The sequence below is a fragment of the Planomonospora sp. ID91781 genome (genome assembly GCF_015711595.1).
GTDB lineage: Bacteria > Actinomycetota > Actinomycetes > Streptosporangiales > Streptosporangiaceae > Planomonospora > Planomonospora parontospora.
This window is the reverse complement of the sequence record NZ_JABTEY010000001.1, coordinates 2,162,072-2,276,600: the sequence shown is the minus strand read 5'-3', so window position 1 is coordinate 2,276,600 and position 114,529 is coordinate 2,162,072. Positions and strand designations below refer to the sequence as shown.

The window sequence follows — 114,529 nt, the reverse complement described above, 5'->3', positions numbered from 1 at the left end:
CCAGGCCGCGGCCAGGCCGTACCCGCCGGCCTCGCGCGGGGTCATCAGCCGGGGGTCGTTGAGGTCGGACTCGGCGATGAGCGTCAGCGGGCGGCCGACGGCGGCCGACAGGGCGTCCACCTCTCCTGCCAGCTCCTCCAGGAAGTGCACGGCCCGGTCGTCGTGCAGCGCGTGCACGGCGTCCAGCCGCAGGCCGTCGACGTGGTAGTCGCGCAGCCACTGCAGCGCGTTGCCGATGAAGTAGCGCCGCACCTCGTCGGAGCCGGGGCCGTCCAGGTTGACCGCCTGGCCCCAGAAGGAGGAGGCGGAGGAGTGGAAGTACGGGCCGAAGGGCGCCAGGAAGTTGCCGGACGGCCCGAGGTGGTTGTAGACGACGTCGAGGATCACGCCGAGCCCCTGGCGGTGGCAGGCGTCCACGAACCGCTTGAACCCGTCGGGGCCCCCGTAGTTGTCGGTGACAGCCCACAGGTCCACCCCGTCGTAGCCCCAGTTGTGCCCGCCCGGGACCGGCGGCACCGGCATGACCTCGACGAAGTCGACGCCCAGCGCCACCAGGTGCTCCAGCTTGCCGATGGCCGCCTCGAAAGTGCCCTCCGGGGTGAAGGTCCCGATGTGCAGCTCGTAGACGATCGAGCCGGGCAGGGCCCGGCCCTTCCACAGGTCGTCGCTCCAGGTGAACCGGTCGTGGTCGTAGACCCGGCTCGGCCCGAAGATCCCCTCGGGCTGCCACCGGGTCCGCGGGTCGGGCAGCGGGTCGCCGCCGTCCAGCCGGAACCGGTAGTCGGTGCCGTGCCCGGCCCCCGGCACCTCCGCCGACCACCAGCCGCCGTTCCCGCGCCGCATCGCGTGCCGGGTCCCGTCGACCTCCACCTCGACGGCGCCCGCCTCCGGCGCCCACACCTCGAACATCGATCAGTCCCTTTCCAGCAGCGCGACGGGGTGGTGGGAGAGCAGGTGGGCCATGGGGATCCGCCCGGTGTGCTCGGCACCGGACAGCAGGTCGCGCCAGTGGCCGGGCGGGAGCGTGAGCGTCTCGCTCCCCCAGCCGCCGCGCCGCTCCAGGCCCACCGGGAGCCGGGTCGCCACGGCCACGGCCCGCTCCCCGCGGGCGAAGGCGACCGCGTGCTCGCCGGTCTCCAGCGGGACGTACGGCGCCGCGGGGTCGATCCGCCGCCGCAGGCCGAGCGCCCGCCGGGTGACGAGCAGCTTGGCGGCGTCCCACTCGGACCAGCCGGCCCCGGAGGACCCTGCGGACCCGGCGGACCCTGCCGGTCCGGTGGACCCGGTGGACCCGGCGAGCGCCGTGGACCCGGCCGGTCCGGCGGTCCCGGAGGATCCAGCGGCCCCGGGCGAACCGGGGGCTCCGTCCCCGGCGAGCATCCAGGCTCGGAGGCCGAAGTCGACCGGGCGGCGGTTGTCCGGGTCCACCAGGGAGAAGTCGGTGATCTCGTTGCCCCAGTACAGGTCCGGCACGCCCGGCATCATGAGCTGGACGAGCTTCTGGCCCAGCGAGTTGGACCGGGCGTAGGGCTCGATCCGGGCGGCGAACTCCCCGATCGAGGGGCCGCACTCGCCGATCGCCCGCTCCACGAAGGCCCGCAGGCCCTTCTCGTAGGACGCGTCGGGGGTGGCCCAGGAGATCGCGGTCTTGGCCTCGCGGGCCGCCTTGAACAGGTAGTCGAAGAACCGGTCCGGGTCGATCGGCCAGGCGGCCATCAGGTTCTGCCAGGCCAGGTAGTCCAGCGCCGGGTCGAAGGAGACCTTCGCGGACCACTCCTCGACCGCCTCGGTCCACTCGCCGGGCAGCTCCGAGAGCACGGCCAGCCGGGCCCGGACGTCCTCCGAGCGCTTGGTGTCGTGGGTGGACAGCGTCGTCATCGCGCCCGGGGCCATCCGGTGGCAGAACGCGTGGAACTCCTCCACCGCCCCGCCGAACCGGTCCGGCTCGCCGCCCACCTCGTTCAGGCAGGCCAGCGGGTACCAGCGGTAGAGGGCGGTGTCCTCCACCCCCTTGGCCATCACCGGGCCGCAGGTCTGCTGGAACCGGACGACCGCCTCGGCCGGGCCGTACAGCACCTTCTCCACGGTCTCGGCGACGGGGGCGCCCTCGGGCAGCCGCGCGGCGGCGAGCTCGCCGGCCGCCTCCACGATCGCCGCCGAGGCCGCGGGCACCGGCTCCCCCGGGACCGCGTAGGCCCGGTAGACCGGCATGGCCGCCAGCAGCTCGGCGAGCGTGTCGCGGTCGGTGCCGACGACCGCGTGCAGCCGGTCGATCTCGGCGCCGAAGAACAGGTCGAGGACGTGCTTCTTGGCGGTGTAGACCACCTCCGCGTAATCGCGCGGCATCCCGGTCCGCCGGAGGAACTCCTCGACCAGCGGTTCCTTCCCGGCCGGGTCGACGAAGAGCCCGGTGATCCGGTTCAGCGCCTCGTAGCCGGTGGTGCCGTCGCACGCCCAGTCGTCCGGGAGCCGCTCGTCGCCGACGAGGATCTTCTCGGCGACCGTCCACACGCCCGACGCGGCGCGCAGCCGGGCCAGGTAGCCGCGCGGGTCGGCCAGGCCGTCGGGGTGGTCGACCCGCAGGCCGCCGATCACGCCCTCGGCGACCAGGTCCAGGATCACCCGGTGGGTGGCGTCGAAGACCTCCGGGTCCTCCACCCGCAGGCCGATCAGCGAGGACACGTCGAAGAAGCGCCGGTAGCCGGGGCCGCGCCGCCAGTCGACCAGCCGGTAGTGGGTGTCCGGGTAGGGGAACGCGTGGTCGTGGTAGCGCAGCACGTCGCCGTCCACCACGGGCTCGGTGTCGTCACCGATCACCGGCATGTTCACCCTGCCGTCGGTCCACTCGATGTCGAACCACGACGCGTACGGCGAGGCCTGCCCCTCGGCGAGCACCGACCACAGCGGCGCGTTGCCCGACTCGGGCACCGGGACCGTCATGTGGTTGGGCACGATGTCCACCACGATGCCGATCCCGTGCCCGGCCAGCGTCGCGGCCATCGCCCGCAGGCCCTCGATCCCGCCGAACTCCTCGCGGATCCGCGAGTGGTCGGTGACGTCGTAGCCGTGCCGCGACTCGGGCACGGCCTGCAGGATCGGCGAGAGGTAGACGTGGCTCACCCCGAGGTCGCGCAGGTAGGGGGCGAGCTCGGCGACCCGGTCGAACCCGAAGTCGGGGGTCAGCTGGAGGCGGTAGGTGGACACCGGCGCGGCCCCGGCGGCGCCCCCGGCCCGGGCGGCGGACACGGACCCGGCCGCGGATCCGGAAGCGGGGCGGGTGCCGGACGCGGGGCCGGACACAGGCTCGGACACGGGCTCAGACACGGCGCAGCACCCGCATCGAGCGGCCCGCCACGGGCACTCCCTCTCCCGCCCGGCAGAGCGGGGTGTCGACCGTGATCGGCATCGCCGTGTCGATCTCCGTCAGCCACATGTCGCCGTAATCCTCCGGGATCGTGAACTTGATGGTCTCGTGGTGGGCGTTGATCAGCAGCAGGAACGAGTCGTCGGTGATGCGCCGTCCCCGGCGGTCCGGCTCGGTGATGGCGTCGCCGTTCAGGAAGACGGCCAGCGACTTGGCGTACCCGACGTTCCAGTCGGCGTCGGTCATCCGCTTCCCGTGCGGGGTGAGCCAGGCGATGTCGCTCAGCTCGTCCTCCGACCCGCGCACCGGCCGGCCGTAGAAGAAGCGGCGCCGCCGGAAGACCGGGTGGTCGGCGCGGAGCTTGGCCAGCTTCCGGGTGAACTCCAGCAGCAGCCAGTTCTCCCTGACGTCGGACCAGTCGACCCAGCTGAGCTCGTTGTCCTGGCAGTAGACGTTGTTGTTGCCCTGCTGGGTGCGGCCGAGCTCGTCGCCGTGGGAGAGCATCGGCACGCCCTGCGACAGGAACAGCGTGGTCAGGAAGTTGCGCTTCTGCTGCTCGCGCAGCGACTCGATGGCCAGCGTCGCGGGCCCCTCGGCCCCGCAGTTCCAGGACCGGTTGTCGTCGGTGCCGTCGCGGTTGTCCTCGCCGTTGGCCTCGTTGTGCTTGTGGTTGTAGGAGACCAGGTCGGTGAGGGTGAAGCCGTCGTGGCAGGTGACGAAGTTGATGGAGGCGGCGGGACGGCGGCTGTCGTCCTGGTAGAGGTCGCTGGAGCCGGTCAGCCGCGAGGCGAACTCGGGCAGCGCGGCGGGCTCGCCCCGCCACAGGTCCCGGATCGTGTCGCGGTATCTGCCGTTCCACTCGGTCCACCGGGCCGGGAAGTTGCCCACCTGGTAGCCGCCGGGGCCGACGTCCCACGGCTCGGCGATGAGCTTGACCCGCGACAGCACCGGGTCCTGCTGGACCAGGTCGAAGAAGGCGCTCAGCCGGTCGACCTCGTGCAGCTCGCGGGCGAGCGTGGCCGCCAGGTCGAACCGGAACCCGTCCACGTGCATCTCGGTGACCCAGTAGCGGAGCGAGTCCATGATCAGCTGCAGTACCTGGGGCGAGCGCATGAACATGCTGTTGCCGGTGCCGGTGGTGTCCATGTAGTAGCGCCGGTCGTCGTCGACGAGCCGGTAGTAGGCCGCGTTGTCGATGCCGCGCATGCTCAGCGTCGGGCCCAGGTGGTTGCCCTCGGCGGTGTGGTTGTAGACCACGTCGAGGATGACCTCGATGTTCGCCTCGTGCAGCGCCTTGACCATGGCCTTGAACTCCAGCACCTGGCCGCCGCGCTGGCCGCTGCTGGAGTAGGTGTTCTGCGGGGCGAAGAAGCCGATGGTGTTGTAGCCCCAGTAGTTCGACAGGCCCTTGTCGGCCAGCATGTGGTCGGTGACGAACTGGTGCACCGGCATGAGCTCGATCGCCGTCACGCCGAGCGCGGTCAGGTGGTCGATGATCTCGGGGTGCCCGATGGCAGCGTAGGTGCCGCGGATCCGCTCCGGGATCTTCGGGTGGTTGATCGTCAGGCCCTTGACGTGCGCCTCGTAGATCACCGTGTCGTGGTACGGCGTGGCGGGCGGGCGGTCGTGCCCCCACCCGAAGAACGGGTTGACCACCACGGAGAGCGGCATGAACGGCGCCGAGTCCGCGTCGTTGCGGCTGTCCGGCCGTCCGAAGCGGTAGCCGTACACCGCCTCGTCCCACGCCACGTCGCCCTCGATCGCCTTGGCGTAGGGGTCGAGGAGGAGCTTGGCGGGGTTGCAGCGCTGCCCGGAGCCCGGGTCGTAGGGCCCGTGCACGCGGTAGCCGTACCGCTGCCCCGGACCCACCCGGGGCAGGTAGCCGTGCCAGACGTGGCCCTCGACCTCGGTGAGCGAGACCCTGGTCTCCTCGCCCTCGTCGTCGAACAGGCACAGCTCGACCTTCTCCGCGGCCTCGGAGAAGAGCGCGAAGTTGGTCCCCGCGCCGTCATAGGTGGCCCCCAGAGGATAGGGGTCACCAGGCCAGATTTCGATCATTTCACCGCCCTTCAGCGGTGTGGAGACATGCCCAATGCTCCCCCGTACATGCATGTTCCGCCATCTCCGGCGCGCCGGATTCCGAGCGGCGCCTCCGACGGGCGGCGGGCCCCGGTCGAACCGGTGATCGCCGCCTGGAAGGCGGCGCACCCGTCGACCGGCGGCCACCGGGGCGACGGGGCCGTGACCTGCCGGGAACCGGTCTATCCGAGCACCGGGTAGTTCGCGCGGAACACGTTGTGCGGGTCGCGGGACCGCTTGATCTCCCGCAGCCGCGCGAGCGCGCCGCCGGAGAAGGACTTCTGCGCCGTGTCACCGGGGGACAGCACGGTGTACGGCTTGCGGCCGCCGACGTAGGCCTCCAGGTCGGCCACGACCTCGGCCTGCTTGGCGCGCGTCGCATCGGCCGCGTGCGGCAGGCCGAGACCCAGCAGGCCGAGCAGGTACGGCTCGGCCATCGCGCCGCTCGCACCGGCCCCGCCGCCCGGCTCGGCGAGCGCCCCGCCCAGATGCCTGATCTGCACGTTGATGAGCGGTTCGACCGGCTTGGCCAGCAGGAGCTCCACCGCGTCCGCGTCCAGGCCGGTGAGCAGTTCCGCACGGGTGATGGACGGGGCCGGATCGGTGGGCTCGGCGGCGATGTCGCCCAGGTCGGCGACCGGGACGACGCCGCGGCTGTCGGAGATCGCGCCCTCGATCCTGTCGAGGCGTGCCAGCAGGTCCTCCCCCTGAGCCGCCTCGCCCAGGTAGGCCAGATCCAGCGTCACCATCGGCGGCGCACCGGGTGGCCGGAGCCGGTTGATCCAGACACTGAGTTCACGCGGCGCCTCGGCGGTGATCTCCAGGAAAGCGTCGTACACCTCCCTGACCCGGTGCTCCGGCCAGATCACGCGCCCGCCGTACAGGACCGGCACGGGATACAGCTCGAGTTCGAGGGCGGTCACCACCGCGAAGTCCCCGCCTCCGCCGCGCAGCGCCCAGAACAGCTCGGGATCGGACTCGGCGGTCACCCGGCCCGGCTCACCGTCGGCGTCCACGATGTCGACGGCCCGCACGCTGTCGGAGGCGAAGCCGTACTTGCGGCTGAACCAGCCGACGCCGCCGCCCAGGGTGTAGCCGGTCACGCTGACCCCCGGCGCGCTGCCCGCCAGACCGGTCAGACCCAGCGGACCGGCCGCCGCCAGCACCTGCCCCCACTTCACGCCCGCACCCACCCGGACCACGCGCTCCTTCGCGCGTATCTCCACCTCGTTCAGCAGGCCGGTACGCAACAGGATCAGGCCTTCCACATCACCCGAGGCGCCGTGCCCGCTCGGCTGCGCGGTCACCGTCATACCGGTCCGCCGCGCGTAACGCACGAGCGCCGCCACGTCATCGGCGTCCGCGGCCTCCGCCACGGCCGCCACCGGCTGCCTGACGGTCAGATTCCACGCGGCGGCCGCCTGTTCGAAGCCGTCGTCACCGGCCAGGAGCACGCGCCCCCTGAGGACACCGCGCAGATCGCCGATCGTCATCGTCGTCTCCCTTTTCGTCGGTCTGGTACGGCATGGCGCCTCCCCGGGCACCGGAACGTCCCTCTGGACGACACGCCTCACGTCAGGATGAGAACGGCCGCGGCCGCCGCCATCACCGCGGCGGTGAGGCCGTGGACGCCGAGCGCCACCGCCCGCGGACCCCCGTTCCTGAGCACGACGGCCATGTCGCCCAGCGGGGCGGACACGCTGGCGAGGATCAGCCAGCCGAGCATGTGCCGGTCGCCCGTCACGAGGGCCGGGAGCAGGACGAGCCCGGCGGTGATGTCCCGCACGCCCTTGACGGTCAGGTACGCGTTCATGGGCACGGGAACCCCGAAGCCCTCCGCCGACGCGACCGGCTGCAGCAGGAAGCGGACGCCGATGAGGATGATCCCGACGGCGACCAGGCCGGCGAGCACAGTGGCGATGTCAGTGAGCATGGGTTTTCTCGTCTCTCGGGAGCGGTTCTACGAGCGCGGTCCAGGTGGCGGGCTCGCTCGGGTCGCTGGGAGGACCGGGCCGTCGACTCCGTGCCGGTCATGACCCGAGTCTCGGGGCTTCACCGCTCCGCTCGCGCTCATTTCGGCGGTGGCCTAACAATTGGGGAGTGATCCGCTACCGATTGGGCGCTGGTGCCGCGAGCGTGCGGTGGGCGATGTCGCCGATCCACGAAGTGGTCAGTCTTGCCCAGCTCCTGACCGAACCGCAGCGTCACCCGATGTTCCACCCGTGGCTTCGCCGTCGCCACCGCAGTCTCTCGGAGCCGGACCTGAGCGCGCTCACGGTCTTCATGGCCGACGGCGCGTATCGGCCCGACTTCCTCGACCCGTCGCCGATGTCCGGTGAGCCGACGTTCGAGGAAGGCATGGACGCCCTCCTCGCCGCACCGGCGGACCAGACGTACGCCGAACTGGTCGACGCCACGAGGGGGCGCGGGACGGAGACGGTCCGCCGGCTGCTCGACGACCCCGGCCGAGCCAGGTCCGAGGCCGCCGATGCGCTGCGCCGCCTCTGGAAGGCGGTCGTGGAACCGGAGTGGCCGTCCATGCGGCAGGCGCTGCGTGCCGAGATGCTGGATCGGGCCATCCAGGTCAACCGCGAGGGGCTGCGCGCGGTCCTTCCGCGCCTCCACCACTCCGCCGCGTGCGAAGGCGACACCGTCACCGTCGAGAAAACCGTCGACATCGACGTCGACTGCCCCGAGGGGCTCATTCTCGTTCCGTCGCTGTTCATCACCGACCGGGTGCAGTGCACCACCTCGGACCACTGGACCCCGGCGATCTATTACCCGGCATCCGGGCGTTACCTCTGGGCGGCACCTCCCACTCCGAGATCCCTCGACCGGCTTCTGGGAGCGACTCGATCGAGGATCCTGGCCGCGCTCACCACTCCGCTGCAGACGACCGTCGTGGCCGGGCTGGTGGGCGTCACCGCCCCGACGGCCAGCGAGCACCTGGCGATCCTGCGAGACGCCGGGTTGATCGACAGCAGCCGGACCGGTCGCACGGCCACGCACGAGCTCACCGAGGCCGGACGCGCTCTCCTGGAAGCGGCCTCGCCGCGGCCATGACCGGTCCGGGACCTGCCGGTCCTCCTTCGAGCGCGCCGGTCCCGGCCTCAGCCGGAGAGCCGCGCCCGCAGCTCCCGCAGGGCGGGCTCGTGGACGCGGACGCCGGCGCGGCGCACGAACGCCTCGGCCGCCCGCAGGTGCTCCCCGGCCCGGTCCCGGTCGCCGTGCAGCAGGGCCAGCCTGGCCAGGCACAGGTCGGTGACCGACCAGCCCAGCAGGCGTCCCGCGTGCGGCGCCAGGTGGCCCGCCAGGACCTCGCCCGCCTCCGCCTCCCCGAGCGCCGCGCAGAGCTCGCAGACCGCGTCCGCGACGAACCGGTAGCCCAGGTCGGGCAGGAGCTCCGCGAAACCGCCGCGGGCGAGGCCGGCGAAGTCCGCCCGCGCCTCCTCCACCCGGCCCAGGTCGGTCAGGGCCAGGCAGCGCAGGAGCCGCCAGGGCCGCTGACCGGGGCGCGTGCCGAGGGTCTCGTCGGCCAGCGCCAGCGCCTCCGCCGGACGCCCGCCCGCGCGCAGGTCCAGGAAGCGGAGCGTCTCGTGCCGCAGGTGCGCGTCGTCGCGGCCGAGCGCGCCCTCCGGGTGGGCCGCCGCCGACTCCCCGGCCGCCGCGAGGGCGTCGCCGGACCGCCCGTCCAGGTAGGCGTGGACCGCGCTCTGCCAGGCGGCGAGACCGGACAGCGAGGGCAGCCGGAGCCGCTCGGCGGTCTCCCGCAGCCAGGCGAGGTCCCCGGCCGCGCCGTCGCGCTCGCCCCGGGCGGTCCGCTCGACGTGGCCGGTCTCCCGGCCTATCCACTCGGTCACCAGGTCTCCGGTGCGCACGCCGAGCTCCACGATCTCGTCGATGACCTCCCGCCGCAGGTCGTGGTCGGCACCGGAGCGGAGCAGCAGTTCCCAGGCGATCAGCGTCCGGGACAGGGTCCGCTCGTCGCCGCCGCGGCGCGCCAGCCGTACGGCCTGCGCCGCGAGCTCCAGGCTCTGCGCGACCGGCCGCCCCGTGGAGCCGATGAACGCCGAGGCGGCCAGCAGGCGGGCGCGCCACGGCGAGCCCTCGGCCAGGTCCGAGGCGAGCGCCCGGTCGATGCGCCCGGCGAGCCGCTCGACGTCGGTCACCTCCTCGTACATGGCCGTGTAGATCTGGTCCGACAGGCCGAGCGCCGCCCGGGCCAGGCGGTTGTCGTCGCCGAGGTCCTCGGCGATCCGTGCGGCCTCCTCCAGGCGGGCGCGGGCGGCCGTGCTCATGCCCGCTGCCGCCTGCGCCTCGGCCAGGTCGAGCAGGAGGTCGCAGCGGAGCGCGTCGTCGGACCGGGGCAGGGCGCCGATCAGGGCGATCGCCCGCTCCAGGTGCTCGACCGCGTCCTCGTGCGCGAACTGGGCCGTGGCCTGCGCCGCCGCGCGCCGGGCGTAGCCGATGGCCTTGCCCGCCGTGCGCCCGCTCAGCACGCCCTCGCCGTAGTGGTGGGCGATCTCGACCAGCCGGGTCCCGCCCCGCTCCTCCAGCACCTCGGCGATCCGGGAGTGCAGGCGCCTGCGCCGCAGCGGCGGCAGCGCCTCGCGCAGCACGTCGCGGACGATGTCGTGGACGAACCGGCAGGCCGGCCCGTCCCCCTCGGCCAGCAGCCGGGCCCGGACCGCGGCGTCGAGGATGTCGAGCACCTCCTCCTCGGGCAGGTCCGCGACCCGGAACAGGATGTCGGCGGGCGCGTCCCGGCCGAGCAGGGCGGCGACGGTCAGCACCTCCTCCGTCCCGGGAGGCAGCCCGGCCAGCCGGCCGCGCACCACGTCCGACAGGTCGGCCAGCGCGGCCGGGGACTCCCGGGACTCCGGAGACTCCGGGGCTCCGGACCCCTCGGCCAGGTGCAGCACCTCGCCGAGGAAGAACGGGTTGCCCGCGGTGAGCCGGGTCATCTCCGCGGCGCGGCCGGTGTCGGCCCCGGCCCGGCCGAGGTACTCGCGGATGTCGTCCTCGGCCAGGCCGCGCACGGCCAGCCGCCGCACGTGCGCCAGCCGCACCAGTGCGCCGAGGGCGTGCTCCAGCGCCCCGCCGGGCCGTACGTCGGTGTCCCGGTAGGTGGCCACCACGGCCAGCTCCGGGCAGAGCCGGGTCGAGGCGAGGAACTCCAGCAGCCGGATCGAGGAGGCGTCGGCCCACTGGAGGTCGTCCAGGACGACCAGCACCCTGCCGTACCCGTTCAGCAGCCGGGCGAAGGCCTCGTAGAACCGGAACCGCCCGCCCTCTCCCTGCGCTCCCGCTCCGCCCGGTCCCGCGGGGGCCGTACCGGGCCCCGTCAGGCCCGCGGAACCGGCTCCGATCAGGCCCGTGGAGGCCGTACCGGATCCGGTCAGGTCCGCAGAATCCGCGCCGGCTCCGATCAGGCCCGCAGAGCCCGCGCCGGGTCCTCCCGGTTCGGTGGAGCCCGCGAGTTCCGTGGCGGCCTGCGTCCACGGCCAGAAGGGCGGGGCACCGCCCCCGTCCCAGCAGCGGCCCCACACCACCCGCCGCCCGGCCGCCTCCGCGGTCGCGGCGGCGTGCTCGGCCAGGCTCGTCTTGCCGATCCCGGGTTCCCCCGCCAGCAGCACCACCCGGTGCCCGGCGCCGGTGACCGCGCGGTCGAGGACGGCGATCTCCGCGTCCCTGCCGACCAGCCGGGGCACCGGGGCAGCCGGAGCAACGGGCCGCGCCGGAGCCGCCGACCCCGCCGACGGCGAGATGCCCGTCCCGTGCGCCCCTCGCGCCTCCGTCCGGGGGACGAGCGCCGGGTCCTGGGCGAGGATGCGCCGTTCCATGTCCCGCGCGGGCGGTCCGGGGTCCAGGCCGAGCTCGTCCACCAGCAGCCTGCGGCCCTCGGCGAGCACGGTCAGCGCGTCCGCCTGCCGCCCGGCCTGGTAGAGGGCGTGCGCGGCGAGCACGCGGAGCCGTTCGCGCAGCGGGTGGGCGGCCACCAGCCTGGCCAGCCCGCCGGTGAGCGCGTCGCCCCGGCCCAGGACTAGAGCCGCCTCGGCGGCGTCCTCCTCCAGCGTCAGCCGGAACTCGGCCAGATGGGCCCGCTCCTGCTCCGCCCAGGAGGCACCGGTGAAGTCGGCCAGCGGCTCCCCCCGCCACTCCCCCAGCGCCCGCCGGAACTCCCGCTCCGCCCCCGCGTGGTTCCCGGCGGCCGCCAGGCGGGTGCCCTCCGCCGCGTGCCCGCGTGCCCGCGCCAGGTCGAGGTCCGCCTCACCGATCGCGAGGGCGTAGCCGCCCGGGCGGCTGACCAGGACGGACGGGGGCGTGTTCCGCCGCCGGTCCGGCTCGAAGACCCGGCGGAGCTTGGAGACGTAGGCCTGGACGGTGTTGACCGCCCCCGGCGGGGGCCCGTCCTCCCAGAGCACGTCGATGATCCGGCCCGGCGCGACCGGCCGGGGCGCGGCGAGCATGCACAGGGCGAGCACCGCCCGCTGCTGGTGGGGACCGATGTCCAGCGGCTCCCCGCCGTCACCGGCCGCGCCGACCGGCCCCAGCACCCGAAAGTCCATCCCGGCCACCTCGCTCCCGAACTGCGCCGATGCTAGCCCTTCGCGACCGGTGCCCGGTCCCCGCGGTCCGGTCGGCCCGCGCCGCGGCCGGGCTCCGTCCCGAGCCTCCCGGTCCCTCGGTCCGATCGATCGGTCCACGGCGCGGCCGGGCCCCGTCCCGAGTCTCCCGGTTCCCGCGGGCCGGTGAGAAACCCGCCGCCGCCGCGGGCGGAGACCGGTTCTCCGCGGGGGCTGTAGGACGATGGAAGCGTGAGCTTCAAACTGGCCGTCTGGTACGAGCCCAAGCCGATCACCAAGGAACACGCGGAGAACGTCTTCCAGGCGCTGCGCCGCGGGGAGCCCGACGCCGCCGCGGCGCATCCCGGGGTGGCGGCGTTCGCCGAGCGCCTGCCCGAGGCCCGGCAGGTCTCCCCGGAGTACGCCCTCGTCACCGTGGAGCGCGAACGGTCCGACGAGGTGTCGGGGGTGGCCTTCGAGGCGGCCCGGGAGTGCGAGCTGGTCTGCTACGACCCGCAGCGCCGACTGGTGCACAACCGCGAGCCGCTGGGCGCCTACCCCGGTATGCAGATGCACACGGGCGACGGGATGATCCTGATCGACCCCGACCTCCAGCTCGTCCACGACGCGCTGGCCACGATGGGCCCGCAGAACCCCTTCACCGCCCTGGTCGTCTTCGGCGAGCACTTCATCCAGACCTCCCCGGAACCCGGCGGCTACGAGCTGGAGTACAAGGACAGCGTCCGCAACGCCATGTACCGCACGCACGTCGCCGACCTGGAGACGGTCCAGGACGCCTTCGCCGAGTACGCCGTCGACAACCGCGCCTTCCTGGAACGCCACGACTGGGAACGGGTCTGAGCGAGAAGGCTCCGGGACGCGGCCGCCGCACCGGCTGACCGCCGCGCCCCCGCTCGCGGTGGCCGGCCGATGCGGCGGGAGCGGGCCGCCCGGCCGGGGAGCCGCCGAGGAGCCGGAGCCGCCCGCTGTAGCGTGCGGGCATGACGAGATCACGATCCGGAGAACGGGAGTCGGCGCGCCCCCGCCGGCGGTGGCCCGGCTACGCGGCGGCGGCCTGGGGGTTCGTCTTCGCCGTGCCGAGCTTCTACTGGGCCCTGGGCGGTACGGCGGGCGCGACCACGACGATCTCCCCCTCCCTGGTCCGGCTGGTGGAGGAGGGGGTCACCTGGTTCGTGGTCACCCTGTGGATCACCGGTGTCCTCAAGGTCGTCGGCGGGCTGCTGGGTCTCGCCCTCGCCCGCGGGCCCTGGGGCCGGAGGATGAGCCTGCTCCTCCAGTTCGCCGCCTGGGGCGCGGGCGTCCTGCTGTTCTGGCACGGCGCCCTCTTCGTGGTGCAGGGCGTCCTCGTCGAGACCGGCTCCGTCGTGCTCGCCCCGGACGTGCTCCCCGTGAGCCGCTGGTACACCTACCTGTGGGGGCCGTGGTTCATGGCCGGCGGCGTCCTGTTCGCCGTGGCGGCACGCGCCCGGCTGAGCCCGCCGTCCGGTCGGCGCGGCGAGGTGGCCGCCGGAGCCGCCGGCGGGATCGGGGCCCTGGTCCTCTCGGCGGGGATGCTGGCGGCGGGCGTCGGATAGGACGGCGCCGGGATGGGGATGCCCGTCTGGTGACGTGAGTCCCCAGACGCCAGGACCGACAGGAGGCAGGGATGACCGCCGCCGGACGGAAGGAGCGCCGGGCCGCGCTGCACGATCCGCTGCGCAGTTCCGGAGGGCTGCACGAAGCCGGGCGGCTCCGTCGCGGGGTCGCCGAGTTCCTCCGGCTGCCCCTGCTGATCATCCTCGCCTTCTCCGCGGCCGGTGTGCTGACGTCCGTCCTGGACGCGTCGGCGGATGACGAGGCCCCACTGCGGGAGTGGGCCTCGCGCATGGTGCCCGGGGAGGGGTCGGTCGAGTTCGTCTCGGCGGTGGCGACGAGCGTCGTGACGGTCACTTCGATCACGTTCTCGGTCCTCCTGCTCGCGGTCCAGCAGACCGCCGGATCGCTGACCGCGGTGGTCTTCGACCAGTTCCTGCGCCGCACCGCCAACCAGGTCTACTTCGGCTTCTTCATCGGGCTGTCGGCCTTCTCCTTCCTCGTCCTCGGTCTGGCCCGGCAGGATCCCCCGCCCGTCTACGGAGCCGCGGTCGCCTTCGTGCTCACGATCGTCGCGCTGGTCGTCCTGCTCCTGCTCATCCACGGCAGCATCGACCAGATGCGCCCGCAGTCGGTGATCCGGTCCATCCACGAGCTCGCCCTCCGCGCCCGCGAACGGGAACTGTCCATGCTCGGCCGGGTCCGCGCGCGGCGGAGGAGCCCGGAGGGCGTACCGGAGCGCGCCGTGACGGTCTACGACAGCGGATACGTGGTCAGCGTCGACATGGACGGGCTCGCCGGTACGGCGCGGGCGGCCGGGCGGGCCGCGGGCGACGGGAGCGCAGGAGAGGCCGGTGCCGTCGAGGTCATCGTGGAGGGCCGGCTGGGCGAATACGTGGTCTTCGGTGACGTGGTGGCCAGGCTGGCCGGGGTCGCCCCGGACGACGGGTCCTGGGACGACGCGGTGCGCTCCGCCTTCGGCCTGGACGACATCCGCGACGTGGAGGTGGAGTGCGGCTACGCGACCGACCAGCTGGAGAACATCGCCTGGGCGGCCTCGTCGAGCGCACAGCAGAGCCCCCAGACCGCGGTGACCGCCGTGCGGGCGCTGCGCGATCTGCTGGCGCGCTGGCTCATCGCCGGGGAGCGGGACCGATCGGACCGCGCCGACCGGCCGGAGGAGCTGCCCGTCGTGTACGTCGACGGCGTCGTCCCCCGTGTCCTGGAATCACTCGCCACGGCCATGATCGCCAGTGCCGAGTCGCGGCAGGCGCAGACCTGCGCGGAGCTGCTGCGCGCGTTCGCGGGCGTCGCCCCGCGCCTGCGCCGCGACGACGAGCGGGCCGCGTTCGACGCGACCCTCGACGGCGTCCTCCCGTCCGTGATCCAGCACGCGGAGCTCCCGGAGCTCACCGAGGCGCTGCGGGACCTGGAGCGCGTCATGGACGAGTGCGGGCACGACGCGTCCCGGGTCGCGCGGGTGCGCGCCCTGCTGTGGGAGTCCACCGACCGGCTCCTGCCGAAGCCGTCCGACGAGCCCGAGGCCGCCCATCCGGAATGACCTCCGAGCAGGACGGTCCGCCACCGGGGACGGGCCCGGTGGTGCGACGGTCGGCACGGGGTGCCCGGGCCACGACCGCCGGACCGCGGACACCGGGCCGGGTCATTCGCCGGGGAAGCGCACCCCCGCCTGGGCGCGGACCTCGTCCAGGATGCCCATCACCTCGAGCGTCGACCGCCAGGGCACGAGCGGGCTCTCCAGCAGCCCCTCGCGCAGGCAGCGCATGGCCTCGACGGCCTCGTGGTTCATGCCGTTGCCGTCGAAGGGCACCTGGAAGGTCTCCGGCTCCCCGTCCGTCCGGTACAGCGTGAAGGCCTCCGGCCGGAAGAACAGGTGCGGCAGCTCGATCCGGCCGAGCGGCCCGGAGACCGAGGCCGTGACCGGGCTGTGCGTGGTGATGCCGCAGGAGAGCACCGCGACGGCGCCGTCCTCGTAGCCGAAGAGCATGCCGGTGTTCTCGTCCACGCCCTCGGGGGTCAGGCGAGCCCAAGACTGCACCCTCTCCGGGGCGCCGAGCAGCATGTGGGCGAAGGAGACCGGGTAGACGCCCAGGTCCATCAGGGCGCCGCCGCCCAGCGCGGGGTCGCGGAGCCGGTGGTCGGGACCGACCTCGACGGAGATGCCGAAGTCGGCGTGCACGGTGTTCACCGGGCCGAGAACGCCCTCCCGGACCAGCTCGACGATTCTGCGGATCGCCGGGTTGCAGCGCATCCACATGGCCTCCATGAGGAACAGCCCGCGCTCGCGCGCCAGGTCCACCAGCTCCGCGGCCCGGGCCCGGTCGAGGGTGAACGGCTTCTCGCACAGGACGGCCTTGCCGGCGTTCAGGCAGGTCGTGACGGCGTCGTAGTGGGCGCTGTGCGGGGTGGCGACGTAGACGATGTCCACCTCGGGGTCGGCGGCCAGGTCGGCCCAGGTGCCGTGGGCGCGGGGGATGCCGTGGCGGTCGGCGAAGGCCTGCGCGCTCGCGATCGACCGGGACCCGACGGCGACCACCTCGGCGTCCGGCAGCAGCTTCAGGTCCTCGGTGAAGGTCGCGGCGATGCCGCCGGTCGCCAGGATGCCCCACTTAATCGTGCTCATAACGACATATCACATCATGCCTGGACAAGTGGTGGGAACGCTCCCACCACGTCGGACCACCCACGCGGTACACCGGACCCTCCACGCAGCGCGCGGGACCGTCCGCACGTCCACGCCGCACGCCGTACGGACACACGACCCGCCGTACGAGCACGGTCGCGGCCCGCCGCCCGGGGACGGGGCCGTACGGCGGGCCGTGCCGTCAGGCTCGGGTGTCGGCGAGCAGCGGCTCCAGGACCAGGTCCGGGTGGTCGCGCAGGACGCCGCGCATCCGCCACTCGTCGGTGAACAGCGCCAGCAGCGCCCCGTCGATGGTCCGGGTGAGGACCTCGACCCCGCGCTGGCGGGTCAGGACGGGCGCCGACTCGGCGTCGGTGAGGCGGGCCAGGCTGAAGTCGAGCCGGTCCAGGGCGATCTCGGTGTTGAACTCCCCGGCCAGCCGGTGCTTGACCACGTCGAACTGCATCGGGCCGACCGCCGCGAGCACCGGCGACTGGTCGCCGCGGATCTCGGAGCGGAGCACCTGGACGACGCCCTCGGCCTCCATCTGCTCGATGCCCTTGCGGAACTGCTTGGACCGGCTGGAGTCGCGGACCCGCGCGGTCCAGAAGTGCTCCGGCGCGAAGCTCGGGATCTTCGGGAACTCGACCGCGCGGCCGTCGTAGAGGGTGTCGCCCGGCCGCAGGGCCGTGGCGTTGACCAGGCCGATCACGTCACCGGGATAGGCCTCGTCGATCGTGGCGCGCTCCTGGCCGAAGACCGACTGGGCGTACTTGGTGGCGAAGGGGCGCCCGGTCGCCGCGTGGGTGAGCACCATGCCGCGCTCGAAGCGGCCGGAGCAGACCCGGACGAACGCGATCCGGTCGCGGTGCGAGGGGTCCATGTTGGCCTGGACCTTGAAGACCAGACCGGAGAACGGCTCCTCCAGCGGGCGCGGGTCGCCCTTGACGTCGGGGCGGGGCGCGGGCGGCGGGGCGAGGTCCACCATGGCGTCCAGCAGGCGGCCGACGCCGAAGTTGGACAGCGCCGCACCGAACAGCACCGGGGTCGTCTCGTGGGACTCGAACGCCTTCTGGTCGTGGTCGGACCCGATCGCCGTGAGCAGGTCGGCCTCGTCCCTCGACCGCTCCCAGTCCTCGCCGATCTCGGCGACCGCCCGCTCGGGGGTGAGCTCGGTCTCGATGGCCTTGGTGGCGCCGCCGGGCGTGCGGGTGTAGCGGACGGCCCGGTCGGCGATCCGGTCGATCACCCCGTGGAAGAAGCCGCCGGTGCCGATCGGCCAGGTGATGGGGGTGGGCTTGAGGCCAGTCTTCTCCTGGATCTCGTCCAGCAGTTCCAGCGCCTCGCGGCCGGGCCGGTCCCACTTGTTGACGAACGTGATGACGGGGATGCGCCGGTGGCGGCAGACCTCGAAGAGCTTCAGGGTCTGCGGCTCCATGCCCTTGGCCGCGTCGAGCAGCATGACCGCGCAGTCGACGGCGGCCAGCACGCGGTAGGTGTCCTCGGAGAAGTCGGCGTGGCCGGGCGTGTCCACCAGGTTGAACATGTGCCCGCGGTACTCGAAGCGGAGGGCGGCCGAGGTGATGGAGATGCCCCGGGCCTTCTCCATGTCCATCCAGTCGGAGGTCACGCCGCGCCGCCCGGCCTTGCCGTGCACGGCGCCGGCCTCGGTGATCGCCGAGGCGTGCAGCGCCAGCGCCTCCGTCATGGTCGACTTTCCGGCGTCGGGGTGGCTGATCACCGCGAACGTGCGGCGCCGCGCCGCCTCCTGCGCGATCGCGGTGCTCATCGTCTTCTCCTCGCCGTGCCGTGGGGACTCGCGTCCGGGTACTGTCGTCCGTACTCTCATCCAGAGTGCCGGAACAGCTTACGCGCCGCCGCGCGCGCCGATTGATGTGACGACACTTCCCCGGGCCGCTTGCGCCAGTACGGGCGCACAGTGGATCGTTGGGAGATCTCGTGCCCGTACCGACCGTCCGAAAGCGATTCACTCGTGCGACTCGACGTTTCAGCAGTGATGTGCAGATGATCACGCTTCGCTATGCGGCGGGTTCCGATGTCGGCCGGGTCCGCCAGGGCAACGAGGACTCCGCCTACGCGGGCCCCCGGTTGCTGGCCGTCGCCGACGGGATGGGCGGCCACGTGGGCGGGGAGGTCGCCAGCGCGGCCGCGGTCGCCACGGTCGCGCCCCTGGACCACGAGTGCCCGCCCGACCTCGTCGCCGCCGCGGAGAACGGTGTCCACCGCGCCAACCGTCGCCTGCGCGAGATGGTCGAGCAGGACCCGAGCCTCACCGGGATGGGCACCACGCTGACCCTGATGCTCTGGGACGGGCCGCGCGTGGCCCTGGCCCACATCGGTGACTCCCGCGCCTACCTGCTGCGCGAGGGCGACCTCTACCAGATCACCTACGACCACACGCTCGTCCAGACCCTGATGGACGACGGCCGGATCACCGCCGAGGAGGCGGCCCGCCACCCGCACCGGTCGATCCTGCTCCAGGTCCTGGACGGCAGCGACACCATCGAGGTCGACCTGTCGCTGCGGGACGCCGAGGTGGGCGACCGCTACCTGCTCTGCTCCGACGGCCTGTCCGGGGTGGTCGACGCCGACCGGCTCCGGCACGTGCTCGCCACGATCGACGACCTCGACACCGTCACCCGCACGCTCATCGAACTCGCCTGCGACGCCGGCGGCCCCGACAACATCACCTGCGTGGTGGCCGACGTGATCGACGAGCCGGGACCCGCGCAGGACGCCCCGGTGATCGTCGGCGCCGCCGCGCCGTAGGACCGCCGCGCCGTACGGCCCGCGCCGGGACCGGTGCCGCGGACCGCCGCGCCGTACGGCCTGCCGCGCCGCGGGCCGCCGGGCTGCGCGCCCCTTGGCCGGGTTCCCCTGCGGCGGCTATCGTCGATCTCCCGGGTCCGTCTCCGGCCACCCCGCTCTCGCGAAGGGACGTCGCCGTGTACAAGGAATTCGCCCGCGAGGCCGTCGTCTGGCTCATCCCCGTCGTCATCCTCGTCGGCCTCGCCTACATGATCACGAGTGCCTAGGATGCGGCTCCCCCTGCGACGCGGACGATGCGCGGCATGACCTCCCCGGACGGGGCCCGGCGGCCGGGTCCCGGGCGGCACGGACACGGCCCGGCCTCCCGATCCCCCGGGAAGGCGTCCGCCGACCGGCCGGGTCGCATGGGACTGAGCACCGGCCCGGGCGCCGGGCGGAAGGTCTTCGCCGTGCTGCTGTCCGTCCCCTTCTCGGCCTCCCCCTGCCGGCGATCTCGCTGGTCGTGGAGAACGCGGAGCGGCCCATCGACCGTTCCTCCCTCGCCTCCTGGCTCCTCGTGGTACCCCCGGCCATGATCATGACGGTCTTCCTCGTCGCGCTTCTCGGCGTCCTCCGCTTCCGCGCAAGGCTGGAGGGGAACGTCCTGGAGGTTCGCGGCGCGTTCACCACGCGCCGGGTGGATCTCTCCCGCGCCCGGGTCTGGCTGGACTCCTTCCCCGACCGCTCCCGGGCCCGTGACCGCCGCTCCGCGGGCGGCCGGATCCCCCACCTGTGCCTGTACGCCCAGGAGCGGGGCGGCCGGAAGGTCCCGCTGCGGCTGGGCGGGCGGCGCGGCCTGCTGCCGCCGCACGAGCTGGCGGCGATGGCGGACGCCGTCGATTCGGGCCACCGGATCGGGCCGGAGGCCGAAGCGGCCTCCCGGACGGCCCTCCTGCTCCGGCGTCTGGGCACGGGTCACGTGACCGGGCTCAGATGACGCGCACCGGCCCGTCCGCACGGCGGGCACCGGATGCCGGGGGCCGCCGGGGAGCCCTCAGGGAGTCAGCCTCCGCTCGGTCGCGGCACCGACGACGAGGCGCTCCGCGGAGGCCGGGTGGGGGCCGAAGTCGGCGATGACGCAGGTGATGTTGTCCGGGCCGCCACCCCGGTTGGCCAGGTCGATCAGGAGGCGGGCGGCCTCGTCGGGGTCGCCGACGTCGGTGAGGGTGTTGAACAGGGTCTCCGGGCCGACCACGGCGGTCAGGCCGTCGGAGCAGAGCAGGTAGCGGTCACCCGGCCGCGCCTCGCGCAGGGTCAGGTCCAGCTCCCCGTCGCCGGTCCCCTCCAGCACGCGCAGGACCATCGACCGGCGCGGGTGCTCGGCCGCCTGCTCGGGGGTGATCCGCCCGTCGTCCACCAGCGACTGGACGAGGGTGTGGTCGTGGGTGATCTGGAAGAGGGCGCCGTCGCGCAGCATGTAGGCGCGGGAGTCTCCGACGTGGGCCAGCGCGAACGCGGCGCCGTCCCAGAGCATGGCGGTGAAGGTGGTGCCCATCCCGCGCAGCGCGGGCTCGCGCTCGGCCATCTCGCGCAGCGCGTGGTTGACGTCCCTGGCGACGCCCCTGAGGGCGTCCTGCAGGTCGGCGCCCGTCACCGGGAGGCGCTCGTCCAGCGCGGCCAGGGTGGTGACGGCGAGCGAGCTGGCGACCTCTCCGCCCGCGTGGCCGCCCATCCCGTCGGCGACGGCCAGCAGGCGGGCGCTGGCGTAACCCGAGTCCTCGTTGGACTCGCGGCGGACCCCGACATCGGAGCGGGCGGCGTAGCGCAGTGCCAGTCCTTCGTTTTGTGCCATGAGGGCAGTAAAGCACTGGTTGAAGCACTTCACAAGCAAAGATGTTGTAGACCGTTTCAGCCTAGTCAACTACTCTGACTGCCTATGGAGGAGAGCCGGGACATCACCGTCAACGCGGGCGACATCGCCCGGCTCGCCGACGTGGGACGGGCCGCCGTCAGCAACTGGCGCCGCCGCCACGAGGACTTCCCGCAGCCGGTCGGCGGCACCGCCTCCAGCCCGCTCTTCTCCCTCTCCGAGGTCGCCGCGTGGCTGCGCGGCAACGGCAAGCCCTTCGAGGTCTCCCTCGGCGACCTGGTCTGGCAGCGGATCCGGACCACCGCCGACGACCTGCGGCTGGGCGGGCTGGTGGGCCGGATCGGCGCCTTCCTGCTCTTCCTGCACCGCGAGCCCGGCGCCTGGGACGAGTACGGCCTGCGCCCCCCTCCGGGACGCGACGGGCACGGCGGAGACGACGGGCACGACGGGGACGGTGAGCGCGCCGTACGCGGCGGGAACGGCGGGCAGCCCCTCCCCGAGCAACCCCTCGCCGGGCGGACCCTCGCCGAGCGTGTCGCGGCCGCCACGGCCGACCTGCCCGGCTCCGCCGAGCCGCCACCCGACGACCGCGCCCTGCTCCGGCTGGTCGCCCGGCTGGCCGCGGCGGACGGCCCGCTGGCGGCGTTCGAGTTCCTCTGCGAGCGCTACGCCGAGGCCCACTCCCGGCAGCTCGCGGTGACCAGGGAGGACGTGGCCGCGCTGATGACCCGGCTGGTCGTCCCGGACGGCGGCACCGTGCTGGACCCGGCCTGCGGCGTCGGCACGCTCCTGCTGCCCGCGGGCACGCCGATCGGCCAGGAGCTCAGCGAGACGAACGCCCGGCTCGCCGCGGTCCGGCTGCTGCTGCGCGGCACACCCGCCCGGATCACCGCCGGTGACTCGCTCCGCGAGGACCGCCTGGCCGGCGAGCTCGCCGACGCGGTGGTCTGCGACCCGCCGTTCAACGAGCGCGCGTGGGGCTACGAGGAGCTGACCGGCGACCCCCGCTGGGAGTACGGCCTGCCGCCCCGCGGCGAGTCCGAGCTCGCCTGGGTGCAGCACTGCCTGGCCCACGTGCGGCCCGGAGGGCTGGTGGCGATCCTGATGCCCGCCGCCGCGGCCGGCCGCCGCCCGGGCAAGCGCATCCGGGGCAACCTGCTGCGGGCCGGTGCCCTGCGGGCCGTCGTCAGCCTCGCCCCGGGCGGGCCCGACCTGTGGCTGCTGCGCCGTCCCGACGGGGGCCGGCCTCCCTCCCGCCTGCTGCTGGTGGACGCGGCCGAGGACCTGTCGGCGGTGGAGCCCGCCTGGCGCGCCTACCTCGAGGACCCGGAGGCCGAGCCGTCCGGCGCCGGCCGTACGATCCGGATCATCGACCTGCTCGACGACGAGGTCGACCTGACCCCCGCCCGGCACCGCCCGCAGCAGGGCGCGCTGGACTTCGCCCGCGACTTCGGCGACGCGCTGGACCGGTTCCGGGCGGCCTCGGCCACGCTGGCGGACGCGCCTCCCGCCCTGGAGCCGCCGCCCGAGCGCCACGACCTCCCGGTCACCACGATCGGTGAGCTGGCCAAGGCCGGCCTGGTCACCGTCCTGACGGCCCCGCCGAGGATGGCCTCCGGCGCCGGGCCCGTCCCGGTCCTGACCGCCGAGGACGCCGCAGCGGGCGCGCCGCCCTCCGGGGGCACCGTGCTCGACCCCGCGCTGGTCATGGTCAGGCCCGGCGACGTCGTGGCCACCGCCCTGGGCGCGGTCCGGGTGGTCGCCGAGCCGGGCGCGGCGCTGGGACCGCAGCTCACCCTCTACCGGGTGGACCCCTCCCGGCTCGACCCCCACTTCCTGGCCGGATGCCTGCGCTCCGCCGGGCGGTCCGCCCACCCCGGCTCCAGCCGGCTCGACGTGCGGCGAGCCCGGGTGCCGATGCTGCCGATCACCGAGCAGCGCCGGTACGGCGCGGCCTTCCGCGAGCTGACCGCGCTGGAGGACGGGCTCCGTGAGACGGCGGCACGGGGAGAGACCTTGATCAGGCTAAGCTTTGACGGACTGGTCGACGGCCACCTGAGGCCGTGCGACCGAGGGGTGTGAGTCCCGGGAGTCCGCGGGGAGGGCCGCATGGTCATCGGCGACCGGTACGTTCTCGACGACCTCCCCCTGGGGCAGGGAGGCATGGGCGCGGTCTACGCCGGCCATGACAGGCACCTCGACCGGCGGGTGGCCGTCAAGTTCCTGCGCCTGCACACCGGTCCCGACGAGGAGCTGCAGCGCCGTTTCCTCCGCGAGGCCCGCATCCTGGCCCGGCTGGAGCATCCCGGCGCACCCGTGCTGTACGACTTCGGCACCTTCGACCAGCGGTTGTTCCAGGTGATGCAGTTCATCGACGGCGTCACCGTGGCCGACCTGGTCAGCGAGCACGGCCCGCTCCCGGTCCCGTGGGCCGCCGCCATCGCCGCCCAGGCCTGCGCGGTGCTCTCCGCCGCGCACGCGCTCTCGATCTGCCACCGCGACCTCAAGCCGACCAACCTGATGCTCTGCCCCGACGGGAGCGTCAAGGTCCTGGACTTCGGTCTGGCGATGTTCCGCGAGACCGGCTCCACCCGGTTCACCCGGGTCGGCCAGCTGCTCGGCACCCCCGCCTACATGGCCCCCGAGCAGATCCAGCGCGGCCTGGCCGGCCCGCGCAGCGACCTGTACGCGCTGGGCTGCGTGATCCACGAGATGCTGACCGGCAGGCAGCTGTTCACCGGCCCCACCGAGTACGCCGTGTTCGAGCGGCAGGTCAACGAGCGCCCGCCGCCCGTCCCCGGCGTGCCCGGCGGGCTCGACCGGCTGATCGGGGAACTGCTGGAGAAGGACCCCGACCGCCGCCCGGCCGGCGCCGACGAGCTCTACGAGCGGCTCCAGCGGTTCGCGGTGGACCTCCCCATGCTCCCCGGCTTCCTCAGCCCGCCGTCGGCCGCCAGCCCGGTGCGGATGTACGCCCGCGTGGTCGGCCGCGTCCTGGCCTGAGACGGAGGCCGCCCGCCCCGGCCCCGCCACGGAAGCGTCACCCGTGGGGCGGTCCCGTTCCCCGGTCCCCTGTGCGGATCGAAGGGTCCGGACCGTCATCGGCCATGAGAAGGCCAACGAGTGGAGCACACGTGCAGCGGCCGGAGCCGTCGCGGCATGTCCCGCCGTGTCCTCAGGGGATTCTCCGGCCGTTCTCATACAATCCTCACCATCCCCTCCTAGCTTCTGCCCAGGCGGATCATCCGGGAGGAGACAGTCCATGGGACACGACGACGAGGGCCGGCGGGTCAGCCGGCGGACGGCGCTGAGCGGGGTCGGGACGATCGGGCTGGGGACGATCCTCGCGGCCTGCGGCGGGGAGGCCGGGAAGCCCTCCGCCGTCCCCACGTCCGCCGGGACGACCGCGACGATCACCCCGCGGACGGAGACGACCACCGACCCGACGGACCTCTTCTCCGGCGCGGGCACCTGCGAACTGACCGAGCAGACGACGCAGGGGCCGTACTACTTCGACGCCGACAAGATCCGCAGCGACATCCGCGAGGACCGGGAGGGAACCCGGCTGAAGGTCGCCGTCAAAGTGCAGGACAGTGAGACCTGCAAGCCTCTGCCCGACGTCGTGGTCGAGATCTGGCACTGCGACGCCGCGGGCCTGTACTCCGGCGCCGAGTCCCTGTCGCAGGGGCAGGGCGGCCCGGGAGGCGGTACGCCGCCGCCCGGCGGGCCGGGCCGGGGCACGCCTCCGGGGGGACCAGGTCAAGGCACGCCTCCGCCGGGAGGGCCGGGACAGGGCACGCCGGGCGAGCGGCCCACCGGCGCTCCGGGCGGGGCCGGAAACGAGATGGGCGACCTGACTCCGACCGACGACAAGCGCTACCTGCGCGGCGCGCAGGTCACCGACACCGGCGGGATCGTGCGGTTCACCACCGTCTGGCCTGGCTGGTACCGCGGCCGGACCGTGCACATCCACGCCATGGTGCACGTCAGCAACGTCCGCGCGCTGACCACGCAGGTCATGTTCGACGAGGCCCTCAACACTGAGGTGTTCGCCAAGGAGCCGTACGCCGCGCACACCGGCCGGGACACCTTCAACGACGGCGACAACATCTACGAGCCGTCGATGCTGATGAAGGTCGTCGGGGACGGCGACGGTTACCAGGGCGCCATCGTCTTCTCGGTCGACTCCGACCGCGACGAGAAATGATCCGTCCCGCCAGGTCCGGCTCGCCAGGTCCAGCTCGTCAGTCCGGCCCGTCCGGTCGTGGACCCGCCTCCGGCTCGATCCATCTCCTCCAGCCCGCCTCCGGTCCGCGGACCCGTCCCGGCTCGGCCCGCCCATCCGGCCGGGGCTCCTGCCGGGATCGCGGATCCGCCGGCCGTACGGGGCAGCTCACCGCCGCGCGACCGGCGCCAGGTGTGCGGTGAACCAGTCGCGGGCGAACTCCGAGACGGTCTCCAGGGCGCCCGGCTCCTCGAACAGGTGGGTGGCGCCGGGGACGATCCGTAGGCTGTTCTCGCAGCACAGCCGCCGCTGCGCCGCCCGGTTGAGCTCCAGCACCGCCTCGTCGTCCCCGCCGACGATCAGCAGGGTCGCGGCCCGTACGGCGGGCAGCCGGGGCCCGGCCAGGTCGGGCCGGCCGCCCCGGGAGACGACGGCGGCGATGTCGGCCCCCGGCTCGGCGGCCGCCCACAGCGCCGCGGCGGCCCCGGTGCTGGCCCCGAAGTAGGCGGTCCGGAGGCCCCGGACCCCCTGGTGCCCGCGCAGCCAGCCGGTGACCCGGCCGAGCCGGCCGGCCAGCAGGGGCACGTCGAAGACGTTGCCGCGGTCGAGCTCCTCGTCCGGGGTGAGCAGGTCGAACAGGAGAGTGGCCAGGCCGGCGCGGTAGAGGGCGGTCGCGACCTGGCGGTTGCGCGGGCTGTGCCGGCTGCTCCCGCTGCCGTGCACGAAGACCACCACCCCGGCGGCCGCGTCCGGTACGGCCAGCCGGCCGGGCAGCCGGACGTCCCCGGCGTCCGCCTGGACCTCCGCGGTGAAGGCGGGGACCCGGCCCCCGGCTCCGCTCTCCGCCGCCGTGTTCCCGCCCGGCGCCGCACTCCTGCCCGCCGCGCTCTTCCCCGCCGCGCTCCTCGTCACGTCCCTTCCGGACCCACCCGCCTCGACCGCCTCGGCCGCCCCGGCCGCGCCTCTTGCGGGCCCGCTCGCCCCGGAGGCCGCGGCGTGGGTGGAGGCGGCCCGCCGGAGCAGTTCGACCACCTGCGCGTCGGAGGTCTGCTCGAAGTCGCGGTACCAGGCGCCGATGGCGAACAGGTCGTCGGGAGCGAGCAGGCACACCACCTCGTCGGCGGCCCCGCGCAGGCTCTCGATCGCCTCCGGCGCCCCGACCGGGACCGCCAGCACCACCCGTGAGGCGCCGTGCGCCCGGGCGACCCGGCAGGCGGCGCGGGCCGTACCGCCGGTGGCGATCCCGTCGTCCACCACGATCACGGTGCGCCCCTCCAGGGCCACGGGAGGGCGGTCACCGCGGAAGCGGCGGGCCCGGCGTTCCAGCTCGGCCCGCTCGGCCTCCTCCACCCGGGCCATCTCCTCGCCGGTGAGCCGCGCGGCCCGCACCACGTCGTCGTTGACGACGCGCACCCCGCCCTCCCCGATGGCGCCGAAGCCCAGCTCCGGCTGGACGGGCACGCCGAGCTTGCGCACCACGATCACGTCCAGCGGCGCGTCCAGGACCCGCGCCACCTCGGACGCCACCGGGACACCGCCTCTCGGCAGCCCCACCACGACCGTTCCCGCGCCTCCGGCATGGCCCCTCAGCCGTTCGGCCAGCCTTGTCCCCGCGTCATGGCGGTCGAAGAACATCGCCGTTCACCCCCTGCCGGGCGCCCTCCCTCATCGGGCCGCCCGGGGTCGTCGCCGGAGCCCTACCCGGTCCCCGCCGCGCCAAAAGCCCCCGTCCGGCGCTCGTCCGGCGCCGGCCTCCACCGGAGGAGCGGGCTCGAACCGCTCAGAAGTGGCTCAGATGGCGCGCCCGGCGGCCGATGGGGTTTCCATAACGGGGACCGAGTCGGCGAAGGCCGCTGCTAGGGGTGAAATGAACCAGCTATTCTCGCCGCTGCTCAACGCACTGAAGCAGCTGGGGGTCGACCCGCAGGCGCTGGAGCGGGCGGCCGGGGAGGCCGAGCGCACCGGGCGCTCCCTGCGCGCGGTGCTGATCCACGACAACATCGTCACCGAGGGGCAGCTCACCGAGGCCTCGGCGATCGAGTACGGGATCAAGAGCGTCGACCTGGTCGGCTACCCGATCGACCCGGCCGCGATGGCCAAGATCCCGCTCTCCCTGATGCTGCGGCACCGTGTCCTCGGCCTCTCCCTGGACGAGGACACGCACGAGATCACGGTCGGCATCACCGACCCGGGCGACGTGCTGGCCCTCGACGACGTGCGCGCGGCGACCGGGCTGACGGTCCGCCCCGTCGTGGTGGCCCGCAGCGATCTGCGCCACATCATGGACCGGCTCAAGCGCGAGGAGAACGACCTCGGCGACCTCGGCGAGACGCTCCGCGCCGAGCACCAGGCCGAGACCGTCTCGAACCTGAACTCCGTCGACGAGGACGCGCCGATCGTCCGGTACGTCAACTCGCTGCTGGAGCAGGGCATCCAGAACCGCGCCTCGGACCTGCACCTGGAGCCGACCGAGCACGACATGCGGGTGCGCTACCGCATCGACGGCGTGCTGCACGAGGTCGACACCGTGCCCCGGCACGTGCAGTCGGCCCTCATCTCCCGTCTGAAGATCATGTCGAACGTCGACATCACCGAGCGCCGGATCCCGCAGAACGGCCGCATCACCGTCATGATCAACGGCCGGAAGGTCGACCTGCGGACCGCGACCCTGCCCACCGTGTGGGGCGAGAAGATCGTGCTGCGCGTCCTCGACACCGGCGGCATCAACCTCAAGCTCGACAGCCTCGGCTTCACCGAGGACAACCACCGCCGCTTCTCCGGCTCGTTCACCAAGCCGCACGGCATGGTGCTGGTGACCGGGCCGACCGGTTCCGGCAAGTCGACCACGCTCTACGCCACCCTCGCGGCGATCAGCAAGCCCACCGTCAACATCATCACCGTCGAGGACCCGGTCGAGTACCGCCTGCCCGGCATCAACCAGGTGCAGGTGGACCACAAGGCCGGGCTGACCTTCGCGGCCGTGCTGCCGGCGATCCTGCGCTCGGACCCCGACGTCGTGCTGATCGGTGAGATCCGCGACCGGACCACGGCCCAGCTCGCCGTCGAGGCCGCCCTCACCGGCCACCTCGTGCTCTCCACCCTGCACACCAACGACGCGCCCAGCGCCGTCGTGCGCCTGACGGAGATGGGCATCGAGCCCTTCCTCGTCGGTTCGTCCGTCGACTGCGTGCTGGCCCAGCGGCTCGCGCGCAGGCTGTGCGACTGGTGCAAGGAGGAGTACGCCCCCGCCGAGGCCGAGCTGGCCGGCGCCCGGTGGCCCACCGGCGACCTGGCCCTGCCGGAGCGGCTCTGGCGGCCGGCCGGCTGCCGCAACTGCGCGAACACCGGCTACCGCGGCCGGATCGCGCTGCACGAGGTCATGCCGATGTCCCCGGAGATCGAGCGCCTCACCGTCCAGCACGCCTCGGCGAGCGAGGTGCAGCGGACCGCCGAGGCGCAGGGCATGCTCGCGCTGCGCACCGACGGCCTGGCCAAGGCCGCCGCGGGCCAGACCTCGATCCAGGAGGTCCTGCGCGTCGCGATCTGACGCACGGGTCGCCCGCCCTCCCGGATCCGGGCACGCACCGCCCTCGGATCCGGAGACGAACGGCTCCCGGATCCGGCTCGGATCCGGACATGAACGACCCTCGGATCCGGCTCGGATCCGGGCACCACCGGCCGAAGAGTCCGGCATCAGTACGGCAAGGAGATTTCCGATGGAGACAGTGCAGGCGCCCGGCCGCCCGGGGGGCGACCTCGACGGCGCGCGCGGGCACCTCGACGCGATGCTGGTGGCCCTGGTCCGCGAGGGCGGCTCCGACCTGCACCTGACGGCGGGCGTCCCGCCCACCGTCCGGGTGGACGGCCGGATGCGGCAGCTGCCGGGCTACCCGCCCCTCGCCCCGGGTGACACGACGGCGCTGCTGCGCACGGTGGTGAGCGAGGAGCAGTGGCGCCACTTCGAGCGCCACCAGGAGTTCGACGTCGGCTACAGCATCGAGGGCGTCTCCCGCTTCCGCGCCAACCTCTACCGGCAGCGCGGCTCGTACGGGGCGGTCTTCCGCGCCATCCCGCACACGATCAAGCCGCTGGAGGAGCTCGGGCTGCCGGAGGCGGTGGCCAGGTTCGCCCAGCTGCCCCGCGGGCTGGTGCTGGTCACCGGGCCCACCGGCTCGGGCAAGACCTCCACCCTCGCCGCCTTGGTCGACCTGGCCAACCGCACCCGGTCGGGCCACATCGTCACCATCGAGGACCCGATCGAGTTCCTGCACCAGCACAAGATGTGCATCGTCAACCAGCGCGAGGTCGGCGCGGACACCGCGTCGTTCGCCGACGCGCTCAAGCACGCGCTGCGCCAGGACCCGGACATCATCCTGGTCGGCGAGCTGCGCGACCTGGAGACGACCTCCACGGCGCTGTCCGCCGCGGAGACCGGTCACCTGGTCCTGGCCACCCTGCACACGCAGAGCGCCGCGCAGACGATCGACCGCGTGATCGACATCTTCCCCCCGCACCAGCAGGCGCAGATCCGCATGCAGCTGTCCACGGCCCTGCAGGGCGTCGTCACCCAGACCCTGCTGCCGCGGGCGGACGGCCTCGGCCGCACCGTCGTGGCGGAGCTCATGGTCGCCACCCCCGCGATCCGCAACCTGATCCGCGAGGGCAAGAGCCACCAGATCCCTTCCTTCATGCAGGCAGGCGGCGGGGAGGGCATGCTCTCGTTCGACCAGCACCTGGCCGAGCGGGTCCGCCAGGGACTCGTCACCTTCGAGCAGGCGCTCGACATCTGCCACGCGGCGGATGACTTCAGGCGCCTCGTCGGATGGGCGTGACCCCGTGCCCGTGACCAAGACCTTCGAGTATCGGATGGGCGTGACCTCGTGCCGGTGACCAAGACCTTCGAGTACCAGACCGTCGACCTCGGCGGCAAGCGGGCCAAGGGCACCATCGAGGCCCCCAACGAGGCGGCCGCGGCCCAGCAGCTCCGCCAGCAGGGCCTCGTCCCCGTCTCGATCTCCGAGGGCGGCTCGCTGCTGCGCCGGGAGCTCACGATCCCCGGCCTCGGCGGCCGTACCACGCTCAAGGACCTGGCGGTCTTCACCCGCCAGTTCGCGACCATGACCGCCTCCGGCATGTCGCTGATGCGCTCGCTGTCGGTCCTGGAGGACCAGGCGACCAAACCGTCGCTGAAGAAGGCGATCAGCGAGGTGCGGGTGGACATCGAGGCGGGCGTCTCGCTCTCCTCGGCGCTCGGCAGGCATCCCAAGGTCTTCCCGGCGATCATGGTCGCGATGGTCAAGGCGGGCGAGGCGGGCGGCTTCCTCGACGGCGCGCTGGAGCGCATCGCCGTCAACCTGGAGAAGGACGCCTCCCTGCGCGGGAAGATCAAGGGTGCGATGACCTACCCGGTCATCGTCCTGGCCTTCACCGGGGTGCTCGTGGCCGGCGTGCTGGCCTTCATCGTCCCGGTCTTCGAGGGCATGTTCGCCCAGTTCGGCGGGGAGCTGCCGCTGCCGACGCAGATCCTCGTCGACGCCAGCCACAGCCTGCTCTGGTCGGGCCCGCTGTTCGTCGGCGTCGTGCTGGGGTCGGTCTTCCTGTTCCGGCGGGAGCTGGCGCGCAGACCCGCGCTGCGGCTCGCGTTCGACAAGGTGAAACTCCGCCTGCCGGTCTTCGGGAAGCTGTTCGCGAAGATCGCCGTCAGCCGGTTCTCCCGCAACCTCGGCGTCCTGCTGGGGGTCGGCGTGCCGGTGATGCAGGCGCTGGAGGTCGTCGGCGCCACCACGGGCAACGCGGTCATCTCCGAGGCGACGAAGGACCTGCAGTCGTCCGTCCGCGACGGCCTGCCCATGTCGGCCCAGCTCGCCAAGCACCCGGTCTTCCCGCGGATGGTCGCCCAGATGATTGAAGTGGGCGAAGAGAGCGGGCAAATCAGTCAGATGCTCGACAAGGTTGCCGATTTCTATGACAGAGAGGTCGACACGGCGGCGGAGTCGCTGACCGCCTCGATCGAGCCGCTCATGGTCATCGTCATGGGCGTCGTGGTCGGCGGCATGGTCCTCTGCCTCTACCTGCCGATGTTCACGATCTACCAGAACATCCAGGGCTAGCACGACCCTCACAGGCTTTCCGTGCGCGCCACGGAATGACCGGCCGCGAGGCCGGACCGGCGTCAGGGCGACCGTCCGGGACGTCACTCCCCATCCCAAAGAATGATTCACAGGAGTCTCACCATGAAGGCAACGCTCCGGCGTCTGCAGACGCGCGCGCACGGCGACCGCGGCTTCACCCTCATCGAACTGCTGGTGGTCGTCGTGATCATCGGCGTCCTCGTCGCCATCGCGATCCCGGTGTACATGAACTACCGCGAGGGCGCGGCCGACAAGTCGGCCCAGTCCGACGTGCGCGGTGCCATCACCGCCGTGGAGAACTACTACACGACGAACAGCAATGTCTACCCGACCACCGCGACACCGGACGCGACCACGAACGCGACGAAGGTCACCCTCAGCGGTGCGACCGGTACGACTGCTCAGGTCGTGACCGTCTCGGCCGGCACCACGCTCAAGTACAAGGAAGTCGGCACCGGCTACGTCATCTGCGCCATGAACAGCGGCGGCACGAAGAACACCGTGTACGAGTACAAGAGCGCCAACGGCGGCTCTGTCAAGAAGTCCGCCCAGACCACGGTCGACGCCTGCATCGGCAGCTGACCCTTATCCGGCGGGGCGACGCCCATATGACTGTCGCCCCGCCGGGCCCGCAGTGAGCCCACCGAGAGGAAGGAGAGACCCCGATGGACGCGCTCGTGCCCGCCCTGGCCGCCCTGCTCGGCCTGCTGGTCGGCTCCTTCCTCAACGTGGTCATCCACCGGGTGCCCCGGGCCGAGTCGCTGCTGCGGCCCGGCTCGCACTGCCCCGCCTGCTCCGCCCCCATCCGGCCCTGGCAGAACGTGCCGGTGCTGAGCTGGCTCGCGCTGCGCGGCCGGTGCGCCGCCTGCCGAGAGCCGATCAGCGTCCGCTACCCCCTGGTCGAGCTGGCCACCGCGCTGCTGTTCGCCGCGGTCGCCGCCCGGCTCGGCGCGACACCCGAGCTCCCCGCCTACCTCTACCTCGCCGCGGTCGCGGTGGCGCTCGCCATGATCGACCTCGACGTGCAGCGGCTGCCGAACGCGATCGTCCTGCCGTCGTACGCCGTCGGCGCCCTGCTCCTGCTCCCCGCGGCGCTCGCCGGCCCCGGCTGGACGGCCGCCCTGCGCGGCCTGGCCGCGATGGCCGCGCTGTACGCCTTCTACTTCGCGCTCGCCTGGTTCTACCCGGGAGGCATGGGCTTCGGCGACGTGAAACTCGCCGGGCTGCTCGGTCTCTACCTGGGCTGGCTGGGCTGGAGCGCGGTCGTGATCGGCACGTTCGCCGCCTTCCTGCTCGGCGGGATCGCCGGGGTGACGCTGCTGGCCACCGGCCGGGCCGATCGCAAGACCGCCCTGCCGTTCGGCCCGGCCATGCTCGCCGGCGCCCTGCTCGCCCTCTTCGCCGCCGGGCCGATCGCCGCCTGGTACGGCGCCCTCCTCCTCCCCTCCGCCTGACCTCACCGCCTGCCCCCCCGCCCCCGTGACCCGACCCCGCCGCCCGACTCCGATTCCACGACCCGCAGCCCGCCCCGGCGACCCGACCCCCGACCGCCTTCGACGACGAGGAGCACCTGATGGCCACCGTCAACCCCATCGGACTGGACATCGGTTCGATGTCGATCCGCGCGGTGGAGACCGCCCGCGGCAAGGACGGCCCGGTCATCACGAACTCCGGGATGGCCCCGCTCCCGCCGGGCGCCGTGCAGGGCGGGGTCGTCCACGACGCCAAGGCCGTCACCGCCGAGCTGAAGCGGCTCTGGTCGGCGACGAAGTTCCGCACCCGCAGGGTCGTGATCGGCGTGGCCAACCCCCAGCTCGTGGTCCGCGAGATGTCGGTGAGCAACCTCCCGGCCCGCGAACTGCGCCGGTCCCTGCCGTTCCAGGTGCGCGACGCGCTCCCGCTCCCGGTCGAGCGGTCGCTGCTCGACTTCTTCCCCCTGGAGGACCCGGGGACGCAGGAGACCGTGCGCGGGCTGCTGATCGCCGCCCCGAAGGACGCCGTGCTCACCGCCGTGCAGGCCGTCGAGCAGGCCGGGCTGCACGTCGCCCGCGTGGACCTCGCCTCCTTCGCGCTGCTGCGCGCCGCCTCGCGCCTGGACTCGCAGGTGGAGGCCATCGTCGACATCGGCGCCCGGTCGACGAGCGTCATCGCCCACACCGACGGCGTGCCGCTGATCGTCCGCACGCTCCCCCGCGGCGGCGCCGAGGTCACCGAGACCGTCGCCGCCCGGCTCAACGTCGACGTGCCGACCGCCGAGGAGCTCAAGTGCCGCATCGGCGTCCGCGACGACCAGGACGGTGAGGAGGCCGCCGCCTCGGTGATCCGCGAGGCCGTACGGCCCCTCATCGGCGAGATCCGCAGCTCCTTCGCCTACCTCGGTTCCGGCAGCAAGCCGACCCGCGTCACCCGGATGGTGCTGTCCGGCGGCGGCTCCCTGATGCCCGGCCTGGTGGAGATGCTGCACGCGCAGCTCGGCATCGACGTGGTACCGGGCGACCCCACGGTGCGCCTCCGCCAGGGTCGCCGCGCCAAGCACGACAACCTCGACCGGTTCCGCGCGGCCGCCGCGGTCTCGATCGGCCTCGCCATGGGAGCAGCAGCCTGATGACCACCACCCTCACCCCGCCCGAGTCCGGAGCCCCGATCCTGGACCCGTTCCGGCCGCTGCCCATCGCGGCCGACCTGCTCCCACCGGAGATCACGGCCGCGCGCCGGGGCCACCGGGCCCGCGCGGTCGTCCTGTCCGCCCTCGCCGTGTTCGCGATGCTGCTGGCCGGCTGGTACGTCGTCGCCCGCCAGCAGACCGCGGAGGCCGAGGAGACCGTGGCCGTCGCCCAGGCCGACGTGCAGGACCTGATCCGGCAGCAGCGGGAGTTCTCCGACCTCGTCACCGTCCGGTCGCAGGCCGAGACGATCGGGACGCGGCTCTCCACCCTGCTCGCGAACGACCTGCGGTGGGCCACCGTGCTCTCCTCGGTCCGCAAGGCCGCGCCCGCCGGAGTGGAACTCGTCAGCGTCAACGGCAAGGTCGACGAGCGGGGCGCCGAGGCGGCCGGCTCCGAGCAGCTCAACACCTCGGGCGAGAACCTGGTCGGCGAGCTGAGCATCACGGGCACGGCCGGCGGCAAGCAGGCCGTGACCGAGTACGTCGACGCGCTCGGCGGGATACCCGGCCTGGGCAACCCGCTCCTCACCGACGTGCGCGAGGAGGAGTCCGGCGTGGGCTTCGCCGTACGCGCCGACATCACCGAAGCCGCCCTCGGCGGCCGGTACACCGACCCCGCCGACACCGCGGACACCGCCAAGAAGGGGGACTGATGTTCTCGGGACGCACGGACCGGCTCTGGATCATCGGCGGCGTCCTCGCCGCCGCCGTCCTGCTCGTCGCCGGCTGGTTCCTCCTCATCAGCCCGGAGAAGGCCGAGGCCGACCGCCTCCACGGGGACGCCGAGACCGCGCAGGCGCAGGTGGCGACCCTGCGCAGCAGGCTCGCCGACCTGGAGCGGGAGAACGCCGACCTGCCGCGCTACCGGTCCGAGCTGGCGGAGGCCCGCAAGGCGCTGCCCGCGACGGCGGACTCGGAGAAGTTCCTGGAGCAGCTCCAGCAGGCGGGCGAGGCGGCGGGCGTCTTCCTCCAGGGGGTCAACGTCGGCGAGCCCGCCAAACTCGAAGGCGACGACGCCGTGATGCACCACCTGCCCGTGGCCGTGACGGTCACCGGCGGCGCCGCCGAGACGGAGGAGTTCCTGGACCAGATCCAGCGGGTGCAGCCGCGGGCCGTACTCGTCGAGAGCATCACGCTCGGCGGCGGGAACGACGAGGACACAGAGGGCGGCGGCGCGCTGAGCACCGTGGTCAACCTGCAGATCTTCGTCGCCCCGCCGGACGGGGCGAAGCCGGCCCCGGCCGCCGCTTCCCCGACCGCCGACGGAAGCGGCTCATAGCGACCCGACGGGCAGCACGCATCAGTGTGATGACCCGACGGGCGGAACGCAGCGGTGTGACGACCCGACGACGGAGGGCGGTGCCCGGAAATCCCCCGCGAGTGCTAATCGGCGGCCCGCAGCCGCCGATCGGTACAGGTAGCCCGTCCTTCGAGGACGGCGCCCAGACGACGAACCCAGGAGGCGTGATGCCAGCCGGTCGAGCCGACCGCCGGGCGGCCGGGGCGCGCACCGCGCCCCCGGCCCTCGCCGCCGTGCGCGGCCGCGGGCCCCGGGTCCTCACCGCCGTGTGCGACCGGGCGTCCCGGGAACCCGCCGCCCTGCACGGCCGGGCGTCCGCAAGGCCCGTACGCGGTGACGGCGAGGCCGGCTTCACCCTGATGGAGGTGTTGGTCTCCATGGCGGTGATCGGCACCGTCATGGCGTCGCTGACCGTGTTCTTCACCAACTCGCTGGCCTTCACCGGCCAGCAGCGCAGCAGGCAGGTCGCCGCCCAGCTGGCCGGCGACGGCATCGAGCGGGCGCGCGCGCTCAAGGGATCGGCGCTGCTCGCGGGCCGGGGGAAGCTGCGGGTGACGGACCAGTGGCAAGAAGCCACCGGTCCCGCCGGGCCCGACGATGTGAAGAAGCACCTGCAGGCGACGCAGCCCGACTGGGACCCGATCCTGTTCGCCGGCTCCGACGCCGGAGCCTCCGCGCCGCTGCCGACCGAGCCGGAGAAGGTCTCGGTCAACGGCGTGGAGTACACCCGGAACTGGTACGTCGGCCGCTGCCGTCAGCAGGCCTCCCCCCTCGCCGGATCCGCCGCCGAGCGCGCCTGCACCGACCCCCGGGACGGCGACCCCGATCCCGGCAGCGCGGACGTGCCGTTCTTCCGCGTCGTGGTCGCGGTGGAATGGAGGCACAAGGGCTGCGCCTCCGAGAAGTGCGTGTACGTCACCTCGACCCTGGTGAGCCCGGCATCCGAACCGATCTTCAACGTCAAGCGGACGCCGCCCGCCGTGACCAACCCCGGCGCCCAGTACGGCTACCGCGGCACCGACGTGAACCTGCAGCTCGTCGCCACCGGAGGACGGCTCCCGCTGACCTGGTCGGCCGCCGGTCTGCCCGCCGGGCTGAGCATGTCCACCGGCGGCCTCGTCACCGGCCGCCCGACGGCGCCCGGGACCTCCCCCGTGACCTCCGACGTGACCGTCACCGTGACGGACCGGCAGAAGGACGCCGACGACGTCCAGTTCACCTGGACGGTCTTCGACCTGCCCGCGCTCACCGACCCCGGAGACCAGGTGACCCGGGCCGGCACGGCGGTCTCGCTGGCGATGCAGGCGACCGGGGGCCGGCCCGCGCTGACCTGGTCGGCCACCGGCCTGCCCGCGGGCCTGTCGATCGACGCTTCGACGGGCCGCATCTCGGGGACCCCGACCGCCTACGGAACGACGACGGTGACGGTGCACGTCACCGACAAGGGAGGGAAGACCGACGCGGTGACGTTCACCTGGAAGGTCCTGACGCTGGAGCTCGCCGAGGCGAACGCCCGGGCGAGCTACATCCGGGACAAGGTCGACGGGGTCCGGATCAGGGCCACCGGCGGCGACGGGCCGTACACCTGGCGCGCCCGGAACCTGCCCGAGGGTCTGGAGATCGACCCGGCGACGGGCGAGATCTCCGGCACCGCCTGGCAGGGCACCCGGTACCTCACCACGGTGTACGTCAGGGACAGCGCGGGCGACGAGATCTCCACCACGTTCCCCTGGCGGGTCCGGCCGCGCCAGCCGAACGACCTCAGCGTGACGCTCCCGGACCCGGCCGCCCCCGACCGGACCGGCGCGGCCGGTGTGCAGGTCACGCTGGCCGCCGAGGCCGAGGGCGGGAGCAACAGCGGCTACAACACCTGGTCGGCGGAGGGGCTGCCGCCCGGACTCTTGCTCACACCCGTCGGCTACCAGGACGCGAGGATCACCGGCAGGCCCACCACCCGGGGCACCTACACCGTCACGCTGCGCGTGGAGGACTCCACCAACAAGGCGGCGACGCTGATGTTCACCTGGGTGGTGCGGTGATGGGCCCGGCGACGCGCGGGAAACCGTACCCGGACCGGACCGGGTCCCGACGTCCGCACCCCGACCGGACCGGACCCCGGCAGCCGCATCCCGACCGGGCCGAGTCCCGGCGGCCGCTCCCGGGCCGGAGCCGCCGGACCCGCTCCGGAGACCTCCGGCGGGTCCGGCCCGCCGGGGACGCGGGCCTCTCGCTGACCGAGGTGATGGTCTCCATCTCCCTCATGGGCGTGATGATGGTGATCTTCACGACCGGCGTGCTCCAGGTATACCGGGCCGTCAACGGCGTCGAGGCCCTGTCTGCCTCCCAGTCCCAGCTGCAGACCGCGTTCCAGCGGCTCGACAAGGAGATCCGCTACGCCACCTGGATCTCCGAGCCGAGCGTCCCGATCCGGGACAACCGGTATGTGGAGTTCGCCTATGTGGAGCCCGCCGAGCAGGACCCGCAGACCGGGCAGGTGGTGAAGCCCCCGCAGGCGATGTGCGGGCAGCTCCGGCTCGACCTGAACCGGGGAGTCCTGCAGCTCGTCCGGTGGACTCCCGGCTCGCCGCCCGCGGAGGGCAGGCCTGGTGAGACGCTGGCCTCGGAGATCGCGGTCGACGACCTGCTCGAGGACCGGCCGAGCGGGACCGCGAAGGCACCCTTCGTGCTCCAGCCCGCCGGGTCCCGGGACCTGTACGACGGGTCCGGCAGGAGAGCCTCCGGAGCCGACTTCACACCCGACTTCCACCGGCTGGAGCTGCACCTGACCAGCAGCGTGGGCGCCGGGGAGCACGCCCGCACCTCGAACCTCGACGTCGCGTTCACCGCGCTGAACACGTCCCGGGAGACCCCGGCCGCCAACGTCTGCGCCGAAGGAAGACCTCAGTCGGAAGGAAGACCGTCGCCGTGACCCGCACCCTACGCCGGAGGGAGACCGCCGTGACCCGCACGCCGAGGGGCGGCCGTCCGCGGCGGGGCCTCCCCCGCACCGCCTCCGACCGGGGCTCCATGCCCCTGGCCCTGCTGCTCACCCTGGTCGGCATCTCGCTGAGCGCGCTGCTGGTGCCGGTGGTGGTCAACCAGATGACCGCCACCCGCACCGTCACCGAGCGCGTCCAGGCGCTGCACGCCGCCCAGGCCGGCGTCGACGTCGCGGTCGGGCAGATCCGCGCCGCCGCCGACGCCGCCGGCAACGGCCTGGTGGAGCGGCTGCCCTCGTGCGATCTGACGGGCGGCCTGTTCTCCGAGGACGGCACGGACTCCCCCCGCTACCGGGTGAAGATCACCTATCGTGACGCCGCCGGCGAAAAGCTCGACTGCGCCCTGACGGACGTGCCGGCCACCGCGTCGATCGAGTCCACCGGCACCGAGGCCCCGGACGCCGCCTTCGCCGCCGATACGGCGGGCCCACGGACGATCAAGGCCACCTACGCGTTCCAGACCACCAACGCGAACATCGTCGGAGGGGCCATCCCCGTCGCCCAGCCGGCCTCGCCGCAGCTCTGCATGGACGCCGGACCCGACGCGTCCCCCAAGGCGGGAACCCTGCTCCAGATGCAGAAGTGCCAGCCCGGCGCCAGCCGGCAGCGGTTCGCCTACACCGAGGACCTGAGCCTCAAGCTGGTGGGCTCGGAGACCCCGGAGCCCGAGAACGCCTCGGAGACCGAAGGCGCCCCGCTGGGCATGTGCCTCGACGCGGGCTCCCCGCAGAAGACCGGGGCGAACGTGACGTTCCAGCCGTGCAAGGGCCGCACGCCGCAGCAGCAGTGGAGCCTCAACGACAACTCGAACTTCCAGGGCACCGGCAACGGCGTCACCTTGAACTCCTTCTGCTTCAACCTGAAGAACCCGGGCGCGCCCGGGGGCGTCGTCCTGGGATCGTGCGGCACCACCCTGAACAAGCAGGTCTTCCGCGCGCAGACCGGCGTCGGCACCGGCATGGCGGGAGTGCCCACCGGGCAGCTCGTGAACTTCCGGCAGTTCAGCCGGTGCCTGGACGTCACCGACTTCAACGTCACCCGCCCTTACATGATCGTCTGGTTCTGCAAGCAGGCCCCCGACGGCAACGTCCGCTGGAACCAGAAGTGGTCGTTCCCCAAGGCCACCCCCACGGGCACCACCGGCCGCATCCGCACCGTCAACGACGCGGGCGCCGGGTACTGCCTGCGCAGCCCCGCCTCCACCGCCGCCAACCAGTACGTCACGCTGGCCGCCTGCACCGCCACCGGCACCCTGGCGGACAACCTCACCTGGACCCTGTACGGCAACACCGGCGACTACACCACCAGCTACCGCATCGTGGACCGCTACGGGAACTGCCTGACGCCGACCGACCTCGACGCGCTCCAGCCCGACACGCACAGCGACGGCACCAGCAAGGCGAAGGTGGCCGTCTGCGACAGCTCCGAGCTGCAGAAGTGGAACGCCCCGGCCAACCTCAACCGGCCGCTGCCGCTGACGGACATCACCGAGAAGTGAACCGGCGGGACGCCCTCCCGGCGGACCGGCGGCGGTGCGGCCCGCATGCGGGCGGGACCGCACCGGTCCGCCGGGCGGAATCGAGGGTCCGGCCTAATAATCGGCCGGCACGGTCCGATGAGAGCACCATGAACCACGGGCGCCTGCGGGCCGGTCTCCCCCTCGCGGGACCCCCCGTCCTCCTCCTCGCCGCGCTCGGCCTCACCGCCCGGCCGTCCCCCGTCACCCTGGCCGCGACCGCCCTGCTGTACGGCACGGCGGTGCTCCTGACCCGCAGGCGGGCCCGGCAGCGGGTCCGGTCGCTCCGGCACGCCGCCGAGGCCGTACTCGCCTCGGACGACCGCGACGCGCGCGTGGGGTCCGGTCACGGAGGCGAGCTCGGCGCGCTGGGCCGCGTCATCGACGCCATGCTCGACACGATCGCCGCCCAGCGCGCGGAACTGGACCGGGCCGCCGCCGCGCGGGAGGAGCAGCTCCATGCCGTCTACGCCGAACGGCGGCTCAACGAGCAGCAGGCCCGCGAGCGCGCCCAGAAGATGATCAACAGCAGCATCTCGGCCATCATGGGCGAGCTGGAGGTCGTGGCCGGCAAGGCCGAGGAACTGCGCGCCGCCGCCGACGTCATCGACGAGCGGGTCGGCGCCACCGACGCGCTGACCCGGCAGGTCGTCGAGCGGGGGCGCCGGGCCGGCGACACCGTCGAGCAGCTGGAGGCGAGCCTCCGCGAGGTGGAGGGGATGGCGCAGGCCATCTCGAACGTGGCCGCGCAGACGCACCTGCTCGCGCTGAACGCCACGATCGAGGCCGTGCACGCGGGCGAGGCGGGCAGGGGGTTCGGCGTGGTGGCCGACGAGGTCAAGGAACTGGCCATGGCGACGACCCGGTCGACCGAGGAGATCACCTCCATCGTCCGCTCGCTGGAGGCGAACGCCGGCGCCATGACGAGCGCGCTCACCGGCATGGCCGGAGGCGTCGACGACCTCGACACGGCCACCGCACAGGTCGGCGCCATGACCCGGCAGCAGCACTCCGGCGTCCAGCTGGTGCAGGAGTACCTCGACCGGGCGATCCGCCGGATCTCGACCATGACGCGGCTGAGCGAGCAGCTCGAACGGCGCAACGCCCCCCGCGCGCCGATCGGCGGCGAGACCCGGATCCGCCTGGGCGGCGGCAGCCACCCGGCACGGATGATCGACGTGAGCACCACCGGCCTCCACTGCTCCCTCCTGCCGGACAGCCCTCTCAAGCAGGGCGACCTCGTCGAGGTCGACCTCCCGCTGCCGGGGGAGCGGCCCCTGGCCCTGAGCGCGACCGTCGTCCACCGGAGGGCGCACGACGGCACCGTGGAGATCGGCCTGCACTTCACGGACGTCCCGCAGGCGGCCGAGGACCGCGTCCACCGCTACGTCGTCGCGGCCCTCAGCGACCTCGGCTGACGGTGAGGACGCGGGCGGGCGTCTCCCGGCGGGCCGCCCGCGGGCGGTGGCGGACGGCCACGACGCGTACGAGACGTACACCGATCGGCGGGACCTCCATGTTCGCCGGGAACGCGACGGGAGCGGAGCCGGTCCTCGGCCTGTGCAAGGCTTCTCCGGAGTCGGATACGCCCTCACCGCGTCGGAGATCGCCCCTCAGGCGCGCGCCGGAGCCCGGCTCACCGAGGCGGTCGGCACCCGGGACTGCGACTGATCGGGGCTTGAGTCTCAAGCCGCTCGAGATCCCATAGTGGCGGTATGGACGACAACGAGCTGTACCCGATCGGGGACGTGGCGCACCGGACCGGTCTGAGCGTCAGCGCCATCCGGTTCTACTCCGACACCGGGATCATCGCACCCACACGCGTGACCGAGGCGGGTCACCGGCTGTACGACGTCCGCGCGATCGCCCGCCTGGAACTCGTCCGCACCCTCCGCGACCTGGACGCGGGCCTCGACGACATCCGCCGGCTCCTCGGCGGTGAGACGTCACTGCACGATCTCCTCGCGGCCCATCTGGAGCTCGTCGAGCGCCAGGAACGCGTCCTCCGGGCCAGACGAGCCGTACTGAGGACCCTTGTCGAGCAGGGCGGTACGGCCGCGCAGGCGGCCCTGATGCACAGACTCGTCTCGATGTCCGACGAGGAGCGCGAGCGCCTCATCGACGATTTCTGGAACGAGGTCGGCGAAGACCTCGACGTGCCCCCGGGATTCGTCGACCGGTTGCGGACGATGCGGCCGCGTCTGCCCGAGGACCCCACCGCCGCCCAGCTCGAAGCCTGGATCGAGCTGGCCGACCTGGTGCAGGGTGAGGGGTTCCGCCGCGCGGTCCGCTCCTACCTCCGGGAGACCTACGCCGCGTTCCCGGGACGGCGCCTGGCCGCGGCACCGGTGTGGGACTTCGTCCACGGGGAGGGGGCGGAGATCGGGGAGGAGATCCTGGAGGCGTACCGTTCCGGGCTGCCGGTGGACTCTCCACGGGCGCAGGAGCTGGTCGTCCGCATGGCGGACACGGCGGCCGAGGCCGCCGGCGGGCAGGCCACAGCCGAATCACGTGACCGGCTGGCCACGGCCTTCCTCCTGATGGAGGAGATGCGACGCGAAGCCTCCCAGGAGGAGGACCGGTACGACTCCACCCACGGCAGGTACCTGTCCCTGGTGGCCCTGATCAGCGGGACTCCTCCCGCTGCGGACGAGGAGGATCCCGCGCTCTTCGCCTGGATCGCGGCGGCTCTCCGTGGCCCGGACCGGCGTGGGAGCGAACCGGGCACGCCGGAAGGACGAGACGGACGAGCTCGGCGGCCGACCCGGTCGCGCTGATCACGACCGGAGGGCGGTGGCGGTTCGACCCGCTCTCAGGCTTCCTGCCCCGTGTACGGCTCGCAGCCGTGCTGCGGGGGCTACTCCTGGTGGACGTCGGCACGGGCCTCGCTCCCGAGCCGGGCGTAGGCCGCGGGTGGCATGCCGACCGCGGCGGTGAAGTCGCGGGTCAGGTGGGCTTGGTCGGTGTAGCCGAGTTCGGCGGCCAGCGCGGCGAGGCCGAGGCCCTCACGGACCCGTTCCGCGGCCTCGTGCAGCCGGAAACGGCGGATCACCCACTTGGGGCCGACACCGACATAGTCCCGGAACAGCCGCTGCAGCGAGCGCACCGACCGCCCCGATCCGGCGGCCAGCTCGTCGACCCTGGTCACGGACACGTCGCTTTCCGCCGTCGCGACCAGCGCCGCGACCTCCTCGACCAGCGGATCCCGCTCAGGCCCCCGCCCCAGCAGGAACGCCTCGGTGAGCGCGACGGCCGACCGGGGGCGGGGCTCGGCCAGCACCTGCTCGGCCAGGGCCGCACCCGCTGTGCCGTACATCTCGCCGATCTCCGTGAAGTGGCCGGTCAGCTCGGAGACCGGGCCGCCGAGGAACGGGCGGAAGCCGCCGGGCCGGAAGCGTGCGCCGAGAACGCGTCCACTGCCCCGCATCGTGTAGGAGAACCCGCCCCTGATCACCCCCGCGATCCGGTGGAAGTCCGGGCCGATGATCATGTTCACGGTGGGATGCGAGACGATGCGCTGTTCGTACGGCTCGGCGAGACCGGTCCAGGTGACGGCCCAGAAGTGTTCCACGTACGCCGAAACCCCGGGTGACGGCGCATGGCGGATGAAATCGAAGGCGCCGAGCCCCCCGTACGGGTCGACCCAGCCGCGCCGTCGCGTTTCTACAAGCCGCGCCCGGGGTGAGCGGGCCATCCTGGCTGCCATGGACGACATGATGCCGCTGATGGCGCGCGCCACCGAACGCACCTCGGAACTGGTGCGTGCGGTTCGGCAGGAGCAGTTCGGGTCGCCGACGCCGTGCGTGGAGTTCGACGTCGGAGATCTGATCAACCATCTGGAGTGGGTGGCGGAGCTGTTCGAGTCGCTGGGGTGCAAGGGGCCGTACGTCGAGCAAGGGCCTTACGCGGGCGACTTCCCCGAGCGGGCGCGGCGCACGCTCGCCGCCTGGTCGCGGCCCAGGGCATGGGAGGGGACCAGCCCTGCGATGGGCCTGCCGATGAGCACGCTGGCCCACATGTACCTCGTCGACCTGGTGGTGCACGGCTGGGACCTGGCCAGGGCCACCGGTCAGCGGTACGAGCCGGAGCCCGGGGCCGTCTCGCGGGCGCTGGACTTCACCGGCCGGATGGTGCAGACGGGCAGGCAGCGTGGCGTCTTCGGGCCGCCGGTGGCGGTGCCGGCCGACGCCCCGGAGTTCGACCGCCTGCTCGGCGTCATCGGCCGGGATCCGTCCTGGACATCGTGATCTTCTCCGCTCGCTGCGGCTGCTGCTCGGGCGGAAACCGTCCAGCGGTGTGCCGACCGAACGGCCGGCTGGCCGACGATGCGCCGTACCACTCCGGAAGACATCACCGGCACGGGGTGAACGTCCCGTTCCCCGCTGATCCGGCCGGCCGCCTGGTGCAGGTCTCGCCCACGCCGCGCCACCGCGATCGTCCAGGCCATCGTCGTCCTTCAGCTCATCGAAGAAGACCGCTACTCAGGATGAAAAACACTCAGTCCCGGAAAAGCCGGAGACCTGTACAAGGCCATCGCCGTCCTGCAGAACTGCGAGATCACCCGAGGATGAAAAATCCTCAGTGTTCGAGGATAGTCAGGAATGGTCGGAACGGCGGCCGTCAACACCCCTGACCTGCACGAACATATTCGAACAAAGTCGGACACGTAAAAAGTTGCCGCGAGCCGCCACCGCAGCGCAAGATCTCTCTCGGTCGGGCCGCGCTCCAGCGGGACCGCCGTCATCGATGAACCTCTTTCATCCTCCTCCGCCGGCCGGCTCGTCCTGGTTTGCGGTTTCAGGATGAAAAAGGATCAGGCATAACCTCAGGGTCAAGCGAAACATGGTAGAAGCAATCGCCCTCCAAGGAGGAATGGTGACAGCCGGCAGACTCCGCATGCTCGTCCCCGCACTGACCGCTGCCCTTGCGGCCACCGTCCTGACCGGCACCGCCTCTGCGGTCGCCGATCCCGGCATCCAGCCCGCCGAACCTGCGGTTTCCGCTGCAAACTGCTGGGACCCCTCTCTCAGCTGGGACTATTACAACGGGCATGCGCATTTCAGCAGCGGCACCTGGTTCCGTAGTGGTCCCTATGCCAGCTGTGGCGGTTACAAGACGACCAGACAGGGGTGGGCGATGGCCGGATGCCGGTTCGTCAACAACTACGGCAACGTCTGGTATCACACCGATGAAGGATGGGTGTACAGCGCCAACGTCACTTGGCCGTACGGTGACACCCCGACGAGGAGTTGCCCCGGGGGCTGACGTTCTCCCGACCGACCTGGCACCCCGAGTGGAAAGGGGCCGACCTGATCGGGCCTCCCTAGAGGAGCTGTTCCGGATGCATTAAACGATCAGGTCGATGCGTCGGGAAGAAAAGCCAGAGAAGCCTTCTCGAAGGCGCCCCAGCGCAGTGGGCGCCTTCGAGATGAAAAACGCTCCTTGTAGACGCCGGTCAGCGCGGCAGGCTCGACCTCCAGGCCGACCTCACGGACCTCGCGGATCAGGCCGGACTCGATGTCCTCGTCCCGCTCGAGGATGCCGTCGAGGACCTCCCGGTGGCCGAGTTCCTGGGCCTGGCGACCGGCGCCCCCGCGATCTCGTTGGTACCTGATCAACGGGCAGCCGGTCGAGACGGCCGTCTCCTACCTGCCCGCCGACAGCGCCACGGTCATGTCGACCAACGCCTACGTGTTCTCGTACGGACTTCCTGCGCGATAGGTCTTGACCGACCCGACAGACGGAGGACTCGATTCTCTCGATCATGTCCGAGATGATGCGCCCAGAGAAGACAGAAGGCGTGCGAGAACACGAAAAGCCTACAAGGCAGGGCTGATCTGATAGTTCTCTCGCATATCGATCACGCGGCGTGGGCCTCGAACCAGAGGGAATCCAAGTCGTCACCCGAGGTGATGCGGACATCAGCGTCGAGAGCGGCGGCCAGATGCCGCAGCAACGCGACGGTGGGCGTCGTACCGCCCTCCTCGATGCACTCGATCTCGTCCTCGGTCATGTCCGCCCGCTCGGCCAGTTCGGCCACGCTCAGACCAAGGGCCGTACGCCGATCGTACAGCGCCTTACCGAAGGCCAACGCCTCACGGATCGCCACTCGCTCAGGGTCGTGGATCTGCGTCTCGGGACGCACCCAGCGGGTGTGGTAGCCGGCCATCACACCTGCCTCTCGTAGGTCTCGGTCACCGGTTCCCAATGATCACGCTCACAGATCTTCTGCGCCCGGACCACCCGGTCGATCTGTCGTTGATCATGCTGCTTGGTCTTACGGAAAACCGTAAGCAACACGATGATCCTGTCTGGAGTACACCAGTACGTTACCCGAGCTGCAACATCACGAAGCCGTATCCGCAGCTCCCACACAGGGCCTTCCAGATGATCCGACCACGGCCCGCCGAGTTCGGCACCCTATCTCCGCGAGAAGATCGACCACCTCGTCGACCCGCTTGAAGTCACCGTCACTGAGGGAGTCGAGCCACTCGCGGACTTCAGGTTCGATCTCGAAGTCGTACAGTTCCCGCGCCACCTCAAACCTCCTCGCCGCAATCTCGCCGAGGATAATGAACCGATCGCACACCGTGAGCGGTTTCCCCGCAGGCAACCAGGACGATCTTCTCCGGCATCACGTCCGACACGGCAGTGCCCAGGACGTGGAGATCGCAAAGCCAGCTTGCTGAGCCCGACGTGTATGCGCGCGACGCCGTGGAGGCACCCGTTCCGATGAACCGCACCCGCAACGGCAGCGCATCGCATCCATATCGACCGAGAGGGGCACCGCCGGAGAAAACCTGATGGTCATGATCAACGCCCGTTCTGCAGCGTCCAGCGTCTACGGCCGTCGTGGGACGGAAGACCGACCCATCGCCGGGAAAGTGAAAGGCCAGGTCAGACGATGTCTGACCTGGCCTTCGGTTGGTGCCCCCTGCAAGATTCGAACTTGCGCTCCCGGCTCCGGAGGCCGGTGCTCTATCCCCTGAGCTAAGGGGGCCAACGAGTCATTAGGTTACCAGCATCCGGAGGCTGCTCGACACTCGTTAGGCGAAGCAGATGATCTCAGGGGGCGGAGGGGTCAGCGGGTGGAGGGCCGGACGGCTCCGCGGTAGCGGGCGCGGTAGTAGGAGGAGCCGGCGAAATCCACGGTTCTGACGACGTCACCGGTCTTGGGGGCGTGGACCATGGTGCCGTCCTCGAGGTAGACGCCGACGTGGGTCGGGTCGCCGGAACCACCTCCGAAGAAGACCAGGTCGCCCGCGCGGAGCTGGGAGAACGGCACGCGGCGGCCCTGGCGGAACTGGCTGCCGGTGTAGTGGGTGAGCCGGACCCCGGCCTTGGACCAGGCGTGCAGGGCGAGCCCGGAGCAGTCGAAGCCCCCGCGGGTCGGTCCCCTGCCCGACCCGCCGCCCCATACGTACGGCGTGCCGAGCTGGCGCAGGGCGGCGGCCGCCGCGGTCCGGCCGGGGGTCAGACGGCGCTGGATCCCGAGCGGCCTCGCCGGCGATCCGGATTTCCGGCCCTCCGACGACCCGGGCTCCCGCTGCCGGGGCACGGACGGCCGTTCCGCCGGCGTGAGCTCCTCCGGCCCCGGCGAGGGGCGAGGATCCCGCCGGGGCCGGGGTTCAGCCTCACCGCCCGGCGTGACTCCAGGCCCGGGTTCGGCCTCACCGCCCGGCGTGACTCCAGGCCCGGGTTCGGCCTCACCGCCCGGCGTGACTCCGGGCCGGGGTGCGGGTTCCTCCGCAGGCGCGGCGCCGATCGGCCGGAGGGCGGCCTCCGCCCCGGGGCCGGGCAGCGATCGGGGTCCGGGGCTCCAGGCGGCCGGAGGCTCCCACCAGGACGATGGGCCCGGTCCGTCCGAGGGCCCGGCGCTCCGGCCGTCCTCGCAGGCCGCGACCGCCAGGGCCCACACCTCCTCGGGGATCCAGCGCTGAACGTGACCCGGGAGCCCGTGGAGGTGAGCCGGGCACCACGGCCGCGTGTGGAAGGCTCCAGGACCACCCGCGGGTGCGGCGGCGAGGGCGGCGGCGACGGTGAGAGCGACGATCATGTGCGGACCTCCTGGGCTCGTTGGACGACCGAGCCCAGGATCCGCAGAACGGGATGATCACAAATGAACCGAGTCCGGTTCTGTGGATGACCCGCCAGACGCTCCGTCGCCTGTGGACGGGAGGGGAACGCGTATCCCGGAAAACCTCGCATGATCGTTGCCGAGGGGTTAGCTTGGCGGCCGTGGACGAGTTTCTGGGCAAAGTACTGGTCGTGGACGACGACGAGGTCATCCGGCAGCTCATCGCGGTCAACCTGACGCTGGAGGGCTTCCAGGTGGAGACCGCCCTCGACGGGCAGGACTGCCTGGACCGGGTGCCGGACGTGCGGCCCGACGTGATCACTCTGGACGTCATGATGCCGAGGCTGGACGGCTGGACGACCGCCACCCGGTTGCGCGGCGGCGACGGCACCGGTCACATCAGGATCGTCCTGATCACCGCTCGGGCTCAGGAGGAGGACAAGCGGCGGGGCATGGAGATCGGGGTGGACGCCTACCTCACGAAACCGTTCGACCCGGCCGAGCTCATCCAGGTCGTCCGCGACCTGGCCCCCAAGAAGGACTGACCCTCCTGGAGCCCCGAGAGGGACCGGCCCGCCGGGGACCCTCGAGGGGAACGGCGGCCCTCCGGAAGCGGAGCCGTCTCAGAGGAGGCCCGCCCTGCGGGCCGCGGCGACGGCCTGGGTGCGGGAGGCGACGCCGAGCTTGCCCAGGATGTTCGAGACGTGCACGCTCACCGTCTTCGGGGCGATGAACAGCCGCTCGCCGATCTCCCGGTTGGGCAGCCCGTCGGCCACCAGTGCGAGCACCTCCCGCTCGCGGCCCGTCAGCGCCGTCCGGTCCGGGCCGGCCGGCTCCGGCTCGGACCTCCGGACCGGGCCGAAGCGCGCCCGCCGTCCCAGCGCGGCCAGGGAGTCACCCAGCGGCCGGGCGCCGAGGGACTCGGCGGTCTTGACGGCCTGCTCCCACTCCTCCAGCGCGGCGGCGCGGTCGCCGGCGGCCAGCAGCGCCTCGGCCAGCCGCCACCGGGAACGCGCGACCTCGTAGACGAACCCGTAGTCGAACGCCTCCGCCACCGCGCGCCAGGCCCCGGCGTCGAGCCTGCCGTGGACGCGGTGCCACTCGGCCTCGGCCCGCAGCAGCCAGGCCGTACCCTCGCGTCCCATCCCCGTCCGCGCCGCGCTCCGCGCCCGGTCGAGCAGCCTATCGGCCCCGTCGGCGCGGCCCAGCTCGGCCAGCGCCCACAGGCCGATCGCGGCGATGCGGATGCTGCCGGTGTCGGAGGGCTCCAGGACGCCGAGCACCGCGGTGACGTGGTCCAGTGCCCGCTCGGGCTCCCCCCGCCACAGGGCGTGCTCGGCGGCCAGCCCCCGGGACATGTACGCCACCAGGGAGTCCCGCCAGAACGGCCGGAGCCAGGCCAGCCGCTCGTCGACCTCCGGCACGCCCATGGCGACCTCGACGAAGAGCGCGAACGAGGACAGGATCGCCTCGGGGATCGTGCCGACCCGGCGGCCGAACCCGGCGGCGCGGGCCTGCTCCCACTCCCCGGCCGTGTAGTGGATCAGGAAGCGGAGGAACCGCAGGTCGGTGCCGTAGGTGCTCCACGACAGGCCGGTCTCGGCCGCCAGCCGGATGCCGCGGTCGGCGGTCGCGGCGGCCTCGGCCATGGCGCCCCGCTCGAACTGGATCCGGGTGTAGTGGAACAGCCCCCGCAGGTCCATCGCGAGGTCACCGGACTCCTCGGCCGCGACCTGGGCGAACAGCTCCTCGGCCCGGTCCCGGTCGCCGTCGAACTCCGCGCAGGAGGCGAGCATGATCAGCGCGCTCTTCTCCGCGTCCCGGGCCCCGGCGGCACGGGCCACCTCCAGGGCCCGCCCGGCCAGCGGCTCGGCTTCGGCGTGCCGCTCGGTCCAGAAGACGGTCCGGGCGAAGGTCGCCAGCGCCCGGCCCAGCAGCGGCCCCTCGGGGGCCGCCTCGACGGCGGCCTGGGCGATCTCCAGCGCCTCCGTCTCCTGGCCGGCGTCGTAGAGGTAGTAGGCCAGCCGTTCGCACGCCTCCGCCGACGGCGGCAGCGCCCGCACGTGCGCGACCGCCCGGTGGTTGTCGCCCATGTCGGCCGCCGCGGCGGCGGTGCGCAGCGCGAGACGGGTGTGGTCCGTCCCGGTGAGGCGTTCGGCGTCGGCGACCCGCTCCCAGAGGCCGAGTGCCCGCTCGAAGTGGCGGTGCGCCTCCGCGGGGGCGCCGAGCCGCTCGGCCCGGCGGCCCGCCTCGACCGAGGCGGCCAGCGCCCCGGCGAGGTCGTGGGCCGCCAGGTAGTGGTGGGCGAGCTCCGCCGCGCTGGCGTTCCGCGCGGTCAGCAGCCGGGCGAACTCGGCGTGCAGGCGGGTCCGCTCACCGGGCAGCAGGTCGGTGTAGACGGCCTCCTGGAGCAAGGCGTGGCGGAAGGCGTAGCCGTACTCGCCGGACGGGCGGATGAGTCCCCGCGAGACGATCTCCCGCATGGCCTCCTCGAAGGCCAGCTCGTCGAGACCCGAGGCCTCGCGGAGCAGGTCGTGGTCGGCCTTCCGCCCGGCGACGGCCGCGCCGCGCAGCACCCGCTGGGCGGACTCGGAGAGCAGTTCGGAGCGGGAGAGCAGCAGGCTGGCCAGGCCGTCGGTCATCGCGCAGCCCTCGGTCGCCGCCTCCAGGAGCTCCTCGGCGTAGAACGGGTTGCCCTCGGCCCGGTCGACGACCTCGTCGATCATGCGGGCGTCGGTCCCGCCGAGCAGGGCGACGTAGTCGGCCATCTCGCCGCGGTCCAGCGGGCTCAGCTCGACGGACGTCACCGAGGGGAGGCGCTTGAGCTCGGCGAGGACCCGGCGGAGCGGGTGCCGGCGGTGGATGTCGTCGGTGCGGTAGGTGCCGACCAGGCAGACGCGCTCGCCCTGGAGCATCCGGCTGAGGAAGACCACCAGGTCGCGGGTGGACTGGTCGGCCCAGTGCAGGTCCTCCAGGATCAGCAGCACGGGCTGGGCGGACAGGAAGCCGAGCACCGAGCCGAACAGCTGCTGCTGGGTGAGGGCGGAGGCGCTCTCCGGCCCGGCGTCGGTGCCGCCGGGCAGCAGCCTGCCGAGGACGGGCCGCGCGTCGAGCGCCGCGCGCAGTTCTCCCCGCACGTCGCGCAGGGCGTCGGCCAGCGGGAGGTACGGCAGGGCGTCGCCGAGCTCGGCGCACTGCCCGACGAGTACGGCGAAGCCCTCCGCCCGCGCCCGTTCGGCCAGCTCCGTGACGAGCCGCGTCTTGCCGATGCCCGCGTCTCCGCCGACCAGGGCGACCCCGGCCGTCCCCTCGGCGGCGGCGCGTAGCACGGCGAGCAGGCGATCGAGCTCCCCCAGTCGCCCTACCAGCGTGCTTTGCACCTTTTGCGGCTCCACGTCGGCGAGTATCCCACGGACCACCGACGTCCGGATTGGTCCGCCGGGGGCGCTCCGGATTGGCCTTCCCCCCGATGGGCGTCCCGCGCCTATGGTCGGGGCATGGTCTCGTTCTCCACGCTCCTGCTGTTCTCGGCGGCGTCCCTGGCGCTGGTCCTCGTCCCCGGCCCGAACCACCTCTACATCGTCGCCCGCGGCGTCGCCCAGGGCCGGGCGGCCGGGATGGCCAGCGCCTTCGGCGTGGAGGTGGGCACCCTGGTGCACATCGCCGCGGCGGCTGCCGGGCTCTCCTACGTGATCGCCCGGTCGGCGACCCTGTTCAACGCGGTCAAATGGGCCGGGGTGGCCTACCTGCTCTACCTGGGGGTGCGGGCGCTGACGAGCCGGCCGGAGCCGGAGGTCCGGGAGACCGCCCCGCAGCCGCTGCGCTCGATCTTCCTCGAAGGGGTCGTCGTCAACGTCCTCAACCCCAAGGTGATCCTGTTCTTCCTGGCGTTCCTGCCGCAGTTCGTGGACCCGGCGGCGGGCGCGGTCCCGCTGCAGATCGCCGTCCTGGGCGGGACGCTGCTGCTCCTGGGGCTGCTCTCCGACATGGTCTACGCCGCGGGGGCGGGTGCGCTCGGGCGGCGGCTGCGGAGCCGGGCGAGGCTGCTCGGCCGCGCCAGCGGGGTCGTCTACCTGGGGCTCGGCGTCGCGACCGCGTTCTCCGGCCGCTCGGTCTGATCACCCCGATCCCCCCGAACCCGGCCGCAGTCACCCGAACCCGCCCACGGTCACACGCGGCTCCCCGGCCGCCCGGTCTGATCCGCCCGATCGCGCGGGGCCGGGTCCACCTGGTCGCACAGGTCGTCCAGCAGGCGGGCCAGCGGGCCGGGGGCGGCGAGCACCCCCAGGTGACCGCGGCGCGGGAGATGGATCAGCCGGCCGTTCCTGCAGGCCCGCAGGAAGGCCCGCTCGTCCGCCCGGAACGGGTCGCGGGCGCCGTTGACCAGCCACACCCGCCCCGGATACGCGGCCAGCGCCGCGAGCTGGTCGTGCCCGGCGACGGCCTCGACCACCTGGGGCGCGACCTCGCAGGACAGCCCGCCCGCCACGAGCGCCTCGCCCGCCGGACCCGGCAGCAGGCGGCGCAGGCCGTACGCGCTGATCCGGTTCGCGAGCCCGGGGTCGCGCGCGGCGAGGGACGCCACGGACCGGTAGATCCCGGCGCGGCGGCCCGGGAAGGCCGTGCAGCCCATCGCGACCAGCCCCGCCACCCGGCCGGGGAACCGCCCGGCGGCGGCGATCCCGACGTAGCCGCCGAGGGAGAGCCCGGCCACGACGGCCCGCCCGCCGCTCCCCGCGACGCCCTCGATCGCGTCGGCCACGGCCTGTACGGCCGACTCCATGGTGAAGGGCTCCCCCCTCCTGCTCCCGTGCCCGGGCAGGTCGACGGCGGCCGAGGGCCGGCCGAGACGGGACCTGACCGGGTCCCACATGGTCGCGCTGACCCGGATCCCGTGGACGAAGACGATGGGCACCATGACGGACCTCCCGCACCAAATAATGCAACGCACCGTTGCGTTGCTATTATCACCACATGGCACCGCGCAGGGAACAGGAGATCTTCTCGGCCACGCTCGGCCTGCTCGCCGAGAAGGGTTACGAGGGGCTGACCGTGGAGGGCGTGGCGGAGCGGTCGGGGGTGAACAAGACCACGATCTACCGGTGGTGGCCGTCGAAGGCGGCGCTGCTGGCCGCCGCGCTCATCGAGGCCGACGTGCTCACACTGGACCCGCCGGACACCGGGAGCCTCAGGGGCGACCTGGAGGCACTGGTCGGACAGGTCGCCGCGCTGCTCACCCGGCCTCCCGCCGCGGACGTCGCGGTGGCCGCGCTCGGTGCCGCCGTGCACCACCCCGAGCTGGCGGACGTCGCCCGCCGCTTCTTCGCCGACCGCCTCGCCCGCGAGGAGCGGGTGTTCGAGCGGGCCGGACGGCGCGGCGAGCTCGCCGACGGCGCCGACCCCATGATGATCATGGATCTGCTGGGGGGAGCGGTGTGGCTGCGGGCGGTCTTCCGGGGACTCCCCGTCGACGAGGGCTTCGCCGCCGAGGCGGTCCGGACCGTCCTCGGCGGAGTCTCCCCGGAACGCCCCCGGGACCTCGACTGAGTCTTCCCGGGACGCCCCCGAGACCCCGCCACCGGCAGCCGCCCCGAAACCGCGGCCGAGCCGCTCCGGAACGCCCCCGAGACCCCGCGACCGGCTGAGCCGCTCCGGAACGGGATCCGCGCGGGCCCGCCGGGAGCGCGCCGGGGACCCGGGCCGACGCGCGGGCCGTACGGGCTCAGCCCGTGAGCGCGCCCGGGATCCGGTCCAGGATCGGGTACGGCAGGAGCCCGTAGGCGAAGAAGTCGACCGCGCCGGCCCCGGCGGCCCGGACGGCCCGGACCTTCGCGGCGAGGCGGTCGGCCGAGTCGGTGTCGGGCGGACCCGGCCGGAGCACCACCCGCAGCTCCCGGTCCTTGCCGGTGGAACGCCGGTAGGCCGCCACGTCGTCGGCGACCCGGGCCGCGTCGCGGGCGTACGCCAGGACGCCGAGCGAGGGCACCAGGTCGCCCAGCGCGACCAGGTCCACGCCGAGCTGCCAGGAGTCGTGCGCGGCGAGACCGGAGGAGGGCAGCCCGTCGGCGTAGCCCTTCACCGATCCGGTGCCGTCCAGGAAGACCAGCCGGGAGCCCTCGGCCGAGACCGCCGCCGAGACCTCGGAGACCAGCGAGGTCACCGTCTCGGAGCGGGCCCGCGCGTAGGCCACCACCTCGGGCCCGGCGTAGGCGGTCAGCGCCGCCCGGGTCACCTCGCCCTGCGCGGGCGGGTCCCCGCCGAGCACGCCGTCCACGATCCTGGCGCACTCCTGGCGCGCGGCCTCGGCGTCGACGCCCAGGTCCGCGGCTCGGCGCAGGCAGAATCCGCAGAAGCAGAGCCCGAACAGGAAGGCGTCCATCGGCCCGAGCGGGACGGCGCTCCGGTCGTGCCGGCACCCCTGCCCGTAGGGCGCGAAGTGCAGGGCCTCGGCGACCACGCCGTCGACGCCCTGCCGGGCCACCGCCCGGCCCAGCGCCACCGCGTAGAGGCGGACGTCGGGGTGGGACGGGCACAGGTCCTCGGCCGAGGCCGCGTCGCCGAAGCAGTTGCGCACGGTCACGTCGGGGCAGGCCTCGCCCAGAGGGGCGCTGCGCAGGAAGGCGGCCCAGCCGTGCAGCCGGAGCCCCCGCTCGGCGGTGGCGCGCCGCAGGGCCGCCAGCGGCTCCTCCTCCGCCCCCGCCTGGACCGGCGGGACCAGGCGCAGGCCGCCGAAGAGGTCCTCGGGCGGGGCGAAGTGCGCGCCGTCGCCGCGGACCGTCACCCGGGACGAGCCGTGCGGGGTGACGTCGCGGGTCCGCCGGGAGGCCGCGGCCACGGTCACCCCGGTCACGCCGTACCCGGCGATCCGGTCGAGGACCTGCTCCGATCCCTCCCCCCGCACGTCCTCCACGTGGACGTACACAGAGCTGTCCAAGCCGCCTCCCGGTGCGCAGTCGCTCAGACTCTAACGCCCCTTGTAGGCCACGAAGTCGATCTCCACGAGGATGTCCATCAGCTGGGAACCGACGGTCGTGCGGACCGGGTAGGGCTTGGTGAAGTAGGACTTGTAGACCTCGTTGTAGGCGCCGAAGTCGCGCTTGAGGTGCTGCAGGTGGACCGTCGACTTCACCACGTCGTCGAAGCCCAGGCCGTGCGCGGCCAGGATCGCGCCGAGGTTGCGCATCACCTGGTGGGTCTGCGTCTCCACGTCGGTCCCGACGACCTCGCCCGTCACCGGGTCCAGCGGCCCCATGCCCGAGGTGTAGACGAAGTCGCCGACCACGAGGCCCTGCGAGTAGGCCCCGACCGGCGCAGCGCCCTCGTCGGTCCGCAGTTCGAGCTTCTCGCTCATGTCACCCGTCCTCAAGTCCGGAGTTTCAGAAATAGGTGTGGATCAGGTCGACGACCACGTGGTCGTCGTCCACCACCGGGATGACCCGCCACTTGTCGAAGGCGGTGCACGGGTGGGAGATCCCGAACGACACCAGGTCCCCGGGCCTCACCGGCGAGTCCGGGGCGGTCCGCAGGACCGCGTGCTGATCGTAGAGCCTGGTCACCTCCGCACCGGCGAGGACCCCCCGGGGGACCGGCATGCCCTCGTCGAACGGGGCGTCCCGCTTGCCGAGCCCGACCACGGCCAGGCCGGGCTCGGGCACGGAGAGCACGTGCGCCCAGACCTCCAGCGCCGGGCGCAGCTCGCCCTCGATCCGGTTGTACGGCGTGTGCTCGCGGTAGTGGCCGTCGTCGTGGGAGATGTAGGCGCCGCTGCGGAGCATGACGGTCGCCTGGCAGGCGGCGAGCTCGCGGCTGACCACGTCGAACCACTGGCTGCCGCCCACCGACAGGATCGGGCGGCGGACCCGCAGGTGCTCCAGCGCCTCCAGCAGCCGGTGCAGGAAGGTCCGCACCTCGGCGGCCGAGGCCAGCGTGCCCTCGTACCCGGCGACGCCCGCGAGCTCCACCCCGGGCTCGGCCTGGGCCGCCGCGGCGACCTCCAGGAGCCCTTCGAGGGTCCGGCACCCCGCCCGCCCGCCCTCGTGGCCGAGCTCGGCCAGCACCCGGAAGGGCCGGGGTCCGGCGTGCTTCGACAGCGTCTCGATCCCGGCCACCGAGTCGGCGAAGCAGAGCAGCTCGAACGACGGGTTCTCGGCGAGGTGCGCCGCGAGGGCGTCGAGCCCCGCCGGATCGAAGACCTGGTTGGCGATCGTGATCCGGGAGACGCCGAAGCCGCGCAGGATGAGCGCCTGGCTGGGGGTGGCGACGGTGAGCCCCCAGGCGCCCGCCTCCAGCTGGGCCGCCACCAGCTCGGGCGACATGGTCGTCTTGGCGTGCGGGACGAGCAGCATCCCGTGCCCGCTCGCGAAGGCCGCCAGCGTCTCGATGTTGTGCCGCAGCGCGCTGCGGCGGGCGGTCATCACCGGGAAGGTGAACGCCCCGCCGAACAGCGACGACCCCACGGCCGCGTCGGGATCCACGATCCCCTTCGCCAGTCCCTCGATCGGACCCTTCATCGGCCCTCCACCGTGCGAGCGGTGCTCCGTGCCCCGCTTTCCCGAGGACCCTATCCGGCTCCGGAAGCCGTCCGCGCCCGGCGCCGGAGGGATTTGGGCCCTCCGACCTATTGACCACGGCATGTCAGGAATGGTGCCATCTTCCTTTAATTAGGAATCTTTCCTAACCAGCTGAACAGCGCTGGCCGACGACAGAGAGGGCTCCCATGCACGCGAGACCGCTGCACGCGAGACCGCGCCCGCGGCGTCCCCGCCGCCCCTCGACCCTCCTCGCCCTGGCCCTGGGGCTGATCGCGCCGACTCTCGTGCTGACCGCGACCCCGGGCCACACCGCCGACTCCCTCCTCTCCCAGGGCCGTCCGGCCGCCTCCTCCTCGGACGAGGACGCCTCGTTCCCGCCCGCCAGGGCCTTCGACGGGAACACCTCCACCCGCTGGGCCTCGGCCGAGGGCGTCGACCCCCAGTGGCTCCGCGTCGACCTCGGCCGCTCCGCCGCCGTCTCCCGGGTCAGGCTGACCTGGGAGGCGGCCTACGCCAGGGCGTACCGGATCCAGGTCTCACCCGACGGCTCGTCCTGGACCGACGTCTACTCGACCTCCTCGGGCGACGGCGCCGTGGACGACCTCTCCGTCTCAGGCACCGGCCGCTACGTCCGGATGTACGGGACCGGCCGGGGCACCCCGTACGGCTACTCGCTGTACGAGATGGAGGTCTACGGCTCCACCGGCGGCTCCACGCCGGGTCCGAGCCCGACCCCGACGGCGGGGGGCCCGCGCGTGCCGTTCGGCGGCCACACGATCCCCTACGCCTCCGGGATGCTGCGCCCCGGCGGCAGCCAGGCCGCCCTCGACCAGAAGGTCGTCGACCACTACCGGAAGTGGAAGGCGGCGTTCGTCCGGCAGAACTGCGGCAACGGCTGGTACCAGGTCATCTCCCCCGACGCCGACCACCCCTACGTCGCCGAGGCGCAGGGCTACGGCATGGTCATCGCCGCGACCATGGCCGGAGCCGACCCCGACGCGAAGAAGATCTTCGACGGCCTGCTGAAGTACGTCCTCGCCCACCCGTCCTCGATCACCCCCGGGCTGCTCGCCGCCGAGCAGGACGCCTCCTGCAAGAGCGTCAACGGCGGCGACTCCGCCACCGACGGCGACCTGGACGTCGCCTACGGCCTGCTCCTGGCCGACCGGCAGTGGGGCAGCTCCGGCACGTACGACTACAAGCGGCTCGCGATCAGGCACATCAACGCGATCAAGGCCGGTGAGCTCAACCCGACCACCAAGCTGCTGAAGCTGGGCGACTGGAGCAGCTCCGGCGGCGAGCACTACTGGATCAGCCGGCCCTCCGACTGGATGATCGACCACTTCCGGGCCTTCCGGAAGGCGACCGGGGACGCGACCTGGGACACCGTCCGGGCCAACCACCAGAACCTGATCGCCTCCATGCAGTCGAAGTACGCCCCGGGCACCGGCCTGCTGCCCGACTTCGTGGTCGACACGAACGGCGGCGCCCGGCCCGCGCCCGGCGAGGTGCTGGAGAGCGCCAACGACGGAGACTTCTGGTGGAACGCCTGCCGGGTCCCGTGGCGGATCGCCAACGACGCGGTGACCAGCGGGGACGCCGGGTCCCTGGCCGCGGCGCGGAAGCTGAACGCCTGGATCAAGGCCAGGACGGGCGGCGACCCGGGCAGGATCGTGGCCGGCTACCGGCTCGACGGCGGCGCCCTGGCCGACTACACCTCTCCCGCCTTCCTCGCCCCGTTCGCGGCGGCGGCGATGACCGACCCCGGCAGCCAGGCCTGGCTGGACGCGCTCTGGAACCGGATGCTCGCCACCCCGGTCTCCACCGACAGCTACTACGCCGCCAGCATCCAGCTCCAGGTCATGATCACCGTGACCGGCAACCACTGGGTGCCCTGACCCGCACGCCCGGCCGTGGCCCCTCCCCGGGGAGGGGCCACGGCCGGGCCCGGATCAGTCCTGGTCGGGGATCAGGCGGGACGACGAGTAGCCGTCCAGGCACAGGACCGGCCCCGGCGGGACGGGCCGCGCGGCGAGCACCTCCCTGGCCCGGTCCCGCGCCAGGTTCCAGCCGTTCCACGGGTCCGGCCGGTCGAGCCGGTTGGCCCGGGTCACGTCCCTCAGCACGCAGCTGCGCAGCGGCTCCGGCAGCCGGTCCAGCGCCGGCACGGCCTCCGCCCCCAGGCCGCCCAGGTAGCGCTGGTCGAGCCGGTCCACGCCCCGGACGGCGAGCTGGGTCTCCGCGACCCGCAGGTCCGGGTTCCACACCGCGAAGGCCAGCAGGCCCACGCCCGTCATCAGGACCATCGTCCGGGGCAGCCATCCGGCCGGGCCGCGCCGCAGCAGCCGCAGCGCGCCCGCGGCGAGGACCAGCAGGAAGACGCCGCCGAGCCACCAGATGGCCGCCTGCACGGAGGCGCGGAGCCGGGTGAGGCCGTAGGCGTCGACGTACAGGTCCAGCCGGTACATCGCGGAGGCAAGGATCACCATGGTCAGCGCGCACAGCACGCCGAGCAGCCCGGCCATCAGCCAGCGCTCGCGCCCCTCCGTCTCGACCGCCCCCGACGCGATCGCCACGATCGCCAGCACGAAGACGCTGACCACGACCAGCTGGAAGAACCCGGAGCGGGCGTACTCGGCGTAGGTGAGGTCGGTGGTGGCCACCACCCAGCCGGCGTCGCCGAACAGCGCCGTCAGCTGCATCGCCACGAACGCGCCGAACAGCAGGTTGAGCGCCGCCAGCGGGGTCACCCACAGGCCGCGGCCGACGCGCAGGCGCAGGCCCGGCGCCTGCGGCTCGACGACCGGCCGCAGGCCCACCAGCACGGCCGCGGCGACCACGGCCGCGAAGACCGCGAAGACCAGGACGCGCAGCGGCAGCGTCTCCGCCCAGTCCTGCGAGAACAGCAGCCGCTCCACCGTACGGGCGAAGACCGCGTCCGCCGAGGCGAACAGCGCGCCGAAGATCCCGAGCAGCACCGCGGTCAGACCGAGCCCGACCAGTGTGGGCAGCACCCTGCGGGTCGCCATGCCCTTCACCGGCCCCTTCAGCGGCGCGGCCAGGAACCACGGCACCGGCAGCAGCCCCAGCACCACCGAGATCCCGCCCCTGGCCACCCCGAGCCAGCCGCGCCCGGCCCCCGACAGGGCGAGCGCGGCCATCCCGAACCCGGCGAGGAGGAGCAGCCCGACGAGCCAGTCGGCGTCCCGGAAGACCGCCACCGAGATCAGTCCGTAGGCGACCAGTCCCATCGCCGCCGACCAGGGGGTGATCCGCTTCCTGGCGACCGGCAGCACCGCCGCCCCCATGGCCGCCGCCACCAGCACGAGTCCCACTCCCACCGAGCTGTACGGCAGGGCCACCGCGGCGAGCAGCCCGACGACCGCGCAGGCGGCGAGCAGCCACCGCGGCGCGTCCGGCAGCTCGGGGCGGGGGAACACCGGCGGGGCCACGTACCCGCCGGGCGGCCCCTCCGCCGCCCTCCCCGCGGGAGCGGTCGTCCTCCCTCCTGCGGCCGGTCCCCGGACCGGTCCCGCCGCGGTGACGGCGGAACCCCCGCCCGCCGTCGCACCGGGAGGTCCTCCTGCCGTCCTCTCCACCGGTGCCTGCGGCGTCCGCCCCGCACCGGCCGGAGGCGGGCCGGCGGGAAGCGCACCCGCGGGAAGCGGACCGGCCGGAGGCGGGCCGGAGATCGGCTGGTAGCCCGTCCACAACCCGTCCGACGCCGTGGTGGCACCGATCACCGTGCCGACGAACGCCGCGACCAGCGGGACGCCGACTCCCACCAGGATGCCCAGCGAGGGCGAGACCGCCCCGAGCCCGAAGCCGAGGAGCAGGCCCGCGAGAACGCCGAGGAAACCGCCGAGCAGGACCCCGGCGATCGCTCCCGGCCAGTTCCGGACCGGGACTGGAACCGCTCCGGGGTGTCCCGGCAGGAACCGGGGGGCCGTGACCCCGGGGTGGATCGGAGGACGGGACGGCGTCCGGATCTCCCTCGCGGAGGCGGGCGCCCCCGCGGGCGCGGATGTCCCGGTGCGGGCGGGGTCCTCGACTGAGGCGGACGCGCCGGCGGGGACCGGGTCCGGCCGGGGAGCCGTCGCGTCATCGCCCTCCGCCGCCTCGCGGCTCCCCTCTTCGCGGCCTTCCGCCTCTTCGCGGTCTTCCGTTTCGCGGTCTTCCGTCATCTCGCGGGCCTCCGCCTCTTCACCGTCCGCCGCCGTTCCGCGGGCCTTCACCGCCTCACGGGCGGCCGGAGCAGCGGAGACGGCGGCGGGAGCAGGGCCGGAGCGGTCCTCGGGAGGGCCGTCCGGGCCGGGAGGCGCACCGGGGGCGCCCGGGCGACCACCGGAGACGGAGGTCTCCGGTCCACCGGCCCCTCCGGAGGGGGAGTCCTCCGCGGAGGTGCCGCCGGAGGCGGGAGGGAGGGTCATCGGGATCCTTCCTGGGAGGTCGACCGCTATCCGGCAGCCGACACCGTCTTCGACACGGATGGAACCGCCGTGGAGCTCGACGATCTCCTTCGTGATGGCCAGGCCCAGCCCGGCGCCGCCCTGGTCCGCCGCCCGTCCCGCGTCCAGCCGGGAGAACCGCTCGAACACCCGGGTCCGGTCCTCCTCGCGGATGCCCGGCCCCTGGTCGGTCACCAACAGCCGGACGCCGGACCCCTCGGGCCGGGCGGACAGGACCACGACACCGCCCTCGGGACTGTGCCGCACCGCGTTGTCGAGCAGGTTCGCCAGCACCTGCGCCAGCAGGTCGGCGTCGGCCCGGACGCTCAGCCCGCCGGACACCTCGCACCGGGCGGCCACCCCGTCCCGCGCCAGTACGGCCTCGCGCAGCGCCTGCTCGCAGAGCGGGCCGAGCTCGACCTCGTCCCGCTCGATCAGCCGCGCCCCGGACTCCAGCCGGGACAGGTCCAGCAGCTGGGCGACCAGCCGCCCCAGCCGCTCCGTCTGGGCCAGCGCCGTACCGAGCGTCACCGGGTCGGGCTCCGAGACCCCGTCCACCACGTTCTCCAGCACCGCGCGCAGGGCGGTGATCGGGGTCCGGAGCTCGTGGCTGACGTTGGCGACCAGTTCCCGCCGCTGCCGGTCGACCTCGCCCAGGTCCGCCGCCATCGCGTTGAAGGCCCGGGCCAGCTCGCCGACCTCGTCGCGGGAGGTGGCCGTGACCCGCAGGCCGTACCGGCCCTTGGCGATGGTCTGCGCGGCGGCGGCCATCTCGCGCAACGGCCGGGTCATCCCCCGGGCCAGCAACTGCACCATGACGAGCGCGAGCAGCACCGCCACCGCGATCCGGGTGTTCCTCGAGTAGCCGGCGTTGATGCCGACCTCGTTGACGACGAACGCCGCCACCACGGCCAGCAGGATCACCACGCCGAGCTTCGCCTTGATCCGGCCGAGGAAGTCGAGGGGCCGCAGCCACCGCCGCCCTCCCCGGGCGGGCCGCCCTCCCCGGTCCTCCGCCGGGGCGGCGGACGGGCGGGCCGCGTCCCTGCGGGACGGGGAGGGGGTGGAGAGACCGGTTCCCCGCCGGGCGGGCCGGGTGCTCTCCTCGTCGGGTCTCATCATGTTTCGCATTCCGGGGTGTTCGAGTGGCGGGAAGGGAAATCGGTTCGCCGGACCCCGGCGGGACCGTCGGCCTGCGGGACGGTCGGGGACGCACGAGGGCGTACCGGCCCCGTGGACGGTCAGGGCCTGACGAGGGCGTAACCGACTCCGTGGACGGTCCTGACGGCCCCGGGGCCGAGCTTGCGGCGCAGGGCCCGTACGTGGCTGTCCACCGTCCGGGTGGCCGCGGCCTCGGAGAAGCCCCAGATGTCGGCGAGCAGCCGCTCCCGCTCGAACACCTGGCCCGGGCGCTCCGCCAGTCGGCAGAGCAGGTCGAACTCGGTCCGGGTCAGCCGCACCTCCGCGCCCGCCACGTAGACCCGGCGCTCGGCGGTGTCGATCTCGACGTCGCCGACCCGCACCACCGAGTCGTCCACGGCCAGCTGCGAGGCGCGCTCCACCCGCCGCAGCAGCGCGTGCACCCGCGCCACCAGCTCGCGCATGCTGAAGGGCTTGGTCATGTAGTCGTCGGCTCCGACCCCGAGCCCCACCAGCAGATCGGTCTCCTCCCCCAGCGCGGTGAGCATGAGCACCGGGACCGGCCGGGCCGCCTGCATCCGGCGGCAGACCTCCAGGCCGTCGAGGCCGGGGAGCAGCCGGTCGAGGATCACCACGTCGGGTTCGGCCTTCGCGTAGGCCGCCAGCGCGCCCTCCCCGTCCCCGGCCACCCGCACGTCGAAGCCCTCCGCCGCGAGGCGGTGCCGTACGGCCCGCGCGATCGTCTCGTCGTCCTCCACCACGAGGACACGTCGTTGCTGGGGAAATGCCATACGAGGAGCGTAGAGGGACCCTGTGCAGATGACTTGGGGCGGATTGTGAAGATTCCGCGCACACCGGGAACGTGCTCCGCACGGATTACGGTGGTCGAGATGGTCTTGCGGCATGAGACCACGATCGTGACGGAAAGGGGAGGTCACTCTCGTTGGTCCCCATCCCGTTGAATGACTATCTTTTGAGCGCGACAAGCTGTCCGATACGGGCCAGTGGACCTTCCGAGCGCGGCAGCCGGTGAACGGGGTGAGCAGGATCGACACACGAGTGCTGGCGGGCCGTTACCGCCTCCTCCGCCCCCTCTCCGAGGGTGGCGACGGCATCGTGTGGCTCGCCGCCGACGAGGTGCTCCACCGCGACGTGGCGGTCAGGGAGGTGCGGATCCCGTCCGGCCTCGGGCCCGTGGCGCGGCAGACGTTCCATGCCGCCGCGCTGCGCGAGACCAACCTGGCCGTGCGGATCAAGCACCCTTCCATCGTCGTCGTCCACGACGTGGTCGTCGACGACGACCGCCCGTGGATCGTCATGGAGCTGCTGCACGGGGCCTCCCTGGAGGAGACCGTCCGGGGACGGCGGCCGCTCCCGCCGCGTCAGGCGGCCCGGGTCGGCGCGGGCGTCCTCGGCGCGCTGTCCGCGGTGCACGCCGCCGGGGTGCTGCACCGGGGGATCGCGCCGGGCAACGTCTTCCTCGCCGAGGACGGCCGGGCCCTCCTCACCGATTTCGGCATCGTCCTCACCGAGAGCGGAGGGGAGGCCCCGAGCACCGGCCGCCCGATCGGCGCCCCCGGTTACACCGCTCCGGAGCGGTTGCGCGGCGCGCTGGGCGACGCGCGCTCCGACCTGTGGTCGCTCGGCGCCACCCTCTACTTCGCCGTCGAGGGCACGCCCCCGCACCCGGCGGACACCCCCGCCGACACGATCAGGCGGACGCTCGCCGAACCGCCCCGGCGGCCGGAGCGTGCGGGCGCGCTGGGTCCGCTGCTGATGCTCATGCTGGCCCCGTCCCCCATCGCCCGGCCCTCCGCCGAGGCCGTCGCCCGGATGCTGGACGACGTCGCCCAGGGCCGCTCCACCGCCGCGCTCCCCCCGGCACCCGCCCCGGCCGGACCGGTCCCCTCCGGGGCGCTCCCCGCACCGGCCCTCGCCGAGACCTCCGTCCCCGGACCCCTCACGCCCGGACCCGCCGCTCCCGAAAGCTCCTTCCCGGGCCCGTCCACCTCCGCTCCCGCCTTCCCCGAGCCGTTGACGCCCGGGCCCGTCCTGCCCGCACCGGCTTCCTTCGAGACCTCCTTCCCGGGCCCGTCCATCTCCGCACCCTCTCTCCTCGGGCCCGCGGCCTCCGGGCACGGTCCTTCCGGGCACGGTCCTTCCGGGACCGCTGCCGGTGGGACCGACGTCCCCGGGTCGGTCCTGCCGGGGCGCGTGCTCCCCCTGCCCGCCCCCGCCCGGACCGGTGATCCCCGGCCCGGCGGGACCGGCCCCGATCTGGACGTGACCGGCGAGACCTCCGGGATCTCCCCGGAGCCGTCCCCCGGAACGGCCCCCTCCGTCCGGGCGCCGCTCCCCTCCCGGCCTCCGCGCGAGGACCGCGCCTCCGTCCGGTTCCCGCGCACGGGCGGGCCCCTGGTCTGGGCCGCGGCCGAGATCACCGCCCTGGCGGTGCTCGGCGGGGTCGCCATGGGCGTGACCGGCCTCGTCTCCTCCGGAGCGGACCCGGCCCCCGCCGCGGAGCTCAGCGAGCGGCCCGGCGCCTTCGCCTCCCCGGTGGACGTGTGCGGCCTGATCCCCGCGGACCGGGTCAGGCAGCTGCTCCCGGTCCTGGCGGGCGAGGGGAGACCGACCGACGGGGGCGGCTGCGAGTGGACCAGCCCCGGGACGGGCCTGAGGGTCGCCCCGGCCGGTCCGGCCGCGCAGTGGGGCAGGAGCCCGCAGCAGGCCCACGAGCTCTTCGTCAACCGGCGCAACGGCACCATCCCCGACGGCGGGCTCGTCTGGAGCCGGTCGAGCATCTCCGCCGGGATCCGCTCCGCCAGGAACACCGGCCCGCTGCCGGTGAAACCCGTCGGGGAGGAGGCGTTCGGCCACGACGTGTACGAGAACCGCACGACCGGCAGGCTGGAGCGGAGCCACGTGACGTTCCGGGTGGACAACCTGGTCGTCGAGGTCGAGTACACCGTGGTGGACGGCAGCAAGGACGGTCCCGCCATCCAGAGCGGGGCCCACACCGCAGCGACCTGGGTCGCGGACGCGTTGAGAAAGCAGAAGGCGGCAGCCGGATGAACCAGGCAGACACCCCCAGGCCGTACGGCAGGCACGCCGGCGCCGGATCGGGCTCCGGCGTCTCCGACGCCGATCCCCTCGGCCTCGGGCTCCCCGCGCAGACCTCCCTGGAACTCGTCATCGGACGCCACGGCCCGATGACGCCGGCCCAGGCCGCCCGGATCGGCCTGTCCGTGCTGGACCAGCTCATGAGCGTGCACCGGCACGGCATGGCCCACGGCGACGTACGGCCGGGCTCGGTCCTGATGGGGCCGCAGGATCAGGTGGTCCTGGCCGGGCCGTCCCTCCGCTCCCCGGTCTTCACCGCCCCCGAGGGCGTCACCGGCCCGGTCGCGGACCTGTGGTCCCTGGGTGCGACCCTCTTCACCGCCGTCGAGGGCAGGCCTCCTGCTCCCGGCGCCTCGCTGCAGAACGCGGGTCCGCTCGGCCCGATCCTGGTCGGCCTCCTCGCGGGCGACCCCGCCCTCCGCCCCGACCCGGGCGCGCTCCGTGACGGCCTGGTGGAGGTCTCCCAGGGCCGCCCCGCGCCGTTCCCCGCACTTCCCGTCCTCCCCGCCCCGCCGCCGGTCGGCCCCGGCGGCGCCTTCGCCTCACCGTCCACCTCGGACCCGGGCCACGCACTCCCCGCCTCACCGTTCACCTCCGACCCGGGCGGCGCCTTCGCCTCGCCGGCCACCTCGGACCCGGGCGGCGCACTCCCCGCCTCGCCGTTCACCTCCGACCCGGGCGGCGCCTTCCCTCTCTCGTCATCGGACTCCGCGCCGGGTCGCACGTTCCCCGGTCCGGTGCCCCCACTCCCGCAGCCGCCCTGGGCCGGCGCCCCGCTTCAGGCTCCGTCCGGATCCCCGTCTCCGGACCCTGGAGCGGCCCCCGGGTTCTCATCCCAGGAACCGGGTCCGGCCCCGGGATTCCCGTCTCCGGAGCACGGGGCCGCGCCGCCGCTCCCTGCCGGAGCGGCCGGTGCCGCGCCGTCCGGCCCCCCCGAGCTGACCGTGCCCTTCCGGATCCAGCCCTCGGCTGCTGCGGCACCCGGTGCCGCGGCTCACGCCTCCGCTTCGGCGGCCCCCTCAGTGCCGCCGGCACCCACACCGGCCTCCGCACCCGCACCGACAGTCCCCGCCACCCCGGCAGACTCCGCCACCCCGACCGGCCCCGCCACCCCGGCGGGCCCAGCCGCCTTCGCCGGTCCCGCCGTACCCGCCCCCGCGGACTCGGCCCCGTCCGATCCACGTCCACGGGAGGACGTGTCCTCCGTCCACCGGGACGTCTCCTCCCGCGGGGACTCCGGTCCCGTCGCCGCCGTACCTCCTGCCGCGCGCCCCGCCGGCCGGCCGGCCGGCGTCCTCGTGCCCCGCTCGATCGTGGCGCTGACCGGTGTGCTGATGGCGGGTATGGCGGTCACCATCGGGATCCTGCTCGTGCCGGTGCTGAGCGGTTCCGGTGAGGAGAGCACGGACCCCGGCGCCAAGGGCCGCTTCGCCGCCGCCCCGAGGGCCTGCGGCCTGCTCACCGACGCGCAGGCGGGGGAGGTCGTCCCCGGCTTCCGGAGCTCGGAGGTCGAGCCCGCCGAGTGCAACTGGCTCAACAGCGCCGACTGGCGCAAACCCGGCTCGGAGAAGTTCGACCTGCGGGTGCGCCTGGTCGCCCAGAAGCAGGACGGGTCGGAGGTGCGGCGGGCGCAGGAGTACCTCGCGGGCAGGAAGCAGGACACCCGCGACCGGAGCGAGCGCGCCACACCCGCCCCCCTCCCGCCCCAGGACCTGAAGGGCCTCGGGGAGGAGGCCTTCATCACCGGCGGCTACGGGCCGAGCAAGCTCTACGGCGGCTCCTACAAGGTGACCGTGGTCTTCCGCGTCAGCAACCTCGTCGCCGAGGTCGAGTACGAGCGGGGCAGCGTCAAGGAGGACGCCGACGGCAGGGTCGCGGAGAACGGCGCGAAGGTGGCCCGCTGGGTCGCCGAGGCGCTCAGAGCCCGCGGCTGACCCGCCGGGCCGCTCCGCGCGCCCTCCCGAACCGGCCCGCTCTGAACCGGCCCCGCCCTGAACCGGCCTCGCCGGGCGGCCCGGCGCCCGGGACGGCCCGGCGGGCCGCGGTGGGCCCGTCCCGGGAAACGAGATATATCTCAGACGGAACCCGGGTGGGTGGCCCGCTCGTTGACCGGGCGACGCAGAATGTCACCAGGCGGGGCGCGCGCTCCGCGTTCGGAGGATGTTGAGGATGTCGCCCATCCAGAAGTACGCGATCGGCGCCGGAGCAGCCGTGCTGCTCTCGTGGATCTTCCTGCCGGGCTGGCTGGCCCTGCTGGTCTTCCTCGGCGTCGTCGCCGCCCCGGCCGTCGGCTACATGATGCTCGACCCCTCCCAGCGGGAGCGGCTCAAGCGCGCCCGCAGGCGGGGCATCGGCCGCTGATCCGGCGCGGAGGCCCGCTCTCGGGCGGGCCTCCGCGGCACAGCGCTCCGGGGTCCCGCCCGACGGGATCTCCGTACGGCCCCGCCCCCGTCGCAGAGTCAGGCGAGGATCCGGGCAGGGGCCAGGTGGGGAGTCGGGCAGGAGTCAGCCGGGGAGCCGGGCCGGGGTCAGGCGGTCGCCGTCGCGGCGGCGGCCTCGATCTCCACGCGCCGGGTGACCTTGCGCTCGAAGACGAACGAGAGCAGCGGCACGGTGCCCGCGAGCATCACGCCCAGGATGTACTGCCACGACCAGCGGGCCTTCATGCCCAGGTTCATCGCGGCCACGAGGTACAGCATGTAGAGGAAGCCGTGGATCGGGGAGACGACCTTCGACGGGCCCTCGATGCCGAAGCCGTACCTGAGCACGATGCACACGGTCAGGACGAGCAGCATCACGCCGACGACGTACGCCAGGACTCGGAAGGGCTTGAGAGCGGATTCCACGGTCATCTACCTCGGGTCGGGGAGCGGGGACGTTCAACGATATGCGGGGCCGGACGGGGTGTACGCGGGACGGGGTGTACGCGGGACGGGACGGCCCCACGGGCGGATCCGGGGTCCGCGCCCGGGGCCGCCGGTCAGACGGCGGCCGGCCGGGACTCCGGCGCGGACCCGGAGTCCGCAGCGGAGGCGGGTTCCGGGTCCGGACCCGTTCCGCCCTCCGGAGCGGCTCTCCCGCCCCGGAGTGCGTCGCGCACGAAGTGCCACCACATGAAGACGGCGAACAAGCCGAAGATCCACCACTGGGCGGCGTAGGCGAGGTTGCGCCAGGTGAGCACGCCCTCCTGCGTCGGCGCGGGGGCGTGGACCGGCTCGGCCGCGACGGGCGGGGCCGGCGACTGGGCGGTGGCGATCACGAAGCCGTCGCGCAGCTTCACGCCCCGCCACAGGTTGACCAGCTCCGCCGACGACACCGTCAGCACCTGCCCCTGCGGGAGCTGCCGGGTCCTGCGCTGCACGCTGTCGGTCGGCTCCGACGCCTGCAGCCGCCCGGTCACGGTCACCTTCCCCGGCGGCACGGCCGTCGCCGGGTCTCCGGCGGCGGGCACCCGGCCGCGCACGACGGGGATCACCGTGCCGTCGCCCAGGTCGAGCGGGGTCAGCACCCACAGACCCTCGTCCCGCTGCGCCACCAGGAGCTGCCTGGAGGCGTCGAAGGTCCCCTCCGCCGTCACCCTGCGGCCGATCGCGTCGGCCGCCAGGTGGCGGCCGGCCTCGGTGAGCGTGCCCACCGCCACCGGGGCGGGGTCCCGCGTGGACTGGGGCCTGCCGGAGTCCTCGAAGACCCCGAGCTGCCAGCGGCCGAGCAGCCCGCACACGACGAGCGCTCCGACCGCGAGGAGGTGGAGCACCACCACGCGCGGAGAGAACAGGATCCGGAGCATGACACCACGCTATCCGCCCGCACCCGCGGTCCCGCCCCCAGGACCGCGCCACGCCCGCGGCGGTGCGCGGGCGACCCGGCGGAGCGCCGGAAACCGGCGGAGCACCGGGAACGGCCCGGGTACGGTCCGGGTACGGTCCGGGTACGGGAACCCGGGTTGAAAAGTCGCGATGTGTCGCTAAAGTCGACCCATGTCTGACCCTCAGATCGACCCGGCAGGGAACACCCAGCAGTTCCGCGCGTTCGCACAGCGCAAGGACCCGGAGGCCGTCCCGCAGCGGCGGTCTCCGATCGTCCCCGTCGTGGCGGGCGTGGTGGTGGTGCTGGTCATCGCCGCCGTCGCCGCCTACCTGATCCTCTAACCGCGCCTGAGCCACGCGGCAGGGCGGCGACCGCCCCGCCGTACGACCCGACGTATGTCCGCTCGCGCCGAAGGCCTCGCCCTCGGCGCTTTTCGCGTACCCCTGGGCCGATTCCGTACCGACCGGTCGGTTTCTCGGAGTGCTCCGGCGCCTTGGGGATGGACGGCACGCAGGCCCGCTCGTTACATTGGACTTCGCGTCCAATAAGGAGATGGGATGAGAACCTCCCCCGGGATGACCATCATCGGCTCGGGCTTCGCCGGGCTGTGCATGGCGATCAAGCTCAAGGAGGCCGGATACCACGACTTCGTGATCCTGGAGAAGGCCGGCGAGCTCGGCGGCACCTGGCGGGACAACACCTATCCCGGCTGCGCCTGCGACGTCCCCTCGCACATGTACTCCTTCTCCTTCGAGCTCAATCCCGGCTGGTCGCGGATGTTCCCGCCGCAGGAGGAGATCCGGGACTACATGCGCGCCTGCGCGGAGAAGTACGGCCTCGGCCCGCACCTGAGGTTCGGCAAGGAGGTCGTCTCCCTGGAGTACGACGACGCGGCCCGCGACTGGCGGGTCGGCACCGCCGACGGCGAGGTGTTCACCACCAACGCGGTCGTCTCGGGCGTCGGCGCGCTGCACGTCCCGTCGCTCCCGGAGATCGCGGGCCGCGAGCGCTTCCGCGGAGCGGCCTTCCACTCGGCCGCCTGGGACCACTCGGTGGACCTGACCGGCAAGCGGGTCGCGGTGGTCGGCACGGGCGCCTCCGCGGTGCAGTTCGTCCCCAGGATCGCCGAGCGGGCCGCGCACCTGACCGTCTACCAGCGCACCGCGCCCTGGATCCAGCCCAAGCCCGACTTCGCCTTCCCGGAGCGGACGAAGCGGCTGCTCGCCCTGCCCGGCGCGGCCCGGGCTCTGCGCAACGCGATCTACTGGGTGCTGGAGACCCGTGCGCTCGGCTTCACCGTCGACCCGCGCCTGATGAAGGTGCACGAGGCGGTCGCCCTGCGCCACCTGGAACGGCAGGTGCCCGACCCGGGGCTGCGGGCCAGGCTGACCCCGGACTACACGATCGGTTGCAAGCGCATCCTGCTCTCGGACGACTACTATCCCGCGCTCACCAGGGAGAACGTCGAGGTCGTGACCGACGGGATCAGCGAGATCCGGGAGGGCTCGATCGTCGACGCCGCCGGCCGGGAGACCGAGGTCGACGTGATCGTCTACGGCACCGGCTTCAAGGTCGTGGACGCGCTGAACGACCAGCGGATCACCGGCCGGAACGGCCGGAAGATCCAGGACGCCTGGCAGGACGGCGTCGAGGCCTACTACGGCGTCGCGGTCTCGGGCTTCCCGAACCTGTTCTTCCTCCTCGGGCCGAACACCGGCCTGGGCCACAACTCGGTCGTGTTCATGATCGAGTCCCAGGTGCGGTACGTCATCGAGTGCCTGCGGCTGCTCTCCCGCACCGGGGCCAGGGCGCTGGACGTCCGTCCCGAGGCCCAGCGCGACTTCAACGACCGCCTCCAGCGGCGCCTCTCCGCCCTGGTCTGGAACGAGGGCGGCTGCCGGAGCTGGTACCTCGACTCCCGCGGCGTCAACCGCACCCTCTGGCCGGGTTTCACCTTCGAGTACTGGGCTCGGACCCGGAAGGTGAGACCCGGCGCCTACCGGCTCATCCGCTGACCGCCCGAGGACGGCGGACGGCCCGGTCCCGGACCGGCGAGGCGCCGATCGCCTCCCGGGCCCAGGCCTGCGGCGCACCGGCCGCCCCCGGCTCCGGACCTGCGGCGCACCGGCCGCCCCCGGCTCCGGACCTGCGGCGCACCGGCCGTCCCCCGGCCGCGGCGGGCCGGGAGACGGCCGGCGCGGTCACCGCGCCGGGGAGACGACCAGCGCGCTGCCGCCGCCCCGGCGGGACGGCTCGGCGACCGCCTGCAGCCGGCCGCGGCCGAGGAACTCCACCGCGGTGGCCGCACCGATCTCCGGATTGAGGACCAGGCTGTGGCCGCGCCCGGTCAGCTCGGCGCCGTGGCGGTCGATGAACCCCTGCTCCGCCTGGGTCTGGGCGGTGTTGCGCTGGGTCGCCCGGGGTGCGGCGAGGGCCTCGGGCAGGGACATGCCGAGCTCCCAGCGGTTGACGAGGATCTGCAGCACGGTCGTGATGATCGTGGACCCGCCCGGCGAGCCCAGGGCCAGCAGCGGCTCGCCGTCGGCCAGGACGATCGTCGGGGCCATGGACGAGCGGGGCCGCTTGCCGGGACCGGGCAGGTTCGGGTCGCCGGGGGCCGGGCCGAAGGTGAAGTCGGTCAGCTCGTTGTTGAGCAGGAAGCCCCGGCCGGGGACGACGATGCCGTTGCCGCCGGTGGACTCGATGGTGATGTTGTAGGCGACCACGTTCCCCCGCCGGTCCGCCACCACCAGGTGGGTGGTCTCCGGGCCCTCGGGGGCGGCCGTGCCGGTCTCCGGGGCCGCCGGGGAGTCCGCCGGGCACGGTCCGTAGGCCCCGTCGGGCTCCCCCGCCGGGGCCGGGTGGGCCATCGCCCGCTCGGTGACCAGGCAGGCGCGCTCCTTGGCGAACCCGTCGGAGAGCAGCTCCGCCAGCGGCACGCCGGGGACGTCGCCGACGTACCTCCCCCGGTCGGCGAAGGCCAGCCGGGACGCCTCCAGGTACTCGTGCGGGCCGACCTCCGGCAGCGCCTCCAGGATGTTCAGCGCCTCGCCGACGGTGGAGCCGCCCGAGGACGGGGGCGCCATGCCGTACACGTCCATGCCCTTGTAGACGACCTTCGTCGGCGGCCGCTCCAGCGCCCGGTAGGCCCTCAGGTCCGGCAGCTCCATCAGGCCCGGCCGGACGTTCCTGGTGGAGCCGGGCGTGACCGGCGGCCGCTTCACGGTCGCCACGACCTCCTCGCCGAGCCGCCCGCCGTACAGCCAGCCGGGGCCCTTCCTGCCGAGCGTGCGGTAGGTCTCGGCCAGCTCGGGGTTGCGGAACGTGGAGCCGACCCGCGGCGGTGCGCCGCCGGGCAGGAAGAGCTTCGCGGTGGAGGTGAAGTCCGCGAACCGGGCCGCGTTGGCGGCGGTCTGGTCGTGGAACGTCTGGTCGACGGTGAAGCCGCGGTCGGCCACCTCGACGGCGGGCTGCAGCGCCTGCCGGAGCGAGAGCGTGCCGAACCGGCGCAGTGCCAGCTCCCACTGGGCCACGCTGCCGGGCACCCCGGCGGACAGCCCGCTGGTGACGGCCTCCTCGAACGGGACGCCCTCCAGCGAGGTCGCCGTCATCGCCTTCGGGGCCGTCTCGCGGCCGTCGATCGTGTGGACCTTCCCGCGCCGCGCGTCGTAGTAGAGCAGGAACCCGCCCCCGGCGAGTCCGGCCGAGTAGGGCTCGGTCACCCCCAGCACGGCCGCGGCCGCGACCGCCGCGTCGACGGCGTTGCCCCCGCGCCTGAGGACCTTCAGCGCCGCCCTGCTCGCGTCCGGATCGACGGTCGAGACCGCGCCGCCGTACCCTTCGGCGACGGGGACCTTCCCGGTCTGGCCGCCGCCCGGTCTCCCGGTCGTCGGCGAGGCGGCCGGCGCGACCGGCTGCGGGGTCGGCGGCGGATCGGCCCAGGCCGGCGGGGTGAGCACGGTGGAGCCCGCCACCAGGATCACTGCGAGGGGCGCGACAGAGCGATTAGTGATCATATGTCCTCCCGCGCTCAGCTTTACCCACCTCGGCAGGGTTGTCAGCCTCATGTACCGCCGAAGATGTAGCGGCGCCCGCGCCTCCGGGCGGACGCGCAGGTCAGGCGGGCGGGCGTAGGGTGCTGGCGTGCGCTCCCGACCCCGCTGGACCGACCGGATGCTCCCGCTGATCGTGGGAGCCGTTCAGGTCGCGACCAACCACGCGGCGCAGGGCAACCAGCCCGAGCGGCTCCCGGCGGACCCGCTCGGCGTCGTCCTGCTGCTCATCGGGCCGCTCGCCCTGTTCTGGCGGCGGCGCAACCCGGTGCTCGCCCTGACCGTCACCGTCGCCGCGATGATCGTCTTCATCGCCCGGGGCCACGCCTACGGCCCGATCTTCTTCAGCCCGGCCATCGCGCTCCACCAGGCCCTCGTCCTGGGCCACCGCCGGACCGCCTGGACGGCGGCGGCGGCGGCCTACACGTTCTTCCTCGTGCACACCACCTGGCTGGCGCCCGTCCCCAGCACAGGCCTGTGGCACTCCCTGGCGATGGCCGCCGTCATGGGGGTGCTGCTGGCCACGGGCGAGTTCGCCCGGGCCAGGCGGGAGCGCAAGGCCGAGCGGGAGCGGACGGCGCGGGAGGAGACCCGGCGGCAGGTCAGCGAGGAGCGGCTGACCATGGCCCAGGAGCTGCACGACGTGCTCGCGCACAACATCTCACTCATCCACGTCCAGGCGTCCACCGCGCTGCACCTGATCGACGACCACCCCGAGCAGGCCCGCACCGCGCTCACCACGATCAAGCAGGCCTCCAAGGACGTGCTGACCGAGATGCGCTCGGTGATCGGCGTCCTGCGCGACGACGCGCCGCGCTCCCCCACCGCCGGGCTGGACCGGCTGGACGAGCTGGTCGAGCGGAGCGGCCTCGACGTCACCGCGGAGACCTCCGGAAGCGTCCGGCCGCTCCCGCCGGGCGTGGAGCGGGCCGGATACCGCATCGTGCAGGAGTCGCTCACCAACGCGCGCCGCCACGCCCCCGGTTCCTCCGTCACGGTCCTGCTGGAGTACGGCGCCCGCGAACTGCTGATCCGGGTCACCGACTCCGGCGCCCGGGTCACCGCCGCGGGTCCGGACGGCCGTCCGGCGGGCGCGCCCGGCGGGGGACCGGACGCGGACCCCGGCGAGAGGCTGGGCGGCGGGAACGGGATCCCCGGCATGCGCGAGCGGGCCGCCGCCCTCGGCGGCACGCTGACCGCGGGCCCCTTCGAGCGGGGCTTCCGCGTCGAGGTGCGACTGCCCGTCCCGGAGCGGCCGGGTGACGCCCGCGCCGGGCGGGACGCCACCGCGTCCGCCCCGGGGAGGACACCGGAGAGGACACCGTGAAGGACGCCGGGAGGAAGGACACCGGAGGCCCCGGGGAGGACACCGTGACACCCGCGCCCGGCCAGAGCCGTGACGGCGCCCGCAGCCGGGTGGACGACGTGATCAGGATCGTCCTCGCCGACGACCAGGCCCTGGTCAGGGCCGGGTTCCGGGCGCTGCTCGACGCCCAGCCCGGGATGACCGTGGTGGCCGAGGCCGCCGACGGGGCCGAGGCCCTCGTCCTGGCGGAGGAACACCGGCCGGACGTGGTCCTGATGGACGTCCGGATGCCCGGCATGGACGGCCTGACCGCCACCCGGCGCATGCCCCCCGGACCGAGGATCATCATCCTGACCACGTTCGAGCTCGACGAGTATGTCTTCGAGGCCCTCCGGGGCGGCGCCAGCGGCTTCCTGGTCAAGGACACCGAGCCCGCCGAGCTGATCCAGGCCGTCCGCGTCGTCGCCGCCGGGGACGCCCTGCTCTCCCCCGGGGTGACCCGGCGGCTGATCGCCGAGTACGCCGGCCGTGCCAAGGAGCCCGTCGCCGGGATGGACCTGTCCGCGCTCACCGACCGGGAGCGCGAGGTCCTCGCCCTGGTGGGCACCGGGATGACCAACGACGAGATCGCCCGTGCGCTCTTCATGAGCCCCGCCACGGCCAAGACCCACGTCAGCCGCACCATGACCAAGCTGCACGCGCGCGACCGCGCCCAGCTCGTCGTGATCGCCTACGAGTCCGGCCTGGTCCGCCCCGGCTGGGCCTGAACTCCTCGCGATCCGGCCGGGCGTTTGCGATACTGAACGTGTTCACAAGAACACGAAGGGACACGCGACCATGGTCATGACGTCACGGCGGCAACCCGCCGACCTGCGCCCCACCCCCGAGACCGCGTCCCGGCCCCTGCCCAGCACCGCGCGCGAACTGTTCGACGCGCTCCCGCAGCTGCCCGGACTGCGGACCGAGGTCATCGACGGGAGTCTGATAGTGAGCCCGGTAGGTACCCCCGAGCATGCTCGGATCGCGATGCGTCTCTACTCCGCTCTGTTGCCGATCATTGAGGAGCGGGGCTGGGACGGTTTCAGCGGCAACGTCGACGTCTGCATCGACGGACCCCGCGACCCGGTCGAGCCCGACTTCGTGCTGGCCCCGGCCGACTGCCCCCGCTGGGGCACGCGTGAGCTGCTCTCCTCCGGCCTGTTCATGGTCGCCGAGATCGTCTCCCCCGGCAGCGTCATCGACGACCGCGACCGCAAACCCGACCTCTACGCCATGGGCCTGGTCCCCGTGATGCTCCTCATCGACCCCGTCGCCGCCCCCGCCACCGTGACCGTGTTCAGCGACCCCAAGGGCGGCGAGTACCACACGGTCTCCCGCGTCGCCGCGGGCAGCCCCCTCCACCTCCCCGCGCCCGTCGACTTCACCCTGGACACCTCGATCTTCGCCGACGCCCTCGGGTAGTCCGGACCGGCCCCGCCCCAGGCCCTCCGCCGTGGCGGCGGGTGAGCGAAGTGTCACTGTTCGCTCCGGCCGGGGGCGGTTAGCGTTCGGGGCGTGAGGACCCGGGCGGGGGGCGTTCGTTGAGCGCCGAGGTGATCACGCTGTTCACCGGCGGTCTGGCCGCCGGAGCGGTGGCGGGCACCGCGTCGTGCACGGCGGCGCAGGGCGGGCTGCTGGCCGGGCTGGTCCCCGGAGCCCGCCAGTCCGGCAGAGGCCGCGGAGCGCCCGGCGGGACGCCCCGTGGCGGCACGGCGCCCCGCAGGACGTCCGGTGGCCCGTGCTCCCCCGGGAGCGGCGGGGTGTCCGGAGCCGCGGACGGGGGGTGCCACCCGTCCCGCGAGCCGTCGGGTCCGAAGGCCGTCACCCTCTTCCTCGCCGGACGGCTCGCCTCCCACGTCGCCGCCGGGGTCCTGCTCGGCCTCCTGGGCTCCGCCGTACGGCTCGGCCCTCCGGTCCGGGCGGCGCTGCTCGTCGCGGCCGGGATCGCGGTCACCGGCTTCGGGCTCCGGCTGCTCGTCCGCGGTTCCGCCTCGTGTCCGCCGGACGCGTCCGCGTCTCCCGCCGATCCGACTCCGGTGCCACCGCCCGCTCCCGGCGGCCCCGCGCCCTCCGCCCGGCGGGCCGAACCGCGATCCGCCCGGCGGGCCGTGCTGCTGGGGGCGGCGACGGTCCTGGTCCCCTGCGGGGTCACGCTCAGCACCGAGGCGGTGGCGGTCTCCAGCGGTTCGGCGGTGGGCGGGGCGGCCGTCATGGCCGGGTTCGCGGCGGGCACCGCGCCCGCGTTCGCGCTGCTGGGGCTGGTGCTGCGGCGGGTGACCGCGACCAGACTGGCGGCGCTGGCCGGGGTGGCCGCGCTGGCCGCGGGCCTGTGGACCGCCGGTTCGGGACTCCGGCTGGGCGGCTGGCTCCCTTCCTCCGGCGGCGCGGCGGCCGCCGTGCCACCCGTGCGGCCGGTCGACGCCGACGGCGTGCAGCGGATCGACGTCTGGGCGACGGACCGCGGCTACCGGCCTGGCATCGTGACCGCCCGCGCGGGCGTGCCCACCGAGGTCTCCTTCCACCTCGCGGGGGCGCCGGGCTGCACCGGGACGGTCACCGTCGACGGCCGGGACCTGAGGCTGCCCGCCGCGGTACGGCTCGCCCCGCGGCGACCGGGCTCGCTGCGTTACGTCTGCTCGATGGGGATGTACGTCGGCTTCATCACCTTCCGCTGAGAAATCCCCGAGCAGAAGAGGTGATTACGCTCCGCTGTCAATCCGTCGCGTGCGAACCTGTGGCTTGGCTGCGAGGAGGTTGGACATGGGGTGGTGGCCGGACGACCCGGAGACGACCACGGCGGCGCTGGTGCCCGCGCCCCGGGGCACCGGGCACGACGCTCCGGACGGCGCGGGTGAGACGGGCGGCGCGGGTGAGACGGGCGGCGCGGGCAAGGCGGGCGAGTTGGTCGACGAGGCGGCCCTGTTGCGGGCCGCCGAGAGCGGTGACTCGCACGCCGCGCACCTGCTCGGCCGCCGCCACGCGCAGCGGGGCGACCGGTCGACGGCGCGGCACTGGTGGGAGCGGGCCGCGGCCGCGGGAAACCTGGACAGCGCCTACAACCTCGGCGTCTGGCACGAGAAGCACGGCAGCCTCGACGAGGCCGTGCGCTGGTACGAGCTGGCCGCGGGCGGCGGCGACGCCGAGGCCGCGCTCAACCTGGCGACGCTGCTGATGGAGCAGCACGGCGACCTGCCGGCGGCCCGGCGGTGGTTCGAGGCGGCGGCCCGGGCGGGTTCCCGGCCCGCGGCCCGGCGGCTGGCCCTGATCTGCGAGGACGCCGGCGAGGTGAAGGAGGCCGGGGAGTGGCACCGCAGGGCCGCGCTGGACGGCGACCCGCTCTCGGCCCACGATCTCGGCTTCCTCGCCTACTCCTCCGGCGCGGAGGACGAGGCGCTGCGCTGGTGGGAGCTGGCCGCCCGGAACGGCCACTCCGACGCGGCCTACCATCTCGGCCTGCTCATGGCCGCCCACCGCGATCCGGAGGGCGCCGAGGCGTGCTACCGGACCGCCGCCAGGAACGAGCATCCGGGCGCCGCCTCGCGGCTCGGCGGGATCGCGCTGGCCCGCGGAGACCTGCGCGCCGCCCGCGCCTGGTTCGAGCAGGCCGCGCAGGCGGGGCGGGTGGACGACCAGCGGACGGCCGGTTTCGTCTGCGTGGAGCTGAAGGACCCGCAGGCGGCCAGCCACTGGTTCGGGAGGGCGGCGGCCTGTGGCGACGCCGAGTCCGCCTTCAACTTCGGGCTGCTGCTCATCGCGGAGCTGAACGACCTCAAGGGCGGGCAGCACTGGTTCCGCCAGGCGGCCCTGGCCGGTCACCGCCAGGCGGCGGCCGAGCTGGCGGCGCTGCTCTCGGTGACCGGCTCGGCGCCCGAGCTGACCGAGCTCTACCGGAGCGAGCCGTGGCCGCCGGTCCCGCCCTCGTCGCCGTGGGACCGTACGGCCGAGCCCGAGCTGGTCGCCCGCGCCGAGCTGACGGCCGCCGCCGTGGGCCGCCGGGGCGGCGCCGCGCTCGCCCCCGGCGACCTGGCCGAGATCCTCGGCACCTGGGACCTGGTCACCCGGCCGCTGCTCGACCACACCGGCGTCGTGGACTGGCTGGCCGAGCGGAGCGGGCTGCACCGGGGCGCGGTCGAGCACCTGAGCGCGGTCAGGGCCACGCTGCTCCGTCCCGGCAGCGCCCCCTGGCCGACCCCGGCCGAGATCGAGCACGTCCTGGTGACCGCCCGCGAGCTGCGGAGCCGTCTGGAGACGCGCTGACGCCGCCCGCCGTACGCGGCGCCGGGGGGCGGGCGCGTACGGCGGGCGGCGGGACCCGGCGGGTCACGCCTGGGCGAGCACCTCGGAGACCGGTGTGAACGGCAGGCCGAGGGCGACGGCCACCTGCTCGTTGGTGAGCAGGCCGTCGTGGGTGTTGAGGCCCGGCGCGAGGGTCGCGTCCTGCCGCAGGGCCTCGCGCCAGCCCAGGTCGGCGAGCCTGACCGCGTACGGCAGGGTCGCGTTGGTCAGGGCGCGGGTGGAGGTGTTGGCCACCGAACCCGGCATGTTGGCCACGCAGTAGAAGATCGAGTCGTGGACCCGGTAGGTCGGCTCGGCGTGCGTGGTCGGACGGGAGTCCTCGAAGCAGCCGCCCTGGTCGATCGCGATGTCGACGAGCACGGAGCCCGGCTTCATCCGGGAGACCAGGTCGTTGGAGACGAGCGTCGGGGCCTTGGCGCCCGGGATCAGCACCGCGCCGATGACCAGGTCGGCCTCCAGGACCTCCTGCTCGATCGCGTAGGAGGTCGAGACCAGCGTCTTCATCCGGCCCTGGTAGACGGCGTCGACGAAGCGCAGGCGGTCGACGTTGAGGTCGAGAACCGTGACGTCCGCGCCCATGCCGACCGCGATCTGGGCCGCGTTGAGGCCGGAGACGCCGGCCCCGATGACGACGACCCTGGCCGGCGCCACGCCGGGCACGCCGCCGGGGAGCAGTCCCCGGCCGCCGTTGGACCGCATCAGGTTGTAGGCGCCGACCTGCGGGGCCAGGCGCCCGGCGACCTCCGACATCGGGGCGAGCAGCGGCAGGGTGCTCCCGGCCTGGACGGTCTCGTAGGCGATGCCGGTGACCCGCCGCTCCAGGAGGGCGTCGGCGCACGCGCGGCCGGCCGCCAGGTGCAGGTAGGTGAAGAGCACCTGGCCCGGGCGCATGCGGGGGTACTCCTCCGCGATCGGCTCCTTGACCTTGAGGACCAGGTCGGCCTCGCCCCACACCGCGTCGGCGGTGTCGAGGATCTTGGCGCCGGCGGCCAGGTAGTCCTCGTCGGGGAAGTGCGAGCCGAGGCCCGCGCCGCGCTGCACGGACACCTCGTGGCCGTGGCGGACCAGTTCGTGCACGCCGGCCGGGGTGGCGGCGACGCGGTACTCGTGGTTCTTGACCTCGGCGGGCACGCCGATCTTCATGGGGGGTTTCCTTTCCGGAGCCTGGACGGGACGGAGGCGATCAGAGCCGGTTCCATGCCTCGGTCAGCACGGAGCGGAGGATCGACTCCATCTCGTCGAACTCCTTGGGGCCGCAGATGAGCGGCGGGGCGAGCTGGATCACGGGATCTCCGCGATCGTCGGCACGGCAGTACAGGCCCGCGTCGTAGAGGGCCTTGGAGAGGAACCCGCGGAGCATCCGTTCGGACTCGTCCGCGGTGAACGTCTCCTTGGTCGCCTTGTCCTTGACGAGCTCGATGCCCCAGAAGAATCCGGAACCGCGCACGTCGCCGACTATCGGCAGGTCGAGGAGACGCTCCAGGGTCGCGCGGAAGACCGGCTCGTTACGGGTCACGTGACCGAGCAGGTCCTCGCGCTCGAAGAGGTCGAGGTTGGCCAGCGCCACCGCCGCGGAGACGGGGTGGCCGCCGAAGGTGTAGCCGTGGGCGAACATCTCGGTGCCGTTCTTGAACGGCTCGAAGAGGCGCTCGGAGGCGATCATGGCGCCGATCGGCGAGTAGCCGCTCGTCATGCCCTTGGCGCAGGTGATGATGTCGGGGACGTAGTCGAACTTCTGCCCGCCGAACATGGTGCCCAGCCGGCCGAAGGCGCAGATGACCTCGTCGGAGACGAGCAGCACGTCGTAGGCGTCGCAGATCTCGCGCAGCCGCTGGAAGTAGCCGGGCGGCGGGGGGAAGCAGCCGCCGGCGTTCTGCACCGGCTCGACGAAGACGGCGGCCACGGTCTCCGGGCCCTCCATCTCGATGGCGCGGGCGACCCGCTCGGCGGCCCAGTAGCCGTACTGCTCCGGGGTCATGCCGGGGACGCCGGTGATCTCGTCGGCGCGGTAGTGGTTGGTGTTCGGCACCCGGACCGAGCCCGGCACCAGCGGCTCGAACATCACCTTGAAGGCGGGCACGCCGGTGATCGACAGGGCGCCCTGGGTGGTGCCGTGGTAGGCGATCTGGCGGCTGATGACCTTGTGCTTGAGCGGCCTTCCGGTGATCTTGAAGTACTGCTTGGCGAGCTTCCAGGCGGTCTCGACGGCCTCGCCGCCGCCGGTGGTGAAGAAGACCCGGTTGAGATCGCCGGGGGTCTGCGCGGCCAGGCGCTGGGCCAGCTCGGCGGCCTTGGGGTGGGCGTAGGACCACAGGGGGAAGAAGGCCAGCTCCTGGGCCTGCTTGGCGGCGGCCTCGGCCAGCTCGCTGCGCCCGTGCCCGGCCTGCACGACGAACAGCCCGGCCAGGCCGTCGAGGTAGCGCTTGCCGTTGACGTCGTAGACGTAGGCGCCCTCGCCCCGCGTGATCATCGGCACGTCGGCGCCGGCGTGGGAGCCGTGCCGGGTGAAGTGCATCCACAGGTTGTCCTGCGCGGCCTTCATGACCGACGTCACGTCGGTGTTCTCGGGGTGCGTCATCGCCATCTTCCCTCGGTGAGCTGGGCTTCCCACAGTGTGCACACCAAGGCGGAGTCTTGACAAGTGAAAGCGTCGGACTCTGCAGGAAGAACGCCGGAATTCGCATCACAGTCGTCTAACGACAACGAAATCAGCGACGCCGGTCTTCTCCCTGACCCACCTCGGAGCGGCCCCGGGCCGGAGTACGGCGGAGCGGCCCGTGAGGTGCGGCGCCCGGACAGGACCGTGCGGCGGCTGTGCTCAAATAGGGAGAGGAACAGCTGTCGAGATGCGAGGGAAAGCGTTGACTCCTGACGAGATCGAGGGCGCCGTCGCCGCGGACCTGCCCCGGGCGATCGAAGAGCTCAAGCGGCTCGTCTCCATCCCCTCGGTGGCCTTCCCCGGCCACCCGGAGGAGCCGGTGCGCGCGGCCGCCGCGCTGACCGAGGAGCTGCTGCGCGGCGCGGGGCTGCCGCACGTCCGGCAGATCCCGGTGGAGGGCAGCTTCCCCGCCGTCTACGCCGAGGCCCCCGCCCCGCCGGGCGCGCCGACCGTGCTGCTCTACGCCCACTACGACGTCCAGCCCGCGGGCGACCCCGCCCTCTGGCGCACCCCGGCCTTCGAGCCGACGGAGATCGACGGGGCGATCCACGGTCGCGGCGCCGCCGACGACAAGTCCGGCATCATCTCCCACGTCGCCGCGCTCCGCGTCTTCCAGGGCCGCTTCCCGGTGGGCGTCCGGGTCCTCATCGAGGGCCAGGAGGAGTACGCCGGGGAGCGCCTGGAGGCGTTCGTCGAGCGCAACCCCGAGCTGGTCCGGGCCGACACGATGATCATCGCCGACACCGGCAACCCGCGGGTGGGCGACCCGTCGGTGACCACCTCGCTGCGCGGCATGGGGGCCTTCACCATCGAGGTGCGGACCCTGGAGGAGCCGCTGCACAGCGGCTCGTTCGGCGGCGCGGCCCCGGACGCCCTGGCGGCGCTCATCCGGATGCTGGCCGCCCTGCACGACGACCACGGCGACATCCGCGTCCCCGGCCTGCCGCGCGGCACCTTCCTGGGGGTCGGGCCCTCGGAGGAGGAGTTCCGGGAGACCGCCGGCGTGCTGGACGGGGTCTCGCTGGTCGGTTCCGGCTCGCTGGCCGACCGCCTCTGGGCCTCCTACGCCATCACCGTCACCGGCCTGGACGTGCCGACCGTCTCCGGGGCGATCAACGCGGTCCAGCCCGCGGCCAGGGCCCGCGTCACCGTGCGCGTCCCTCCGGCGGGCGACCCCAAGACGACCATCGAGGCCGTGGTCGGCTTCCTCCAGCAGGTCGCCCCCTGGGGCGTCCGCGTGGACGTCACCGACTACACCATGGGCTCGGGCTTCCTCGCCGACACGGCGGGCCCGGCCCGCTCCGCGCTCAACCGGGCCATGGAGCGCGCCTACGGCCGCCCGCCGCGCGACGTCGGCGCGGGCGGCTCGATCCCGCTGGTCTCCACGCTGGTCAGGCAGTTCCCGGCGGCCGAGGTCCTGCTCTTCGGGGCCGAGGACGACGGCGCCTCGATCCACGCGCCCAACGAGCGGCTCGTCATCGAAGAGCTCCGCCGCACGATCGTCTCCGAGGCGCTCTTCCTCCAGGAGTACGGCTCCACCGCGGCGGGCTGATCCGCCGCGCGGCCCCGCCCGCGGAGGGCGGGGCTTTTTCCTGTGCTATTTTTTGTACTGACCAGTCAGTTTTAAAAGTGGAGGTTCCGATGCCCGGAGGGGTGACGGTGCACGCGGCGGGGCTGTCCCTGGAGGGCGGGCACGGGCCGGTCTACCGGGACGTCGGCCTGGACGCCCCGGCGGGCAGCCTCACCGCCCTCGCCGGGCAGGCGGGCAGCGGCCGGACCAGCCTGCTGCTCACCCTGGCCGGGCGCATGAGGCCCACCTCGGGAGTGCTCACCGTCGCGGGGCAGTCCCGGCCGAGGGCGATCCGGCGGGTCGCCGCACTGGGCCTGGTCGACGGGGTCAACGACCTGGAGAGGTCGCTGACCGTCCGCGAACACGTGCACGAGCGGTCCCGGGGCCTGTTCTGGAACGCCCGGAACAGGGCCCGGGCCGCGGCGGCGCTGGAGCGGGCCGGGCTGGACCTCTCCCCCGACGACCGGACCCTGGTCCGCGCGCTCGGCCGCGAGCAGCGGGTACGGCTCGGCGTCGCCCTCGCCCTGCTCGACGGGCCGGGACTGCTCGTGCTCGACAACGTGGACGCCGGCCTCCCCGGCGACCGGCGCGACGCGCTCTGGGCGACCCTGGAGGACCTGGCCGCGCAGGGGCTGACCGTCGTCGCCGCCTGCACGGAGAGCCCCCTGCCCCGGACCCTCCGCCTGGGCGGCCCCGGCCTCCCGGAGCCCGCAGAGCCCGTGGAGCCCTCCGGGCCCGCAGAGCTCCCTGAGGCGGTGGGGCTCCTCGAAGCGGCGGAACCCCTCTCGGCGGTGAGAATCCCCGAGGCGGCGGAGCTCCCCGAGCCCACGGGGCCCACGGCTCCCAGTGCCGTCGAAGACCCCGAACACCCCGAAGACCCCGGTGATCCGGTGCGGACGGGGACCGCACCGGATCCCGGCGACACCGGGGCACGGGACCGGGACGGGAGCGGAGACGCGCCGAGCGAGGAGGGACGGCGGTGAGACCGGTCCGGCTGGGACGGCTGGAGCTGCGGCGCTTCACCCGCTCGCGGCTCACCCGGGCCGCGCTGGCGGGCGTGGTGATGCTGCCGCTGCTCTACGCCGGGCTCTACCTGTGGTCCTTCTGGGACCCGCAGGGGAGGCTGGAGAACATCCCGGTGGCGCTCGTCGTCGAGGACCGCCCGGCCGTGGCCGGTGACGAGACCGTCGACGCGGGCCGGGAACTGGCCCGGGAGCTCACCGAGCGCGAGGTCTTCGCCTGGCACCGGGTGAGCGCCCGCCAGGCCGCCGACGGCGTCGCCGACGGCTCCTTCTACCTCTCCCTGACGATCCCCGCCGACTTCAGCGCCCGGCTCGCCTCGCCCTCCGGCGACGGCACGCCGACCCCGGCGGAGCTGGGCGTCACCGTGGACACCGGCCGCAGCTACATCATGGGCACCATCTCCGACGCGGTGTTCGCCGAGGTCAAGGAGGCCGCGGGCCGTACCGCGCTCAGGGACTACTGGGACGGCGTCTTCGTCTCCTTCGGCGAGTTGCACGACGCGACCGCCAAGGCCGCCGACGGCGCGGAGAGACTCCACGACGGCAGCCGGAAGGCCCTGGACGGCACCGGCGCGCTCCGCCGGGGGGCGGGCGACCTGAGCGACGGGCTCGATCGGCTCAGGAACGGCACCCGGCGGCTCTCCACCGGCCTGGGCACCGCCGCCACCGCCACCGGGAAGCTCACCGCCGGGGCGGAGAAGCTGGCCGCGGGCCTGACCGAGGCGGAGGACGGCTCCCGGAAGCTGGGCCGCGGTCTCGGTGAGCTCACCGAGGGCGCCCGGCAGGTCGCCGACGGCAATGCGGAGGCCCACCGGCAGGTCCACGCCCAGGTACCGAAGATCGATCAGGTGGCGGACGCCACCGTGCCCGCCCTGGAGGAGGGGAGCACCCGGCTGCACGCCCTCGCCCGGGCGCTGGAGCAGGACGCCGCGGCGGCGGCCGCCGCCGGTGGTGGTGCGCAGGGGACGCCCCCTGAGGTGAGCCGGGAGGCCGGGCAGGCCCGCCGGCAGGCCGAGCAACTGCTGGGCCTGCTGGAGAGCGACCCCGGCGCCGACCCGGAGCTGCGGGCCGCCGCCCGGCGGCTCGTGCAGTCCACGGGCCGGGTCGCGAGCGACCTGACCGGCGGAGCGGCGGACGCCCCCGCGGGCGGTGCCGGAGAGGCCCTCGCCCGGCTCCGGCAGAGCGCCCCCCGCGCGGCCGAGGCCGCCCGGTACGCCGACCGGTTGGCCGACCGCGCCTCCGGCGCCGCACGCACGATCGACCAGGCCCGGAACGCGGTGAACCGGCTCGACGACGGGCTCGGCAAGCTGGCCGACGGCTCGGCGAAGGTCCACGGAGGCCTCCGCGACGCCTCGGCCGCCAACGGGAAGATCACCTCCGGCGTGGCCAGGCTCCGCGACGGGGCGGGAGAGCTCTCCGGCGGGCTCACCGAGTTCGGCGGCGGCGTGGCGAAGCTCCACGACGGGGCCGTCCGGGCCGACGCCGGGGTCGGCGCCCTGCAGAGCGGGGCCGGGAAGCTCACCGGCGGCGTCGACCGGCTCTCCGGCGGGCTCGGCGAGCTCGCTGACGGCTCGCGCGAGCTGAGCCGCAGGCTCGGCGACGGGGCCGGGGAGATCCCCGACTACGACGAGGAGGAGCGCGCCGGCCGTACCGCGATGATGAGCGAGCCCGTCACCCTGGCCGGCCACGTCGTCAACGAGGTGCCCAACTACGGCACCGGCTTCGCGCCGTTCTTCGTCCCGCTGGCGCTCTGGGTCGGCGCGATGGTCGTCTACATGGTGCTCCGCCCGCTCAACCCGCGCCTCCTGGCCGGCACGGCCCCCGCCTGGCGGATCGCCGTGGGCGGATGGCTGCCCGGCCTGGCCCTGGGCGCGGCGCAGGCCGCCGTGCTGGCGGCGGTTCTCCGGTTCGCCCTCGGCCTCCAGGCCGCGCACTGGGCCGGGACGATCGGGATCCTGCTGCTCACCACGGCGGCGTTCCTGGCGATCGTGCAGGCGATCAACGCCCTGCTCGGCGCGCCCGGCCGGGTCGCGGTGCTGGCGCTGCTCATGCTCCAGCTCACCTCCGCCGCCGGGACCTACCCGATCGAGACCTCACCGGGGTTCTTCCAGACGATCTCGCCGTGGCTGCCCATGAGCTGGGTGGTCAGCGCACTGCGGCGGCTGATCAGCGGCGGCGACCCGGCCGTGGTCTGGCAGGCCTGCGGGGTGCTGACCCTGTGGACCGCCCTGGGACTGGCGCTGAGCGTCTACGCCGTGCACCGGGGGCGCACCTGGTCGATGCGCCGCCTCCACCCCGAGCTGTCCCTGTGACTACCGTGGTCACCATGATGGCGAGCGGCCGGCGGGCCGAGACGAGGCTGCGGTTGTTCGGCGCGGCGGTGGAGCTGATCGCGGAGCAGGGATACACCGCGACCACCGTGGACGCGATCGCCGAGCGGGCCGGGGTCGCCAAGGGCACCGTCTTCTACAATTTCGGTACCAAGGAGGCCCTCTTCTCCGGCCTGCTCGAGCATGGGGTGGGGCTGCTGTCCACCGCCCTGTCCGGGGCGGCGGCCGGGGAGACCGCGCTGGACGCCCTGGACGCGGTGGTCATGGCGCAGCTGCGGTTCTTCGAGGAGTACGGCGCGTTCGCCCGGGTGCTGCTCGCCGAGATGTGGCGCACCGCCTGGCAGGACGCGGTGGCCAGGCTCCGCCGGGACGTGCTCGGGGTCTACGCGGACGTGCTGCGCCGGGCCGTGGCCGAGGGCGCGGTCCGCGGCGACCTGGACGTCGAGACCGCGGCGACCGCCGTGTTCGGGATGGTGCTGACCGTCGCGATCGAGCGCAGGGCCCTCCACCCCGACCGCCCGGTCGAGCGGGTCCACGCCACCCTGGTCGATCTCCTGCACGGCCGGGTCACCGGTTAGGCGTCCCCGGACCGCTCCCCGCCCGGTCCCCGCACCCGGTCTCCACCCGCCCGGCTCCGCGCGGACGGCGGACGGCGGACGGCGGACGGCGGACGGCGGACGGCGGACGGCGGACGGCGGACGGCGGACGGCGGACGGCGGAGCATGATACCGGTTCGGACCGGCTCAGCGTACGGGCAGGTCGTAGGTGCGCCGCACGCTCGTCGGCTCCACGCTCAGATCGGCTCCGTAGACGTGCAGGGAGATCGCCGTGACGTCGCCGACGTTGTGCACCCGGTGGATGTCGCCGGGCGGGGCGAAGCCGCTGACGTCGCCGGCGCGGTTGGCGGCGCGGCCGATCTCGGTCAGGTGGTCGCCCTCGTCGCGGTAGAGCGTCTCGTACTCCACGCCCTGCAGGACGCCGAAGGCACACCAGGCGATGTGGTCGTGCGGCCTGGTGCCCTGGCCGGGGCGCCACACCACCGCGACGACCGAGAAGCCGGGCTCGGTGTGCAGGGTGTGCCTGACGTAGGTCTCCGGGTCGCCGGCCCGCTCCTCCTCGGTGAGGATCTCCGGCGCGGGCAGCCGCCCGCGGAGCAGCTCCGCGACGGCGAAGGCCGTGGCGCGGGGCTCGGCCGGCCTGCTGAGCAGCTCCCGGATCCCCTCGACCAGCTCGGCGAGTCCGGGACGCGCGAGTGTCATGGTTCCCATGACTCCAGCGTGCGCCTCCCTGACACATAGCGTCCAATGCCTATCTTTCCGCTGATTCATAGATAATGTTGATAGGTGCTCGATGTCGTACGGCTCCGCGTGCTCGCCGCCGTGGCCCGGACCGGTTCGGTGACGGGGGCCGCGCGGGAGCTGCACTACTCCCAGCCCTCGGTCAGCCACCACCTCGCCAGGCTGGAGGCGGAGACCGGGGCCAAGCTGGTCCAGCGCGCGGGGCGGGGCATCCGGCTGACCGAGGCGGGGCGGCTGCTGGCCGAGCGGGCCGCCGAGATCATCGGCCGGGTGGACTCCGCCGCCGCGGAGCTCGCCGCCCATGTGGGCCTGCGCGCGGGCCGGGTCCGGCTGGCCGCCTTCCCCTCGGCCCTGGGCACGTTCGTCCCCGAGGCCGCCGCCCTGCTCGCCCGCGGGCACCCCGGCCTGGAGCTCCGGCTGACCGAGACCGAGCCGCCCGAGGCCCTGCGCATGCTCCGCGCCGGTTACGTGGACCTGGCGGTCATCTTCCGCTACGACGACACCGCCCCTGAGGACGACGGCATCCGGCTGGTCCACCTGCTGGACGACCCCAGCTACCTGGTCGTCCCGGGAGACGGCTTCCCGGTCTCCGCGGGGAGCGGGGGCCCGGGATCGGCCGGCCCGGGATCGGCCGACCTGGAGATGTCCGATCTGGGGATGTCCGACCCGGGAGCAGGCGGACCGGGAACGCCCTGCCCGGGAGCAGCCGGCTCGGAGCCGGGCCGCAGCGTGCCGGGCGGTGGTGTGCAAGGCGGTGACGGCGTGCCGGGCGGTGGCGTGCTGGGCGCCCGGCGTGACGCCCGGTGGATCGCCGGGTGCGAGCGGTGCCGCAGCCACCTGCTCGACCTGTGCGCCCAGGAGGGCTTCGAGCCGGTCATCGCCTTCACCACCGACGACATCGTGGCCGTCCAGGCGCTGGTCGCCGCCGGGATGGGGGTGACCGCCCTGCCCGGCCTGGCACTGCAGGCCCATCGGCACCCGGCGGTCGGCGCGATCGAGCTCCCCGGCTCGACCCGCCACGTCTACGCCGCCACCTACGGCGAGCCGCCCGATCCGCCCGCCACGACCGCCCTGCTGGAGGCCCTGACCTCGGTGGTCCGAGCGGCGCCGTACCGCCTCCCCGGCCCGGACGGTGCCCCGGACCGAGCCTTGGATCGAGCCCCGGACCGAGCCTTGGACGAGGACTCGGAGGAGGACTCGGAGGAGGACTCGGAGGAGGGCATGGGAGAGGGGCCGGAGGGGGACCCGGGAGAGGGTCCCGAGGGGAGGCCGGACGGCCGCCCCCGCTCCCGCCGCGGTGCGCCGCCGGAAAACCGGAGGTGATCAGGGCACGGCCCGGCTTACGATCCGGACATGCCGGATCTCGCGACCCTCGCCCTGTTCACCGCCGCCACCCTCGCCCTGCTGCTCGTGCCGGGCCCCGCGGTGGCCTACATCGTCACCCGCAGCGTCGCCCAGGGCCGCAGCGCCGGCCTGGTCTCCGTCCTGGGCATCCACGCCGGCTCGGTGGTCCACGTGGCCGCCGCCGCGCTCGGCGTCAGCGCCGTGCTCGCCGCCTCGGCCACCGCGTTCACGATCGTGAAGTACCTCGGCGCGGCCTATCTGGTCTGGCTCGGCCTGCGCAAGCTCCTGACGCGTGCGGACGCCGGCGAGACGGCCGGCACGCCGCTCGCGAGCAGGCGGCGGATGTTCTGGGAGGGCTTCGTCGTCAACGTGCTCAACCCGAAGACCGCGATCTTCTTCCTCGCCTTCCTCCCCCAGTTCACCGACCCGGCCGCGGGCCCGATCGCCCCGCAGATCGTGCTCCTCGGCGTGATCTGGATCGCCCTGGGCGTCGCCAGCGACGGCGCCTTCGCCCTGCTCGCCTCCGCGCTGGCCGGCCGGCTGCGCCGCTCGGCCCGCGCCCGCCGCCGTCTCGACGTCACCAGCGGCCTCGTCTACCTCGGCCTAGGCGCCGCCACGGCGCTCACCGGCGAGAGCGCGGCCGCCAAGGCCTGACCCCGGCCCGCCGCACGGGTCCGGAGGCAGAGAGTCCGGCGGCAGCGGGTTCAGGAGCCCGGGCCTGAGAATGCACGAGTCCGGGTCTCGGGCCCGGGGACCTGCGGGTTCAGGGCCGGGGCGAGGTGCGGGTCCAGCCCTTGCTCCAACCCCGGCTGGAGCGACCGGTCGCACCCTCGCACCTGCGGCACACCTGGCGCACCTCGGCGGCCGACCCGCCCGACTCCGGGAACGTCTCCGGCCACCGTACGTGGTGGAAGCGGTGCAGCCGCGACCGGCTGAGCGCCAAGCCGCACAGGGTCTGGTTCGTCCCCGGCCACCAGGCGTGCACCTCGCCCGCGGGCATGCGCACGCCGTCGTCGTCCACCCACTCCCCCGAGGCCGCGACCGAGGGCTCACCGCGTGCGGGCATGGCACACCTCCTCCTGGCGCCGCCCCGGACGCGGGCCGCGCGCCGTCCCCGGTCCCCTGCCCGTACCCGGCCGCTCCATTCGGCCGGGTACGGGCGGCACCGGATCACGTCATGCCCTTCACCCCCGCACGGACCGTGCCCATAATGGGTGATCTACGGCGTCTCCTCCGAGAACGGGACACCCCATGTCACGTGCCGCACCGCTGACCCCGTCCGACCCGCGGGAGCTGGCGGGATACCGGATCACCGGGAGGCTCGGCGACGCACGGCCGCAGGACGCCTACCTCGCCGAAGATCCCTCCGGCGCCCAGGCGGTGATCAGGCTGCTGCCCCCGGGTGCGGACCCCGAGCGGTTCCTGCGGACCGTGGAGCCGCTGCGCGGGGTGTCGGCGTTCGGCGTGGCGCAGGTGCTCGGCGGCGGATTCCACGGCGACCGGCCCTACATCGTGAGCGAGTACGTCGAGGGCCCCACCCTGGCCGAGGCGGTCGCCGCGGACGGGACGCTGCGCGGCCCGGCCCTGGACCGGCTGGCCATCGGCACGATGGCCGCGCTGGCCGCCGTCCACCGGGCCGGCGCCGTGCACGGCGGCATCCGGCCGGAGACGGTCGTCCTGGGCCCCGGCGGCCCCGTCGTCGTGGACTTCGGCCTCACCGGGGCGCTGGCGGCCGTGGAGGGCGCGCCGACCACGCCCGTCGGCCTGCCCGCCTACCAGGCGCCCGAGCAGCTGGACGGGGCCCCGCCCGCCCCGCCCGCCGACGTGTTCGCCTGGGCCGCGACGGTGGCGTTCGCCGCGACCGGCGCGGCCCCGTTCGGGGCCGGCACGGTGGCCGCGACGATCAACCGGGTCCTGCACGACGAGCCGGACCTGTCGGCCGTCCCCGGTGAGCCGGGCGCCCTGCTGGCGGAGTGCCTGGCCAAGGACCCGGCGGCCCGGCCCGCCGCCGGCGCGGTGCTGCTCCGGCTGGTCGGCGAGGAGTCGCTCCTGGAGACGGCCACGGCCATCGCCACCGGCCGGGTCACCGAGGAGCCGCCCACCCGGCCGTCCGGGGGCCGCGGTCGGCGCGCGCTGCTCCTGGGCGGGGCCTTCGTCGCGGTGGCGGCCGTCTCCGGCGCGGCGGTGTACCTGGCGGCGCCGCCGCGACCGGCGGAGGTCCGGCGGGCCGTCGCGACGGCCTCGCCCGGCGGCTCCCTGGCCCCGGCGTCCACCGCCGTCCCGGGCCCGGTCGCGACGGCGCAGCCGACCTCCGCGGCGTGGGAGAAGGTCGAGGAGCCGAGCGCGGAGGTGAGGCTCGACGGCACCTCGACCGTCGTGCACGAGCACCCGTCCGACCCCGTCAAGCTCAGTGCCTACCTGCTGGGCGGCCAGCCGTACACGTCCTACCTGCGGGAGCGGTCCGGCGGCTTCCGCAGGGTCGGCACGGCCGAGGAGGCCGTGCCGTCCCCGGACGGCAGGTGGGTCGCGCTGAACCCGTGGCTGAAGTTCCTCGACTCCGACCAGGACCACGTACGGCTGAGCGACCCGGCCACCGGGGAGCGGTTCACGGTCAACACGGTCAAGCAGCCGCTGCAGACGATGTTCCCGGTCTGGTCGCGCGACGGTTCCCGGCTGCTGATGTCGATCCACGACCCGGACAAGAAGCTGATCACCGGTTTCGTGCTCATCGACCCGGTCGCCCGCACCGCCGCCGCCGTGCAGGCCGAGTACTCCGACGACGTGGCGCGGCCGTTCACCTTCATGCCCGACGGCCGGATCGCCCGCGGGTTCTCGGACGGCACGCGGATCGGGATCAACGTCTACGACACGGGCGGCCGGGTGGCCAGGTCGCTGCACTGGGTGGGCAGCCCGCAGGGCACCTCCTGGTTCTCCCCGTCGGGCGACCTCTTCGCGACCTACTGCCCCAAGGGCGACGGGAGCGTCTGCGCCTGGAGCACCCGGGAGGGCGACCGGCGGGCGACCGTCACGCCGCCCGCGAAGGCGGAGCTGGTCGGCTGGTTCAACGAGCAGCACGTCATCGTGCGGGTCCCGCACGAGAAGGGCGTCCGCTTCCAGCTCGTGGGCCTCGACGGCGCCGTCGAGCGCCTGCTGGTCGACATGCCGAAGAAGAACGAGGCCGTCCTCAGGTTCGACCCGGCCGCCCCGCGCTGATGCCCTCCGCCGCACGCTCCCGCTCCGAGGATCCCGGGCTCCCGGCGGGGTACCGCGTGCTCGGCAGGCTCGGCGCGGGCGGGCAGGGCGTGGTGTACCTCGCGGAGTCGGCCGGGGGCGAGCGCGTCGCGGTCAAGATGCTCCACCGGAGCCCGGCGGGCGACCTGGGCCCGTTCCTCGCCGAAGCCGAGCTGATCCGCCGGGTCCGGGCGTTCTGCACCGCCCAGGTCGTGGACTCGGGGGTGGCCGACGGCCGGCCGTACCTCGTCACCGAGTACGTCGACGGGCCGAGCCTGGCCCGGGTGATCGAGGAGCGCGGCGCGCTGCGCGGACCCGAGCTGGTCCGGCTGGTCTTCGGCACGCTCACCGCGCTGGCCGCCGTCCACCAGGCCGGCGTGGTGCACCGGGACTTCAAGCCGGCCAACGTGCTGCTCGGCCGGGACGGGCCGCGGGTGATCGACTTCGGGATCGCCCGGGTGACGGAGTCCACCGCGGGGACCGACGAGCTGGTCGGCACCCCGCCCTACATGGCCCCGGAGCAGTTCGACGGGTCGGGCGCCGGACCGCCCGCGGACATGTTCGCCTGGGCCTCCACCGTCGTCTGCGCCGCCACCGGGAGCCCTCCGTTCGGGACCGGGCCGACGCCGACGGTGATCAACCGGATCCTGAACGAGCCCCCGGACCTGGGTGGGGCGGCGGAGCTGGACGGCGAGCTGCGCGAGCTGGTGAGCGCCTGCCTGGACAAGGACCCCGCCCGGCGGCCCACCGCCGCGGGCGCGCTGATGCGCCTGCTGGGCGAGCGGGTGCCCGCGCGGGAGATCCTCCCGGAGGGCAGCCGCCGCGCCGTACCGGGACCTCCGCCCGGGGAGGGCCCTACCGCGCCGGGGCCAGCCTCCGGGAAAGGCCCTGCCGCGCCGGGGCCAGCCTCCGGGAAAGGCCCAGGCTCGCTGGGGATACCGGCCGACGGGGGCCCCGCCGCGCCGCCGGACGTCCCGGGGCGGACACGGTGGCGGGGGCGGACGGCGGCGCCGGCCGCGCTGGCCGCCGCCGGGCTGCTCGCCGGGAGCCTGCTCACCGCCCGGCTCCTGGCCGCCGGCGACGTGTCCACCTCTCCGCTGCCCTTCTCCTCTCCGCTGCCGTCCTCCTCCGCCCCCGCCGCCCCGCCGACCATGGCGGCCGCCTCGACGACGGACACCCCCCTCCCCGGCACCGGGATCACGCTGCACGAGAACCCCGCCGACGGGCTCTGGGTCTCGTCCTACCAGGACTGGCGCGACAACCCGGACAGGAGCACGAAGGGCCTGCCCGGGTTCCTGCGGGATCCCCGCACGGGCGCCTTCCGGCCCGCCGGGGCGCTGCGGCTGACGGTGGCGGCCCCGGGCGGGCGCCTGGCCGCGTCGCTCTCGAACTCCCGCCTGATCGCATCCGATTACGACCGCATCACCGTCACGGACCGCGCCTCCGGCGCCTCCTACGACATCCGCACCGTGGACCGGCCGCTGATCACCTTCCATCCCGCCTGGAACGACGACGGCACCCGAATCCTGCTCACCGTCTACGAGGGGGTCGGCGGCGACGCGCCGAGCGTCGGCTTCGCGGTCGTGGACCCGGTCGCGCGTACGGCGCGCATCACCCGGATGCCCGCCGCCGGCCCCCATCCGTACGTGTGGGGCGTCGAGCCCGGCACCGTGATGCACCGGGGCTCCGGCGGGGCGGTCCGGGTACACGGACTCGACGGCCGGGAGCTGCGGGTCCTGCCCGGCGTGGGCGACCTGCACCCGGGCGGCGCCGTCACCACCGCCGAGGGGGGACTGTTCCTGACCTCCTGCCCGGACGCGCCCGAGGACACGTGCGTGTGGACCTATCCCGCGGGGGCCAGGAAGGCCCGGGTGCGGGCCGGCGGGCGGACCGCGGTGCACGGCTGGCTGGACGCCGGACACCTGCTGGCGGTCCGCCGGGGGGAGAAGACCTCCGAGATCGTGATGCTCGACCTGACGGGGAAGGCCGTCCGGGTGCTCGCCGACGGGCCCGCCGGGGAGATCGACGAGGTCGTGCTCTGGTACACGCCCCGTTGACGCGCTCCCCGGCTCCGAGGGGTCAGCCGAACCGGTAGACCGTGCCGGAGGTGAACTCCTCGCCGGGGCGCAGCACGGTGGAGGGGAACTCCGGCCGGTTCGGCGAGTCGGGGAAGCGCTGGGTCTCCAGGCACAGGCCCGCGTGCCTGCCGTAATCGGTGGCCACGCCGTCGAGCATGTTGCCGGAGTAGAACTGCACGCCCGGCTCGGTGGTGGTGACCCGCATGACGCGGCCGCTGACGGGTTCGCGGACCTCGATGTCTCCGCGCAGGACGTAGCAGTGGTCGTAGCCGCCGCCCAGCGCCGGGTCGTCGATCCGCTCGCCGATCGCGTGCGGCGTCGTGAAGTCGAACGGGGTGCCCGCCACCGGTGCGAGCTCGCCGGTCGGGATCTTGGTGGAGTCGACGGGCAGGTAGTGGTCGGCGTCGATCCGGACGACGTGCCCGAGGACGTCGCCGGAACCGGCGCCCGCGAGGTTGAAGTAGGAGTGGTTGGTCAGGTTGAGCACGGTCGGCGCGTCGGTGGTCGCGCGGTAGTCCAGGACCAGGGCGTCGTCGGTCAGCGTGTAGGTGACGCTCGCGGTCAGCGTGCCCGGATAGCCCTCCTCGCCGTCCGGGCTGACGTACTCCAGCGTCACGGCCGACCGCGAGGCGTCGGCGACCCGCCACACCCGCGAGGAGAAGCCGCCCGGCCCGCCGTGCAGGCTGTTGGGCCCGTCGTTGACCGGGAGCTCGTGGGCGGCCCCGTCCAGGGTGAACCGCCCGCCCGCGATGCGGTTGCCGTACCGCCCGACGACCGCGCCGAAGTAGCGGCTGCGCGTCAGGTAGTCCTCCAGGGTGCCGCAACCGAGCACCACGTCGACCCCGGAGACCTCCAGGGACTGCACGACCGCGCCGTAGCTCAGCACCGCGGCGCGCATCCGCCCGCTGGACAGGACGTGCCGCTCGACGGGCTCCCCCGACGGCGTGGTTCCGAAGTGCATGCGTGCGCCTTTCATCAGGAGACGGCCGGTCCCGGCGCCGGTCCGGTGGGCTCCCGGGCGCCCCGCTCGGGAGCCCCTCGATCGGTCCCATGGCGGCCGGGTCATTGTAGGCGAGCACGCCGGCCGCTCAGAGTAACGGACCCCTCAGAAGTAACGGGCCCTTCAGAAGTAACGGGGGCCGAGATCGGTGGCGGGCCAGGAGGCGACCTTGTTCAGGGCGGCGTTCATCCGGGAGCTGAGCACGTCGTAGTCGGGGGTGCCCTGCTCCTCGCGCCGGTTGAACAGCGCGGCGTAGGTGAAACCGTTCTGCAGGCGGGCCAGGTAGGTGTAGGTCCCGGGCATGCTGCCCGCGTGCCAGGTGTTGAGGTTCCCCGGGACCTGGCGCACGTACCAGCCGCACCCGTACCACCAGCCGTCCCCGCTGACACCGATCTCGGGCTTGGCGAGCACCTTCGCGATCGACGCCGCGCCGAGCACCGGGCCCGCGGCGTCGAAGACGCCGGCGAAGCGGACGAGGTCGACGGCGGAGGCCAGCCAGCCGCCGTTGGCGTCGTGGTTGGGCACGTTGAAGCCGCCGTAGGGGTACGGCACGGTGGTCCCGGTGTCGTCCAGGACGGTCTTGGCGGTGTACTGCGACGCGTAGGCCACCTCGCCCGCGGCGGCCTCCGACCGGAGGCTGCGGCCGATCCGCATCCGGGTGATGCCGAGCGGGGCGAGGACCTTCTCCTTGACGTACGACTCGTAGTCCGTTCCGGAGACCTTCTCGATGATCCGGCCGAGCAGCATGTAGCCGTAGTTGCTGTAGGCCATCCCCGTCCCGGGGGCGAAGTCCAGGGGCCGGGCGGTGGCGTACCTGATGATGTCGGCGTGGTCGATCGGCAGGGGCACGTCGAGCGCGGCGGAGATCGCGTGGTCGGACCAGAGGTGGTCCAGGGAGACGCTCCGGTCCCAGCCGCCCAGATGCTGCATGAGGCGGAGCACGGTCACCTGCGCCAGGCGGGGGTCGGCCTCGGCCGACAGGCCCAGCAGGGTGGTGACCGGGGCCGAGAGGCCGAGCCGGCCCTCCTGGACCAGGCGCATGACCGCGGCCGCGGTGACGGGCTTGCTCAGGCTGGCGATCCGGAACAGCGAGGTCGGGCTCACGGGCGGGACGTATCGCGCCTGGGACGCGGTGTAGTAGCCGCGGGCCAGCAGGAGCCTGCCCCGCTTGGAGATCGCGAGCTGCGCGCAGGAGATCTCGCGCTCCTTGACGAAGGTCTTCATCACCTCGTCGAACCCGGCGAGCTCCGCCGGAGCCGTACCGGTCGTCTGGAGCCCGGTGGGCGGCGGTGCGGCGGCGGCCGGGCGCGCGGTGAGCAGGGCCGGCGCCAGCGCCGCACCCGTCCTGATCAGGTTTCTCCGGCTGAACGTCGCCATTTCCGCCCCATCCGAACGACAGATCCTCACGAGAAGGGATCATGTTAGGGGATCATGCCCCCGAGTGATGATCTTTCGGCGGAACCGGCCGGCGCGGAGGCGGCGGGCCGCGCCAGGAGGCGGGCCGCGCCAGGAGGCGGGCCGCGTCAGAAGACGGACCGCGTCAGGAGGCGGCCGGTTCCGGGGCCGGTCCGGTGGACTCCCGGACGACCAGGCCGGTCGCCAGGGTGGCCAGGGTGGCGGTGCCGCCCTCGGCCACCGACTGGAGCAGCAGGTCCACGGCCATCCGCCCGGCGGCGGCCGTGGGCATGGCCACGGTGGTGAGCTTGGGCCGGTTCAGCCGGCCGGCGACGATGTCGTCCACTCCGACGACGCTGACGTCGCCGGGGACCTGGACGCCCCGCTCGTGGAGCCCCTCGATCAGTCCCATGGCGACCAGGTCGTTGTAGGCGAGCACACCGGTCGCGCCCGAGGCGGCCACCTCGGCGGCGGCGGCGAGGCCGCCCTGCTCGGTGGGGGTGTTGGGGCCGAGGAAGACCAGGTCGACCCCGTCCACCGCGGCGGCGGCCTCCCGCATCCGCTTGCTCGTCCACGACCCGCTCGGCCCGGAGACGAGGGCGACCCTGCGGTGGCCGAGCCCGGCCAGGTGCTCGATCGCGAGCCGGGCGCCCTGGCCGATGTCCATCAGCACCGTCGGCATGCCCTTGACCTCGCGGTTCACCACGACGAACGGCACGTCGGCGTGGAGCCGCTCGATGGCCCGGTTCGACAACCGCGGGCTGCACAGCAGCACCCCGTCGACCTGCTTGGCGAGGGCCTTGATCAGCTCCTCCTCCACCTGCGGGTCCTCGTCGGTGTCGGCCACGAAGACGTGGTAGTCGCGCGTCCTGGCGTGCGCCTGGGCCGCCTTGATCAGCGGCGGGAAGAACGGGTTGGAGATGTCGGCGACGATCAGCCCGAGGTTGTGCGTCCGGCCGGTGGTCAGCGCGCGGGCCGCGCGGTTCGGGCGGTAGCCGAGGTCCTCGGCGACCGCGAGCACGCGGTTGCGCGTCTCGGGGTTGACCAGATGGGGTGCGGAGAAGGTGCGGGAGACCGTGGAGACGTGCACACCCGACGCCTGCGCCACGTCCCTGATCGTCGCTGCCACTCTGCTCCTTCGCCGGGGTGCTCACCGGGCCCGGCAGCAGGGTAGTACAAACGGTTGCATCGCTGTCAACGCCGCGTGTCAGAGGCTTCGGAGGGGCGGGAACGGTTGCCATCCCGATGAATCCTGGAGCGGCACTTCCCCCCAGTTCAGCCGGGGTTTATCAAATTGCGCTCTTGACGTTGTGTTCTGGTATCCGCCATGTTTCACGCAACCGGTTGCAAGCCCCCAGCACCGAACGGGAAGGAGTCGGCCCTCCGATGGCAGTCGACGCGGCGGATCTCAGAATACGCCCCCGTCGGAGCCGCGCGGCGTGGACGCCCCGCCCGCCGGTCTCCCGCCTGGCGAGCGCACCGGCCGTCGTCGCGTCGACGAGGTACGTCCCGCAGAGGTGCCGCGGGCCGAGAGGTACGTCGGGTCGGGAGGTTCGAGAGCGTTGAGAGGTTCGAGAGCAATGACCACACGCTCCAGGCGTACGGCGGTCCTCGCCGCCGCACTCGTGCTCGGGACCGGCGCCGCCGCCTGCGGGTCCGGGGACCCGGGCGCCGGCCCCGACGGCAAGGTCGTGATCACCTTCTGGGACGACAACGGCGGTCCCGCCCGCACCCCGGTGTGGCAGCGCATCATCGCCGAGTTCCAGAAGGCCAACCCCACCATCGAGGTCAGGTACGTCGGCATCCCGATCTCCCAGGCGCAGCAGAGGTACGACGCCGCGATCGCCGGCGGTGAACCGCCCGACGTGGGCGGTGTCACCAGCGCGATGCTCTCCAACCTGGTGGCGCAGGAGGCGCTGGAGCCGGTCGACGACCGCATCTCGGACGGCGCGCTGAACGGCAGGCTGAACCAGCAGGTGGTCAACACGGTGAAGGCGACCGTGGCGGACGGCAGGATCTACATGGTGCCGCTGTCCACCAACATGGGCGTGTTCTGGTACCGGACCGACTGGTTCTCCGCGGCCGGCCTGGAGGTCCCGCAGGACTGGGACGACTTCTACGCCGCGGCCCAGCGGCTGACCCGCGCGGGCAAGGACCGCCACGGCTACACCATCCGGGGCGGCGCGGGCTCCATCGCGCAGCTGCTGGAGGTGCTGTACGCCCAGTCCGGCATCACGGAGATCTTCGACGCCGCGGGCCGGGCCACCGTCGACGACCCGCGGAACGTGGCCGCGCTGGAGAGGTACGCCGCCCTCTACAAGAGGGTCACGCCCGAGGCCGACTACAACAACGACTACGTGAAGATGGTCGCCCAGTTCGACGGCGGCGGCATCGGGATGATGCAGCACAACCTGGGCTCCTACAACGACCACGTCAAGACGCTCGGCGCGGACCGGGTCGCGGCCATGGCCGTGCCGAGGTCCGGGAGCGGCGTGCGCACGATCCTGTCGAACCCGGTCACCGGCATCGGCCTGTTCGCCGGCGGGGAGAAGCAGGACGCCGCCTTCAAGTTCGCCGAGTTCGCCGCCTCCAAGGCGGTGAACAGCCACTGGGCGGAGAAGACCGGCGTGCTGCCGGCCAACACCGAGGTCAACGACGAGCCCTGGATCAAGAAGCTGCAGCACGTCGACATGGCGGTCAAGGTGCTCAACGACCCGGCGACCAGGGTCGTGCAGATGCCGTACCACCTGCCGGAGTTCAACACGATCACCAAGACCGACGCGGAGCCGCAGTTCCAGAAGGTCCTGCTCGGCCAGCTGACCGCCGAGGACTTCCTGGGCGAGATGGCGGCCAGACTGACCGCGGCCCAGGCCGCCTACAGGCAGCGCCACAGCGGCTGACCCGCCCGCCGGGTCCCTCGCACGGACCCGGCGTCCGTTCTCCGCCCTCCGGCCCCGCCCTCCGCCCCCGGGCCCCTCCCCTGGGCCCCTCCCACGGACCCCGCCCTCCGCCCTCCGGCCCCGGGCCCCACCGCCTGACCCGGTGGGGCCCGGTTCTCCCCTGCGGTCTCCTCCCGCTCCGCGCCCGGAACGCCGCACTCCACCGGCGCCTCATCGGGATCTTCACCAAAACCGATATACCTCAACGTCACCGATCGATTACATTCTGAGGTCTTCCGTCGTATCCGACCTCTTCCCGCAGGAGCCCCCGTGCCCGCACCGACGATCGAGCAGGAGGCCGCCGTCGCCGCCTTCCGCGACGGCGAGGACCTCGCCCTGCAGGCCGGAGCGGGGACCGGTAAGACCACCACGCTCACGATGCTCGCCGCCGCCACCCCGCGGCGCGGGCTGTACATGGCCTTCAACAAGGCCATCGCCGTGGCCGCCGCCCAGGTCTTCCCGCCGACCGTGGAGTGCCGGACCACGCACTCGCTCGCCTACCGGGCCGTGGGCCACCGCTACCGGCAGCGGATGGCGAACGCCGTCCGGATCCCGAGCTGGCAGGTGGGCGCCCATCTCGGCATCGCCCCGAATCTGGCGCTGCGCATCGGCGAGCGCAGGATCACCGGCAGGACCGCGTCCATGGCCGCCCTGCAGACGGTCAGCCGGTTCTGCCACTCCGCGGCCCGGGAGATCACCGCCGGCCACGTCCCCCGGCTGCGCGGCCTGGAGGCCGACCCCCTGCACGCCGAGCTGGCGGAGCTCGTCCTGCCCTACGCCCGCAGGGCCTGGGCGGACCTGCAGAGCCCGTACGAGGGCGCGGTGCGCTTCGAGCACGACCACTACCTGAAGATGTGGGCGCTGACCGACCCCCGGATCGAGGCCGACTTCCTCCTGCTCGACGAGGCCCAGGACACCAACCCCGCGGTCGAGCGGCTCTTCACCGGCCAGCGGGACCACGCCCAGCTCGTCATGGTCGGCGACTCCGCCCAGGCGATCTACGGCTGGCGGGGCGCCCGCGACGTGATGTCCGGCTTCGACGGCACCCGGCTCGCCCTTTCGCAGTCCTTCCGGTTCGGCCCGGCGCTGGCGGAGGAGGCCAACCGGTGGCTGACCCTGGTCGACGCCCCCATCCGGCTGAGCGGAACTCCGGACGTCCCCACCGAGCTGGCCGCGGTGGAGCGCCCGGACGCGATCCTGTGCCGGACCAACCTGGGCACGATGGCCGAGATCATGGCCCTGCTGCAGACCGGCGGGCGGGTCGGCCTGGTCGGCGGCGGGGAGGGCCTGGCCTCGCTGACCAGGGCCGCCCGCGACCTCAGGGCCGGCCGCCGCACCTGGCATCCCGAGCTGGCCCTCTTCGAGACCTGGGGCGACCTGCAGGACTACGCGCAGTTCGACCCGGCCGGCCGCGACCTGCGGACTTTCGTCGATCTGGTCGACGAGCACGGCCCCGAGGTCCTCCTGGACGCGCTCTCCCGGCTGACCGACGAGCGCGACGCCGAGGTCGTGGTCTCCACCGCGCACAAGGCCAAGGGCCGCGAGTGGACGCGGGTGCGCATCGGCGGGGACTTCAGGGGCGGCGAGCCCGAGGTCTCGGAGGGCGAGGACGGCGAGCGCCGCCAGGGCCGGGTCGGCGACGCCGAGGCGCGTCTGGCCTACGTCGCGGTGACCCGGGCCCGCCACCGCCTGGACCTCGGCGGCCTGTCCTGGATCGACCGGTACGCCCCGACTCCGTGACCGGCACACCCCGGCGTCATGACCGGGGCCCGCGCCGCCGCCCGCACCGCCGGCCGAGGCCGAGGGCCGGGGCCGGGTGGAGGTCCCCGCCGCCTGACCCGGCGGGCCCGGTCAGTCCTCCCAGCGGCGCAGGCTCGGCCAGGCCAGCAGGCTGACCAGCAGGCGCAGCACGGCGCAGACGATCCAGGGGGCGACCAGCCCGAGGGCGTCGGCGACCAGGCCGCCGCAGACCGCGCCGAGCGGGATGGCGCCGAAGGAGATCATGCGGCCCGCTCCGCCGACCCTGCCCAGCAGCTCGGCCGGGATCAGGCGCTGGCGCAGGGAGGAGGCCATGACGTTCCACAGCGCCACGGCCAGTGAGAAGACGGTGAAGAGGGCCACCACCGTGACGGCGCTCCTGCCGACCAGGGCGATGCCCAGCCAGCTCAGCGGGATCACCAGCTGGACGCCGAGCGCGATCGGCCGGCCGCCGAACCGGACGACGACGCGCCCGGCCACGAGGCTGCCGGCCACGCCGCCGACCGCCATGGCGGCCACCAGCACGCCGTACCCTCCGGATCCGACGCCGAGCACGTCGCGGGCGAACAGCACCAGCGTGGACAGCGCCATGGTCTCGCAGAAGTTGCCGGCCCCGGCGATCAGCGTGAGGGTCCTGGGCAGCCGGTTGCGGGCCAGCCAGCGCAGGCCCTCCCCGATCTCGGCGAGCATGCGCCCGCGCGGCCGGGAGCGCTCGACCGCGCCGCCCGCGCGGATCCGGGTGATCATCATGAGCGCCAGCAGGAACATGGCGGCGTCCAGCCAGAACGGCAGCGGCATCGCCAGCGCGAACAGCGCCGAGCCGAGGGGCGGGCCGCCGAACTCCCCCAGGATCGATTCGGTGGCGACCCTGCGCCCGTTGGCGGTCTCCAGCTCCGACTTCGGCACGACGGAGACGATCAGCGCCTCGCCGGCCCCGGTGACCAGCAGGCCGGCCGCGCCGACGCCGAAGGCCAGGACGAACAGCATCCAGATCCGGGCCGCGCCGAGTGTCACCAGCAGCGCCAGCACGGCGATCAGGAACACGTGCGCGCCCTGGGCGGCCATCATCAGGCGCCGCCGGTCGAACCGGTCGACCCAGGCCCCCATCGGGAGGCTGAGCAGCAGCCACGGCAGGGTGGCCGCGGCGGTGACGCCGGAGACCAGCACGGGGTCGTCGGTGGTCGCGGCGGCGAGCAGCGGCATGGCGGCGACGAGCGCGCCGTCGCCGAGCGTGGACAGGGCCCCGGCGCCCCACAGGTGACGCCAGTCCCTGCCCAGGCCCCTCACGGGGGCCGGGGCGTCAGCAATGGTCATGCCGGACAGGGTGCGCCGCAGCGGGCGGGCGGCGTTATCGTTTAGCCGGTTCTACAACATCGGAGGCTCGGATGGCGGTCACGATCACGCTGTCCCGGACGGAGACGGCCCGCGTCCGGTTCGCCTACTCGCCTCTCGCGGAGACCGTCTTCGCCGTCAAGCTCCTGTTCCGCGACGGCGCGAACGCGGTGCACCACCGCTGGGTCCGGCAGGCCGGGAAGGCGGTGGCCGGCGATCCCGACCTGCCGCTCCTGGCCGACCTGACGTCCGGCTGCGTGGCGGCCTTCCTGCTGCCGCCGCCCTCCGGCCCGGAACCGGCCTTCGCCGACGAGCTGGAACGGGTGCGGCGCACCCCGCACGACCACTTCCGCACCGAGCTCGACCGGCTCTTCGGCCCGGGCGGGCGTCCTGAGCTGCGCGCCGATCCGGCGGCGGTCCTGGAGCGGCTGGCCGGCGCGCTGGAGCGCCACCACGACCGGCTGATCGCCCCGCACTGGGGGCGGATGCGGGCGATCCTGCTCGCCGACGTCGAGCACCGGGCGCGCACGCTGGCCGCCCGCGGCGTGGAGGGCCTCTTCGCCGCCCTGCACGAGAACATCACCTGGCGGGAGGGGGACCTCGTGGTGAGCGGGCGGCGCACGCCCGGCTCCTTCACCGTCGACCTGGGCGGCCACGGGCTCGTGCTGTTCCCGACGATCTTCTGCTGGCCGTACATCTGCATCGACATGGAGCCCCTGGCCGCCGGGTCCCTGCGGTACCCGGCACGCGGGCTCGGCACGCTCTGGGAGCCCGCGGGGCCGGTGCCCGAAGGGCTGGCGGCGGTGCTGGGCCGTACGAAGGCGGCGCTGCTGGAGGCCCTCGGCGAGCCGTGCCCCACCGGGGAGCTGGCCCGGCGCCTGGGCATCACGGCCAGCGCGGTCTCCCAGCACGTGGGCGCGCTCCGGGAGGCGGGGCTGGTGACCACCCGCCGCGACGGCCGTACGGCCCTGCACCTGCGCACCGAGCGCGGGACCCGGCTCACCCAGGTCTGAGCACCGGCGCCTCCGGCGACCGGCGCGGGCCGGCCGGAGGAGTGCGCGCGCCTCTCCGGCAGCGTGTGGTCCTCTCCGGCACGGAGGAGGGCAGGCCCGCCTCACCGACGTGCCGCGAGCGGACCGGGCGGCGGCACCGGGGCCGGTTCCCGGTGCCGGCGGCCGGGGATCAGAGGGTGAGCGTCCCGTCGACGCGGCGGGGGACGCCGAGCGGGTTGTCGTCGCGCAGCTCCGGCGGGAGCAGCTCGGCGGGCCAGTCCTGGTAGGAGGTGGGCACCAGCCAGCGGCGGATGGCCGCGGCGCCGACCGAGGTGTGCGCGGGGGCGGTGCTGGAGGGCCACGGGCCGCCGTGGTGCATGGCCCAGCGCACGGCGACGCCGGTCGGCCAGCCGTTCCAGATGACCCGGCCCGCCTTGCGGGTCAGCACCTCGGCGATCTCCTCGGCCTCGGCCGGGTCGGTCGCGTGCACGGTCGCGGTGAGCGAGCCGTCCAGCCGCTCCAGTACGGCGGGCAGCTCGGCCGGGTCGCGGTAGGTCACCACGATCCCCGCCGGGCCGAAGCACTCCTCGGCCACCCGCGGCAGGGCCGCGGCGAACGCCTCGAGACCGGTGGTGAAGAGCTGGGGGGTCACCGCGTAGGCGCCCTCGCCGGCCCGGCCCTCGGCCAGCCGGTCGAGCTCGGAGAGCCGCTCCAGCTCGTGCAGGAAGCCCTCCCGCATGCGCGCGGTCAGCATCGGCCCGCCGGTGGTGGCGGCGACCGCCTCGGCGAGGGAGACGAGCAGCCCGGCGTCCTCGGGCACGAACAGCAGGCCGGGGTTGGTGCAGAACTGGCCGACGCCGAGGGTGAGGGAGGCGGCGAACCCCTCGGCGAGGCCCTCGCGGCGGGCCGAAGGGAGGACGACCACCGGGTTGACGCTGCCCAGCTCGCCGTAGAAGGGGATCGGGTCGGGCCGCTCGTCGATCATGGCCTGGATCGCCTTGCCGCCGGGGATGGAGCCGGTGAAGCCGATCCCCACCACGTGGGGGTGACGGACCACGCACCCGCCGGCCTCGCGCCCCCGGACCAGGCCGAGCAGGGCCGGGTCGGGCAGGGCGCCCCGGACGACCTCGGCGGACAGCTCGGAGGTGCGGGGGTGGCCGTCGTGGGCCTTGACCACCACGGCGCACCCGGCGGCCAGCGCCGAGGCGGTGTCGCCGCCCATGACGGAGAAGGCGAAGGGGAAGTTGCTGGCCGCGTAGACGCCGACCACGCCGGACAGGGGGCGGTTCATCCGGCGCAGGTCGGGGACGGGGGGCTCGGCGGTGGCGTGGTCGATGACCGCCTCGGCGTGGCCGCCGTCGCGCAGCACCTTGGCGAAGAGCCGGAACTGCCCGGCGGCGCGGGCCACCTCGCCGCGGAGCCGGGTCTCCCCCAGCGCGGTCTCGGCGTCGGCGACCCGCCAGAGCTCCTCGACGTTCTTCTCCAGCGCCTCGGCCACGGCCTCCAGCACCTGGGCACGGGTCTCGCCGGAGCCGCCGGACAGCTCGCGGGCGCGTTCGGTGGCGGGCGTCTCCCGCCAGACCCGGCCGGCGGCGTGGGCCGCGCGGACGATGGCGTCCGCCTCCGCCGCGGAGTTCGCGGGGAAGGGCTCGCCGACGGTCTCGCCGGTCCGGGGGTCATATGAGTGGATCATCGTAAAGCCTTTCGTCACCGGGTCGGCCGCGGCGCTCGGGCACCGGCCACCTCCTAAGGTAAGCGCTTTCCGAACGGAGCGCCACCCGGGACGGGCCCGAGGTCGAGGGGGTCGGGGGTCTGCCGTGCCTGGTCTAGGTAAGTTGTCGGACACATATCCGGTGTGCGCCGGAACATCCGTCCCGCGGATCATCCGTCCCGCGGAACGTCCATCCCGCTCCGAGGAGACAGCGTGACCGAGATCGACGCCCCGCCGCATCCCTTCACCGCGGCCGTCGCCCTCACCCCCGCGGCCGGCGGCCGCCTGCGCGGCCGGACCCGGCCGGAGTACGCGAACATGGTCGGTCCCTTCGGCGGGGTCACCGCCGCCACCCTCGTGCGCGCCGTCCAGCAGCACCCCGACCGGCTCGGCGACCCGCTCTCCCTCACCGTCAACTACGCGGGCCCCGTCGCCGACGGCGACTTCGACGTCACCGCGCGGCCCGTGCGCACCAACCGGACCAACCAGCACTGGATGATCGAGCTGACCCAGGACGGCGCCGTCGCGACCACCGCCACCGCGGTCTTCGGCCTCCGCCGGGACACCTGGTCGGACACCGAGCTCGCCATGCCGTCCGTGCCGCCGCCGGACGCCGTCGCCGTGCACGGGTTCCCGGACTTCATCGCCTGGGCCCGCAACTACGAGATGCGGTTCGTCACCGGCGCCGTGCCGGAGCAGGGCGCCGGTGAGCACCCGGACTCGACCTCGACCCTGTGGGTGCGCGACGCCCCGGCCCGCCCTCTCGACTTCCCGGCGCTGACGGCGATGTGCGACGTGTTCTATCCCCGGGTGTTCCTCCGGCAGGGCCGGTACACGGCGGCCGGCACCGTCTCCCTCACCGTGTACTTCCACGCCGACGCCGCGGAGCTCGAGGCCTGCGGCGAGGACCACGTCCTGGGCACCGCGCGCACCCACCGCTTCTCCCGGGGGTACTTCGACCAGACCGCCCACCTGTGGAGCCGCGGCGGCACCCTGCTGGCCACCGCCCACCAGTCGGTCTACTTCAAGGACTGAGGGTCCGCGGCGCCGTCCCGGAGACGGCCGCGGGAGCCTCTCCCCCGGCGACCAGCCGGCCCGACGGCCCGACGGCGGTCAGTGCGCGACGGTGACCACGACCTTGCCGATCCGGGCGTCCGACTCCAGATACCGGTGGGCCTCGACGATGTCGCCCAGGTCGAAGGTGCGGTCCACCACGGGCCGGAAGGCGCCCGAGCGCAACCCGGAGGTCACGAAGGCGGCGGCCCGGCGCAGCCGCTCGGGCCGCCTGGCCGTCTCCAGCATCGTGTAGGTGCGCATGTTCAGCGCGGGCATGCCGAGCTCGAAACCCGGATAAGGGGTCTCCCGGCCGCTCAGCGCGCCGTACAGCAGCAGCGTGCCGCCCTCGGCGACCACCCTGGCCAGGTCCCGCACGCCCGGACCGGCGACGGCGTCGAAGACGTACTCCGCGCCCCGCCCCCCGGTCGCCGCGAGCACCCGCTCGGCCACGTCCTCCGACCCGCTGACGATCACGTCCGCCGCGCCCTCCTTCAGCAGCGCCTCCTTCTTGGCGGCGGTGCGGGTGACGGCGATCGGCGTGGCGCCGATCCGCTCGGCGACGTGCAGGGCGGCCAGGCCCACGCTGCTGGAGGCCGCGTTCAGCACGACGGTGTCCCCGGGACGCATCCCGCCGACCTCCACGAGCCCGCCGTAGGCCGTGAGGTACGGCATCCACACGGCCGCGCCCCCGACCGCGTCGAGCCCTTCGGGACGCCGTACCAGCGCCGCCGCGGGCACGATCGCCCGCTCGGCGTAGACGCCGTGGTCGTTCTGCGAGAAGGCGGGCACGGTGCTGACCGCGTCCCCCGGCCGGAACCCGGTCACGCCCTCGCCCACCGCCTCGACCGCACCGGCCGCCTCCGTGCCCAGCCGGGCCGGGAACCGCTTCACCGGCTCGATGTAGTGCCCGGTGCGGAACAGCACCTCCGCCCGGTTGAGGCCGATCGCGTCCACCCGGATCCGCACCTCGCCCGGGCCCGGCTCACCGACCTCCACCTCCTCCAGCCGCATCACCTCGGGCCCGCCGAGCCCGTGGAACAGCACCGCCCTGGTCATCGCCCCTCCCCCGTACCCGGGGAACGGCGACCCGTTCCCCTCCGCCGGGGGTGGACACCGCCTGCGCCGCGACGGCCGGCGGCCTCCACGCGCCCGCCGCCGGTGGCGGGCGGCGGGGCGGTGCGGGAGGCGCCGACGGCGGCTTCCTCGGTCATGTGGAATGTCATGGACCTACCGTCCACCACACGCCCGGACCGCCGGCAGTGGCCCGAATGCCGAACATCCGGAGGATCCGGCCAGCGCACCGCACCGTGCCCGTCATCGTGACGCGGGTCGAGAGCTCCGACGTGTCCGTCCCGTACACGGTCTCCGGCGGCGTGGTCAGGCGGCCCGCATCGAGGGCCCGCACCGGGAGGTCTACCGCGAGGCGGCCCGGGCCGTCTCCCGGGCCCAGCGGTAGTCGGCCTTGCCCGCCGGGGAGCGGACCATCTCGTCGACGAAGGCGAAGATCCGGGGGACCTTGTAGCCGGAGAGCCTCCTCCGGCAGTGCGCGTCGAGCTCCGCGGTCGTCGGAGCCGTGCCGGGGCGGGGCTCGACCACCGCGGCGACCCTGCTCCCCCAGCGCTCGTCCGGCACCCCGGTGACGACGGCGTCGAAGACCGCGGGGTGGCCCTTGAGCACCGCCTCGACCTCCTCCGGGAAGACCTTCTCCCCGCCGGTGTTGATGCAGCCCGAGCCCCGGCCGAGGAACGCGACGGTGCCGTCCTCCTCGACCGTGGCCAGGTCGCCGGTGAGCAGCCAGCGCACCCCCGCCGCGTCGGTGACGAAGGTGCGGCGGGTCTTCTCCTCGTCCCGGTGGTAACCGAGCGGGATGCGACCGCTCCTGGCGACCGTGCCGACCTCTCCGGAGCCGGGTTTCACCGGTTCCAGGGACGGGCCGAGCACCGTCAGGCCGACGGTGGCGTTCGGCTGGAAGCGCAGCCCGGTCTCCGGGGAGGAGCCGGGGGCCGCCGAGGCGGTGTAGCCGGACTCGGTGGAGCCGAAGCTGTCGACGATCATCACGTGCGGGACCAGCTCCTGGAGCCGGTCGCGGACCGCCCCGGTCAGGATCGCCCCGGTGGAGCTGAGCACCCCCAGCGACGACAGGTCGTAGGAGCCCGCGGCGAGCTCCTCGGCGAGCGGCCGGGCCATCGCGTCGCCGGTGATGCTGAGCGTGAAGGCCTTCTCCCGCTCGATCGCGCGCAGCACCGCGACGGGGTCGAACCGGCGGACGTAGACCATGGTGCCGCCCATCCACCAGGTGATGAAGGTGGCCATCTGGGCCGCGCCGTGCATCAGCGGCGCCGCCGTCAGCATGACCAGCGGCCCGGAGGCGCGCGCCTGCTCCACCACGGCCTGCGGGCTGCGCAGCGGGTCACCGTACGGGTTCCCGCCGCCGAAGGCGAAGAACAGGTCCTCGGTCCGCCACAGCACGCCCTTGGGCATGCCGGTCGTGCCGCCGGTGTAGACGATGTAGAGGTCGTCCCCGGAGCGGGCGGGGAAGCCGCGCGTCTCCGGCATCCCCTCCAGCGCCGCCTCGTACGGCACCGCCCCGGCGACCTCCGACGGGCCGCCCACCGCGACCAGGTGGGCGAGCGTGGGCACCCGGGGCGCGACGGCCGCCACCCGGTCTCCGAACTCCACGTCGAACAGGAGCGCCGCCAGCTCGGCGTCCCGGTAGAGGTAGAGCAGCTCGTCCTCGACGTAGCGGTAGTTGACGTTGACCGGTACGGCCCGCAGCTTCAGCGCCGCCAGCATCCCGGCGATGTACTCGACGCCGTTGTAGAGGTGGAGGCCGACGTGCCGCCCCGGCCCGACGCCGTGCGCGGCCAGGTGGTGCGCGAGCCGGTTGGCGTGCGCGTCCAGCTCCGCGTAGGTCAGGCGGCGCCCGTCGCAGACGACGGCGACGCGCTCCCCGATCGCGTCCGCGAGCCCTTCGAACAGATCTGCGTGGTTGAACTCCATCGGGGGCGCTCCTTCGACCGCTGCCAGGGTCCGGCCCTGCTCTGAGGGCTCTAGGGTCTGTCTCTGCCGACCATCCACATCGCGAAGAACTGCGCGCCTCCCCCGTAGGCGTGCCCGAGGGCCCGGCGGGCCCCGTCCACCTGGTGCTCGCCCGCCATCCCGCGGACCTGCAACGCCGCCTCGGCGAACCGGATCAGCCCGGAGGCGCCGATCGGGTTGCTCGACAGCACCCCGCCGGAGGCGTTCCACGGGATGTCGCCGTCCAGGGCGGTGGCCCCCGACTCGGTGAGCTTCCAGCCCTCCCCCTCGGCGGCGAAACCGAGGTTCTCCAGCCACATCGGCTCGTACCAGGAGAACGGCACGTAGACCTCGGCCACGTCGATCTCCCGGCGCGGGTCGGTGATCCCGGCCTGCCGGTACACGTCGGCGGCGCAGTCCCGGCCCGCCCGCGGGTCCACCGTGTCGCGGCCGGCCCGGAAGATCGGCTCGGAGCGCATGGCCGTGCCGAGGACCCAGGCGGGGGTGCCGGTGACGGCCTTCTCCGAGGCCAGGACCAGGGCGCACGCGCCGTCGCTGGACGGGCAGGTCTCCAGGTAGCGGATCGGCTCCCAGAGCATCGGGGTCGACTCGACCATGGCCCGGTCGATGCCGGGGATCCGAAGGTGGGCGTAGGGGTTCTTCAGCGCGTTGCGCCGGTCCTTGACCGCGACCAGCGTGCCGATGTGGCCGGGCGCCCCGGACCTGCGCATGTACTCGCGGATGTGCGGGGCGAAGTAACCGCCGGCGCCGACCACCAGCGAGGCGTTGAACGGCGGGTGCGTGGACAGGGCCCAGGTGGCGTTGGACTCCGACTGCTTCTCGAAGGCCACCACCAGCACCCGGTCGTGCACCCCGCCCTGGATGAGGGAGGCGCCGACCAGGGCGGTGGAGCCGCCGACCGAGCCCGCGGTGTGCACGCGCATGATCGGCTTTCCGGCCGCGCCGAGCGCGTCGGCGAGGTACGCCTCGGGCATCATCACGCCCTCGAACAGGTCGGGGGCCTTGCCCAGGACGACGGCGCCGATGTCCCGCCAGGTCAGCTCCGCGTCGGCGAGCGCGCGGGCGGCGGCCTCGCGGACCAGCCCGGCGATCGAGACGTCCCGCCTCTTGGTGCGGTACTCGGTCTGCCCCACCCCGATGACCGCGCAGCGGTTACCGCTCATGGTCGCTCACCACTCCTCGCTCGCTCCGCTCACCGCGCCGGATCCGCTCCGCCCCCATGGCTCAGCCCTCCAGCACGGCGACGAGGTTGTGCTGCAGGCAGGGGCCGCTCGCGGCGTGGCCGAGGGCGCGGTCCGCGGTGCCGCCGATGACGCGCCGGGCCGCCTCGCCGATCCGGATCAGGCCGGTGGCCATGACGGGGTCGGCGGCCAGCGGGCCGCCGCTGGGATTGACCTCGGTGGCGGCGGACAGGCCGAGGGCCTCGCGGAGGATGGGTTCTTCGTGGCTGAACCGGACGTGCAGCTCGGCCACGTCGACCTGAGCCTTGCCGGCCCCCGCCGCGCGTGCGGCTTCGGCGGCGGAGGCCGACCGGGCGAGATCTCTCATTCCCAGGTAATGGGAATCCATGCAATGGGCGATGCCCGTGATCCAGGCGGGACGCTCGCACACGCTCCGGGCGAGGTCCCCGGCCGCCAGCACCACCGCGGCGGCGCCGTCGGCGGGGGCCGCGACGTCGTACGGCCGCAGCGGCTCGACCTCGAAGGAGTCCCCTTCCGGGTCGGGCAGGTCGAGCGCGAAGGGGTTGGCCCGCCCGGCGGCGCGGCTGCGCCGTACGATCTCGTCGAGCTCGGCCCGGTCCGTCCCGCGCGCCGAGGCCTGCAGGGCGGCGTAGGAGACGTGGTCCAGGCCGAGTGGGGCCAGGTAGTACGGGTCGAGCTGGAGGGTCATGATCTGGTGCAGGTCGCCCTGGGAGGGCTTGCCGAAGCCGTAGACCAGCGCCGAGTCGACGTCGCCGTGCTGGAGCCGTACCCACGCCTCGTACAGCGCCCAGGCCGCGTCCATCTCCACGTGGCTCTCGGAGATCGGCGGCCAGGCGCCGACCGCGTCGAGCGCGGAGACGAACGAGAACGGCGCGCCCGCGAGATAGTCGCAGCTGCCCGAGCAGGTGAAGCCGAACGTCCGCAGGCCCGACGCGCGCCGCACCTCCTCGATCACCGGCAGGATCAGCTCCGGCTCGCTCAGCCCCTCGTCGACCGCGCTGTGCCGGGTCTGGGCGAACGCCACGACCGCCACCTCACGCATCCGCGTCCCCCTACAGCTCGGCGTCGGGTTCGCCGGTGGGGGCGAACCACTTGATGTTCGACATCGACAGCGGGGCCGGCGCCCACTCCTGCCGCGGGGCCCAGACCGCCCGCACCCGCATGCCCTGCCGCACCTCGTGCGCCGGGACGTCGCCGACCAGCGCGATCAGCGGCACGTCCGCGCCGTCGAGCAGGATGTAGGCCGAGACGAACGGCACCTCGGGGGCGCGGGGGTCGGGCAGGTTGTTGATCGCGAAGGTGGTGACCGTGCCGGTGTCCGGCAGCTCCCGCTCCTCGGTGATCGCGACGCCGCACTCGGGGCAGGACAGGCGGTAGGGCACGTAGACCTTGCCGCAGGAACCGCAGCGGCAGCCCAGCAGCACGCCCCGGGCCACGCCCTCCAGGAAGCGGGTCAGGGCCCGGCCGGGCCGCAGGCGGTACTCCGCGCGGACCGGAGAGACGATCTTCACGACCTCGGGCACGAAACTCTCGATGTCGGTGATGTGCCCGGTGCGCTCGGCCCGCCAGCGGGGGCGGACCCGCAGGCCGGGGCGCATGGCGCGGGCGTCGCCGGCGTCCACCGCGTGCACGAGCGCCGTGTCCGCGCCGTCCAGGCGGATCAGCGCCCAGGCGAACGGGCGGGAGAGGGGGTGCTCCGGGCGGGGGGCGCCCACCCAGGCCCAGCTCTGCACGGTCCCGGCCGGGCCGACCTCGGCGAACTCCCCGGTGACGTCCTCGCCGGTGGCCGGGTCGTACTCCAGCGGGGGCACCAGGACCCGGCCGTCGGCGGTGCGGACCCCGACGATCCGCGCGTCCCGCAGCTCGGTGAGGAAGCGCCCGATCACCGGCCCGGTCGTGCGCATGTAACCGCCGGGGAACTCCAGGACGTGGTCGACGACATGGTCGATGAGGGGGTCGACGACGGGATCTCCGGCGGGAACCCCGCCGGGATCCGCGGCGGTTCCGCCGGGGTCCGCGACGGCTCCTCCCGGCGGCGCGGTCGCCCCGGGCGGCGCCTCAGATGGCACGGTCATGTCCCTCCCAGTAGGGGTCGCGCAGCCGGCGTTTGAGGAGCTTGCCGTTGGGCTCGCGCGGCATCTCCTCGATGAAGTCGACGCTCTTCGGCCACTTCATCCTGGACAGGCGGCCCTCCAGGGAGGAGAGGATCTCCGCGGCGAGCTCCGGGGAGGGCTCCACCCCGGGCGCGGGCTCGATCACGGCCTTGATCTGCTCGCCCCACTCCTCGTCGGGCACGCCGAACACGGCCACGTCGGCGACCTTCGGGTGGACCGTCAGCTCGTTCTCGATCTCGGCCGGGTAGATGTTGGCCCCGCCGGAGATGATCAGGTCGGCCTTGCGGTCGCAGAGGAAGAGGAAGCCCTCGTCGTTCAGGTAGCCGATGTCGCCGACGGTGAAGAAGTCCCGCAGGCGATTGGCCTCCGTCTTGGCCGGGTCGCCCTTGTACTCGAAGGAGGCGCCCATCATCTTCATGTAGACGGTGCCGGGGGTGCCGGTGGGGACCGGCCGCAGGTCCTCGTCCACGATGAGCAGCTCGCTGATCGGCCAGGCGGTGCCGACGGTGCCCGGGTGCTTGCGCCAGCCCTCGGGGGTGGCGATCGTGCCGCCGCCCTCGGTCGCCGCGTAGTACTCGTAGACGCAGTCGCCCCACCACTCGAGCATCGCCCATTTGACGGGGACGGGACAGGGGGCGGCGGCGTGGATCATCCATTTGAGCGAGGACAGGTCGTAGGCCCGCCGGGTCTCCTCGGGCAGCGAGAGCAGGCGCTTGAAGTGGGTGGGGACCAGGTGCGAGTTGGTGACGCGGTACCGCTCGCAGAGCCGGAGCATCTCCTCGGCGTCCCACCGGTCCATGTAGACGAGCGTGTGGCCCATGTGCAGGGCCGTGCCGCCGAACTGGGTGACGGCGGTGTGGTAGCCCGGCGAGGTGACCAGGTGGACGTTCTCCTTGCCGGGGGTGATGCCGAACATCGACAGCAGGAAGGTCATCAGCTCGGCCGAGTCGTCCGGGTCCAGGCCGTTGAGCGGGCGGCGCACGCCCTTGGGCCGGCCCGTGGTGCCGGAGGTGTAGTGCATGGTGGCGCCCGCCGTACGGCCTGCGGGGGCGGTGTCCGGGCGGCCTTCGGTCAGCTCCGCCGCGGGCCGGGCGCCGTCCACCCGGCCGAAGGCGAAGACGCGGTCGGCGGGCAGGCCGGACCCGGCGGCGGCGCGCATGCCCTCCGCCGCGTGGCGCTCGTGCACGAAGAAGGCCCTGGCCTCGCTGTCGTCGATGATGTAGGCGATCTCGGGACCGGTGAGGTGCCAGTTGACCGGCGTGTAGTACCACCCGGCCTGCAGCGCGGCCAGGTAGAGCACCAGGCCGTCGGCGCCGTTGGGGACCAGGCCGCAGATCCCGTCGCCGGGCTCCAGGCCCAGCTCCCGCAGGCCGTGCACGAGGCGGTTCGCCCGGGCCAGCAGGTCTCCCGCGCGGTGTTCGGTGCCGTCCGGGTCCACGGCCGCGATCCGGTCCGGATCCGCCTGCGCCAGTCTCCAGAAGCCGAGCGTGCCCATCGCGGGTTCCCCTCTGGTCGGAAGGCACCCCGGCCGCCGGAGCGGTGCGCGTCCCCGGATCGCGGCACGGCACCGGCGGCATGGAAGCCCTCGAACGAGAACGTGTTCTTGTTCGCAGGGGCAGAGTAACCCGGCCGCGCTCGCCTAACAAGCGTTTGATTCGAGGGTGGATCCCGGCAGGCCCTTTACCTTTCCATCACCATTGGCACCGCCGTCGTCACGCATAGCTCATGAAAGGTAAGAAGAAAGTCAAGTTCATGGATGAAACTGCTTATTTGTCCCTTATGGGAACTTTGCTCGGTCAATATGGCTAGGCGAGAGGCGGCGTCCCCGAGCTGGGCTCATGTTGACCACCCGCCGTCTCCGCGATGGGGAGATCATGCGTTTCAACAAGTCCCTGGCGGCCGCCGGTGCTCTCGGCCTCGCC

Annotated in this window: 91 protein-coding genes, 1 tRNA gene and 3 pseudogenes (2 of these 95 cut by a window edge); 52 read left to right on the top strand and 43 right to left on the bottom strand. The window is 73.7% G+C overall.

Annotated elements, in window-relative coordinates; translation table 11 throughout:
• The 5 genes from treZ to HS048_RS10360 all read right to left on the bottom strand — a co-directional run.
• Positions 1 to 909, bottom strand: the 5' portion of a protein-coding gene (treZ, locus tag HS048_RS10380; RefSeq protein ID WP_068894740.1) for a malto-oligosyltrehalose trehalohydrolase. 816 nt of this gene lie to the left of the window's left edge; only the first 909 of its 1,725 coding nucleotides appear in the window; the start codon lies at positions 907 to 909; its stop codon lies beyond the left edge, outside the window.
• Positions 910 to 912: 3 nt separating this feature from the next.
• On the bottom strand, positions 913 to 3,246 hold the full coding sequence (treY, locus tag HS048_RS10375) for a malto-oligosyltrehalose synthase (protein ID WP_374058775.1): 2,334 nt from the start codon (positions 3,244 to 3,246) through the stop codon (positions 913 to 915).
• A gap of 70 nt (positions 3,247 to 3,316) precedes the next feature.
• The gene (gene glgX / locus HS048_RS10370) at positions 3,317 to 5,422 is read right to left on the bottom strand and encodes a glycogen debranching protein GlgX (protein WP_196466825.1); all 2,106 of its coding nucleotides are present in this window, start codon (positions 5,420 to 5,422) and stop codon (positions 3,317 to 3,319) included.
• 203 nt (positions 5,423 to 5,625) lie between these two features.
• A complete protein-coding gene (locus HS048_RS10365) occupies positions 5,626 to 6,936 on the bottom strand; it encodes an FAD-dependent oxidoreductase (RefSeq protein ID WP_196466824.1) in 1,311 nt (436 codons plus the stop codon).
• Between the two features lie 77 nt (positions 6,937 to 7,013).
• Positions 7,014 to 7,376 carry a DUF4267 domain-containing protein gene (locus HS048_RS10360; RefSeq protein WP_068894735.1) on the bottom strand — a complete coding sequence of 121 codons (363 nt, stop codon included), beginning with the start codon at positions 7,374 to 7,376 and terminating at the stop codon, positions 7,014 to 7,016.
• A 167-nt stretch (positions 7,377 to 7,543) separates the two neighbouring features.
• Here HS048_RS10360 and HS048_RS10355 point away from each other — a divergent pair, with 167 nt between their 5' ends.
• Positions 7,544 to 8,506, top strand: a complete 963-nt coding sequence (locus tag HS048_RS10355; RefSeq protein WP_196466823.1) for a DUF5937 family protein — start codon at positions 7,544 to 7,546, stop codon at positions 8,504 to 8,506.
• Positions 8,507 to 8,553: 47 nt separating this feature from the next.
• On the opposite strand, the gene HS048_RS10350 is transcribed toward HS048_RS10355, so the two are convergent.
• A complete protein-coding gene (locus tag HS048_RS10350; RefSeq protein ID WP_196466822.1) occupies positions 8,554 to 12,012 on the bottom strand; it encodes a BTAD domain-containing putative transcriptional regulator in 3,459 nt (1,152 codons plus the stop codon).
• 249 nt (positions 12,013 to 12,261) lie between these two features.
• Between HS048_RS10350 and HS048_RS10345 the strand changes: the two genes are divergently transcribed.
• The 3 genes from HS048_RS10345 (at position 12,262) to HS048_RS10335 (ending at position 15,163) form a co-directional block, all read left to right on the top strand.
• Positions 12,262 to 12,870 (top strand): hypothetical protein, encoded by a 609-nt coding sequence (locus tag HS048_RS10345; protein WP_068894729.1) that lies wholly within the window; start codon positions 12,262 to 12,264, stop codon positions 12,868 to 12,870.
• 140 nt (positions 12,871 to 13,010) lie between these two features.
• A complete protein-coding gene (locus tag HS048_RS10340; RefSeq protein ID WP_196466821.1) occupies positions 13,011 to 13,604 on the top strand; it encodes a DUF3995 domain-containing protein in 594 nt (197 codons plus the stop codon).
• Positions 13,605 to 13,675: 71 nt separating this feature from the next.
• On the top strand, positions 13,676 to 15,163 hold the full coding sequence (locus HS048_RS10335; protein WP_196466820.1) for a DUF2254 family protein: 1,488 nt from the start codon (positions 13,676 to 13,678) through the stop codon (positions 15,161 to 15,163).
• Positions 15,164 to 15,265: 102 nt separating this feature from the next.
• Here the strand turns inward: HS048_RS10335 and HS048_RS10330 are convergent, their stop codons facing one another.
• Both HS048_RS10330 and HS048_RS10325 read right to left on the bottom strand, forming a co-directional pair.
• Positions 15,266 to 16,246 (bottom strand): Gfo/Idh/MocA family protein, encoded by a 981-nt coding sequence (locus HS048_RS10330; RefSeq protein WP_068894724.1) that lies wholly within the window; start codon positions 16,244 to 16,246, stop codon positions 15,266 to 15,268.
• A gap of 202 nt (positions 16,247 to 16,448) precedes the next feature.
• Positions 16,449 to 18,035: a peptide chain release factor 3 gene (locus HS048_RS10325; RefSeq protein ID WP_191894148.1), complete on the bottom strand. Its 1,587-nt coding sequence runs from the start codon at positions 18,033 to 18,035 to the stop codon at positions 16,449 to 16,451.
• 236 nt (positions 18,036 to 18,271) lie between these two features.
• On the opposite strand from HS048_RS10325, the gene HS048_RS10320 reads away from it, so the two are divergent.
• Together HS048_RS10320 and HS048_RS10315 are read left to right on the top strand one after the other, a co-directional pair.
• On the top strand, positions 18,272 to 19,036 hold the full coding sequence (locus HS048_RS10320; protein WP_068894720.1) for a PP2C family serine/threonine-protein phosphatase: 765 nt from the start codon (positions 18,272 to 18,274) through the stop codon (positions 19,034 to 19,036).
• Positions 19,037 to 19,538: 502 nt separating this feature from the next.
• Entirely contained in the window at positions 19,539 to 20,012 is a 474-nt protein-coding gene (locus HS048_RS10315) for a hypothetical protein (protein WP_196466819.1), read from the top strand.
• A gap of 57 nt (positions 20,013 to 20,069) precedes the next feature.
• Here the strand turns inward: HS048_RS10315 and HS048_RS10310 are convergent, their stop codons facing one another.
• Positions 20,070 to 20,867 (bottom strand): PP2C family serine/threonine-protein phosphatase, encoded by a 798-nt coding sequence (locus HS048_RS10310; protein WP_196466818.1) that lies wholly within the window; start codon positions 20,865 to 20,867, stop codon positions 20,070 to 20,072.
• 84 nt (positions 20,868 to 20,951) lie between these two features.
• Between HS048_RS10310 and HS048_RS10305 the strand changes: the two genes are divergently transcribed.
• From HS048_RS10305 to HS048_RS38515, 3 genes are all read left to right on the top strand, one after another.
• Entirely contained in the window at positions 20,952 to 22,967 is a 2,016-nt protein-coding gene (locus HS048_RS10305; protein WP_196466817.1) for an N-6 DNA methylase, read from the top strand.
• A 27-nt stretch (positions 22,968 to 22,994) separates the two neighbouring features.
• Positions 22,995 to 23,888: a serine/threonine-protein kinase gene (locus HS048_RS10300; RefSeq protein WP_068894712.1), complete on the top strand. Its 894-nt coding sequence runs from the start codon at positions 22,995 to 22,997 to the stop codon at positions 23,886 to 23,888.
• Positions 23,889 to 24,147: 259 nt separating this feature from the next.
• Positions 24,148 to 25,092, top strand: coding sequence for a hypothetical protein (locus tag HS048_RS38515; protein WP_196466816.1), 945 nt, complete (start codon positions 24,148 to 24,150; stop codon positions 25,090 to 25,092).
• Positions 25,093 to 25,278: 186 nt separating this feature from the next.
• Here the strand turns inward: HS048_RS38515 and HS048_RS10290 are convergent, their stop codons facing one another.
• Positions 25,279 to 26,745 (bottom strand): phosphoribosyltransferase family protein, encoded by a 1,467-nt coding sequence (locus HS048_RS10290; protein WP_196466815.1) that lies wholly within the window; start codon positions 26,743 to 26,745, stop codon positions 25,279 to 25,281.
• Between the two features lie 232 nt (positions 26,746 to 26,977).
• Between HS048_RS10290 and HS048_RS10285 the strand changes: the two genes are divergently transcribed.
• The 13 genes from HS048_RS10285 (at position 26,978) to HS048_RS10225 (ending at position 42,498) form a co-directional block, all read left to right on the top strand.
• Positions 26,978 to 28,657 carry a GspE/PulE family protein gene (locus tag HS048_RS10285; RefSeq protein ID WP_068894708.1) on the top strand — a complete coding sequence of 560 codons (1,680 nt, stop codon included), beginning with the start codon at positions 26,978 to 26,980 and terminating at the stop codon, positions 28,655 to 28,657.
• A gap of 169 nt (positions 28,658 to 28,826) precedes the next feature.
• Positions 28,827 to 29,942, top strand: coding sequence for a type IV pilus twitching motility protein PilT (locus HS048_RS10280; RefSeq protein WP_068894706.1), 1,116 nt, complete (start codon positions 28,827 to 28,829; stop codon positions 29,940 to 29,942).
• A 54-nt stretch (positions 29,943 to 29,996) separates the two neighbouring features.
• A complete protein-coding gene (locus HS048_RS10275) occupies positions 29,997 to 31,220 on the top strand; it encodes a type II secretion system F family protein (protein ID WP_196466814.1) in 1,224 nt (407 codons plus the stop codon).
• A gap of 123 nt (positions 31,221 to 31,343) precedes the next feature.
• Complete coding sequence (locus HS048_RS38785; protein WP_196466813.1) at positions 31,344 to 31,823, top strand: type II secretion system protein; 480 nt, start codon at positions 31,344 to 31,346, stop codon at positions 31,821 to 31,823.
• 83 nt (positions 31,824 to 31,906) lie between these two features.
• Complete coding sequence (locus tag HS048_RS10265) at positions 31,907 to 32,695, top strand: A24 family peptidase (protein ID WP_196466812.1); 789 nt, start codon at positions 31,907 to 31,909, stop codon at positions 32,693 to 32,695.
• Positions 32,696 to 32,814: 119 nt separating this feature from the next.
• Positions 32,815 to 33,846, top strand: a complete 1,032-nt coding sequence (gene pilM, locus HS048_RS10260) for a type IV pilus assembly protein PilM (protein ID WP_196466811.1) — start codon at positions 32,815 to 32,817, stop codon at positions 33,844 to 33,846.
• Positions 33,846 to 34,559 carry a PilN domain-containing protein gene (locus tag HS048_RS10255; RefSeq protein ID WP_196466810.1) on the top strand — a complete coding sequence of 238 codons (714 nt, stop codon included), beginning with the start codon at positions 33,846 to 33,848 and terminating at the stop codon, positions 34,557 to 34,559. The genes pilM and HS048_RS10255 overlap by 1 nt, the downstream gene beginning before the upstream one ends.
• The gene (pilO, locus tag HS048_RS10250; protein WP_196466809.1) at positions 34,559 to 35,185 is read left to right on the top strand and encodes a type 4a pilus biogenesis protein PilO; all 627 of its coding nucleotides are present in this window, start codon (positions 34,559 to 34,561) and stop codon (positions 35,183 to 35,185) included. The genes HS048_RS10255 and pilO overlap by 1 nt, the downstream gene beginning before the upstream one ends.
• Before the next feature lie 188 nt (positions 35,186 to 35,373).
• Entirely contained in the window at positions 35,374 to 37,245 is a 1,872-nt protein-coding gene (locus tag HS048_RS10245) for a putative Ig domain-containing protein (protein ID WP_196466808.1), read from the top strand.
• Between the two features lie 203 nt (positions 37,246 to 37,448).
• Complete coding sequence (locus HS048_RS10240) at positions 37,449 to 38,135, top strand: type II secretion system protein J (RefSeq protein WP_196466807.1); 687 nt, start codon at positions 37,449 to 37,451, stop codon at positions 38,133 to 38,135.
• A 29-nt stretch (positions 38,136 to 38,164) separates the two neighbouring features.
• The gene (locus tag HS048_RS38780) at positions 38,165 to 39,703 is read left to right on the top strand and encodes a ricin-type beta-trefoil lectin domain protein (RefSeq protein ID WP_196466806.1); all 1,539 of its coding nucleotides are present in this window, start codon (positions 38,165 to 38,167) and stop codon (positions 39,701 to 39,703) included.
• Between the two features lie 128 nt (positions 39,704 to 39,831).
• Positions 39,832 to 41,139, top strand: coding sequence for a methyl-accepting chemotaxis protein (locus HS048_RS10230; protein ID WP_196466805.1), 1,308 nt, complete (start codon positions 39,832 to 39,834; stop codon positions 41,137 to 41,139).
• A gap of 297 nt (positions 41,140 to 41,436) precedes the next feature.
• Positions 41,437 to 42,498, top strand: a complete 1,062-nt coding sequence (locus HS048_RS10225) for a MerR family transcriptional regulator (RefSeq protein ID WP_196466804.1) — start codon at positions 41,437 to 41,439, stop codon at positions 42,496 to 42,498.
• 80 nt (positions 42,499 to 42,578) lie between these two features.
• On the opposite strand, the gene HS048_RS38775 is transcribed toward HS048_RS10225, so the two are convergent.
• Positions 42,579 to 43,415: a helix-turn-helix domain-containing protein gene (locus tag HS048_RS38775; RefSeq protein ID WP_307832550.1), complete on the bottom strand. Its 837-nt coding sequence runs from the start codon at positions 43,413 to 43,415 to the stop codon at positions 42,579 to 42,581.
• A 10-nt stretch (positions 43,416 to 43,425) separates the two neighbouring features.
• On the opposite strand from HS048_RS38775, the gene HS048_RS10215 reads away from it, so the two are divergent.
• The 3 genes and pseudogenes from HS048_RS10215 (at position 43,426) to HS048_RS10210 (ending at position 44,986) form a co-directional block, all read left to right on the top strand.
• The gene (locus tag HS048_RS10215; protein WP_196466802.1) at positions 43,426 to 43,968 is read left to right on the top strand and encodes a TIGR03086 family metal-binding protein; all 543 of its coding nucleotides are present in this window, start codon (positions 43,426 to 43,428) and stop codon (positions 43,966 to 43,968) included.
• 56 nt (positions 43,969 to 44,024) lie between these two features.
• Positions 44,025 to 44,138 (top strand): annotated as a pseudogene (locus HS048_RS37035) (IS5/IS1182 family transposase); the annotation flags it as partial.
• A 455-nt stretch (positions 44,139 to 44,593) separates the two neighbouring features.
• A complete protein-coding gene (locus HS048_RS10210) occupies positions 44,594 to 44,986 on the top strand; it encodes a hypothetical protein (RefSeq protein ID WP_196466801.1) in 393 nt (130 codons plus the stop codon).
• Positions 44,987 to 45,075: 89 nt separating this feature from the next.
• Here HS048_RS10210 and HS048_RS10205 read toward each other — a convergent pair whose 3' ends face one another.
• The 7 genes and pseudogenes from HS048_RS10205 to HS048_RS38770 form a co-directional block, all read right to left on the bottom strand.
• Positions 45,076 to 45,339 carry an NUDIX hydrolase gene (locus HS048_RS10205; RefSeq protein ID WP_196466800.1) on the bottom strand — a complete coding sequence of 88 codons (264 nt, stop codon included), beginning with the start codon at positions 45,337 to 45,339 and terminating at the stop codon, positions 45,076 to 45,078.
• A gap of 242 nt (positions 45,340 to 45,581) precedes the next feature.
• The gene (locus tag HS048_RS10200; RefSeq protein ID WP_196466799.1) at positions 45,582 to 45,890 is read right to left on the bottom strand and encodes a helix-turn-helix domain-containing protein; all 309 of its coding nucleotides are present in this window, start codon (positions 45,888 to 45,890) and stop codon (positions 45,582 to 45,584) included.
• The gene (locus tag HS048_RS38060; RefSeq protein WP_255529715.1) at positions 45,890 to 46,021 is read right to left on the bottom strand and encodes a hypothetical protein; all 132 of its coding nucleotides are present in this window, start codon (positions 46,019 to 46,021) and stop codon (positions 45,890 to 45,892) included. Before HS048_RS38060 ends, HS048_RS10200 begins: the two co-directional genes overlap by 1 nt.
• Before the next feature lie 15 nt (positions 46,022 to 46,036).
• A pseudogene (locus tag HS048_RS37030) lies at positions 46,037 to 46,096 on the bottom strand (type II toxin-antitoxin system RelE/ParE family toxin); the annotation flags it as partial.
• Complete coding sequence (locus tag HS048_RS37025) at positions 46,068 to 46,310, bottom strand: hypothetical protein (protein ID WP_230881786.1); 243 nt, start codon at positions 46,308 to 46,310, stop codon at positions 46,068 to 46,070. The pseudogene HS048_RS37030 and the gene HS048_RS37025, both read right to left, overlap by 29 nt.
• Positions 46,311 to 46,646: 336 nt before the next feature.
• Positions 46,647 to 46,721: transfer RNA gene (locus HS048_RS10190), tRNA-Arg, on the bottom strand.
• Positions 46,722 to 46,802: 81 nt separating this feature from the next.
• Positions 46,803 to 47,279, bottom strand: a complete 477-nt coding sequence (locus tag HS048_RS38770) for a C40 family peptidase (RefSeq protein ID WP_307832413.1) — start codon at positions 47,277 to 47,279, stop codon at positions 46,803 to 46,805.
• Between the two features lie 680 nt (positions 47,280 to 47,959).
• On the opposite strand from HS048_RS38770, the gene HS048_RS10180 reads away from it, so the two are divergent.
• Positions 47,960 to 48,343 carry a response regulator gene (locus HS048_RS10180; RefSeq protein WP_307832412.1) on the top strand — a complete coding sequence of 128 codons (384 nt, stop codon included), beginning with the start codon at positions 47,960 to 47,962 and terminating at the stop codon, positions 48,341 to 48,343.
• 78 nt (positions 48,344 to 48,421) lie between these two features.
• On the opposite strand, the gene HS048_RS38510 is transcribed toward HS048_RS10180, so the two are convergent.
• Entirely contained in the window at positions 48,422 to 51,193 is a 2,772-nt protein-coding gene (locus HS048_RS38510; RefSeq protein WP_307832411.1) for an AAA family ATPase, read from the bottom strand.
• A gap of 102 nt (positions 51,194 to 51,295) precedes the next feature.
• Here HS048_RS38510 and HS048_RS10170 point away from each other — a divergent pair, with 102 nt between their 5' ends.
• On the top strand, positions 51,296 to 51,916 hold the full coding sequence (locus HS048_RS10170; protein ID WP_068894680.1) for a LysE family translocator: 621 nt from the start codon (positions 51,296 to 51,298) through the stop codon (positions 51,914 to 51,916).
• A gap of 50 nt (positions 51,917 to 51,966) precedes the next feature.
• Here the strand turns inward: HS048_RS10170 and HS048_RS10165 are convergent, their stop codons facing one another.
• A complete protein-coding gene (locus HS048_RS10165; RefSeq protein WP_196466796.1) occupies positions 51,967 to 52,716 on the bottom strand; it encodes an alpha/beta fold hydrolase in 750 nt (249 codons plus the stop codon).
• Between the two features lie 56 nt (positions 52,717 to 52,772).
• On the opposite strand from HS048_RS10165, the gene HS048_RS10160 reads away from it, so the two are divergent.
• Positions 52,773 to 53,345, top strand: a complete 573-nt coding sequence (locus tag HS048_RS10160; RefSeq protein ID WP_196466795.1) for a TetR/AcrR family transcriptional regulator — start codon at positions 52,773 to 52,775, stop codon at positions 53,343 to 53,345.
• Between the two features lie 175 nt (positions 53,346 to 53,520).
• Here HS048_RS10160 and HS048_RS10155 read toward each other — a convergent pair whose 3' ends face one another.
• The 3 genes from HS048_RS10155 to HS048_RS10145 are packed head-to-tail and all read right to left on the bottom strand — an operon-like array spanning position 53,521 to position 56,308.
• Complete coding sequence (locus HS048_RS10155; protein ID WP_196466794.1) at positions 53,521 to 54,732, bottom strand: hypothetical protein; 1,212 nt, start codon at positions 54,730 to 54,732, stop codon at positions 53,521 to 53,523.
• A 30-nt stretch (positions 54,733 to 54,762) separates the two neighbouring features.
• Positions 54,763 to 55,149: a Rid family detoxifying hydrolase gene (locus tag HS048_RS10150; protein WP_068894676.1), complete on the bottom strand. Its 387-nt coding sequence runs from the start codon at positions 55,147 to 55,149 to the stop codon at positions 54,763 to 54,765.
• Between the two features lie 25 nt (positions 55,150 to 55,174).
• The gene (locus tag HS048_RS10145) at positions 55,175 to 56,308 is read right to left on the bottom strand and encodes an alanine racemase (protein WP_196466793.1); all 1,134 of its coding nucleotides are present in this window, start codon (positions 56,306 to 56,308) and stop codon (positions 55,175 to 55,177) included.
• Positions 56,309 to 56,514: 206 nt separating this feature from the next.
• Here HS048_RS10145 and HS048_RS10140 point away from each other — a divergent pair, with 206 nt between their 5' ends.
• A complete protein-coding gene (locus HS048_RS10140; RefSeq protein WP_196466792.1) occupies positions 56,515 to 58,227 on the top strand; it encodes a glycosyl hydrolase family 8 in 1,713 nt (570 codons plus the stop codon).
• 54 nt (positions 58,228 to 58,281) lie between these two features.
• Here the strand turns inward: HS048_RS10140 and HS048_RS10135 are convergent, their stop codons facing one another.
• Together HS048_RS10135 and HS048_RS10130 are read right to left on the bottom strand one after the other, a co-directional pair.
• The gene (locus HS048_RS10135; protein WP_230880794.1) at positions 58,282 to 61,899 is read right to left on the bottom strand and encodes a DUF4153 domain-containing protein; all 3,618 of its coding nucleotides are present in this window, start codon (positions 61,897 to 61,899) and stop codon (positions 58,282 to 58,284) included.
• Between the two features lie 119 nt (positions 61,900 to 62,018).
• The gene (locus HS048_RS10130; RefSeq protein ID WP_068894672.1) at positions 62,019 to 62,708 is read right to left on the bottom strand and encodes a response regulator transcription factor; all 690 of its coding nucleotides are present in this window, start codon (positions 62,706 to 62,708) and stop codon (positions 62,019 to 62,021) included.
• A gap of 247 nt (positions 62,709 to 62,955) precedes the next feature.
• On the opposite strand from HS048_RS10130, the gene HS048_RS38505 reads away from it, so the two are divergent.
• The 3 genes from HS048_RS38505 to HS048_RS10115 all read left to right on the top strand — a co-directional run bounded on the left by HS048_RS38505 (position 62,956) and on the right by HS048_RS10115 (position 67,398).
• Complete coding sequence (locus HS048_RS38505) at positions 62,956 to 64,989, top strand: serine/threonine-protein kinase (protein ID WP_196466791.1); 2,034 nt, start codon at positions 62,956 to 62,958, stop codon at positions 64,987 to 64,989.
• Positions 64,986 to 66,971 (top strand): hypothetical protein, encoded by a 1,986-nt coding sequence (locus HS048_RS10120; RefSeq protein WP_196466790.1) that lies wholly within the window; start codon positions 64,986 to 64,988, stop codon positions 66,969 to 66,971. Before HS048_RS38505 ends, HS048_RS10120 begins: the two co-directional genes overlap by 4 nt.
• A gap of 235 nt (positions 66,972 to 67,206) precedes the next feature.
• A complete protein-coding gene (locus tag HS048_RS10115) occupies positions 67,207 to 67,398 on the top strand; it encodes a hypothetical protein (protein WP_191894179.1) in 192 nt (63 codons plus the stop codon).
• A 167-nt stretch (positions 67,399 to 67,565) separates the two neighbouring features.
• On the opposite strand, the gene HS048_RS10110 is transcribed toward HS048_RS10115, so the two are convergent.
• Both HS048_RS10110 and HS048_RS10105 read right to left on the bottom strand, forming a co-directional pair.
• Entirely contained in the window at positions 67,566 to 67,889 is a 324-nt protein-coding gene (locus tag HS048_RS10110; RefSeq protein ID WP_230880793.1) for a DUF3817 domain-containing protein, read from the bottom strand.
• A gap of 128 nt (positions 67,890 to 68,017) precedes the next feature.
• The gene (locus HS048_RS10105; RefSeq protein ID WP_196466788.1) at positions 68,018 to 68,824 is read right to left on the bottom strand and encodes an SURF1 family protein; all 807 of its coding nucleotides are present in this window, start codon (positions 68,822 to 68,824) and stop codon (positions 68,018 to 68,020) included.
• 190 nt (positions 68,825 to 69,014) lie between these two features.
• On the opposite strand from HS048_RS10105, the gene HS048_RS10100 reads away from it, so the two are divergent.
• Both HS048_RS10100 and HS048_RS10095 read left to right on the top strand, forming a co-directional pair.
• Positions 69,015 to 69,185 (top strand): hypothetical protein, encoded by a 171-nt coding sequence (locus HS048_RS10100; protein ID WP_196466787.1) that lies wholly within the window; start codon positions 69,015 to 69,017, stop codon positions 69,183 to 69,185.
• A 216-nt stretch (positions 69,186 to 69,401) separates the two neighbouring features.
• Positions 69,402 to 70,859, top strand: coding sequence for an NAD(P)/FAD-dependent oxidoreductase (locus HS048_RS10095; protein WP_068894667.1), 1,458 nt, complete (start codon positions 69,402 to 69,404; stop codon positions 70,857 to 70,859).
• Between the two features lie 186 nt (positions 70,860 to 71,045).
• Here the strand turns inward: HS048_RS10095 and HS048_RS10090 are convergent, their stop codons facing one another.
• On the bottom strand, positions 71,046 to 72,860 hold the full coding sequence (locus HS048_RS10090; protein ID WP_196466786.1) for a gamma-glutamyltransferase family protein: 1,815 nt from the start codon (positions 72,858 to 72,860) through the stop codon (positions 71,046 to 71,048).
• 127 nt (positions 72,861 to 72,987) lie between these two features.
• On the opposite strand from HS048_RS10090, the gene HS048_RS10085 reads away from it, so the two are divergent.
• The 5 genes from HS048_RS10085 (at position 72,988) to HS048_RS10065 (ending at position 78,498) form a co-directional block, all read left to right on the top strand.
• Positions 72,988 to 74,223: a sensor histidine kinase gene (locus HS048_RS10085; RefSeq protein ID WP_196466785.1), complete on the top strand. Its 1,236-nt coding sequence runs from the start codon at positions 72,988 to 72,990 to the stop codon at positions 74,221 to 74,223.
• 98 nt (positions 74,224 to 74,321) lie between these two features.
• Entirely contained in the window at positions 74,322 to 74,969 is a 648-nt protein-coding gene (locus HS048_RS10080) for a response regulator transcription factor (protein WP_196467845.1), read from the top strand.
• A gap of 70 nt (positions 74,970 to 75,039) precedes the next feature.
• Positions 75,040 to 75,663, top strand: a complete 624-nt coding sequence (locus tag HS048_RS10075; protein WP_196466784.1) for a Uma2 family endonuclease — start codon at positions 75,040 to 75,042, stop codon at positions 75,661 to 75,663.
• Positions 75,664 to 75,782: 119 nt separating this feature from the next.
• Positions 75,783 to 76,916, top strand: a complete 1,134-nt coding sequence (locus tag HS048_RS10070) for a sulfite exporter TauE/SafE family protein (RefSeq protein WP_196466783.1) — start codon at positions 75,783 to 75,785, stop codon at positions 76,914 to 76,916.
• An 85-nt stretch (positions 76,917 to 77,001) separates the two neighbouring features.
• Positions 77,002 to 78,498: a tetratricopeptide repeat protein gene (locus HS048_RS10065; protein ID WP_196466782.1), complete on the top strand. Its 1,497-nt coding sequence runs from the start codon at positions 77,002 to 77,004 to the stop codon at positions 78,496 to 78,498.
• A gap of 63 nt (positions 78,499 to 78,561) precedes the next feature.
• Here HS048_RS10065 and ald read toward each other — a convergent pair whose 3' ends face one another.
• Together ald and HS048_RS10055 are read right to left on the bottom strand one after the other, a co-directional pair.
• Positions 78,562 to 79,680, bottom strand: coding sequence for an alanine dehydrogenase (ald, locus tag HS048_RS10060; RefSeq protein WP_068894663.1), 1,119 nt, complete (start codon positions 79,678 to 79,680; stop codon positions 78,562 to 78,564).
• Positions 79,681 to 79,720: 40 nt separating this feature from the next.
• A complete protein-coding gene (locus tag HS048_RS10055; protein ID WP_068894662.1) occupies positions 79,721 to 81,115 on the bottom strand; it encodes an aspartate aminotransferase family protein in 1,395 nt (464 codons plus the stop codon).
• Between the two features lie 283 nt (positions 81,116 to 81,398).
• On the opposite strand from HS048_RS10055, the gene HS048_RS10050 reads away from it, so the two are divergent.
• The 4 genes from HS048_RS10050 (at position 81,399) to HS048_RS10035 (ending at position 86,696) form a co-directional block, all read left to right on the top strand.
• A complete protein-coding gene (locus HS048_RS10050) occupies positions 81,399 to 82,748 on the top strand; it encodes a M20/M25/M40 family metallo-hydrolase (protein ID WP_068894661.1) in 1,350 nt (449 codons plus the stop codon).
• An 89-nt stretch (positions 82,749 to 82,837) separates the two neighbouring features.
• Positions 82,838 to 83,749, top strand: a complete 912-nt coding sequence (locus tag HS048_RS10045) for an ATP-binding cassette domain-containing protein (RefSeq protein ID WP_196466781.1) — start codon at positions 82,838 to 82,840, stop codon at positions 83,747 to 83,749.
• The gene (locus HS048_RS10040) at positions 83,746 to 86,100 is read left to right on the top strand and encodes a YhgE/Pip family protein (RefSeq protein ID WP_196466780.1); all 2,355 of its coding nucleotides are present in this window, start codon (positions 83,746 to 83,748) and stop codon (positions 86,098 to 86,100) included. The genes HS048_RS10045 and HS048_RS10040 overlap by 4 nt, the downstream gene beginning before the upstream one ends.
• A gap of 14 nt (positions 86,101 to 86,114) precedes the next feature.
• Entirely contained in the window at positions 86,115 to 86,696 is a 582-nt protein-coding gene (locus HS048_RS10035) for a TetR/AcrR family transcriptional regulator (protein WP_196466779.1), read from the top strand.
• Between the two features lie 165 nt (positions 86,697 to 86,861).
• On the opposite strand, the gene HS048_RS10030 is transcribed toward HS048_RS10035, so the two are convergent.
• Positions 86,862 to 87,386 (bottom strand): cysteine dioxygenase family protein, encoded by a 525-nt coding sequence (locus tag HS048_RS10030; RefSeq protein WP_230880792.1) that lies wholly within the window; start codon positions 87,384 to 87,386, stop codon positions 86,862 to 86,864.
• Between the two features lie 75 nt (positions 87,387 to 87,461).
• Here HS048_RS10030 and HS048_RS38765 point away from each other — a divergent pair.
• Positions 87,462 to 88,517: pseudogene (locus HS048_RS38765) on the top strand (LysR family transcriptional regulator); the annotation flags it as partial.
• Positions 88,518 to 88,769: 252 nt separating this feature from the next.
• A complete protein-coding gene (locus HS048_RS10015; protein ID WP_068894658.1) occupies positions 88,770 to 89,414 on the top strand; it encodes a LysE family translocator in 645 nt (214 codons plus the stop codon).
• Positions 89,415 to 89,523: 109 nt separating this feature from the next.
• Here HS048_RS10015 and HS048_RS10010 read toward each other — a convergent pair whose 3' ends face one another.
• Complete coding sequence (locus HS048_RS10010) at positions 89,524 to 89,826, bottom strand: hypothetical protein (protein WP_068894657.1); 303 nt, start codon at positions 89,824 to 89,826, stop codon at positions 89,524 to 89,526.
• Positions 89,827 to 90,011: 185 nt separating this feature from the next.
• Here HS048_RS10010 and HS048_RS10005 point away from each other — a divergent pair, with 185 nt between their 5' ends.
• Both HS048_RS10005 and HS048_RS10000 read left to right on the top strand, forming a co-directional pair.
• On the top strand, positions 90,012 to 91,973 hold the full coding sequence (locus HS048_RS10005; protein ID WP_196466778.1) for a protein kinase: 1,962 nt from the start codon (positions 90,012 to 90,014) through the stop codon (positions 91,971 to 91,973).
• Positions 91,973 to 94,048: a serine/threonine-protein kinase gene (locus HS048_RS10000; RefSeq protein WP_196466777.1), complete on the top strand. Its 2,076-nt coding sequence runs from the start codon at positions 91,973 to 91,975 to the stop codon at positions 94,046 to 94,048. Before HS048_RS10005 ends, HS048_RS10000 begins: the two co-directional genes overlap by 1 nt.
• A gap of 22 nt (positions 94,049 to 94,070) precedes the next feature.
• Here the strand turns inward: HS048_RS10000 and HS048_RS09995 are convergent, their stop codons facing one another.
• From HS048_RS09995 to HS048_RS09985, 3 genes are all read right to left on the bottom strand, one after another.
• The gene (locus tag HS048_RS09995; RefSeq protein ID WP_153054081.1) at positions 94,071 to 95,030 is read right to left on the bottom strand and encodes an aldose epimerase family protein; all 960 of its coding nucleotides are present in this window, start codon (positions 95,028 to 95,030) and stop codon (positions 94,071 to 94,073) included.
• Between the two features lie 162 nt (positions 95,031 to 95,192).
• Complete coding sequence (locus HS048_RS09990) at positions 95,193 to 96,446, bottom strand: serine hydrolase (RefSeq protein ID WP_196466776.1); 1,254 nt, start codon at positions 96,444 to 96,446, stop codon at positions 95,193 to 95,195.
• 163 nt (positions 96,447 to 96,609) lie between these two features.
• Positions 96,610 to 97,593, bottom strand: coding sequence for a LacI family DNA-binding transcriptional regulator (locus HS048_RS09985; protein ID WP_068894654.1), 984 nt, complete (start codon positions 97,591 to 97,593; stop codon positions 96,610 to 96,612).
• A 451-nt stretch (positions 97,594 to 98,044) separates the two neighbouring features.
• On the opposite strand from HS048_RS09985, the gene HS048_RS09980 reads away from it, so the two are divergent.
• Both HS048_RS09980 and HS048_RS38760 read left to right on the top strand, forming a co-directional pair.
• Entirely contained in the window at positions 98,045 to 99,364 is a 1,320-nt protein-coding gene (locus HS048_RS09980) for an ABC transporter substrate-binding protein (RefSeq protein ID WP_196466775.1), read from the top strand.
• 309 nt (positions 99,365 to 99,673) lie between these two features.
• Positions 99,674 to 101,143 carry a UvrD-helicase domain-containing protein gene (locus HS048_RS38760; RefSeq protein WP_196466774.1) on the top strand — a complete coding sequence of 490 codons (1,470 nt, stop codon included), beginning with the start codon at positions 99,674 to 99,676 and terminating at the stop codon, positions 101,141 to 101,143.
• Between the two features lie 111 nt (positions 101,144 to 101,254).
• Here the strand turns inward: HS048_RS38760 and HS048_RS09970 are convergent, their stop codons facing one another.
• Positions 101,255 to 102,475, bottom strand: coding sequence for an MFS transporter (locus HS048_RS09970; RefSeq protein WP_068894651.1), 1,221 nt, complete (start codon positions 102,473 to 102,475; stop codon positions 101,255 to 101,257).
• 71 nt (positions 102,476 to 102,546) lie between these two features.
• Here HS048_RS09970 and HS048_RS09965 point away from each other — a divergent pair, with 71 nt between their 5' ends.
• Positions 102,547 to 103,506: a DUF5937 family protein gene (locus tag HS048_RS09965; protein ID WP_191894196.1), complete on the top strand. Its 960-nt coding sequence runs from the start codon at positions 102,547 to 102,549 to the stop codon at positions 103,504 to 103,506.
• 169 nt (positions 103,507 to 103,675) lie between these two features.
• Here HS048_RS09965 and HS048_RS09960 read toward each other — a convergent pair whose 3' ends face one another.
• On the bottom strand, positions 103,676 to 105,178 hold the full coding sequence (locus HS048_RS09960; RefSeq protein ID WP_068894649.1) for an aldehyde dehydrogenase (NADP(+)): 1,503 nt from the start codon (positions 105,176 to 105,178) through the stop codon (positions 103,676 to 103,678).
• 231 nt (positions 105,179 to 105,409) lie between these two features.
• Between HS048_RS09960 and HS048_RS09955 the strand changes: the two genes are divergently transcribed.
• Entirely contained in the window at positions 105,410 to 106,231 is an 822-nt protein-coding gene (locus HS048_RS09955; protein WP_196466773.1) for an acyl-CoA thioesterase II, read from the top strand.
• A 78-nt stretch (positions 106,232 to 106,309) separates the two neighbouring features.
• Here the strand turns inward: HS048_RS09955 and HS048_RS09950 are convergent, their stop codons facing one another.
• The 6 genes from HS048_RS09950 to HS048_RS09925 all read right to left on the bottom strand — a co-directional run bounded on the left by HS048_RS09950 (position 106,310) and on the right by HS048_RS09925 (position 114,102).
• Positions 106,310 to 107,308 (bottom strand): zinc-dependent alcohol dehydrogenase family protein, encoded by a 999-nt coding sequence (locus tag HS048_RS09950; protein ID WP_068894647.1) that lies wholly within the window; start codon positions 107,306 to 107,308, stop codon positions 106,310 to 106,312.
• A 357-nt stretch (positions 107,309 to 107,665) separates the two neighbouring features.
• Positions 107,666 to 109,252: an acyl-CoA synthetase gene (locus tag HS048_RS09945; RefSeq protein WP_196466772.1), complete on the bottom strand. Its 1,587-nt coding sequence runs from the start codon at positions 109,250 to 109,252 to the stop codon at positions 107,666 to 107,668.
• Between the two features lie 50 nt (positions 109,253 to 109,302).
• Complete coding sequence (locus tag HS048_RS09940; protein WP_068894644.1) at positions 109,303 to 110,454, bottom strand: thiolase domain-containing protein; 1,152 nt, start codon at positions 110,452 to 110,454, stop codon at positions 109,303 to 109,305.
• Positions 110,455 to 110,515: 61 nt separating this feature from the next.
• Positions 110,516 to 111,535: a lipid-transfer protein gene (locus tag HS048_RS09935; RefSeq protein WP_196466771.1), complete on the bottom strand. Its 1,020-nt coding sequence runs from the start codon at positions 111,533 to 111,535 to the stop codon at positions 110,516 to 110,518.
• Positions 111,536 to 111,545: 10 nt separating this feature from the next.
• Complete coding sequence (locus HS048_RS09930; protein WP_196467844.1) at positions 111,546 to 112,397, bottom strand: Zn-ribbon domain-containing OB-fold protein; 852 nt, start codon at positions 112,395 to 112,397, stop codon at positions 111,546 to 111,548.
• A 154-nt stretch (positions 112,398 to 112,551) separates the two neighbouring features.
• Complete coding sequence (locus tag HS048_RS09925; RefSeq protein ID WP_068894642.1) at positions 112,552 to 114,102, bottom strand: acyl-CoA synthetase; 1,551 nt, start codon at positions 114,100 to 114,102, stop codon at positions 112,552 to 112,554.
• 379 nt (positions 114,103 to 114,481) lie between these two features.
• Here HS048_RS09925 and HS048_RS09920 point away from each other — a divergent pair, with 379 nt between their 5' ends.
• Positions 114,482 to 114,529 carry the start of a hypothetical protein gene (locus HS048_RS09920; protein WP_196466770.1) on the top strand. The gene runs 1,443 nt beyond the window's last position, so only the first 48 of its 1,491 coding nucleotides appear in the window; the start codon lies at positions 114,482 to 114,484; the stop codon falls past the right edge of the window.

What these genes read in the sequence shown, in the direction of transcription:
- glgX (WP_196466825.1), bottom strand. Translation starts at nt 5,422, where the DNA reads ATGATCGAAATCTGGCCTGGTGACCCCTATCCTCTGGGGGCCACCTAT.
- HS048_RS10365 (WP_196466824.1), bottom strand. Translation starts at nt 6,936, where the DNA reads ATGACGATCGGCGATCTGCGCGGTGTCCTCAGGGGGCGCGTGCTCCTG.
- HS048_RS10360 (WP_068894735.1), bottom strand. Translation starts at nt 7,376, where the DNA reads ATGCTCACTGACATCGCCACTGTGCTCGCCGGCCTGGTCGCCGTCGGG.
- HS048_RS10350 (WP_196466822.1), bottom strand. Translation starts at nt 12,012, where the DNA reads ATGGACTTTCGGGTGCTGGGGCCGGTCGGCGCGGCCGGTGACGGCGGG.
- HS048_RS10340 (WP_196466821.1), top strand. Translation starts at nt 13,011, where the DNA reads ATGACGAGATCACGATCCGGAGAACGGGAGTCGGCGCGCCCCCGCCGG.
- HS048_RS10335 (WP_196466820.1), top strand. Translation starts at nt 13,676, where the DNA reads ATGACCGCCGCCGGACGGAAGGAGCGCCGGGCCGCGCTGCACGATCCG.
- HS048_RS10330 (WP_068894724.1), bottom strand. Translation starts at nt 16,246, where the DNA reads ATGAGCACGATTAAGTGGGGCATCCTGGCGACCGGCGGCATCGCCGCG.
- HS048_RS10325 (WP_191894148.1), bottom strand. Translation starts at nt 18,035, where the DNA reads ATGAGCACCGCGATCGCGCAGGAGGCGGCGCGGCGCCGCACGTTCGCG.
- HS048_RS10320 (WP_068894720.1), top strand. Translation starts at nt 18,272, where the DNA reads ATGATCACGCTTCGCTATGCGGCGGGTTCCGATGTCGGCCGGGTCCGC.
- HS048_RS10310 (WP_196466818.1), bottom strand. Translation starts at nt 20,867, where the DNA reads ATGGCACAAAACGAAGGACTGGCACTGCGCTACGCCGCCCGCTCCGAT.
- HS048_RS10305 (WP_196466817.1), top strand. Translation starts at nt 20,952, where the DNA reads ATGGAGGAGAGCCGGGACATCACCGTCAACGCGGGCGACATCGCCCGG.
- HS048_RS10300 (WP_068894712.1), top strand. Translation starts at nt 22,995, where the DNA reads ATGGTCATCGGCGACCGGTACGTTCTCGACGACCTCCCCCTGGGGCAG.
- HS048_RS38515 (WP_196466816.1), top strand. Translation starts at nt 24,148, where the DNA reads ATGGGACACGACGACGAGGGCCGGCGGGTCAGCCGGCGGACGGCGCTG.
- HS048_RS10290 (WP_196466815.1), bottom strand. Translation starts at nt 26,745, where the DNA reads ATGTTCTTCGACCGCCATGACGCGGGGACAAGGCTGGCCGAACGGCTG.
- HS048_RS10285 (WP_068894708.1), top strand. Translation starts at nt 26,978, where the DNA reads ATGAACCAGCTATTCTCGCCGCTGCTCAACGCACTGAAGCAGCTGGGG.
- HS048_RS10280 (WP_068894706.1), top strand. Translation starts at nt 28,827, where the DNA reads ATGGAGACAGTGCAGGCGCCCGGCCGCCCGGGGGGCGACCTCGACGGC.
- HS048_RS38785 (WP_196466813.1), top strand. Translation starts at nt 31,344, where the DNA reads ATGAAGGCAACGCTCCGGCGTCTGCAGACGCGCGCGCACGGCGACCGC.
- HS048_RS10265 (WP_196466812.1), top strand. Translation starts at nt 31,907, where the DNA reads ATGGACGCGCTCGTGCCCGCCCTGGCCGCCCTGCTCGGCCTGCTGGTC.
- pilM (WP_196466811.1), top strand. Translation starts at nt 32,815, where the DNA reads ATGGCCACCGTCAACCCCATCGGACTGGACATCGGTTCGATGTCGATC.
- HS048_RS10255 (WP_196466810.1), top strand. Translation starts at nt 33,846, where the DNA reads ATGACCACCACCCTCACCCCGCCCGAGTCCGGAGCCCCGATCCTGGAC.
- pilO (WP_196466809.1), top strand. Translation starts at nt 34,559, where the DNA reads ATGTTCTCGGGACGCACGGACCGGCTCTGGATCATCGGCGGCGTCCTC.
- HS048_RS10245 (WP_196466808.1), top strand. Translation starts at nt 35,374, where the DNA reads ATGCCAGCCGGTCGAGCCGACCGCCGGGCGGCCGGGGCGCGCACCGCG.
- HS048_RS10240 (WP_196466807.1), top strand. Translation starts at nt 37,449, where the DNA reads ATGGTCTCCATCTCCCTCATGGGCGTGATGATGGTGATCTTCACGACC.
- HS048_RS10230 (WP_196466805.1), top strand. Translation starts at nt 39,832, where the DNA reads ATGAACCACGGGCGCCTGCGGGCCGGTCTCCCCCTCGCGGGACCCCCC.
- HS048_RS10225 (WP_196466804.1), top strand. Translation starts at nt 41,437, where the DNA reads ATGGACGACAACGAGCTGTACCCGATCGGGGACGTGGCGCACCGGACC.
- HS048_RS38775 (WP_307832550.1), bottom strand. Translation starts at nt 43,415, where the DNA reads ATGGCCCGCTCACCCCGGGCGCGGCTTGTAGAAACGCGACGGCGCGGC.
- HS048_RS10215 (WP_196466802.1), top strand. Translation starts at nt 43,426, where the DNA reads ATGGACGACATGATGCCGCTGATGGCGCGCGCCACCGAACGCACCTCG.
- HS048_RS10210 (WP_196466801.1), top strand. Translation starts at nt 44,594, where the DNA reads ATGGTGACAGCCGGCAGACTCCGCATGCTCGTCCCCGCACTGACCGCT.
- HS048_RS10200 (WP_196466799.1), bottom strand. Translation starts at nt 45,890, where the DNA reads ATGGCCGGCTACCACACCCGCTGGGTGCGTCCCGAGACGCAGATCCAC.
- HS048_RS10170 (WP_068894680.1), top strand. Translation starts at nt 51,296, where the DNA reads ATGGTCTCGTTCTCCACGCTCCTGCTGTTCTCGGCGGCGTCCCTGGCG.
- HS048_RS10165 (WP_196466796.1), bottom strand. Translation starts at nt 52,716, where the DNA reads ATGGTGCCCATCGTCTTCGTCCACGGGATCCGGGTCAGCGCGACCATG.
- HS048_RS10160 (WP_196466795.1), top strand. Translation starts at nt 52,773, where the DNA reads ATGGCACCGCGCAGGGAACAGGAGATCTTCTCGGCCACGCTCGGCCTG.
- HS048_RS10150 (WP_068894676.1), bottom strand. Translation starts at nt 55,149, where the DNA reads ATGAGCGAGAAGCTCGAACTGCGGACCGACGAGGGCGCTGCGCCGGTC.
- HS048_RS10145 (WP_196466793.1), bottom strand. Translation starts at nt 56,308, where the DNA reads ATGAAGGGTCCGATCGAGGGACTGGCGAAGGGGATCGTGGATCCCGAC.
- HS048_RS10140 (WP_196466792.1), top strand. Translation starts at nt 56,515, where the DNA reads ATGCACGCGAGACCGCTGCACGCGAGACCGCGCCCGCGGCGTCCCCGC.
- HS048_RS10135 (WP_230880794.1), bottom strand. Translation starts at nt 61,899, where the DNA reads ATGATGAGACCCGACGAGGAGAGCACCCGGCCCGCCCGGCGGGGAACC.
- HS048_RS10130 (WP_068894672.1), bottom strand. Translation starts at nt 62,708, where the DNA reads ATGGCATTTCCCCAGCAACGACGTGTCCTCGTGGTGGAGGACGACGAG.
- HS048_RS10120 (WP_196466790.1), top strand. Translation starts at nt 64,986, where the DNA reads ATGAACCAGGCAGACACCCCCAGGCCGTACGGCAGGCACGCCGGCGCC.
- HS048_RS10115 (WP_191894179.1), top strand. Translation starts at nt 67,207, where the DNA reads ATGTCGCCCATCCAGAAGTACGCGATCGGCGCCGGAGCAGCCGTGCTG.
- HS048_RS10110 (WP_230880793.1), bottom strand. Translation starts at nt 67,889, where the DNA reads ATGACCGTGGAATCCGCTCTCAAGCCCTTCCGAGTCCTGGCGTACGTC.
- HS048_RS10105 (WP_196466788.1), bottom strand. Translation starts at nt 68,824, where the DNA reads ATGCTCCGGATCCTGTTCTCTCCGCGCGTGGTGGTGCTCCACCTCCTC.
- HS048_RS10100 (WP_196466787.1), top strand. Translation starts at nt 69,015, where the DNA reads ATGTCTGACCCTCAGATCGACCCGGCAGGGAACACCCAGCAGTTCCGC.
- HS048_RS10095 (WP_068894667.1), top strand. Translation starts at nt 69,402, where the DNA reads ATGAGAACCTCCCCCGGGATGACCATCATCGGCTCGGGCTTCGCCGGG.
- HS048_RS10090 (WP_196466786.1), bottom strand. Translation starts at nt 72,860, where the DNA reads ATGATCACTAATCGCTCTGTCGCGCCCCTCGCAGTGATCCTGGTGGCG.
- HS048_RS10075 (WP_196466784.1), top strand. Translation starts at nt 75,040, where the DNA reads ATGGTCATGACGTCACGGCGGCAACCCGCCGACCTGCGCCCCACCCCC.
- HS048_RS10065 (WP_196466782.1), top strand. Translation starts at nt 77,002, where the DNA reads ATGGGGTGGTGGCCGGACGACCCGGAGACGACCACGGCGGCGCTGGTG.
- ald (WP_068894663.1), bottom strand. Translation starts at nt 79,680, where the DNA reads ATGAAGATCGGCGTGCCCGCCGAGGTCAAGAACCACGAGTACCGCGTC.
- HS048_RS10055 (WP_068894662.1), bottom strand. Translation starts at nt 81,115, where the DNA reads ATGACGCACCCCGAGAACACCGACGTGACGTCGGTCATGAAGGCCGCG.
- HS048_RS10045 (WP_196466781.1), top strand. Translation starts at nt 82,838, where the DNA reads ATGCCCGGAGGGGTGACGGTGCACGCGGCGGGGCTGTCCCTGGAGGGC.
- HS048_RS10035 (WP_196466779.1), top strand. Translation starts at nt 86,115, where the DNA reads ATGATGGCGAGCGGCCGGCGGGCCGAGACGAGGCTGCGGTTGTTCGGC.
- HS048_RS10030 (WP_230880792.1), bottom strand. Translation starts at nt 87,386, where the DNA reads ATGGGAACCATGACACTCGCGCGTCCCGGACTCGCCGAGCTGGTCGAG.
- HS048_RS10015 (WP_068894658.1), top strand. Translation starts at nt 88,770, where the DNA reads ATGCCGGATCTCGCGACCCTCGCCCTGTTCACCGCCGCCACCCTCGCC.
- HS048_RS10010 (WP_068894657.1), bottom strand. Translation starts at nt 89,826, where the DNA reads ATGCCCGCACGCGGTGAGCCCTCGGTCGCGGCCTCGGGGGAGTGGGTG.
- HS048_RS10005 (WP_196466778.1), top strand. Translation starts at nt 90,012, where the DNA reads ATGTCACGTGCCGCACCGCTGACCCCGTCCGACCCGCGGGAGCTGGCG.
- HS048_RS10000 (WP_196466777.1), top strand. Translation starts at nt 91,973, where the DNA reads ATGCCCTCCGCCGCACGCTCCCGCTCCGAGGATCCCGGGCTCCCGGCG.
- HS048_RS09995 (WP_153054081.1), bottom strand. Translation starts at nt 95,030, where the DNA reads ATGCACTTCGGAACCACGCCGTCGGGGGAGCCCGTCGAGCGGCACGTC.
- HS048_RS09990 (WP_196466776.1), bottom strand. Translation starts at nt 96,446, where the DNA reads ATGGCGACGTTCAGCCGGAGAAACCTGATCAGGACGGGTGCGGCGCTG.
- HS048_RS09980 (WP_196466775.1), top strand. Translation starts at nt 98,045, where the DNA reads ATGACCACACGCTCCAGGCGTACGGCGGTCCTCGCCGCCGCACTCGTG.
- HS048_RS09970 (WP_068894651.1), bottom strand. Translation starts at nt 102,475, where the DNA reads ATGACCATTGCTGACGCCCCGGCCCCCGTGAGGGGCCTGGGCAGGGAC.
- HS048_RS09965 (WP_191894196.1), top strand. Translation starts at nt 102,547, where the DNA reads ATGGCGGTCACGATCACGCTGTCCCGGACGGAGACGGCCCGCGTCCGG.
- HS048_RS09960 (WP_068894649.1), bottom strand. Translation starts at nt 105,178, where the DNA reads ATGATCCACTCATATGACCCCCGGACCGGCGAGACCGTCGGCGAGCCC.
- HS048_RS09950 (WP_068894647.1), bottom strand. Translation starts at nt 107,308, where the DNA reads ATGACCAGGGCGGTGCTGTTCCACGGGCTCGGCGGGCCCGAGGTGATG.
- HS048_RS09945 (WP_196466772.1), bottom strand. Translation starts at nt 109,252, where the DNA reads ATGGAGTTCAACCACGCAGATCTGTTCGAAGGGCTCGCGGACGCGATC.
- HS048_RS09940 (WP_068894644.1), bottom strand. Translation starts at nt 110,454, where the DNA reads ATGAGCGGTAACCGCTGCGCGGTCATCGGGGTGGGGCAGACCGAGTAC.
- HS048_RS09935 (WP_196466771.1), bottom strand. Translation starts at nt 111,535, where the DNA reads ATGCGTGAGGTGGCGGTCGTGGCGTTCGCCCAGACCCGGCACAGCGCG.
- HS048_RS09930 (WP_196467844.1), bottom strand. Translation starts at nt 112,397, where the DNA reads ATGCGCACGACCGGGCCGGTGATCGGGCGCTTCCTCACCGAGCTGCGG.
- HS048_RS09925 (WP_068894642.1), bottom strand. Translation starts at nt 114,102, where the DNA reads ATGGGCACGCTCGGCTTCTGGAGACTGGCGCAGGCGGATCCGGACCGG.